Origin of the sequence: Lutibacter profundi (assembly GCF_001543325.1) — a bacterium.
Classification (GTDB): Bacteria; Bacteroidota; Bacteroidia; order Flavobacteriales; family Flavobacteriaceae; genus Lutibacter; species Lutibacter profundi.
The window spans coordinates 2,517,131-2,632,473 of the sequence record NZ_CP013355.1; the positions used below are offsets into that span (position 1 = coordinate 2,517,131).

Below are 115,343 nucleotides of genomic sequence, written 5' to 3' on the forward strand. Positions count from 1 at the left end.
TGATAAAAATTTACTATTGAGTAAAATTGAGAGATTTTTAAATGAGTATGATGTGTTATTGTTTAGCGGTGCGGTTTCTAAAGGGAAATTTGATTATATTCCTGATGTTTTAGATAAATTAGGTGTTCAAAAATTATTTCATAGAGTACAGCAGCGACCAGGAAAACCATTTTGGTTTGGCAAAAAAGGATTCAAAACTGTTTTTGCTTTCCCTGGGAATCCAGTTTCAACTTTTGTAAGTTGCTTAAAATATTTTTATTCGTGGTATTACAAATCTGTAGGTCTAAATTTTGAGAACCAAAATGAAGCAATTTTAAATGAAGATTTTTATTTTAAACCAAATTTAACCTATTTCTTACAAGTTAAAATCACCCAAATTAATGGTAACATATATGCAACACCTGTTAAGGGAAGAGGATCTGCAGATTTGGTGAATTTAGTAGATGCCGATGCCTTTTTGGAATTGCCAGATAACAGGAGTAATTTTATTAAAGGAGAGGTATTTCCATTAATAATGTATAGATAAAAGTAAAATAAATACTTAATTTCTTGTAATTTTAACAAATGCAACCCAATTGCATTTAATATTTTCTTATTTTTGACCTGTTTATGAAATTAATAGTCATCATATTATCAATTTATACGGTTGTTTTAACTGCAATACCGTGTGATGATGTATTTATTAATGATAAACAACAGGAGATGTCAATTTCTCAAAGTTCTGATGATGTCAATCACAATACATTTGATTTATGTTCTCCTTTTTGTTCTTGCGTTTGTTGTGCTAGTTTTTTTACAGAGCAACCTATTTATGATGAAGTTCTTCAAACTAAAATAGCTGTAAAAGAATTGTGTACTTTTAGTAACACTTCTTTTGCTAATAATTATTTTTCTAAAATTTATCAGCCACCAAGAGTTTAAGTTATAAAAACAGATTTAAATACCTCCTATTTTTTTAGGAATTATCTATTTATAACAATTTAAACTTTTAAAAATGATCAATAAAATCATTCGTTTTTCCATTAACAATAAATTCATTATTGGCTTATTTATCCTTGTACTTATTGGTGCAGGTACATATTCAATGATGACTGTAAAATTGGGATCAGTACCCGATATTACAAATAACCAAGTACAAGTAATTACCGTTGCACCAAATTTAGGAACGGAAGATATAGAACAGTTTGTAACTTATCCTATAGAATTAGCAGTAGCCAACTTACCTAGCGTTACAGAATTACGTTCTGTATCTCGTTTTGGGCTTTCAGTTGTAACCATTGTATTTAAAGATGAAATGGGCACCTATTTACCACGGCAATTAGTGCAAGAAAAATTAACCGAGATACAAGAAGATATCCCAGCGGGTTTTGGAAAACCTTTTATGGCTCCAATTGCTACAGGTTTGGGTGAAATTTACCAATATTCATTGGTGCCAAAAAAAGGATTTGAACATAAGTATTCACCCTCTGATTTAAGAACCATTCAAGATTGGATTGTAAAGCGGCAAATGGCTTTGGTGCCAGGCGTTGTAGAAATAAACTCTTTTGGAGGAAATGTGAAGCAATATGAAGTTGCTCTAAATCCCAATAAATTAAATAGTATGGGAATTAGCATTAGTGAAGTTTTTGAAGCACTAGAAAATAATAATTCCAATACAGGAGGTGCCTATATCGAAAAAAATCATCAAGCTAATTTTATTCGTGGAGAGGGGTTGGCAAGATCAATAGATGATATTAAAAATATTGTTATTGAAAACAATGAAAACACCCCTATTTTAATTAAAGATGTTGCAGATGCTGTTCGTTTTGGATCAGCTGTTCGTTATGGGGCTTTTACTGAAGATGGGCAAGAATCTGTAGGAGGTCAGGTGCTTATGTTAAAAGGTGAAAACCCTAATGAGGTCATTAAAAATGTACAAAAACGTATTGCCAATATTCAAAAATCATTACCTGAAGGGCTTGAAATAAAACCATTTTTAGATAGAAGTGATTTAATTGCACGTACCACAAGTACCGTCTCAAAAAATTTAATTGAAGGAGCTTTAATTGTAGTATTTGTATTGGTTTTATTACTGGGTAGTTTACGTGGAGGATTACTTACAGCATCCATCATCCCGTTATCTTTATTATTTGCATTTATTTTAATGAAAGCAACAGGCGTTTGGGCTAATTTAATGAGTTTAGGAGCCATAGATTTTGGGATTATAGTTGATGGAGCCGTAATTATTGTTGAAGGTACCGTACATCATATAGAACAGCGAATTAAAAAGAATAAAGGCAATTTCACAGCGCAGGAAATGGATGAATTAAGCTACAAATCAAGTAGTATGATGATGAATTCGGCATTTTTCGGCCAACTTATTATTTTAATTGTATTTACACCCATATTATTTTTAACTGGTGTTGAAGGTAAAATGTTTAGACCCATGGCATTTACTTTTGGGTTTGCAGTTTTAGGAGCATTATTATTGTGTTTAACCTATGTGCCTGTAATGGCATCATTATTTATGAAACCAACTTCACAAGAAAAAAGAACTTGGTTTACAAAGATTGAAGATTGGTTAACAAAACTAAGTAATAAAATGATGTCAAGTATTTTTAAAGTCTATAAACCATTAATAGAGGGTGCTTTAAAATTTAAAAAAGCAGTAATAGCTGTTGCAGTATTGTTATTTATTATTGCAGGTGTTGTATTTTCTAAAATGGGTGGAGAATTTATCCCAAAATTAGACGAAGGAGATATTGCCATGCAAATTATTATGAAGCCAGGGAGTTCTTTATCTGAATCTATTAAAATTTCTGAAGAAGTTGAAAACATTATAACTTCTAATTTCCCTGAAGTTAAAACCATGGTTGGCCGTATTGGTGTTGCAGAAATTCCAACAGACCCAATGCCAATGGATATCGTTGATAGCTTTATCATTTTAGAAAAAGATATGGATAAATGGACTTCGGCAAAAACTAAAGAAGCACTGATTGAAAAAATGCAAAATAAGTTAAAAATAATTGTAGGGGTCAATTTTATATTCACCCAGCCAGTTGAATTACGCTTTAATGAATTACTTACCGGTGTGAGAGAAGATGTAGCTATAAAATTATATGGAAATGATTTGAATGTTTTGGCAACTAAAGCTGAGGAGATGGCAAAAATTATTAAAACCGTTAAAGGGGCAGCTGATGTACGTGCTGAAGCTACGGAAGGTTTACCACAAATCACAGTAAATTATCAGCGAGAAAAATTGGCTAAATACGGTTTATCTATTAGCAAATTAAATCAATATGTGAGTGCTGCATTTGCAGGAGCTAATGCAGGAATTATTTTTGAAGGAGAAAAACGTTTTGATTTGGTAGTTCGTTTTTCGAGTGCTTATAGACAAAGTATGGATGATTTAAAAAACTTATTTGTCGATTTACCCAATGAAAGCTCTCAAATTCCGCTTAAAGAATTGGCAGATATTAGCTACGGTCCTGGACCAATGCAAATTTCAAGAGACAATACCTACCGAAGAGTATCTGTTGGTGTTAACGTAAGAGGACGAGATGTAGAATCTATGGTAGAAGAAGTGCAACAAAAATTAGATGCTGAGCTAGATTTACCCGATGGTTATTTTATTGAATATGGAGGGTCTTTCGAAAATTTAAAACGCGCAAAAGAACGCCTAACAATTGTGGTGCCTATTGCTCTATTTTTAATATTTATACTGTTGTATTTTGCCTTAAACTCATTTAAACAAGCTACCATGATATATATGGCAGTACCATTGGCAGCAATTGGAGGGATTTACTTTTTAGCAGTTAGAGGCATGCCTTTCAGTATTTCAGCAGGTGTTGGTTTTGTAGTGTTGTTTGGTGTGGCTGTTTTAAACGGATTGGTGTTAGTGAGTCGATTTAATAGTTTAAAATTAGAAGGAATGACAAATATAAAAGACCGTATTTTACTAGCAACAGAAGAGCGATTACGTCCTATTTTATTAACAGCGGTTGCAGCTATAATGGGTTTCATGCCAATGGCAATCTCTGCATCAGCAGGAGCTGAAGTACAAAGGCCTTTAGCAACAGTTGTTATTGGTGGTTTAATTTCATCAACTTTTTTAACATTATTAGTAGTTCCTGTATTGTATTATTTAGTTGAAAGTAGTTCGCAAAAAAGAAAAGGAAAACAAACGAATAAAATAAATAAGTCAATAATAACTATTTTAATGTTGGGTTTTTTCTCTTTTGCTGGATTAAATTCCGCTAGGGCGCAAGAGCAAACTAAAAACCTGACTGTAGAAAAAGCGGTAAGTATTGCTTTTGAAAACAACCCAACTATAAAAGCTGCTAATTTAGAAATTGAAAAACAAGAAAGTCTTAAAAAATCAGCTTTTGATTTAGATAAAACTACTGTTTCCTATTCAAAAGGTCAGTTAAATTCTGTACAAACAGATTATCAATTAAATATCTCTCAGGATTTTAAATTTCCAACAGTTTATGGAATACAATCAAAATTACAAAAAGAGAAAATTGTTTTAAGTGAAGCTTCATTAACACTAAAGAAAAATATTTTAGAACGAAATGTACGAGCTATTTATATGCAATTATGGTATGCGAAAAATAAATTCACATTAATTTCAACATTAGAAAAAGAGTTTGAAAATTTTGCGATTATTGCCCAAAAAAGATTTGAATCTGGTGAAACAAACTTAATTGAAAAAATAGCGGCAGAGAGTAAACGAGAAGAAGTACGTTTATTAAAATCAGAAGCTAATTTAGATATAGAAAATTTAAGAAAGCAACTACAATTGTTGCTAAATAGTACTAATTATATAACTATTTTAGATAAGAACTTACAAAAAATACCTTTTAACTTAATTGAAGAGTTAGAGGATGAGAACCCTATTTTAAAATTGCAAGAACAAGTTGTTACCATTTCAAAAAGGCAACATAAACTAGAGAAATCTAAATTTTTGCCAGATTTATCTGCAGGATATTTCAATCAACAAATTGATGGGGTTAAAAATTTCACAGGATTTCAGTTAGGTTTAAAAATACCAGTATTCTTTTGGTCTCAAAAAGGAAAAACACAGGCAGCTAAAAAAAATAGTGAAATTGCTCAAATGAATTATGAGCAAACTAAATTAGATATTTACTCAGTTTTAAAAACAAATTTACAAGACTATGAAAAATATAAGGCGTCATTATTGTATTATGAAACTAAAGGTTTACAATTAGCTGATACGTTATTTTTATCGGCTAATAAGGCTTACAAAGAGGGTGAAGTAGGTTATGTTGAATATATAACATCTTTGGAACAAGCCGTACAAATTAAAACAGATTATTTAAGTAAACTTAATTTGTACAATCAAACAGTAATTAAAATAAATTATTTAACAGGAAAATTTAATTAAAACAACAGAATGTCTTTGGCATTTAATAAATATTAAAAATAATCAGATGAAATATATAATAAAAATTAGCAGCGTATTTTTACTTCTTGTTTTTTTAGCGAGTTGCCAAAATAAAACAACTCAACAAAACGAAGAAACTAACCAAGAAAGTAGTGAGCATGAAGAAACCACAAATATTGTAACACTACAACAAAAACAGTTAGAAGTTATGGATATTGAGTTGGGCACTACCAAACAAGTAAATTTAGGAGCTACATTAAAAGTAAATGGACAATTAGAATTACCACCTCAAAAAAGGGCAAGTGTAAGTGCAATTGTAGGAGGTCGCGTAGAAAGTGTGGCTGTAATTGAAGGAGATTATGTAAAAAAGGGACAAATAATAGCTCAATTAAATAATCCTAAATTTATTACCATGCAGCGTGAATATTTAATAGCAAAAAGTAATTTTTCATTTTTGGAAAAAGATTATTTACGTAAAAAAGAATTGTTAAAAGACGGTATTACTTCTCGAAAATCTTTCCAGCAAGCAGAAGCAGCATTTAAAGATGGTAAATCTACGCTAAATGCTACTAAATCAATGTTACAAGTGATAGGTGTAAATATTTCAACATTAGAGAACGGTCAAATTAGGTCTTCAATACCAATAGTTTCACCAATTAAAGGATACGTTCAAAGTATAGCCATTAATATTGGGAAATTTGTAGCACCAGAGCAAGAAATGTTTGAGATTATTGATAACGAACACTTGCATATTGGATTGAAAGTTTTTGAAAAAGATATTGACAAAGCCAAAGTAGGGCAAAAAATTACATTTGCTTTAACAACCAGACCCGATAAAATTTATGAAGCCGAAATTTTTGCTTTGGGTAGCGCTTTTGATATGAATACAAGAGCTGTAAAAGTACATGCAAAAATTATGGGAACGCATAAAGGTTTGTTAACAGGGATGTTTGTTGAAGCAAGAATTATAACAAAAAGCAAGGAAGTTAGAGCACTTCCAAATGGCGCTTTTATTACTGAAAAAGGGTTAGATTATGTTTTTGTTCAAAAAGAAACAAATAAACAGCATATTACATTTGAAAAGGTTCAAATAAATAGAGGGGTTTCAGATTTAGGTTTTTCAGAAGTAGTTTTTATTAATAAAAAGCCAAAAGATATTGTGTTTGTTACTAAAGGAGCCTACTATGTTAACGCAGAATTAAATAAAGGTGAGTTTGAAGAGCATGAACATTAAATAATAACATTAAATTTATAAAAATGAAAGAAATTAAAGCATATATAAAACCAAATAAATTAGAAAAAGTAGTTGAAGGACTTAAAGAAAATGGCTTTGAAAGTGTCACGCTATTAGAATGTGAAGGAACAGGTACTTATAAACGAGAAGATTCCTTACCTTCGTTAAAATTTCATTTTGCAGATAGTAAAATGATTAAATTAGAGTTAGTGTGCCAAGATGAAGAAGCAGAAAGTGCCATTGAAATAATTTGTAAAAACGCTTCTACACCTTATCCAGCAGATGGAATTATTTACATTTCTAATATAAAAGATGTATATAGAATAAAAACATGTAAATCAATAAAAAAAATAGATTTTTGACATGAATCTTAATCTAGAAAAAATTTTAGACAAGCATAATGTAAAACCAACAGCAATGCGACTGTTGGTTTTACAATTTCTTTTAACAGAAAAAGCAGCAATGAGTTTAACTGATTTAGAAAACTATTTTGATAAATCTGATAGAACAACCTTATACCGTACGTTAAAAACTTTTGTGAAGAGCGAAATTGCTCATAAGATTGATGATGGTACAGGGGTAACTAAATATGCCTTGTGTGAAGAAAATTGCCATTGCGAAATTGAAAATGATTTACATGTCCATTTTCATTGTAAAATTTGTAATGAAACTATTTGTTTTCCAGAGAATAAAATTCCTTACATAAATTTACCTGATGGTTTTTTGGCAGATGACATTAGTTTAACTGTTACAGGAATTTGTAATAAGTGTAATGAATAATTTGCTTAGTTAAGAATATTGCAGTATTATTAATATTAGAAGTTGTAATTTGAAAATAAAATTACATTTTAAGTTAATTAATTATAATGAAGAAACCTGTAAATAAATTGCCGTCAGATTTAGTTTTAGATATTAAAAATAGGCTTAAAACTTTGAGTGGACAAATAAATGGAATAGTGAAAATGCTTGACGAAGGTAAAGATCTTGAGCAAATTAATATTCAGTTCAAATCTGTTGACAAGGGTTTGCAAAAAGCACACTATTTATTGCTAGATGAAGTATATAGAAAAGCGCTTGCCATAGGTATTGTTAAAGCCGTTGATTCATGTCCTGGAGATTGTGGAAGCGAAGATAAAATAGAATACCTAAAAAATGAATTTCCAACTATTGCATTAACAGATTTAACCGATAAACTTAAAGAAATTCAGTTAATAGCAAATCGCTTAAACCAATACAACGAAAAAAAGTTGTAAAATAATTTGCATACCCCCTCCCATACGTATTCATCTTTGTGCTAGAATTTAAATTGTAGAACTGATGAATAAAAATCATATTGAAATTTTTACAGCAGGGTGTTCTATTTGTGAACCTGTAGTGCAGTTAGTTAAAGAGACTGCTGGAGCCAATTGTAATATTTCCATTTACAATTTATCAGAACGAAGTTATAATAATATTTGTAAGAAATACAGTATTAAAAGACTTCCATCTCTTGTTGTAAATGGAATATTATTAGATTGTTGTAAAAATATTGAGATTACTAAAGAAGATTTAATTAATGCAGGAATAGGTAACTAATTATTAACAAATTTTAAAACTACTAACATGAAAAAATTATTAAAAACAACACCTTTTTTGGGACTTATACTAACTATTTTCCTTTTTGGGCAATTAGGAACCGTAAATGCCCAAAGTAAAACAAGCCACATATATATTAAAATTGAAATAAATGGGATGGTTTGTTCTAATTGTGCTTTTGGTATGGAAAAAGAATTGAAAAAAGTATCAGGTGTTGCTGATGTGCAGATTCAATTAAAAGAAGGATTGGCGTATATCTCTACGTTAGTAAAGGAAAAACCTTTAAAAGAAGAGTTAGCATTAATTATTACAAAAGCAGGATTTACACCTGGAAAAATAGAATTTAGTGACAAGCCTTTTGCTAAAGAAAATACTTTAAAAAAATGAAAAATTTAAAAACTGATGTAACAAGCATTTTGTCATTGTTTACATCATTCTCAACTCTTTTGTGTTGTGCATTACCGGCCTTATTAGTTACTTTAGGCTTTGGAGCTGTTATGGCAGGTTTGATTTCTGATTTGCCTTTTTTAAGAACACTAAGTTTGTATAAAGAATGGACATTTTTTATAGCTACCCTGTTAATTGGATTTAACTTTTGGTTGGTTTACAAAAAAAAATCACAAAATGTTAATTGTGAAATTCCTGTGAATGGTGTTGAATCTGCTTGTGATACTGCTTCATATTGGTCGAAAATTATCTTATGGATATCGGCAGTACTTTTGTTTACAGGATTTTTTATGGCTTATTTAGCATTGCCACTCATGAAATTTATGGATTCTCTATAGAATTTAACTATGAATAAAATAGTAGATATTAAACGAAAATTTTTGTTAATACTTATGCTTATTAACACGATGATTTCATTTGCCCATGAACCTATTTATGGGTTAGGCCCAGAAACCTTGCCTAAGCATCTTCATGCAATTGAAATAGGAACATTTATAAGACAAGGGAGATTGGAATACGAGTTAGGATATGGATACGGAATTACACAAAATTTAACAGTACGTATTGATGCTTTAATTAATAATAATGCAGCAACCAGTATTCAAGGGGTAAAAATAAAAACCAAATTTGCTCTTTGGCGCAAAATGTCACCAGGAGTATTAAAAAGACTTACAGCTATTGCAGCGGTTAAACTTCCTTCAACAACCCAATACAACTCAAATAAAGTTACGGCATATACACTAGGGCTTGCTAATGGATATGAATCTCGTAAATGGTATTATTTTTCAGACATTAGTTATACCTACCAACAGGCAAAATTAGGTGTGCAACCCGGCGCTAATTTGAAATATAATTTGGTAGGAGGTATTAGACCCATAAAATCTGATTATTTAAAACCAGATTTAGTTCTTTTGGTAGAGTTGAATGGTGAATATAGAGGAGTATCACGTTTAAATAATGTGGAAATTGATAAAACGAATGGCAATACCCTAGCTGTAGCTCCAGGATTTTTATTTAGTTATAGAAATATTATGCTAAAAGGAGGTGTTCAATTTGGTATAGCCAAAACGAAGAATATAAAGAAATTTAAGCCCAACGCAGTGGTGACTTTAGAATATCATTTTTAAATCTAAAAACATGAAAAATATAGTAAAAAAAATAATAGTTCTTATGCTTTTAATATCAAATTTAGGAGTTGTTCAAGCAGAAGTTAAAATAAAAAAACTTAATCAAACTGGAACATATATAAAAATTTGGGTAGATGGTTTAGCCTGTCCTTTTTGTGCCTATGGTTTGGAAAAACAAATAAAGAGAATTGAAGGAGTTAAAAATTTGCATATTGATTTAAATAGGGGGTTTATAACGTTCACAGCAATTTCTGAAAAAAAACCAACTGAAGAAAGGTTAAAAAAATTGGTTAAAGAGGCCGGGTTTGTTGCCAGAAAAATAGAGTACTCAAAAACAGATTTTGTATTAAATGAAAATTAAAAATTAAGATAAAAATATACAATTCATCTCAATTTAATTTTTATATAAAAAACAAATACAATTAGATATAAGAACAGGAAAATATGCACTTCTGTTGCATTACATATTGATGTACTTTTATTGAATATTAATTATAATAAGTACAATTATGAAAACAAAAATGAATATAGGTTTCGGTTTATTATTAGCCGTATTAATTGTGTCTGCTTATGGTTTTCAAGGCAACAACTCTAAATCTACATTAAACAATTATGAACCTAAAAAAAAAGAGTTAAATATTACAGGAAGCGAGTTATTTCAAAATAATTGCGCTGCTTGTCATGGAACAGACCGAAAAGGGAATTTACCAACTTTTCCTTCTTTGGTTAACATTAACCAAAAGTTAAGTAAAAATCAAATAGGCGAGCTACTTCAAACGGGAAGAAATATAATGCCTAATTTCTCACATTTATCCAGTTCAGAAAGAAATGCTATTGTAGGATTTTTATATGGTGAATCAACTTCATCTGCCGTTGCAACAAAAATTTCTTCAGTAGAAAAAGGAAAAAACCTTTTTATAGCAAATTGTGCACGTTGTCACCAACCTAATCCCAAAAATTTAAACGGTCAAAATCAAATGCAAAATCAATTGGGAATGGGAATGAAACCTCCTGTGCTTAATGGGGTTAATAAATGGGTTAATATTTATCAATTTAAACAAATTTTAAATATGGGGCCTTGTTATATGCCTTCATTTGCTTCAATGGATAATGAAGATAAAGAAGATATTTATACCTATTTAAGTTCGTTGAAAACGAACTATCAAAGTAATAACAGAATGAGAAGAGGATGCCGTATGGGGATGATGAGATAAACGATATTGAAAATATCGGTAAATAAATTATTTAACCTATAAAATAGAATAACTAAAAATTAAAAATTATGTGGTACGAATGTAATAATAATTGGCATTATTTTGGAATGCACGGATTTTGGTGGCTCTTTTGGATCATCGCATTAATTGTAATCTTTTTGGTCTTAAAACCATATTTGATTAATAAAAAAGAAAAAGATTCTTCACTAGAAATTTTAAGACGTAAATACGCCTCTGGTAACATCTCTACTGAAGAGTATGAAGAAAGAAAAAGAATACTTGAAAATGAGTAATACTATTTTAAGTCTTAACTTTAAATACAAATTTCAGTAAAAATTATTATAAACCATTGTTTTAATAAAACAACATTAAAAAACAATTTATTAAATTGTAAGCAGATATTATTAAAAAATTAAAATTTAAAATTATGTGGTGGAATGATTGCGATAGTAGAGAATATTTTTATGTCTCACATGGAATTTGGTGGTTCTTTTGGTTGGCGATATTAGTTATTGCCTATTTAATGCTAAAAGCATATTTAGATAGTAAAAAGGAGAAAGATTCATCTTTAAAAATATTAAAGCGTAAATATGCCTTAGGAGAAATTTCTACAGAAGAATATGAAGAAAGAAAAAGGGTATTAGAAAAAAAATAGAATACAGAATTTAATATTTTTATAATTGAAATTAAAAAAATTAAGTATAAAATAAAGAATTAAACAAATATTATTATGGACTATTATTTCAATAAAATTGTTTCAGGAGATTTTAATCAAACAATAGAAAAAGTAAAAGAAGTATTAAAAACAGAAGGTTTTGGAGTACTTACAGAAATAGATATTAAAGCAACTTTAAAGAAGAAACTAGATGTTGAATTTTATAATTATATAATTTTAGGAGCCTGCAACCCTACCTTTGCATATAAAGCATTACAAACTGAAGATAAAATTGGTACAATGCTTCCGTGCAATGTAATTGTTCAAGAAAAAAAGCTTGGGAAAATTGAAGTATCAGCAGTAGACCCTGCAGCTTCAATGAACGCAATTGAAAATGAAGCATTAATAAAAGTAGCTTCACAAGTAAGAGATAAATTAAAAAGGGTAATTGATAAACTATAAGGTGAAAACCTTGTAATACGTATAGTTTATACCAATTAATTGAAAACACTAATTTGTTAAAAAAACAGAGTAAACGAGGTAGGGTTTGTTGCACTAAATATGTTTGTATATAAAAGACATTATTACTAAATAGTAAAACTCAAAACAATTACAATAGTTGCTAAAAAAAGTAGAACTTAAAAAGGTAAATAAAATGAATAATAATAAAATAGTAAAAAGTGTTGAAAATGTAAATAGTTATAATGAGTTAAAATCTGATGCAATATATCATATAGGCGAATGTATGGCTGTTAGAGAACAAATAATTAAAAATAAAAATAGTGTAATTATTGCTAAAGTAAATAATTTAGAAATTGCATTATGTGATAATGGTAAATTTGAAGAATTGTTAGATAATGAAATTAAGCAAGCCGGACTTTGTTTAGAGAATAAGCCCAATAATTTTATGTAGATTATTATGTAAGTTTAATACATTAAAAAGATAAATAAAAAATAACTAAGAATTAATAGAAAACAGGAATAACTAACATTACTTTAAACCAACAACTATGATTGTGACTATAAAAAATATACTTTTCATTTGTGTTATTGTTCTATCCTTTCAAATGGTACATTCTCAAACAACTTATATGACCAAAAAAGGTCATTTAAAAATGGTTGGAAGAGTTAATGATAAGCCTGTTATTGCAGAAAGTCATAAGCTTTCAGTATTTTTAGATTATAAAACTAAACAAATAAAAGGAACGCTAGACCTTAAAAGCTTAGTTAGTAAAATTCCAGAATTAAAAAATTATTTAAAAGAGCAACAACAACCACTAATGGTCTATTTTTCGGGAACAATTCCATCAGATGATTTTATGTCTCAACCCCATCAACCTCTTATTTTTAATTGGGAAGTAACGGTTGCTTTTCAAAATAAAAAGTTTAAGGTAATACTTAAAACAACTCTTCAGCATATTGAAGAAGGATCTGTTTTTTCATGTCGCTTAAACGCTATGGGGAATGTTAATACAGATATAATAGGGCTAAATAAAATAATACCAGATTTAGATAAAACAATTGAAATTCAATTTATTCAGTTTATTTTAAGGGTATAAAAATAGAATAATTAACAACAAATATTAGAATTAACAATTAACAAATGCACTTCCATCGCATGGTGTCTTTTGATAATTTTGAAAATAAAAATTAGAAATAATGAGTGAAGATTGTAAAGAAGGTTCAGCTTGCGCAGTTGATTATAGTCAAGAAACAAAGAGAATAGATTTCAATAAATTTAGACATGAATATGTAATTTCAGCAATAGTTTTTGTGCTGTTGATAATAGGAATTTTGCTAGATTATAATAATTTACTCTTTTTTGATCAAGATGATTCTCTTATTTGGTTTTTTGTATTGTATATTGTTATTGGAGGAAAAACCATTATTCAGGCATTAATTTTAATGCTTAGTAGAGATTTTTACAATGAATTTGTTTTAATGACCATTGCTACACTGGGAGCCTTTCTTATAAATTCCTATGCTGAAGCTGTTGCGGTAATGCTATTTTATGTAGTTGGTGAATTATTTCAAGAAGCAGCTGTAAATAAAGCAAAAAATTCCATAGAGGCTTTATTAAAAGTACAGGTAGATGCGGTTACCGTTTTAGAAAAAGGAATACCAGTAATTAAGCATCCAAATAAAGTTAAAATAGGTCAAATTATTCAGGTTAAACCTGGAGAAAAAGTGGCACTAGATGGTGTGTTAGTTTCTGAATTAGGGACGTTAAATACAGCTGCTTTAACAGGAGAATCTGTTCCAGACAATAAGAAAAAAGGAGAAACAGTACTTGCCGGTATGATTAATATTAATACGCCAATAGAAATAAAAGTAACTACGAAGTATGCTGACACAAAACTTTCTAAAATTTTAAAACTTGTTCAAGAAGCAACAGGTAGAAAAGCTAAAACACAATTATTAGTTAGTAGATTAGCAAAAGTTTATACACCAATAGTATTTTGGTTAGCAATTGCTTTAGTTATAATTCCTTATTTTTTTCTTGGTGATGCCTACGTATTTCAAATGTGGTTTCAAAGAGCTTTAATTTTCTTAGTTATTTCTTGTCCTTGTGCTTTGGTAATTTCAATTCCTTTAGGATATTTTGGGGGTATTGGAGCCGCATCTCATAATGGTATCTTATTTAAAGGATCAAATTTTTTGGAACTATTAACAAAAGTAGATACCATTGTTATGGATAAAACAGGGACATTAACCAAAGGTGTTTTTGAAGTTCAAAATATAGTTTCTGAAAATTTTGATAAAGAACTATTGGTAAATTTAACGGCTGTATTAGAAGCTAATTCTACACATCCAATTGCAGATGCTATTGTAAAATATGCAAATATTACAGACAATAGATTTGAATCATATAATGTTGAAGAGATTTCGGGTTACGGATTAAAAGGGGAAGTTAATAATTACAAAATTTTAGCAGGAAATGCTAAATTGCTTGATAAATTTAAGATACCTTATAGTGAAAAACTTAAAGAAATTACCGAAACTATTGTAATTATAGCCATTAATGGTGTATACGCGGGCTATATTACTATAGCTGACACACTAAAAGATGATGCTAAAAATGCAATCTCGGCTTTACATAGTATTAAAAAAATATCTAAAGTGGTAATGCTATCAGGAGACAAACAACTTGTGGTAGATAAAATAGCAAAACAATTAGGAATTGATGAAGCAATTGGAGGCCTATTACCAGAAGATAAAATAAATGAAGTTGAGAAACTTAAAAAAGAAGGTAGAATAATTGCTTTTATTGGAGATGGTATTAATGATGCACCTGTTATTACAATTGCAGATGTAGGGATGGCAATGGGAGGTTTAGGTAGTGATGCGGCTATAGAAACAGCAGATGTTGTTATACAAACAGACCAACCTTCAAGAATAGCTACAGCAATAAAAATAAGTAATTCAACTACCAATATTATATGGCAAAATATTATTTTGGCTCTAGGTGTTAAAATATTGGTATTAATTTTAGGGGCATTTGGTATGGCAACTTTGTGGGAAGCTGTAATTGCTGATGTTGGGGTAGCATTATTGGCCATTTTAAATGCTGTTCGTCTTCAAAAAATGAAATGGTCTTAAAATAAGAGTTGGTTTAATGAACGACTTAAATATATAACATTGTAAATTTTTAATTCTAACTTAATCACCTTAGATTTATAGTAAAATAAAAAAGGTAATTATATAGGAAAATGAAAGTTAGAATAGATAAGAACGCATATTCAGCATTGTTTTATTTGCAAAAAGAGAATCAATTTAAAATAGGAAACTCGTCTTATAAGCAAAGAATTAATAAATTAAATGCTTTAAAAAATGCAGTAGAAAACACATACAAAGAAGCTATACGAAAAGCTATTTATGCCGATTTTAAAAAACCGTTTCTTGAAACAGATTTAACTGAAATTTACCCCATAACAAGTGAAATTAAATATGTGAAAAGACATTTAAAATTTTGGATGTCTAAACATAGAGTAGGAACACCTTTAGCCTTAGTAGGCGCATCATCTTGGGTTAAATATGAACCTAAAGGAGTTTGTTTAATTATTTCACCTTGGAATTTTCCTTTAAATTTAACTTTTGGCCCATTAATTTCAGCAATAGCAGCAGGTAATACAGTTATTATAAAACCTTCAGAATTAACTCCAAATATTTCATCAGTTATGTCTCGTATTGTTAAGGAGCTATTTCCTGAAAATGAAGTTGCTTTAATTGAAGGTGATGTTAAAATTTCACAAGAGTTATTAAAATTACCTTTCAATCATATTTTCTTTACAGGATCACCAGCTATTGGTAAGGTAGTAATGAAAGCAGCAGCTGAAAATTTAACTTCTATTACACTTGAATTAGGTGGTAAATCACCCACAATAATTGATGAAACAGCTAATTTAGTGTCCGCAGTAAAAAGAATAGCTTGGGGAAAATTCATAAATAATGGGCAAACCTGTATTGCACCAGATTATATACTTATTAAAGAAGAAATAAAAAATGATTTTTTAGTAGAGCTTAAAAAACAATTGCAATTATTTTATACTAATAATCCTTCAAAATCAAAATCCTACTGTAGAATAGTTAATAAAAGACATTTTAATAGACTAATAAATCATTTAAAAAATGCTGAAGAAAATGGTGTAAAAATTGAGTTGGGTGGGAAATTTAACGAAAATGATAATTATATTGAACCTACTGTAGTTTCAAATTTAACATCTAAAGCATCTTTAACTCAAGAAGAGATATTTGGCCCTATTTTGCCAATTATAACTTATAAAACTGTTGATGAAGCTATAAATTATGTCAATTCAAAAGAAAGGCCTTTAGCATTATACATTTATAGTAAGAATAGAAAAGTAGTAAACAAAATTATTAATAATACGAGGGCAGGAAGCACATGTATCAATAATAATGTGTTACAATATTCAAATCATTATCTTCCATTTGGGGGCACAAACAATAGTGGTATTGGTAAAAGTCATGGTTTTTACGGTTTTCAAGAATTTTCAAATCAACGTTCAGTTCTAAAGCAGCATATTAAAGGCTCAATAGAATTTTTATTCCCACCTTACACAAGTTTAAAACAAAAACTCACCGATATTACCATAAAATGGTTTTAATAACTGATTTTAATCATAGAAAAATACATCATATTTTTAGAACTTTATAATAAGTATTTAAATTAGTTATTATGAAACGCTTGGAGCCAGTATCAAAAATAATGACGAGAAAGTTAATAACATTAACCTTGTCTGATGATTTATATAAAGCAGAGAAGCTTTTTCTAGAAAATCATATTCGTCATATTCCAATTGTTGAAGATGAGCATATTATAGGAATGTTAAGCCTTTCTGATTTAAAACGAATTAGCTTTTTAGATTCGTATGATGCCAACGAAATTAAAATAGATAATGCCGTTTACAGTATGTTAAGTATTGGTCAGCTTATGGTTAAAAATATAATCAAGATAAATTCTAGTATAACAGTAAAGTCTGTTGTAGAAATCTTATCTAAAAATGAATTTCATGCCTTGCCAGTTGTTGAAAATGATATACTTGTTGGTATTGTAACTACTACAGACATATTGAAATATTTATTAAAGCAATATGAATTAGAAGAAAATTAATTATTTAGAAGCTAATTTTTTTAAATTACTAATGGTTTCAGAAGGATTTTCACTTTTAAAAACAAAACTTCCTGCAACAAATGCATCAACTCCAGCTTCAGAAAGTTGTTGTATATTTTTATCTGTAACACCACCATCAACTTCAATCAGTGCTTTTGAGCCTGAGTATGCTATTAAATTTTTAAGTTGCTCAATTTTTTTATAGGTGTTTTCAATAAAGCTTTGTCCACCAAATCCAGGGTTAACACTCATAATTAGCACTAAATCTAAATCACAAATAATATCTTCTAAAACGGCTATAGGTGTATGTGGGTTTAAAGATACTCCAGCTTTCATACCTTCAGCTTTAATAACTTGTACAGTTCTGTGTAAATGAGTACAAGCTTCGTAATGTACGGTTAAAATATCAGCTCCAGCTTTTTTAAAGTTTGAAATATACCTATCAGGATCCACAATCATTAAATGAACATCCATAGTTTTGGTAGCATGTTTTTTAATGGCTTTTATAACGGGCATTCCAAACGAAATATTTGGCACAAACACGCCATCCATAACATCAATATGAAACCAATCTGCTTTGCTGTTGTTAACCATTTCAACGGCATGTTGTAAGTTGGCAAAATCTGCGGCTAAAATAGAAGGAGCGATAAATTTATTCATTTTATTAAGTAGTTATTTTTTACAAAAGTATCATTAAAAAAAGAAAAACGCTCGAAATTTCGAGCGTTTTTCTTTTTAGGTTAACCTAAATATGTTTTTAAAATTTTACTTCGAGAAGTATGTTTTAATCTTCTAATTGCTTTTTCTTTAATTTGTCGAACACGTTCACGAGTTAAATCAAATGTTTCTCCAATTTCTTCTAGAGTCATAGGGTGTGCATCTCCCAAGCCAAAGTATAATTGAACAACATCAGCTTCTCTGGGTGTTAAAGTTTCTAAAGCACGTTCAATTTCAACCTTTAATGATTCGTGTAATAGAGCCCTGTCTGGATTTGGAGATTCACCTGTGTTTAATACATCATACAAGTTAGAATCTTCACCTTCAATTAAAGGAGCATCCATTGAGACATGACGACCAGAATTTTTCATAGATTCTTTAACGTCATTAACAGTCATATCTAGCTTTTTTGCAATTTCTTCGGCAGAAGGAGGTCTTTCATTCTCTTGCTCTAAAAAAGCATACATTTTATTTATCTTATTGATAGATCCAATTTTGTTTAAAGGTAATCGTACAATACGAGATTGTTCAGCCAATGCTTGTAAAATAGATTGACGAATCCACCAAACAGCGTAAGAGATAAATTTAAAACCACGAGTTTCATCAAAACGCTTTGCAGCTTTTATTAATCCTAAATTCCCTTCATTAATTAAATCAGGCAATGTTAATCCTTGATTTTGATATTGTTTTGCTACAGAAACAACAAAACGGAGATTTGCTTTTGTTAATCTTTCTAATGCTTCTTGGTCTCCTGCTTTTATTCGTTGAGCTAATTCAACCTCCATTTCGGCTGTAATTAAATCAACTTTTCCAATTTCTTGTAGGTATTTATCTAATGATGCGGTTTCCCTGTTGGTAACCTGTTTTGTAATTTTAAGTTGTCTCATTTAAATAGCTAGTGTATGATTGTTTATATAAAGTGTACACTATATTATACGTAGTTATTTTAAAAATGTTACAAAAAGAACTGTATATTATTCTTTTTTTCTTTTTATTTAGGATAATTAGCTACGTGTTACTATTTTGATAGTAAAAAAAAGAGGTCGTCTAAAAAGTAATTATACTTGTCATTTTGAACAAAGTGAAAAATCTCAACATCTTGATATATAAGTGTTTAATTTCAAAGAGATTCTTCATTTACATTCAGAATGACACTTCTTAGACAGCCTCTTTTTAGTTTTAAAAAGAGTTATTAATCTTTATTTTCTTTTCTTTCTTCTCTAGGAGGCCTTGGTAATAATGCTTTTCTAGAAACTTTTTCTTTTCTTGTTTTTGGATCTCTACCAAAATATTTTACATCAAAAACATCACCCATTTTAACAACATCAGAAACGTTATTTGTACGTTCCCAAGCCAATTCAGAAATATGTAATAGAACTTCATTCCCAGGAGCTTCAGTGTATTCTACTACGGCACCAAAGTCTAACATTTTTATAACTTTTACTTCGTAAACACTGCCTCTTTCTGGTTTGAATGTAATAGCGTCAATTTTAGCTAAAACGGCATCAATACCATCTTGGTTTGTCCCTAAAATTTCTACAATACCTTCTTCAGTAACTGGGTCTTCGTTGATAACAATAGTTGTTCCAGTTGCTTTTTGTAATTCTTGAATTACTTTTCCTCCAGGACCAATTAAAGCACCAATGAAATCTCCAGGAATAATTTTAGAAACCATTTTTGGAGCATGTGCTTTAACATCAGTATTAGGTTTTGCAATTGTATCAGTTATTTTTCCTAAAATATGTAATCTTCCGTCGCGTGCTTGTTTTAAAGCTTTCACTAAAATTTCATATGATAATCCTTTAATTTTAATGTCCATTTGACATGCCGTAATACCATCGGCAGTACCAGTAACTTTAAAATCCATATCCCCTAAGTGATCTTCATCGCCTAAAATATCAGATAAAATAGCATATTTATCACCATCAGAAATTAATCCCATCGCAATACCTGAAACAGGTTTTTTCATCTCAACACCAGCATCCATTAACGCCATTGTTCCAGCGCACACAGTTGCCATAGAAGATGACCCGTTAGATTCTAACACTTCAGAAACAACACGAACAGTGTAAGGGCAATCTTTAGAAATCATTCCTTTTAATGCACGTTGTGCTAAATTCCCATGTCCAACTTCACGACGAGAAGTACCTCTTAAAGGGCGAGCTTCTCCCGTACAAAAAGGAGGAAAATTATAATGTAAATAAAATGTTTCTTCACCTTGGTAAGTTGGCATATCAATTTGGTTTGCTTCTCTTGAAGTTCCTAATGTAACAGTTGCCAAAGCTTGGGTTTCACCTCTTGTAAATATTGCTGAACCATGTGTTGAAGGTAAATAATCTACTTCACACCAAATTGGTCTTATTTCAGTCGTTTTTCGTCCGTCTAAGCGTAAACCTTCGTTTAAAGTTAGATTACGAATAGCAGTTTTTTGAGCTTTGTTGTAATATTTACTAATCAAATCTCCATATTCTGCTATTTCTTCTTCAGTAAAAGTTGCAATTATTTCTTCTTTTACTTCAGAAAAAGCTTGAGTTCTTTCTTGTTTAGAAGTTCCTTTTTTTGCAATGTCATAGCATTTTTGATATGTTGCATCAAGTATTCTTTTTTCTAAATCTTCATTTGTTATTTCAGTTTCATACTCACGAGTCTCTTTTTTTCCAAAAGCTTCGGCTAAAGCAACTTGTGCAGCACATTGAATTTTAATGGCTTCATGTGCAAATTTTATTGCAGCTGCCATTTCTTCTTCGCTACATTCATCCATTTCACCTTCTACCATCATCACTGAATCTGCAGATGCACCTACCATCATATCAATGTCGGCTTCCTCTATTTGTGTTCTGCTTGGGTTGATGATAAATTCACCATTAATTCTAGCAACACGAACTTCAGAAATGGGTGTTTCAAAAGGAAAGTCACTTAATTGTATTGCTGCTGACGCGGCTAAACCAGCTAAAGCATCTGGCATTACATCGTCATCAGATGACATTAACTGAATCATAACTTGTGTTTCAGCATGGTAATCTTTAGGAAAAAGAGGTCTTAAAACTCTATCTACTAAACGCATTGTTAGTACTTCTCCATCACTTGGTCTTGCTTCTCTTTTAAAGAAACCTCCAGGATAACGACCTGCTGCTGCAAATTTTTCTCTATAATCTACCGTTAATGGTAAAAAGTCAACGTTACTTGCGTTATAATTAGATACGGCTGTACATAATAGCATGGCATTTCCCATCTGTACAACAACCGAACCGTGCGCTTGTTTTGCTAATTTTCCTGTTTCTAAAGAAATGGTTCTTCCATCTCCTAAATCAATAATTTGTGTAAATACCTTCGGTATCATAAATAATGTTTTAATTAATTAAACAATTGGTTTTAGTTGTTGTGTTGTATACGAACCAATGAAAAGTTTAATGTATGCTTTTTTTAAGTGTGATAAATTTCAAAAAAAAGAGGCAATATTTGCCCCTTTATTTTAATTATTTTCTTAAACCTAACTCTTTAATTATATTACGATATCGAACAATATCGTTTTTAATTAAATAGTCAAGTAAATTTCTTCTTTTACCTACGAGTTTTACCAATGAACGCTCAGTATTAAAATCTTTACGATTTTTTTTAAGGTGTTCAGTTAAATGATTAATTCTAAAAGTAAATAAGGCAATTTGACCTTCAGCTGAACCAGTATTTGTTGCTGATTCTCCGTGTTTAGCAAAAATTTCTGCTTTTTTTTCTTTTGTTAAGTACATGCTAACATTAATTTTTATTAATAATTTTTATGTATGAATACTGTAAATATCAGTAAACAGCCCGCAAATATACTATTATTATTTTGATTAACAATTAACTATGCAAACAACTTAATTGTTATAAGCCAATTAAACCTTTTGCAATTGTGTGTGTCAAAGATACATTAAAAGTTAATTTTTTGTTAAACCATTAAAATAATAATCTTATGAAAATTTTAAATTTAAAACTGTTACTATTTTTTGTTGTTAGTAGTTTCTTTTTTACAAGTTGTAACAACAGTGATAACATTGATTTATCAGAACCAATATTAACAGAAGAAACAAATATCTTTGTAGAAGCAGACAATATTTCAGATGAAGTAAATAATGTAATTGATGATTTTTTTGTAGAAGAAAGTTTAGGAGCGCGTTCTGAAGATAATAACACAGGGGGAGTTCTAGGTTTAGGGTGTATGACTAGAGCCGTAGTTATTGAAGGAACTACAAAAACAGTTACGCTAGACTTTGGAGAAGGGTGCGAATTGCCAAATGGTACTGTTTTAAGCGGGAAAATTATTTTAATTCACGCTGTTGATACAGATGTTAAGTCGTTAACAATCAAGTATACATTTGAAAACTTTTACTTTAATGAGTTAAATATAGAAGGTGAAAATACAGTGGTTCGGGTTAGGGAAAATGAAAATGGAAACCCTCAATCTACATTAACAATTAATATGAAAATCACTTGGCCTGATGGTGAGTTTGCCTCACGAAGAGGAACTAAAATTAGAGAATGGATTGAAGGGTATAACACAAGAACTTTTGGAGATAATGTGTTTTTAATTACTGGTAATTGGACTACTACATTTAAAAATGGAACACTACTATCAGCAACTATTATTGAGCCTTTAAGACGTGAAATGGCTTGTAGATTTATTGTGAGTGGAGTAGTAGAATTACAAAAAAATGACAGAAATGGCTTTTTAAATTTTGGAGACGGTAGCTGTGATAATAAAGCGATTTTCACCAACGAAGAGGGTGAAGAATTTGAAATAATTTTAAGGGGGAAAATGTTTTAGTTTTTGAAAAGGAATAAAAAGAGTGAGCTGTAAAAGCTCACTTTTTTATTTTCTAATTGGTAGGTTTTGAATTAAATCTATATATAAATTTACTTCTTTTTTTAAATTTTTACGTTCTACAATTTTATCTAAAAATCCATGTTCCAATACAAATTCTGAACGTTGAAATCCAGGAGGTAATTCTTTACCTGTAGTATCTTTAACAACTCTAGGCCCTGCAAAAGCAACTAAAGCATTAGGCTCTGCAATATTTATATCGCCTAGCATAGCATAAGAAGCTGTTGTGCCACCAGTTGTTGGATCTGTACATAATGAAATATACGGTATGCCTGCTTCCGAAAGTTGAGCTAATTTGGCAGATGTTTTTACCAACTGCATTAAAGAGATAGCAGCTTCCATCATTCTAGCTCCACCTGATTTAGAAATCATTAAAAAAGGGATTTTATGTTTAATTGAATAATCAATTGCACGAGATATTTTCTCGCCTACAACACTACCCATTGAGCCTCCTATAAAACTAAAATCCATAGCAGCAATAACTAAGTCTTTTCCATAAGATTTGCCAACAGCAGTTCTAACAGCATCTTTTAGTTTTGTTTTTTCGTAGGCTTGCTTTAATCTATCCGTATATTTTTTGCTATCGGAGAATTTCAAAGGATCTTTTGAAACCATATTCTTATCAAATTCTTTAAACTTATTATCGTCGAAAAGAATTTCAAAATATTCAGCACTTCCAATTCTAACATGGTAACCATCTTCTGGGCTAACATAGAAGTTATGTTTTAATTCATCAGTATCTACAATTTTACCACTAGGGGTTTTGTACCATAATCCTTTAGGCACATCTCTTTTATCTTCAGTTGCAGTTTGAATTCCTTTATCTTTTCTTTTAAACCAAGATGACATAACTAGTTTGTTTTAGTTGAAAATGGAAATGTAAAATTACTAAAAAAAATAAAGAGGTAATCTAAAAAGAATACTTTTCATTCAGTTTGTAGAATTTTAATCTCTTAAAATATTGAAAATTAACCCAATAAGATTTTTAAATTAATGATTTCAAATATTTAAAAGCAACCTCTTTAACTTTACAATGTATTTACATTATTTAGGTCTTTAAATGCCTGAATTAAACGCTTTTTAAAGGTTATTTCACCCTCACGCAACCATTTTCTAGGGTCGTAATATTTTTTATTTGGTAAATCAGATCCTTCAGGATTTCCTATTTGAGTTTTTAAATAATCAATTTTAGTTACCATATAATCTCTAATTCCTTCGGTAAAAGCAAATTGCAAATCGGTATCAATATTCATTTTAATTACACCATATCCAATTGCTTCTCTAATTTCTTCAAGGGTTGAACCTGACCCACCGTGAAACACAAAATCTACCGGATTTTCTTCAGTATTGTATTTTTCTTGAATATATTTTTGAGAATTATCTAATATTTTTGGAGTTAGTTTAACATTACCAGGTTTATACACTCCATGAACATTTCCAAAAGAGGCAGCAATTGTAAAGCAATCACTTACTTTTTTAAGTTCTTCATAAGCATATGCAACTTCTTCTGGCTGCGTATATAATTTTGAGATATCAACGTCTGAATTATCAACACCATCTTCTTCTCCTCCAGTTATACCTAATTCAATTTCTAAAGTCATATCAATTTTGCTCATTCGTGCCAAGTAGTTTTTGCAAATTTCTATATTTTCTTTAAGAGGTTCCTCAGATAAGTCAATCATATGTGAACTGAAAAGAGGAACACCATTCTCTTTATAAAATTGTTCACCTGCATCCAATAATCCATCTATCCAAGGAAGCAATTTTTTCGCACAGTGGTCTGTGTGTAAAATTACAGGAATCCCATAGGCTTCAGCCAATGTGTGAATGTGTTTTGCTCCTGCAATAGCACCTACAATAGCCGCTTTTTGATTTTCATTAGACAATCCTTTTCCGGCATTAAATTGAGCCCCGCCATTTGATAATTGTATAATTACAGGGGCATTTAATTCTTTTGCTGTTTCTAAAACTGCATTTATAGTGTTTGAACCTGTAACATTAACTGCAGGGATTGCAAATTTTTTCGTTTTTGCAATTTTAAAAAGTTCTTGAACCTTTTTTCCTGTTACAACTCCTGGTTTAATTGTGTGACTCATAATATTTTAAATGTAATTAGTTTAATGGTTTTAAGATAACAAAATTAAGGAAATATACCTTTTAAATAAACGAATAGATAAAAAAAAACGAAAACGAAATAGTTGTACTTGTAATTTTTAAAATGGATAACTTATACCAAAATTAAAAACTGTTTTTTTGAAATTGTAATTAGTAAACCATTTATTTCCCTTAGGTAAATAGGGCTCATATGTTTTAAACCCTAAATCTAACCGTAATAAAATAAAACTTAAATCGTATCTAAAACCAAAACCAGAGCCAATAGCAATATCTTTTAATGAATTAACACCATTAAATTTTGCTTCTGATTCGGTTACGGATGAATTTGTAATGTCCCATATATTTCCAGCATCAACAAATAAAGCACCTTTTATGCTATTAATTATCTTAAAACGGTACTCTAAACTGCTAATAAATTTCAAATTACCAACATTAAATTCTAAACCATTTTTTGTTGAACCAGGACCTAAGTCATATATTCTCCATGCCCTTAAATCGTTTGGGCCACCAATAAAATAACTTCTACTAAATGGTATTGCAACAGAATTTCCGTAAGGGATAGCTATTCCTAAAAAACTTCTAAAAGCCAAGACATTTTCTAAAGATAAATTCCAAAATTTCTTAAATTCTAAATCTGTTCTAAAGTATTGAGCAATAGGTGTTTTAAAAAGTGTTTTTGTGTTATTTGCATCTTTATTTACGGCCAATAAATTTGTTAAATTACCAGATGATACAATACGAGCTCTAAAAAAAGAGAAATCAATGTCTTTATAGTTTTTACTGTTGTTATAAGTAAATGTATATGAAATAGATGGTACTAATACATCCTCGGTAATAATATTATAGCGTGTTTTTATATTTTGAGCTATTCTAAATTCAGTAGGGTTTGTACTTTCAAAATCAGCATTAATATTTGCATCAATAAAATCAATTACATTATTGGTGTTTAGAGTTTGATTAAAATAAGTATTGGCAATAGTTTGAATTTCTATTAATTCAGATTTGTAAATATTGAAATAAGAATTGGTGTTTAAATTTTTAATAAACTGTGCATTTAATAATTGAAAACTATGTTTTTTTGTTTTCGAAGATTGCCAAGAATAATCAATAATTCCAGTAAATTTTTGTTTGTCTAAGCCTATGTTTTTTTGTAAGCTAGTACCAATAGTAAATGTTGTTTTTGGCGATTTTCTTTTAGAAATTATTTTTTGAGTGCCAAAAGGCAGTAAAAACCGTGGTATTTCTAATGAAATGTCACTTCCTATTTCCCAAGCGTTTAATAGGCTAGTATTGTCTGCTGCATCTTTTGAGTCTAAAAAAGAACCTTGAATAGAGAATTTTAAAATTTCAGCTCCTTTAAAAATATTTCTGTTTAAAAATGATAGCTTTCCTGAAACTCCAAGTTGTCTAATATTTGAATGTGTAAGTTCAGTACTAAAACCTATTGAATATTTTTTTAAAGGGGTGAGGTAAATAGAAGCTTCTAACATATCGTTACTTAATTCTGTATATCTTATATCAACAGATTTGAAATTTTTTAAATTTCTGAGGTGATTACGAGTTAGTTGTCTAGTTTCATCTTTATAAATGGTGTTTGGGGTTATAAAAACTGAATTGAGTAATAGTTTAGGGTTATATTTTAGTTCCTTATGAGCTAAAAACAAATAGTTATTATAATTTATACTATCGTTAATTGTATTATCTTTTGTATTGTAAGAGTAATCGGTGTAAATATTTACATTTTTAATTTTTTGAATTTTGAACGGCACATTGGCAATGCTGTCATTAATTATTAAATCAATTGATGCCTTGTAATTTGATGAATCAGCTTCAAAGGTGATAGCATTTTTATTAAATCTAAAAACTCCTGAGTTTCTATATAAATTAGTAAGTCTATTTTGTTCATTTACAAATAAAGAAAGTTTAAATTGTTCCCCTTTTTTTATAAAAGAATTGTTTTTGTGAAGCTGATAAATAGAATCCAATATTTTAGATTCAATGGTTGTTATAATATGATCTATAGTGTAGGGCTTGTTAGTGTTAATATAATAATTTATTGTTGCTTTTTTATTTTTTAATAGCTGTTTTTTAAAGGCAACGTTAACCCTAAAAAAGCCTTCGTTATAGTAATGCTGCTTTAAATTATTAACAGTTTGTGTAGCTTTCTTTAGATCTAATATAACCGGAGCTTCACCGTTGTTTAGAAACCATTGATGTGTGTTGTATTTAAAATTTCTAATTCCACGTGCTTGTTTTTCTGAAAATACTTTTGCGGTAAAATGATACCAGTTGGGTTTCTTTTGTTTCCATTTTTCAAAATCTATTTCGAAATTTTTATTACCTATGTTGTAAAAATGAAGAGGAAAAGGAACTCCTAAAACTAACTGATTGGGGCGTTGAATAATATAATCGTTTATCTCATTGTCAATATTTTTTTTGTTATTGACAAAAATGGTATTTTTAGTTAGCAAGTATTTACCTTCCGGAACATACTTAATTGTATTACACGATGAAAAACTAAAAGTTATACTTAATAGAATTATTAATATTATAAAATTGTTTTTCAATAAATAAGAGTTTAAATTTGTTTCAAAAGTAAACCTTTTCAAGGTATTAACAAATTACATTTTTTTATAATTAAACATATGAGTTTAAGCAAAAACCAACTAAAATTAATAACGAGTTTACATCAAAAAAAGTACCGAACTGTACATAATTTATTTATTGCTGAAGGAACTAAAGTTGTAAATGAGTTTTTAAACTCTAATTTTGAATTAGAACAATTGTTTTGTATTGATATTTCAAACTATAAAGATGTTGAAAAAGTAACTCAAATTTCTGAAGGAGAACTAAAAAAAATAAGTTCATTAAAAAAACCAAATAATGTTTTGGGGTTATTTAAAATTCCTTTAGGAGATTCTTTTAAAAATAAGGGTTTAATTTTAGGGTTAGATGAGATTAATGACCCTGGAAATTTGGGGGTAATTATAAGGTTATGTGATTGGTTTGGGGTAGCCCAACTTATATGTTCATTAAAAACGGTTGACTGTTATAATTCAAAAGTTGTTCAAGCATCAATGGGTTCTTTAACAAGAGTTTCTATAATTTATACAAATTTAGAATTGTATTTAGGTAACGCAAACTTACCTAAGTATGCATCATTAATGGAAGGAGAAAATGTTTATAAAAGTATTTTCCCTAAAAATGCAATTTTAGTAATGGGAAATGAAGCCAATGGGATTAGTGATTCAGTTTTAAAGCATTTAACTAAATCCATAACAATTCCTAGATTTGGGAAATTACAGCAAACAGAAAGTTTAAATGTGGCAACTGCTACAGCAATTCTATTGAGTGAATTTAAACGCTAAGTAATTAATGGAAAGCAAATTTGATGAAAACACCTCTTGTACCAAAATAATCAATAGAGCCCGTCCATTGACTATTGGGGTTGGTATCCCTAACTAATTCATTATTTATAGCAAAAACACCTCTAATTGATGGTGAAAATATGAAGTAGGGTAGGTATAAATCTACGCCTACACCTATTTCATAAGTGAAATTATTTTTTTTAGCTCTAAATTCACCATCAAAATTATCATTTGTATTGTTTTGGTTGCTAGAAAAATTATAATCATAAGAAATTCCTCCAACAACGTACGACCTCATATTATTTAACCTATTTGTATTGAACTTAAGTAATAAGGGAATTCTTAAATATGTTCCATTAACTTTTCGAATACTATCTTTTGCTCCTCCTGTAATATGGGTAAAAGCTAATGTTTTTGTATTGCTTGAAAGCCCAGGCTCTAATCGTAAACTAATATTTTTATGCAATCTTAAGTCGCCAATTAACCCAACTTCAAATCCTATTGAAGGGCTAACCTCTATAAAGGAATTAGGAGTTTTATATGTTATTTTAAAATCTTTTTTGTTTAAACCTAAAAAATAACCCCAAAATATTTTTTGTTTATCCCAATTTTGCTTGTATTCAACAATATCTCTTTTTTGAGCTAACGTATGTCCAATAAAAAAGAAAACTAAAATTAGTGTGATAAAAAACCGTTTCATATATTACTTTTTTGCTATATATATTGAAGCAACCCCAAAAGTTTGAGGTTTATTTTCAATAGCTATAAACCCTATTTTTTGCAAAATATTGTTGAAAGCTTCTCCATAAGGAAAAGTAGCAGCCGAGTCGGATAAATATTTATAGGCCGATTTGTCTTTTGAAAATAATTTTCCAATTAAGGGCAATATTTTTGTTGCGTAAAAATAATATCCTTGTTTGTAAGGTGTTTTAGTTGGTACTGATGTTTCTAGCACTGCAAAAGTGCCTCCAGTTTTTAAAACACGGTATATTTCAGATAATCCTTTTTCTAAATTTTCAAAATTTCGAACACCAAAAGCTACTGTAATAGCATCAAATGAGTTTTCTTTAAAGGGAATTTTTTCAGAATCTCCAAATACCATTTCAATGGTATTGTCAAGGTTTAATTTTCTAATTTTTTTTCTTCCAACTTCTAGCATCCCTTCAGAAATATCTAGACCAATTATTTTTGAAGCCTTCGTTTGAGCTAAATTTATGGCTAAATCTCCAGTTCCTGTAGCAATGTCTAAAATTGAGTTTGGATTTGTTTTTCCAATAATTTCAACAACCTTTTTTCGCCATTTAATATCAATTCCAAAAGAAATCACACGATTTAAGCCATCATACTCTTTGGAAATGTTATCAAACATTTTTGCAACTTGTTCCTTTTTTCCAAGGTCTGAATCTTTATAAGGTTTTACTTTTTCGGTCATAAGTATTAATAATTTACAGCAACAACTTCACCTATTTTACCAGGGATTAATTGTTTTAGCATATTTTCTATACCATTTTTTAGTGTTATTGTTGATGATGGACAGCCACTACAAGCGCCTTGTAAAATAACATTTACTGTTTGTGTATTTTTATCATAAGATTGAAATAAAATATTCCCTCCGTCAGCTGCTACAGCAGGTTTTATATGTTCATCTAAAATACTTATAATTTGCTTAGAAACCTCATCGAGCTCAGAAGTTGTAGGAGTGCTTTTAAGCGGTTGTTTATTTTCTTGCTCAATGGTTGTTTTAGTAATTACATTTCCATCAGCAATAAATTGTTTAATAAAGCTTCTAAGTTCAATCATTATATCGCTCCACTCAACACTTTCAATTTTTGTAACTGACACATAATTTTCAGATATAAATACTTCTTTAACAAAAGGGAAATTAAATAGTGCTATTGCTAAAGGAGTGCCTTTGGCTTCTTTAACATTTTTAAACTCTAAATCTTTTACAACAAGCTTTTTGTTAGCCACAAATTTCATTACAGCAGGGTTTGGAGTAACTTCTGCGTATAGTTCTAAAGGTATTTTTTGTTGGTTATTTTTCTCAGAAATTAAAATACCACCAGTATTTAAAAATTTTTCAATTTGCTCTTTAACCTCATGTTGTACATCGGCCCATTCAACAATTGAAAAACGCTCTATTGCAATAAAATTTGCTGAAATAAATACGCGTTTTATAAAAGGTAAATAAAATAATTGTTGAGCTAAAGGAGAATCTTTGGCTTCATCAATATTATTAAATTGATAACTCCCTGAAATGAGTATCCTATCTGTTGTGAATTTTAGGATGGTATTATTAGTTGTACTTTCTATTTTTAAAGAAATTGTTTCCATTTTTTTAGTTATTTGTGCAAAAGTACTAAAACATCTTCTAGTATTTTCTAAAAATTAAAAAACGCCTCAATTTTGAAGCGTTTTTTAATTAAAAATAAAATGTATAATTAAATATTTAGTACCAGAGTAGCAGTAAACCTTGAAGTATTTGAGTCTAATTCAGTCGAATTTATCTGGTTATATTGAGGATAAAAATTATAGGATGCGGTGGTGTTATTATATTTTTGATATGAAAAATCTAATTTTCCTCCTTTAAATTTATATCCTGCGCCAAATGAAAACCCTTCGTAATTATCTGATTCTAAAGCGTTTTTATAAGGGCTTTTATTTATGTTATAACCACCTCTAACAGAAATGTCTTTAAAGCGCCACTCTGTACCAATACGCAATTCTCCTACACTTTCTAGATTAGTGCTAAACTCTTGATTTTCAGCAACAAATCTAGCATTGCTTAATTTTGTGTTACTGTAATTTTTGTAAATATAATCCACACTAATTAAGCCTTGTTTATCAAAAATATAGGCAAAACTTCCCGTTAATTTGCTTGGTGTTCTCAATTTATAATCAAAAGCATTTACCCCTGAATTTTCACTAAAAGTATTTAAATCGTTTTCAAAAATAGTAACATCATATTCTGAAAAGTCTTCAGAAAGTGTATACCAAACAGGTGATTGGTAAGCTAATCCAAAACGAATATTATTAGTTGGTTTAGATATAAAACCAATATTAAAAGAAAAACCGTCACCATAGGTAAATAATTCTTGAGTTTGCGATACGTCAAAGGTGTTTTCATTTCCATCGTTGTTGTATTCTTCAATAAGTACATTTTGATAATGTTCTATGCTGTATGTGCTAATTGAGGCTCCAACATATAAATTATCATTGTATTGTGAAGCAATAGTGAATGAGTATTTATTGTTTTTACCATCAATAAAATTTTCAAAATATTGTCCATCAGAATTTATGTACACAACAGGATCACTATCATAAAAATCAGAAATAGGAGCAAAACCACTATTGCCACTTGCAGTCCAAAAATTTTCAAAATTATTAATAGTACTGTAATTAAAAGCCAAAGCTACATTGCCCCAATTAGGGCTGTTGTTTTTGAACACAAAAACGCCACCAGCCTGTGATAAATTTGAGTAATCATTGTCTGTAAGTTCACTATTACCGTAAAAGTTAGCTGTAGTTTGAATATTTCGTATGTTTAATGAAATTGCAAATTCACTTTTTAAAAACACAGCAGCACCAGCAGGGTTTGTTTCAATAGAAGATAAATCGCCACCTAAAGCTCCAAAAGCTCCACTCATTGCATTATAACGCGCTGTACCATTTATTTTTTCTTGTGAAAATAGTACACCTATATCATTATAACTTAGGGTTTGCGCACTAGATATGTAGGTAATGCATAGCATTACAATTAAATACAATTTTCTCATAATATATTATTTTTTAATTACGTCTAGCGCCTCTACTTGATGAACTTCTTCCAGATGATCTAGATGATGAAGACCTAGAGACTCCTGAAGAAAAAGATCTTGAAGAACTTCTGTTTATTGAAGAGCTACTAGATTTTCTATTTGATGAGTAACTTTTTTTATTTGAATTAGAACTTTTTCTTATTGTATTCTTTTTTGAGGATTGTATAGGTGGACGTCTATTGTAAATAACATTCCTTGTGTTTTCACGATTGCTATATCTTCTATTTGAAGAAAATAACGGACTGTCATAAGCCATATTTCTTCTTCTAGAAGAGCGAGTGTTAATAGTTCTACCACCTCTAGGAGTTACATTGTAACTTCTTGTAGATCGTAGTCTGTTAATTCTGGAATTACTATTTCCATCAATAGATCGATTATTAACTCTTCTTGTATTTGAGTTATTTACATTTCTTCCGGTTGATCTTCTTGAAACGTTATTATTTCTAGTTATAGATGATGTACCATACCTTCTTGTATTGGTATTATAAGTTGTTCTTTTCCCATAACTATCATATCTTCTTAAGTAGTTGTAAGGGTAGTAGAAGTTACCATAAGGGAAAAAAGCACCATAGAGATATGAGTCTGCGAAATAGCCTCCGTAAAGTCCAAAACCACCAAAATATCCATGGCCGTAACCGTAATATCCATTGTAACCATAAAATCTATTCCAAGGAGAATAATAGTTGTTATATCCCCAAGGTGAATAAAAATTATTATAATAAGGGAAATAATCGAAATACAAAGAATTGTATCCATAAAAAGGATAACCATCATAGCCAGAATTTATATTTACATAAATGTCATTTGAATATTCCCACGGAGCATTGTAATTTACTTTTGGGTTTAAAGAATCATTTTCATATACAGTATCGTTGTAATAATACTCGTCAATATCAGTAAATGCATCTTCAGCAGTTAAATTTTGAAGATCTTCAAGTTGGCGAGTAAAATAATTTTCATCAAAATTAGAGTTGTTTTCAACAATTACTACATTATCCTCATTTTGGTTGTTTGTAGTATAAATACCATCATCATCATAATTGTAAGCACTTTGATAAGTACCACAAGAATATACACTTGCAATTAATACAAATAGCAAGCCAAGCTTTGAGCGTCTTAGGTTAATTATTTTTGAAACTTCCATAATCAGTTGTAGTTTTTATTGTTGAACAATATAAAAATAACTAGTTTTGTCGAAATTAGTATTTTTTATTATAAAAGGAGCAATATTTGTGCCAAACATTTAATTATGAGTAAGAAATTAACAAAGAGAGAAGATGACTATTCAAAATGGTATAACGAGCTAGTTGTAAGGGCTGATTTAGCTGAAAATTCGGGTGTGAGAGGTTGTATGGTTATTAAACCTTACGGATATGCAATTTGGGAGAAAATGCAAGCTGAATTGGATAAAAAATTTAAAGAAACTGGTCATGAAAATGCGTATTTCCCGTTATTTATTCCAAAATCATATTTAAGTAAAGAAGCTGCTCATGTAGATGGGTTTGCAAAAGAATGCGCTGTAGTAACGCATTACCGTCTTAAAAATGCGGAAGATGGAAGTGGATTAATTGTTGATCCTGAAGCTAAATTAGAAGAAGAATTAATTGTTAGACCAACATCTGAAACAATTATTTGGGATACTTATAAAAGATGGATTCAATCATATAGAGATTTGCCTTTGCTAATAAATCAGTGGGCAAATGTTGTGCGTTGGGAAATGCGTACACGTTTATTTTTACGTACTGCAGAATTTTTGTGGCAAGAAGGCCATACAGCTCATGCAACCAAAAATGAAGCAGTTGAAGAAGCAGAGTTAATATTAGATATCTATGCCAATTTTGCTGAAAACTTTATGGCAATGCCAGTTGTAAAAGGATTAAAAACAGAGAGTGAGCGTTTTGCAGGTGCTATTGAAACATATTGTATTGAAGGTTTAATGCAAGATGGAAAAGCATTACAAGCAGGAACATCACACTTTTTAGGTCAAAATTTCGCAAAAGCTTTTGATGTTCAGTTTACTTCAAAAGAAGGAAAAAAAGAATATGTTTGGGCTAGTTCTTGGGGCGTTTCAACACGTTTAATGGGAGCTTTAATTATGACTCATTCAGATGATTTAGGTTTAGTACTTCCTCCAAATTTAGCTCCAATTCAAGTTGTAATTATTCCTATTCATAGAAATGATGAACAGTTAGATGCCATTTCAATAAAAGTTAATGAAATTGTAAAAGAATTGAGAGCAAAAGGAGTTTCTGTAAAATTTGATAATAGAACAACCTACAAACCAGGCTGGAAGTTTGCTGAATATGAATTAAAAGGTGTGCCATTGAGAATTGCAATGGGTCCAAGAGATTTAGAAAATGGAACACTTGAAATAGCACGTAGAGATACCCTTAAGAAAGAAAATATTTCTCAAAGTGATGTAGTTAATTACGTTGAAGTAACATTGAAAGAAATACAAGAAAATTTATACAATAAGGCATTAAATTATAGAGAGAATCATATAACTGAAGTGAATTCATTTGAAGAGTTTAAAGAAGTTTTAGAGAAAAAAGGAGGGTTTATTTCTGCTCATTGGGATGGGACAGTTGAAACAGAAGAAAAAATTAAAGATTTAACAAAAGCAAGTATTCGATGCATTCCTTTAAATAATAGCGTTGAAGAAGGAAAATGCATTTTAACAGGTAATAAATCTACGCAAAGAGTATTATTTGCCAAAGCCTATTAATTTTTTTTTAAAAAGTTTTGCAGAACAAAAAATAGTTGTATTTTTGCATCCGCATTAACGAAATAGAATCGTTAATTTATATATAATGGTCCGTTCGTCTAGGGGTTAGGACGCCAGGTTTTCATCCTGGTAACAGGGGTTCGATTCCCCTACGGACTACAAAATTTAATAAAAATTTAGAAATGGCAAATCATAAGTCAGCATTAAAGAGAATTAGAAGTAATCGCGTTAAGCAAATAAGAAATAAATATCAGCATAAAACAACACGTAATGCTGTTAGAAATTTGCGAGCATCAACTGAGAAAAAAGAAGCTGAAGAGATGTTTCCAAAAGTAGTGGCGATGCTTGATAAATTGGCTAAAAGTAATATTATCCATAAAAATAAAGCAAGTAACATAAAATCTAAGTTAGCAAAGCACGTAGCAACGCTATAATTTTTTATTAAATAAAATATTTTAAAGCATCCTTATCTAAAGGATGTTTTTTTGTTTGGTAAAATTTAAATTTTATCTCATAATTTTACCATTCATAAGATCGGTTGGCATCTAATCGTATAAAAATAAAGAGTAGCACTGTAAACCCCCAAAGTGCGGAACCTCCATAGCTAAAAAAAGGTAAAGGAATTCCTATTGTTGGTAATAATCCAATAACCATTCCAATATTTATAGCAAAATGGGTAAAGAATATGGCTGCAATACTATAACCATATACTCTGCTAAATTTAGACTTTTGACGTTCTGCAACATGGATTATCCGTAGTATAAAAAAGATAAATATAAGTATCACAAAAACGCTGCCTAAAAATCCCCATTCTTCACCTACTATAGTAAATATATAATCAGTTTGTTGCTCGGGCACAAAATCTCCTTGAGTTCGTTCGCCCTCCAAAAAACCTTTTCCTGTTAATCCGCCTGATGCTATTGTTATAACAGATTGATTTGTATTGTAACCAATACTCTTAATATCTTGTGTTTTACCTAATAAAATATTAAATCTATTTCTATGACGTTGTTCAAAAACGTGATTAAACACAAAATCTACACTAAAAATAAAAAAAATAGATATTAGATAGATACTCAAAACTTTAATCCACCCCTTTTTTAAAGCTTTTTGTCTATAAAAATAAATAAGTATTATTATAAAAAATATTGTTACTCCTATAATAGTATTTAAATAGCCAAAAAAGAGTGTTATTATAAATAAAATCACGAGCGTAAACCCTCCAGTAATATAATAAATAGGCAATCCTTCTCTATATAAAACAAAAAGAAAAGCTGTATAGACTATCGCTGACCCTGGGTCTGGTTGAAGAACAATTAAAAAAGCAGGGAAAAATAAAATAAGTGATGCCTGTAATTGAGTGTTCCATTTTTTTAAATTAAACTGTTTATCACTTACTAATTTAGCTATGGCTAATGCGGTTGCAGCTTTTGCAAATTCTGAAGGTTGAAGGCTAAACCCACCAAGATTATACCAGGAAGTGGCACCGTTAATATTTTTCCCAAAAACAAAAAGTCCTATTAATAATACTAAACTACTGAGATAAATAATAGAAGCATATCTTTCATAAAATTTTGCATCAAACATTAATATTAAAAGAATTATAGGAAAACTTAAGATAATCCAAATAAGTTGTTTACCATATTCAGTAGAGAAGTTTATTAGACTGAGATGATTATCTGTAATAGTGGCAGCATAAATATTAATCCACCCCAAAAAAATTAAAATGAAGTAGAAGAGGATTAGAGACCAATCAATTCCATAAAAGATATTGTTTTTTTTAATTCTCAATGGTTGTATTTTCTATTAATTGTTTATTGTATTCTTCTTGTAAACTTCCATTTAACATTCTCGTTTCTACCCAAGGCTTTGTAATTTTACCCGTTAAATATTTCTCAATCATTAAACTAGCAATTGGGCCAGCCCATCTTGAACCCCAATATCCATTTTCAATAAATACAGCAATGGCAATTTTAGGGTTGTCTTTTGGTGCAAATGCAATAAAAACAGAATGATCTTGACCATGTGAATTTTGAGATGTTCCTGTTTTACCACAAATTTCAATACCTTTAACTCTAGATGATCTTGCAGTACCATTAGGATTCTCAAATACGTCAAATAAGCCTTCAATTACAGGATTAAAATATTGTTTGTCAATTGTTGTATATTTTGGTTTGGTAAATTTTTCGTCTAGTTTTTCTCCTTTGATTTTTTTAACTATATGTGGTGTGAAATAGAAACCTCTATTGGCGATAGCAGCTGTCATATTTGCTAGTTGAATGGGTGTAGTTAATATTTCACCTTGGCCAATGGCATTAGATATTGTTGTAACAGCTCTCCATTTTCCATTTGGATAATACCTATTGTAGTAATTCCCATCTGGAATCAACCCTTTTTGCCCAACAGATAAATCATTATTTAGAAAATTCCCCAAGCCAAAACTTTTTGCATGTTTACTCCAAACACTCATTCCTTCGAAAGGAGTAGGGTATTTTTCTATAACTTTTCGATAGGCATTAGAAAAATAACTATTACAGGAGCGGTATATTGCTTTATTTAAATTAACAGGACTTCCATGTGTTCCACAATGACATTTCATAAATGCTTCTTTTCTAGATCCGTATCTATATCCTCCAAAACATCTAAAGGTAGTATTAGTATCTAAAACGTGCTCCTGTAATGCTGCTAATGCTGAAATAATTTTAAAGGGTGATCCTGGAGGGTATTGAGCTTGTAAACCTCTGTCTAGTAGTGGCTTATTTATGGTGTCTAAATAAAGTTTTGTAAAGTTTTTTGAACGCTCTCTGCCAACCATTAAATTAGGATTATAAGTTGGAGAGGAAACCATTGCTAATATTTCTCCGGTTGATGGTTCTATAGCAACAACTCCTCCACGTTTATTTGCTATTAGAGCTTCTCCGTACTGTTGTAATTTAGAGTCTATTGTTAATGTTAAATCTTTTCCGGGGATAGGTAGTGTGTCATAAACTCCATTTTTGTACGGTCCTATTTCTTTGTTGTACCTATTGCGTTGTATATATTTCACCCCTTTTGTTCCGCGTAAATATGCTTCATAGGTTTTTTCTACACCAGCAGTTCCTATTAATTCACCTAATTGGTAATATGGGTTTTTACGAATCATACGTTCATTTACTTCACTAATATAACCTAATACATTTGGAGCAGAATTTATAGGGTATTCTCTTAAAGATCTTTTTTGAATATAAAACCCTTCAAATTTGTACATTTTTTCCTGTAAATAAGCAAAATCATTTTTAGAAAGTTCAGCTAAAAAAATTGAAGGAATTCTCGTTGAGTAGTTCCTGGCTTTATTCATTTTTTTTATAAAATCATTTTTAGTAATTTTCAATAAAGAACAAAACTCTAGGGTGTCAAGAGGTTTAACTTCTCTTGGTATAACCATAATGTTATAAGAATGTTGATTTGCAACTAGCAAAACACCATTTCGGTCATAAATATAACCTCTTTCAGGATAATTATAAGTAATTTTAACTGCCGAATTGTTTAGTGCAGAAATAGTATATGAGTTGTCTAATAGTTGTAAATAAAAAAGACGCAAAATATAAATTATTCCAATAAAAATAATTATAAAAGACAATAAACCAGTTCTTTTCATTTATTTCTTTTTAGTAAATAAAACAATACCTAATACACTTAAAGTTATGGTAAAAATACTTGTAACAATAGTATTATAAAATACAGATAAAAAAGCATTAAAACTAAAATATTCTAAACTAAATACTATAAAGTGGTGTATTAGTGTTAAAGTTGTAATGTATAAAAATGTTTTACTAAAGGGTATTGATCTAAGATTAAAAAGAAGAAAATCAAAATCAGATTTTCTCAAAATTGTTTTAAGTATAGGAAGTCTTACAAAGGCAATAAATAATGTTGCTGCAGCATTAACACCTCCTGAATCTGAAAAAAAATCGACTGAAAGACCTAATAAAAAACTACCAATTAAAAGTAAACTTTTATTTTTTCTAAAAGGGAATAGGAATACCCATATAATGTAAATAAAGGGATTGATATAGCTAAATAAGTTAATATGATTTAAAACTAATACTTGTAAAAGTACTAAACCAATAAAACGAATACTATTTAAGCCTATTGAATTATTCATTATCAACTTGTTGTTCTAGATTTTTTTGTTCAATTTTTTGAAGATTTTTTATTACCTCAACATATCCAATAGCACTCATATCATTAAACAACAATACATTTATTTTCTGATATTGATTATTTTCAAATGTAAAATCTTTTATAATTCCTACATTAATACCTTCAGGGAATATAACTGATTTTCCACCTGTTACAACGGTATCTCCAATTTTAAGTATAGCTTGTCTAGGGATATCAACAATTTGTGTGATGTTATAATCTTCTCCATTCCAAATTAAAGTGCCAAAGTGGTTGCTGTTTTTTAAATGTACATTAATTTTAGAATTTTCATTTAAAATAGAAATAACAGTTGAATAATTGGAGGATGTATTTTCAATTACACCAATTATACCTTTGTTGTTTATTACACCTAAATCAGAGATTAAACCGTGCTTAGTTCCTTTGTTTAGAGTTAAGGTATTATTTCTTTTTGTATAATTATTATTTATAATTTTAGCGCTGTAGTATTGATATTTTTGAAAATATTTTAAAGAATCAATTACCGTAAAAATTTCTTCAGTAGGATGATCTATTTGTTTTTGTTCTAGTAAATTTTTTAATCTTACATTTTCTTCACTTAAAATCTTATTTTCAGATTTTAAAAGAAAATACTCATTTATAGAATTAACTTTATTATAAATTCCTCCACTAATAAAATTTGCAGAATTGACAAATTTACTTGTGTGATAAGAATGATGTTGTACAGTAAAAATTATAGCTAAAATTTCCAGCAATAAGAACAGCAGAAAGTATCTGAATTTTTTAATAAAATAAATTATTTGCTGCATATATTAACGATAGAAAGTTAAACTATTTCATCAATACATTTTTGTATTTTTCAAGATCTTTTAAAGCAATTCCGGTACCTCTAACAACCGCTCTTAAGGGGTCTTCAGCAACATAAACAGGTAAGTCGGTTTTTCTAGATAAACGTTTGTCTAAACCTCTAAGCATAGAACCTCCACCGGCTAAATAAATACCTGTATTATAAATGTCTGCTGCTAATTCAGGAGGTGTTTTTGAAAGCGTTTCCATTACTGCATCTTCAATACGTAAAATAGATTTATCTAAAGCTTTTGAAATTTCTCTAAAAGAAATTTGGATTTGCTTAGGTTTACCACTTAACAAATCACGTCCTTGTACTAGCATATCTTCAGGAGGGGTTTCTAAATCTTCAGTAGCAGCTCCAACTTGAATTTTTATTTTTTCAGCAGTTCTTTCACCAACATATAGATTGTGTTGCGTTCTCATATAATAGGCTATGTCAGAAGTAAAAACATCTCCGGCAACTTTAACAGATTTATCACAAACAATACCTCCTAAAGCAATTACGGCAATTTCAGTTGTACCTCCTCCTATATCAATTATCATATTTCCTTTTGGTTGCATTATATCAATCCCAATACCTATAGAGGCAGCCATTGGTTCATGGATTAAATAAATTTCTTTTGCATTCATATGTTCTGCAGAATCTATAACTGCACGTTTTTCAACTTCCGTGATTCCTGAAGGAATACAAATAACCATACGTAATGATGGAGTGAAGAATCTTTTTTTGATACTTGGAATATTTTTGATAAATTCCTTTATCATTTGTTCCGAAGCTTCAAAATCGGCAATTACTCCATCTTTTAATGGCCTAATTGTTTTTATGTTTTCATGAGTTTTTCCTTGCATTAAGCTTGCGGCTCTGCCAGTTGCAATTATTTTACCGGTAGTTCTATCTCTTGCAACAATTGATGGGGCATCAACAATTACTTTACCATCATGAATAATAAGTGTATTTGCAGTACCTAAATCAATGGCAATGTCTTCGGTCATAAAATCGAAAAAGCCCATATATATTAATTATTTTAAATTTTAAAATCGGAATCTCACAAAGTTACTAAAATTAGTGTTTAAAATGACGTGTTCCTGTAAATATCATTGACATTGCGTGTTCGTTACAATAATCAATTGATAATTGATCTTTAATTGAGCCTCCAGGTTGAATTATTGCTTTAATTCCAGCATTATCTGCAATTTCAACACAATCTGGAAATGGGAAAAACGCATCACTTGCCATTACAGCTCCATTTAAATTAAATTTAAAGTGATTGGCTTTAGTAATAGATTGATTTAAAGCATCAACACGGCTAGTTTGACCAGTGCCACTTGAAATTAACTGTTTGTTTTTCACCAAAACAATTGTATTTGATTTGGTATGTTTACATATCTTAGACGCAAAAAATAAATCTTCCATTTCTTTACTTGTAGGTTCTTTTAAAGTAGAAGTTTTGGTAACGCTAATATCATCTGTTTTGTTGTCCTTATCTTGGAAAAGAATGCCATTAAGTGCAGTTCTATATTGAGTCTTTGGTAATTCAATATTTTTTTGAACTAAAATAATTCTGTTTTTCTTACCTTTTAATATTTTTAAAGCTTCACTGTTAAAGCTTGGAGCAATTACAACTTCGCAAAAAAGTTTATGTATTTCATTAGCGGTTTCAACATCAATTTCTTTGTTTGAAATTAAAACACCACCAAAAGCAGAAATAGGATCGCCTGCTAAAGCATCTAAATAAGCTTGTATAAGCGTATCTCTTTGAGCTAAACCACAGGCATTATTGTGTTTTAAAATGGCAAAAGTAGGAGTGTCATTTTTAAATTCTTGAATTAAATTTACAGCAGCATCAACATCTAATAGGTTATTGTAAGAGAGTTCTTTACCATGAAGTTTTTCAAATAAAGCATCTAAATCACCAAAAAAGTACCCTTTTTGATGAGGGTTTTCTCCATAGCGTAGTGTTGAAACTGTATCAAAACTTTCTCTAAAAGCGAGTTTTTCTTTATTCAAATAATTAAAAATAGCACTATCATAATGACTAGAAACAGCAAATGCTTTTGCTGCAAATTTTTTGCGTTGTTCTAGTGTTGTTTCACCATTAGTTTCAGTAATTATTTGCAAGAAATTATGATATTGATTTATTGAAGAAACGCAAATAACATCTTTAAAATTTTTTGCTGCAGCTCTAATTAGTGAAATACCGCCAATATCAATTTTTTCGATAATGTCTTCTTTAGAAGCACCACTTTTAACTGTTTTTTCAAACGGATATAAATCAACAATTACAATATCAATTTCAGGAATTTCATATTCTTTTAATTGTGATAAATCATCTTCATTGTTGCGTCTGGATAATATTCCTCCAAAAACTTTTGGGTGTAGTGTTTTTACTCTACCTCCTAAAATAGAAGGATATGAAGTTAAATCTTCAACAGGAACAACATGAATGCCTAGATTTTTAATAAATTTTTCAGTCCCTCCAGTTGAGTATATTGTAATGTTGAGCTCTGCTAGTTTCTTAACAAGAGGGGCTAAGCCGTCTTTGTGAAAAACTGAAATAAGTGCAGATTTAGCTTTTTTAGTAGTGTTCATAAGCAGTGTTGTTGGTGTTAGGCAAAGCTAATAATTATCAACAGTAAAGCAATATTAAATTGGTATTAATTTTATTTAGTATTTTTAATTTTCCCATAAAAACTATTGACCATTTCGCTATAGTTTTCAGAAGTGTGTTTAGGTTGAGATTTACGTAGTATTTTATTTAAAAAAGGGATCTTTTTTAATAAGTTTTTATTTTTAACACTATTTTTTTGTTGAGTTTTTTGCATTTGTTGGGATGTATTTTATTAAAAATTAATCAAATAAAACGTATCTAATTCACAGCAATATTTTTCAAAACAAATATAACACTATTTTAAAATAGAAGAGCTACTTTTTCACATACAAATTCAAGTAATAATTCATCATCTTTTGTAAATGGATTAACAGTATGGGAATCAATATCAATTTGACCAATATTTTCTCCATTTACTAAAATTGGAATTACAATTTCACTTTTTACCTTAAAACCACAAGAAATATAATTTTGCTGCGCTTTTACATCTGGAACTATAAAATTTTGATTACTAATAGCAACTTGACCGCAAATACCTTTTCCAAACGGAATTAATGTATGCTCAGTAGGTTCTCCGGAATATTCAGCTAGTTTTAATTCTTTTTTGTCACCGTTTTTAAAATAAAAACCAACCCAATCATAATAATTAATTTCTTGCTTTAAATAATTACAAATAGATTGAAGTTTAGCAGAAGTGGTATTATCTCCTTCAATAATTAATGTTATGGATTTTTTTAATTGAGGAATGTTCATATAAATTTGTAGTTTTATGCAAAATTAAAATTCTTTTTTGTGCAAAGTAATAAAACAGTAATATTCTTTTTAATTAAATTTTTTGGAGTGTATTTTCTGTTGTTTTTAATATATTCAGTTTATTTAAGTAAAAATCAAAAAACGGAAGGTGTTTTTGCTTGTGCTCCCATAACTAATACAGTTGCAAAACAAACTCAATTTTTAGTAAATAATATGGGGTATAGTGCTAAAATTGAACAAAATACAAATGAAGTTTCAATAAATTTATTTATAAATAATAAGTTGGTAGCTCGTGTAATTGAAGGATGCAATGCATTAAGTATTATTATTTTGTTTATTTCCTTTATTGTTGCTTTTGCAAGTAACTTTAAAGCAACTTTTTTATTTATTGTTATAGGAAGTTTACTCATATATTTTGCCAATATTTTTAGAATTGCTATTATAGCAATTGCATTGTATAAATATCCTGAATATCAATATTTTTTGCATGATATTTTATTCCCAGTACTAATTTATGGTATCACGTTTTTACTTTGGTTTGTATGGGTGCAAAAATTTTCAAAATTGAAAAAGTGAAAAAAAAGATTCAAATATTATTAATTGTATTTTTATTTTTATTACTAATTGCTGTTCGAGTTTTTATACAACCTTATTTCTACGATCCTTTAATTGAGTATTTTAAAAATGATTATTTACATGCGGCAATTCCAAATCTAGATTTTTCTAAATTTTTTCTCAATGTGTTTTATAGGTATACTTTAAATGCTATAATTTCATTAGCAATTATATACCTTTTCTTCAATAAGTTAAAAATTATATTTTTTTCAATTAAATTTTATATAATTGCTTTTGTGATTTTTAGCTTGGTACTTTTTGTATTTCTGAGATTAGATTTTGATTATAAATGGATATTTTATACTAGAAGGTTTTTAATTCAGCCTCTATTTGTGTTTTTATTATTGCCTGCATTTTATTATCAACAATTAAAAGAATAAAATATTTTTATTACTTTAGGCAGCTAATTAATAAATTAAAAATTATGAAAAAAACACTTTTTATAGTTGTTGTAATTTTTTCATTTTCACTTTTATTTACGGCTTGTAAAGGAGATAAAAAGGAAGGTGTTAAAGAGGTAAAAGCAACTGAAGAAATGAAAATTGAAGGCCATGAAAATCATGACCACGAAACTAAAAAAATGGCTTCAAAGGTTGTATATCAATGTCGAATGGATTGCGAAAAAGGGAAAACATATGATAAAGAAGGGAATTGCCCTGTTTGTAATATGCCTTTAAAAGCAAAAATGGTTAGTCCTGAAGAGGTGACAGAATAAAAAGAAACAAAAATATAAAACCTATTATATTTAAAGCGGTTTTATATTTTTGTTACAATAAATTCAGTTCGCCTGTTTATTGCATGTTCAGCGTCAGAGCATTTTACATTATTTTTACATTTATTAAGTAATTTAGTTTCTCCAAAACCAGTAGCTTTTATTCTGGTTGAATCAATTCCTTTTGAAATTAAATAATCTTTTGTTGCATTAGCTCTTTTTATGGATAGTTGTAGATTATAATCATCAGGGCCTCTGCTATCTGTATAATAATTTATTTCTATTTTAATAGAAGGGTTCTGGTTCATATTATATATCACTTTATTTAGTTCAAGCTTAATTTCATTATTAATTTTAAATTCATCCAACCCAAATATTATTGGTTTGGTCTCAATATATTTAATACCATTTTTCTCTTTAAAAGGTATTATAGGTTCTATGCTAAGGTCTAAATTGTAATCTAAATTATTTTTAACTGACAGTAAAATGTTTTGTTTTGTTTTCGTGTAATTTAATTTTGTTACAAAAACAGTGTAAGGTTTACCGCATTTTGCATTAAAATAAAAAGCTCCTATAGAGTCTGTTAACGTTTGTTTAATTTGTTTAGTGTTAAATTTTAGTAAAATAGAAGTGTTTGGGATGGGGTTATTTGTAATATTTTCTCTAACCACTCCTTTAATATAATTTTCACAGGTGAGAGGTTCAATGTCAATATTTAAGTTTAAAATTTGATTATTATGAGTATCAGTTTTAAGTTGAAATGATTCTAAATAATTATTCTTAAAAACAGAAAGTTTATACGTTGAAGAGCAATTTAATTTAAATGTATAAACCCCATCTTTCCCAACGGTATATGAACTAATTACATTGTTATTTTGATACAGAGAAATTGAGGTATTTGGAAGTGGTTTTTTTGTTGTCTTATCTCTAATAATTCCGGTAATTGTTTGATTGCAATCCTTTTTTTCTAAATTGAAAGTAATGCTATTGGTTGTGTTTCTAACTTTATTAATTGATAATTTTATAGAATTTGATTTATATTGTTTGTGTTCTGTTACAATTTCATACTTAGAAGCACAATTAACATTTAATGAAAATTTCCCATTCGCATTCGTTGAAGTTTTTAATACTTCATTACCTCTTTCAATTAAAAGAACTTGAGAGTTAGCTATGGGGAGTTTTGTTAACTTATCTAAAACAATTCCATTTACAGTTTGGCTACAATCTAACAAATTAAGCTCAATAGTTTTATTGAGTGTAATACTTCCTGTGTCTTCTGTTTTAAAATTAATTATAGAAGTAAAGTATTTACGGTTATTTGCAATAATTTTATAGCTAGAATTACAATTTAAACCAAACGAAAAAGTACCATTACCATCGGTAATTATTTTCTTTATTTTTTTACTTCCTTCAAACAAAGTAATTTGAGTGTTAATTAAGCGAGCCTTTGTTTTTTTACTTATAACCATTCCATTTACAACCTGTTTACACAAGTTTTCTCCTAAATAAATATCATGTTTTGTGCAAATTTTATCTAAAGAGGAGGTTTTGAAGTTAATTGATTTTATAAAATTTCCATCTTTAAAAACGCTTAACTCATAGTTTAAATTACAGTTTACTTTAAATGAGTATGAACCATTTTTATTAGTTTGAAATGATTTAATTTTAGTATTTTGATAATATAATGAAACCGTACTGTTTGGTATAATTTTATGTGTATTTCTATCTAAAACAACTCCTGAAATTTGTTGGTAACAATCATTCCTTTTTAAAAATAAATCTTTTTTCAAATGAAAATAATTAGGTTGTTTATTTTCAATATAATCAGTCAAAAAATAATAAGAATCATTAAAATAGTATGGTTTACTTGCTATAATTTTATAGTTTGTAACACATTGGAATTTAATAAAGTAACTGCCATCATTTTTAATTTTGAAGGTTTCAACCTCAACATTGTTGATATAGAGTTTTAAGATGGCACTTATAGGTTTTTTAGTTTCTTTATCAAAAATATTACCACTTATTGTTTGAATACATTCAGGCTCTAAAACAAAATCATGAACAATTATTTTATTGTTTTGTGATGTTGTTTTAAATTCGTAAATATCATTTATAAAGTTTAATTTATGAGCTTTAATGTAATAATTGGTGTTGCACTTAATTTTAAAATTAAAAACACCATTTACTCCAACTTTAAAACTTTTATTTTCTTCTCCATTTAAGTAAAGAGTTACAGTGGTATTATTGATGATTTCTCTTGATAATTTATTGCTTATTTTTCCTGTTATTGTTTGATGACATTCTTCCTCTACTTCAAATGTGCGAGATTGAAAAGTAATTGTATCTACTTTGTTGTTGAGTTTTTTTTCTAAAGTAATTTGAGTATAATTTAAATTATTAGCACATAAGGCTGTAATTTGTTTCACTTCACGTTTAGCGTACAAATTTACAATCAAAATAAAATACACAGCTAATTCTAAAGGCTTCATTTTGCAATACTATTTTAACTATTTCAAAATTATGCTAATAAAAAATAATTATAATAATTCTGTTTGGGGCTTTAATTTTAAACCATAATTTAAAGGGGCAAAAATATAAATAGAGAGGATTATGTACATAAATATATAATCTATTTTTACAAGAATCAAATTTTTTATTGTAAAAACTATTGATTGTTAGTTTTGTAAACTAAATGGTAAGGAAGATTCAGTTAAAGCGACTTACTGTATACTAAAAAGTGTGCTTAATGAATTTAAAAACAATTGTATTCCTGTTAGCATTTATTTTACCATTTAATTTAATAAAAGCACAGACTTGCTGTTCAGGGGGTATTCCACTTTCAAACAATATTGGTATGGCTATTTTAGAAACAGGTACAACTCAAATAGGTGTAAATTATGATTATAACAATCTAAACACTTTAAATAATGGTTCAAATAAGCTTGATGATGATTCTAGATTGAGAATTACACATTCTATATTGGTAAATGCTAGCTATGCTATAACGGATAATTTTTCTATTGAAGGGTTATTTACTTGGGTAAATCAAAGAAGAAAAATAACCCAGTTTGGAAATGAAAATTTAGATCAAACTTCGGGAATTGGTGATGGCCTTTTGCTAATTAAATATAATTTTTCAGATATATTAAAAAATAAAGTAGCTATAAATATTGGTATTGGTACTAAAATACCTTTTGGATCATCAACACAAAAAAATAATCAAGGAATTATTTTAAATGCTGATTTACAACCGGGAAGTAATGCTTGGGACATTGTTTATTGGTCTTCATTTTTATCAAGTTTTAACTTTAGACCTACTTTTAATATTTCATCTAGGTTTATTTATAGAAGTACAGGAACAAATAGCTCGTATTTTGGTGATAGTACCTATAAATTTGGAAATGAATTTCAGGCTTTTATTGGATTTTCAGATCAGTTTTTATTTTTAAAAACAATGTTGTATCCAAGCGTAACATTTAAATATAGAAATGCTATTCAAGATAAAATAGGTGGGTTTAATCTAGAAAATACAGGTGGAAATTGGCTTTTTATTATTCCAAATATTTCAATAAATATAGGGACTAATATTGTTTTTTACACTAGAGCTGAGTTGCCAATTTACAGTAATATTGATGGCACCCAATTAACGCCAACATACAGGTTAACTTCAGGTATTTTATTTACAATAAGACCTCCAAAACAATTAATAAATTTAAATTAACTAATTATGGTAAAACAGGTATTTTATTTTTCAGTTTTAATGCTATTTCTTATTTCTTGCGGAGGAAATAATAATATTTTAGGTTCAGATTCAACAGATTTAAACAATAATGATAATACATTTGATGGCAACACCTCAAGAGATTGGTTAATTCCTGTTTCTGAAGTTAAAGATGGAGGCCCTGGAAAAGATGGAATACCTTCAATAGATACTCCAAAGTTTATAGATGCAAATGATGCAAACGCCAATTTTTTAAAGGATGAAGATTTAGTTATTGGAATTGTAAAAAATGGCGAAATTAGGGCTTATCCTCATAAAATTCTCGATTGGCACGAGATTGTGAATGATAATTTTAATGATGATTTTATTACAATCAATTATTGCCCTTTAACAGGCACAGCATTTGGTTGGAATAGTTTTGCTGATGGTGCTAAATCTACATTTGGTGTTTCGGGTTTATTATACAATACCAATTTAATTTTATATGATAGAAGTACTAGTAGTTATTGGTCTCAATTAAAGTTAAAATGTGTAAATGGTATTTTAATTGGTGATGAGCCATTATTAGAAAATGTGGTTGAAACTAATTGGAAAACTTGGAAGGCATTATATCCAAACACAAAGGTTCTAAGTATAGATACTGGATTTTCGAGAGATTATAATAACTACCCATACGGTGATTATAAAACTAATAATGATTTTTTTCTTTTTACAGCATCACCTTCAAATGATGCTTTGCCAAATAAAGAAAGGGTATATGCAATTTTAGATAATGATATTTCAAAAGTATATCAATTTCAAAAATTTAGTGGAGGAAAGGTAATAAAAGAGGTGTTTAATGGTAAAGAATATTTAGTAGTGGGAAATGAAAATTTAATTTATTCTTTTGAGTTAAATTTAAGTCAGTCTAATTTAAATTATCAATATGACTTTAATAATTCAGAAATTTTTTTTAAAGATAATGAGGGTAACAAATGGTCTATTTTTGGAGAAGCTTTAGAAGGTCCTAGAGTGGGAGAAAAATTAAAAATTTCAAAATCTGTTGTAAGTTTTTGGTTTGCTATTGCCGCTTTTTATCCAAATCCTGAGATATATACAGAATAAAATACCTTGCTTGTGTTTATATTTTAAAAGTTTTCTAAAAAAAATCCGATGTAATTTACATCGGATTTTTATTGAATTTATATTTACATCATTCCTGGCATTCCACCACCCATTGGAGGCATTCCACCACCAGCAGGAGTATCTTCTTTGACATCAACTAATGTACAAGCTGTGGTTAAAATCATACCAGCAACTGAAGCGGCATTTTCAAGTGCAATTCTAGTAACTTTGGTAGGGTCAATAATACCAGCTTTTAACATTTTAGTATATTCACCTGTTTTAGCATTATAACCAAAATCGCCCTTACCTTCTATAACTTTTGCCACTACAACGGAACCTTCACCTCCAGCATTTTCAACAATTTGACGAAGTGGTTCTTCAATGGCTCTATCTAAAATTTTAATTCCAGTTGCTTCATCTAAACTATCTGTAGTAATTGTTTTTAAAACTTCTTTTGTTCTCACTAAAGCAACACCACCACCAGCTACAATACCTTCTTCAACTGCTGCACGTGTAGCATGTAGTGCGTCATCAACTCTATCTTTCTTTTCTTTCATTTCTATTTCACTTGCTGCACCAACATATAAAACGGCAACTCCTCCAGCTAATTTAGCCAAGCGTTCTTGCAATTTTTCTTTATCGTATTCTGAAGTTGTAGTTTCAATTTGTGCTTTAATTTGTGTTACTCTTGCTTTAATGTCATCAGTATTACCAGCGCCATTTACAATTGTAGTATTGTCTTTGTCAATAGTAACTCTTTCAGCAGTACCCAACATTTCTAATGTGGTTTTTTCTAATGTTAATCCTCTTTCTTCTGCAATAACAGTTCCTCCTGTTAAAATTGCAATATCTTCTAACATTTCTTTTCTTCTATCTCCAAAACCAGGAGCTTTAACTGCTGCAATTTTAAGTGCTCCACGTAATTTATTCATTACTAGAGTTGCTAAAGCCTCACCTTCAACATCTTCAGCAATTACTAATAAAGGTTTTCCGCTTTGAGCAACTGGCTCTAAAATTGGTAATAAATCTTTAAGATTTGTTATTTTCTTTTCAAACAGAAGAATGTAAGGGTTTTCTAAATCGGTTAACATTTTGTCAGCGTTGGTAACAAAATAAGGAGATAGATAACCTCTATCAAATTGCATTCCTTCAACAATATCAACATAGGTTGAAGTTCCTTTAGCTTCTTCAACAGTAATTACACCTTCTTTTCCTACTTTTAGAAATGCTTCAGCAATTAAATCACCAACAACTTCATCATTATTAGATGAAATTGAAGCTACTTGTTTTATTTTACTTGATTTATTTCCAACTTCTTCAGATTGTTCTTGTAAATTTTTAACAATGGCTTTAACAGCTTTATCAATACCTCTTTTTAAATCTAAAGGATTAGCTCCTGCAGCAACATTTTTTAGTCCTTCTTTCACAATTGCTTGTGCTAAAACAGTTGCAGTTGTGGTACCGTCACCAGCCAAATCATTTGTTCTTGAAGCTACTTCTTTTACCATTTGAGCTCCCATATTTTCAAGGGTGTCTTCTAGCTCAATTTCCTTTGCAACGGTAACACCGTCTTTAGTAATTATTGGGCCTCCAAATGATTTTCCAATTACTACATTTCTTCCTTTTGGTCCTAAAGTTACTTTAACTGCATTTGCTAACGCATCAACTCCACGTTTTAAACCATCACGTGCTTCTATATCAAAAATTATATCTTTTGCCATTTTTCTTTTCTTTAAAATTTAAACAATTGCTAAAATATCAGCTTCTCTCATAATTAAATATTCAGTACCTTCTAAAACTAATTCAGTACCCGCATATTTCCCAAATAAAACAGTATCACCAACTTTTACAGTCATTGGTTCGTCTTTTGTTCCGTTACCAATTGCAATAACAGTTCCTTCTTGTTGTTTTTCTTTTGCTGAATCAGGAATTATTAATCCTGAAGCTGTTGTTGTTTCTGCTTCAACAGGTTTTACTAAAACTCTATCAGCTAATGGTTTGATATTAATTTTACTCATTTGTAATTAGTTTAAAATTTATTAATTCTGTGAATTAAGCTTACCAAAAGTATGCCAATTCAGTAAAACTGACAAATGTACTTTTTAATTGAATTTAGAATAAAAAAAATGCCAACGTGTCATTTTCGTTGGCATTTTTAGTTGTGATTTTTATGAATTTCTATTGAGCTGAATCTTTCAATGTTGTACTAGTTGCAGGCTGTTGTGCAGGAATATCTTGAATTTCTCTATTCTCAATAGTATTTTGAATTTCTGAACTTGTATCAGCTTTACCCGTTATTGGAGCTGCAAAATTTGACAATAAAATTAATGCTAATAGAACAATAGATAAAGTCCAAGTACTTTTATCTAAAAAGTTAGTGGTGTTTTGAACTCCACCTAAAGATTGAGTTCCTGTACCTCCAAAAGAAGAAGATAACCCTCCACCTTTAGGGTTTTGTACCATAATAATTAAAATTAGCAAAAATGCTACTATCATAATTAGAACTAAAAATAATGTGTATGTCATGACTTATTACTTTGTAAAATTTTTATTGCTTTAATTCGGTCTGCAAAGAAACCACTTTTTTCTGGATATTTCAAACTTAAGATGTGATATGCTTTAATGGCATTTTCATACTTTTTTTGTTCTAAATACACTTTAGCTAAAGTTTCGGTCATTAAGCTATCATTTGCAGTTGAACTTTCAGGTGAAATATCAATGTTCTTTGCTGTTTTGTCAATTGCTTTTATTTTAGGATTGATTTTGATAAATGTATCTATAATATTAGATTTAGTTGTCTTTTTTTCTTCTCTAGTAATTGGCTTTTGTGTAATTAACTGCATCCACTCATTAAATGAATGGGGTTCAGTGCTATTAAATTGTATGGGCTTTCCTATTTCTAATACTTGAGTTCCTTCAATTGTTTCTTTTTCAGTATTCAAATTTTCGCTTAGAACGGTATTTGTTATTTTTTTATGTAGAATTTTAATATTTTCTTGCGGTTTAATTTCAGAGGTGTTTTTTTTTGTAAAAATTGGAGATGTAATAAAGTTAAAAAGTACTTCTCTATCAATAGTATATGCGGCAGTTTTTTTTAGTGATGTATTGTATTTGTAGCTATTGGTTTTATTTAACCCTTTTAACAAAAGGGATCTTGCCGATTGAAAGTAAGGGAATTCAGATATTATTTCCTCTAATTTCAACGTTTTAGAAGTATCAATATTTTCTGGGTTTTGTAGTATAAGTGTAAAATCGGTACTATTCATCATGTTACCATTTAGCTACAGAAGCATTAAAAATATCTTGTGTAATTCTTTCTAGTATTTCATTAAGAGCTTCATCTAATAAGCCGCCAGTTAGTTGTGCGTTTGCGTCAAAATCATAAAAATGAGAAAAAGTTTGTTCAAAATTATCTTCTTCAACTTTATTGTTGTAAAAACGAACATTTACAGTCACTGTTAATCTGTTTTGAGCAGCTGTTTGTTGTGCTGTTGCGGTCATAGGATTAATTTTATACCCAGTAATTTCTCCTTCAAATTGTAAATCACCGCCAGATTTTACTAAATCTAAATTTGTTTGCTGTAGAAATAAATCTTGAAGACGTATTGTAAACTCTTGACTTAGTACGGGTTCAATTAAAACTGCATTGTTTGGGAAATAATCTATTTGTACAGTTTTTACATCTGGATGTAAATTTGTTCCTGTAAACGAGTAAATACCACAACTTTGAATGGTAATTACAAACAGCATTAATAATATGTAATTATTTTTTTTCATTTAAATGTATTAAACTTTTTTATAGAAATAAGTAAAAATCAAATTCAAAGTTACTTATTAATAAGTTATAAATTGTATTGTTTTATTTTACGATATAATGTTCTTTCTGAAATACCTAACTCTTTTGAAGCTAACTTTCGTTTACCATTGTTGCGCTCAAGTGATTTTTTTATCAATTCAATTTCTTTTTCTTGAATTGATAAACTTTCATCAGCATCAATAGTTTCAGCAAATTCATAGTTATTGTCTTTATTATCATCATCATCATCATCATACCTTTCGTTAATTCTAACAACTTCAACTTGATTTTCATCTTGTTGGTTTAAGGTGTTTTCTTCTTTGTATATTTTTTTAATTAGATTTTTATTGTCCTCCTGAACTTTATTTGTATCACCACTTTCCATTAAGTCAAGTGTTAGTTTCTTTAAATCGTTAATATCATTTCGCATATCAAATAAAATTTTATACATAATATCTCGTTCATTTGCGAAATTGTCATTTGAATTTTTGTGTTCAATAACCGAAGGTAAATTGCTTCCCTTACTTGGAAGGTATTGCAACAATTTTTCTGCTGTAATTTCTCTTTGTTCTTCAACTACAGATATTTGTTCGGCAATGTTACGTAATTGGCGAATATTTCCTGGGAAATTATAATTTTCTAAAACTTTTACAGCATTTTCAGTAAGTCTAACTGTAGGCATTTTATATTTTTGAGCAAAGTCTGCAGCAAATTTTCTAAATAATAAATGAATATCACCTAACCGATCACGTAAAGGAGGCAAATGTATTTCAATAGTGCTTAACCGATAGTATAAATCTTCTCTAAATTTACCTTTGTTTATAGCTTGTTGCATATTTAAATTTGTGGCAGCAACAATACGAATATTTGTTTTTTGTACTTGAGATGAACCAACTTTAATAAATTCACCATTTTCTAGTACACGTAATAATCTAACTTGTGTGGTTAATGGTAATTCACCAACTTCATCTAAAAAAATGGTACCGCCATCAGCTACCTCAAAATAACCTTTTCGTGCAGTTGATGCACCTGTGAATGAACCTTTTTCATGTCCAAAAAGTTCACTATCTATAGTCCCTTCAGGAATAGCACCACAATTAATAGCAATATATTTTGCGTGTTTTCTGTGAGATAAATGATGAATAATTTTAGGAATACTTTCTTTACCAACGCCACTTTCTCCAGTAACTAAAACAGAGATATCTGTTGGAGCAACTCTAATAGCTTTTTCCAAAGCTCTATTGAGATGAATATCATTTCCAATTATTTCAAAACGTTGTTTTATTACTTGTAGAGATTCCATAGTGTTAAATTCTTTTTCCAATGAGCGTTGCAGATGTACAATCTTCGATAAAAACGGTTACAAAATCGCCAATTTTTTCATTTCCTTTTGGGAAAACAGCAACGGCATTTTGTGAATTTCTACCTTTCCAATGGTTGTTAGATTTTTTTGATGTTCCTTCAATTAATATTTCTACAGTTTTTCCAATAAATTTTTCTAAACGATACAAACTGTGTTTTTGTTGCAATAAAATTATTTCGGCCAATCTTTTCTTTTTTGTTGAAAGAGGAACGTTGTCTTCCATTTTTTTTGCTGCAGGAGTTCCAGGTCGTTCAGAATAAGCAAACATAAAACCAAAGTCGTATTTTACATACTCCATTAAACTCAATGTTTCTTTATGTTCTTCTTCAGTTTCGCCACAAAACCCAGTCATTAAGTCTTGAGATAAAGCACATTCTGGAATTATTTTTCTAATGTTATCTATTAATTCTATATATTCTTCACGGGAGTGTTGACGATTCATTCTATTCAATACTGTTGTACTTCCTGATTGTACAGGTAAGTGAATATATTTACATATATTTTTGTGTTTTGCCATGGTATGAATTACATTTAATTTCATATCCTGTGGATTTGAAGTTGAAAAACGAATACGCATCTTTGGAAACGAAGTAGCAACCATGTTTAATAATTGGGCAAAATCTACAGCGGTAGTTTGTGCAATTTCAGAGGCTTTTTTAAAATCTTTTTTTAAACCTCCTCCATACCAAAGGTAGCTATCTACATTCTGACCTAAAAGAGTTATTTCTCTATAATTTTTACTATAAAGTTCTTTAATTTCTTCTAAAATGCTTTTAGGGTTTCGGCTTCGTTCACGTCCACGAGTAAAAGGAACAACACAAAATGTGCACATATTGTCACAACCTCTAGTGATTGAAACAAAAGCAGAAACACCATTACTATTTAATCGAACTGGAGAAATATCAGCATAGGTTTCGTCTTTAGATAAGATAACATTTACAGCATCTCTTCCTTCACTTATTTCTTTTAATAAATTAGGTAAATCTCTATATGCATCAGGACCTACAACTAAATCAACTATTTTTTCTTCTTCTAAAAATTTCTCTTTTAATCGTTCGGCCATACAGCCTAAAACACCTACTTTCATAGTAGGGTTTATTTTTTAATGGCATTGTATTTTTCTAAGCGCTTGCGAACGGTTTGTTCTGCTTTTTCTCTAATGGAGCAAGTGTTTACTAAAACTAAATCGGCTTCTTCTAATAAATGGGTAGTGTTATACCCTTGTTCTGAAAGAATTGAAGCAACTATTTCACTGTCATTCAAATTCATTTGACAGCCATAACTTTCTATATATAACTTTTTAGAGTTACCTTCCTTTTGTTGAGTTAAAAGTGCTTGCCCTTGTTTTTTTTCTTCTATTATTTTTTCGCTACTCATATATCCTTATTATTCGTATGCAAATATAAATAGTTTTTCCGAAAGGATGACAAATTGGCAGAATTTTAACAAAGAATTTGTAATTTATTAATTAGGTTAAATTGGAAATAGCCCATTTTAACAAACTGTTGTTTTCTTTAGGAAGAAGTAGTTTTTTTGAAATATTGTATCTATGATTTCTAACCGTTTTAGATGAAATGTTTAAAGTTTCTCCTATCTCAATACTATTATATCCATTTGCTATTTGTTGGGTAATTTTTATTTCGGTAGGGCTAAGTTTGCTGAGTGAAACACTTGTTTTATGAGAATTTAAATTTATTAAATTTAATGCTAAATGAACTGCAATTGTTAGTTGTTTTTTGCTAAAGGGTTTTAAAATATAGTTTAATGGAGCAACTTTTTTTATACTAGAAATAGTTTTAAAATCATTAAAAGCAGTCACAAAAATTACTTCAACAAAAGGATTTGTTTTTTTTAGTTGAGTTACAAAATCATTTCCGTTTTTTGGAGTACACAAATTAATATCACATAAAACCAATTGGGGATCCCAAGTACTTGTTATTATTTTTGCCTGTTTGTAGGTGTTAGCAATTTTTGTATTTCTAAAACCTTCTTCTTCTAAAATTTCATAAATATCTTGAGCAATAACAAATTCATCCTCTAATACAAGTATTTTAAATGTATTTATAGTTGAATTCATTTTTTTAGTTTGAGGTAAATATATAATTTATTTCATAAATGGTAAAACAAATTTATAAGAGGTTCCTTTAGTAGAATTTAAAGTTATTTCACCATTTAATTGTTGTGTCATTCCTTTAATTAGTTGAATGCCTAATGAATTTTTTGATTGTTTTGATGAATCAAATCCAATACCATTATCAGTTATTTCTATATAGTAGTAATTGTTTTTGCTATAAAATACAATAGTTATTTTGGGGTTATAAATTTCTTTTGTAAAAGCATATTTAAATGAGTTTGAAATAACTTCAGTAGTAATAAGTCCAATTGTTACTGCCTGGTCATTAAGAACATTAAGAGAGTTTATTTTTTTGTCAATTGAAACTTCTTTTTTATAAAGATTATTGAGGTAATTTATAAGGTCAGTCAAATAACTTTTAATATTAATGTCTTTAAAAGAATCATTTTTGTATAAATGTTCATGAACTAGAGACATAGATTTTACTTTATTCTTTCCTGATTCTAAAATATCTTTAGATTCAGGGTTTTTAATTCTTCTTTCTTGTAAGTTGAAAAGGCTATAAATTATCTGTAAATTATTTTTCACTCTGTGATGAATTTCAGCAAGTAATTCATTTTTGTGTTTCAGTGCTATTGAGAGCTCTATTGTTTTTTGTTTAACCTCTATGTTAAGTTTTTTGGTGTATTCTTTTTGTAAAATTTTCTTTTCTTGTTTGATCATTTTATAATGATAACCTAATGCAATTGAAAATAAAATAATTTCACCGAGATAACTTAAAAAAGTTATTTTAACGGTAAACCAGTTTATGGGAATTAAATCCAATGATCTTAAAAAATTAGAAAAAATGCCAAGAAGATATACAATCCATGCAATTGTAAAAATTATGGCTACTTTATTCCCTTTAAACCAATAAATAATCCCTGTTGAAAATAAAGCAATTGTATAAATTGAAACTAAAATTATTACAATTACTGAAAACACATAAAAGTTAAAAATAAAGATGGTTGGAATTAAAATTAAGCTAAAGTAACTGATGTATTTGAGTAAATAGTAATTCCAACGACTATCCTTTTTATTTAACCCAAGAATTGAAATACTAAAAAGTGTTATAAAAAAAACACCTAAATAAATTGAAATAAAAAACAAGTAAAAAGACATGTCTGGGTTATTTGGAAAAAGATAAAAAGATGCATGTCCATTTAAAAAACCCTGTACAAGTAAGGTAGCAAAAGTACTTAATGAAAAATATAAGTAACTTAAATTTTTTAGAATAAAATATAAAAAGAAGTTATAAAGAATAAAGGTTAATAAAACACCATATAAAATACCCATTGATAATAAATCAATATTATTTTCAGAGTAAAAGTTTCTTTCAGGTTTTAATTCAACGGGTATATCTGTTGCAATTCTACTTTGAATCTTTAAATAATAAGTGTGTTTCAAAGTGTCTTTAAGAGAAATAGGAATTACTATATTTACAAATTGTTCAGAAGCCTTATTTTTTGGAATTTTAAATCCGTAAATTTTTGAATACCATTGTTTATTTTGATAACTATTGAAAATAATTGAATCGGTTAAAGGTCCTTTTAAAATTAATTTCCATTTGTTTTGTGTTGTTGCTTCTTTTTTTTGTACTGTAATTTTTACCCATAAAGTTGAAGAAATTAAATTAAAATTAATAGTGTTCTTGGTTGTTTTTATGAAATTTACATCCAAAATTTGCTCTAAAGATTTGGAACCTGATAAATCTTTAAATTCGGCAATACTTAAGTTAACATTATCTGCTATTTTATTTTGTGAATATGATGAATAAAAAATTAGTACCGATAAATAAAATAAAAATTTTGATGTATTTTTAAAAAAAAACAAATTCATTAAATAACTTTAGGATAAGTTTATAACTGTCAGGTAAATATACAATTTTTTAAATGAGGCGTACGCCTCATTTTATTATTGAAATTGACATTATATATTTGGAGTTGTACATTTTATTAAACCTAACATTAAAAACCCTATGGTTCCTTTTTCTTTTTAGAGATAGTATTGTTGGTAGATAATTATAATTTTGTAAATGCTTATGAAACACCTTTACTTTTTGTTAATATTTTTAATAAATATTACAATTCATGCTCAAAAAATACAGCGATCAACTTTTTCAAGTAGTGGAAATTCAATACAAGTTACAGTACTAAATAAGGAATATTATGTTAGTCAAAGTATTGGACAAAAAAGTATAATTGGCTCACTTAAAAATAGCAACTATACTATTAGACAAGGGTTTCAGCAGTATCTTCTAATTGCTGGTAAACCAAATCAAACAGTTTTAAAATTTAGTGCTTCGGTTTATCCAAATCCAGTAGATAAAAGTATCAAAATTGTTCTCAATGAAGAATTAACAACAAATTTAGTCATTACAATTTATGATATTTTAGGAAGACTTCAATATCAAAACGCTAAAAAACACCCCTCAAAATTTGATTTAGATTTGTCTTTTTTGTCTACAGGAACTTATTTTATGACTTTAATTGCAAATGGTAAAAACCAACAATATAAATTAATTAAAAACTAACTTAAATGAAACCAAAAATTATTATATTTTCTATTTTCTTAACCGTGTGCTTTCAAGCTTTTTCACAACAATTAGTTATAGAAATTGGAAAATCAATTACTAACTTTGACTATAAAAATTCTCAAGGAAATGAATTAGATAATTTGCAGTCAACCAATCAAAGTTACATGTATGTTGGTTATAGAACAAACATATTTAAAGATTTTATTTTTGCATCTTTAGGTACTAATTATAGTACTTATGGGTCAATAGGTAGTGACAATGTTTTAAATAATTATTTTGAATGGGAAACATCTTATTTAGGTCTTAATGTAGGTTTAGATTTTAGGGTTTTTAAAATTAAAAAAGTTAATTTTTATGTAAAAAGCACGTTTTCTTCAGAGTTTATTATTCAGGGAACTCAACAACTTAATAATACGGTATATGATTTGGTTGGAGCAGATGATTTTGACCAAACGAATTACTTTTTTAGAGTAGGAACTTTTGTAGATTATTCAATATCTAAACAGATGACGTTATTTTTTCAATATATGGGAGGAAAAAGTAAGCAACTACGCAGTTCAGTTTCAAATATAGATCAAGAAAAATTAAGATTAGTCTCTCACAACTTTGGTTTTGGGTTATTCATCAATTTAAAATCATAATTAAAAAAACATATTATCATGAGGAAATTTTACTTTATAATTATAATATTTTTTATTGGAGTTTCACTGTATGCTCAAACAGATGCGATTAGTTATCAGGCGGTTATATTAAATCCGCAAAAGCAAGAATTACCAGGGGTAAATGCTGAGGAAAATATATTTCCTAACAAAACTATTAAAATGAGGTTTACAATAATTGATTCTAATGGTTCGGCAACTTATCAAGAAACACAAACAACAACAACAGATGCTTATGGAATAGTTAACTTGTTTATTGGAGAAGGATCTCAAACTTCAACACAAAGTTTTGATGAAATTAATTGGGATGGTACTTCTAAAAAATTAAAAGTTGAAATAGATTTTAATGGAGGAAATAGTTTTGTGAATTTGGGGACTCAAAATCTTACATTTACACCTTATGCATATCACAGAGATATTATAGCGTCAGGTAATTTAACCATTGATGGCAAAACAATCTTAAAAGATGATTTAAGTATTGAAGGAGCAACTGTTTTAAATGATAATTTAACAGTAAAAGGAGAAACCACATTAGATGATAAAGTATCTGTTAATGGCGTTACAAATTTGAATGATGATGTGACAATAGATGGAATCACAAATTTAAGTAAAGACTTAAACGTAAACAATGGAAGTACTACGAATCTTTCAGGTGATTTGGCTGTAGATGGGGAAACAACTTTTAAAAACGGACTAAATATAAATGGAACAACTGTGTTAAATGATAATTTGACCGTAAAAGGTGAAACTAATTTAGAATATAATATGTCAGTTACCGGAGAATCAACATTTGATGGAAAAGTAGCTTTAAAAGGAGCTATGGATGTAGACGGACAAACGAATCTTCGCAATAATTTAACCGTTGATGGAGATGCATTTTTAAATCAAAATATGTCAGTTGTAGGTATTTCAACATTTGATGGAAAAGTAGCTTTAAAAGGAGCTATGGATGTAGACGGGCAAACAAGTCTTCGTAACAATTTAACCGTTGATGGTGATGTGCTTTTAAATCAAAATATGTCAGTTGTAGGTATTTCAATATTTGATGGAAAAGTTGCTTTAAAAGGAGCTATGGATGTAGACGGGCAAACAAATCTTCGCAATAATTTAACCGTTGATGGTGATGCAATTTTAAATCAAAATATATCAGTTGTAGGCACTTCAACATTAGAGGGGAAAGTTGCTTTAAAAGGAGCTATGGATGTAGATGGGCAAACAAACCTTCGCAATAATTTAACCGTTGATGGAGATGCATTTTTAAATCAAAGTATGACAGTTGTAGGTACTTCAACATTAGAGGGGAAAGTTGCTTTAAAAGGAGATGTGGATGTAGATGGACAAATGAATCTTCATAATAATTTAATAGTAGAAGGAGTTACCAACCTAAAGGGAACATTTAGTGTTGTTGATGGGAAAGTAACAAGTCTATCAGGGTATCTGTTCGTAGATGGTGTAACAAATTTAAAAAGTGATTTAAATGTTATTAATGGAAGTCAAACAAACCTTACAGGAAATTTAAATGTGGGAGGAAATATCTTGTTGGAAAAGGATCTGACAGTTAAGGGAGCTGCAACTTTCGAATCTGATTTAACTATGAAAAAATTGGTAGTTAGTGGAGAAGGAGGAGCTTATGGTGATCATGTTGCATTATTTGAAAATACAAGTACTTCTAATACAGCCGATGGAATTGCTATAAGAATCCATGGGAATGCAAGTGGTAAATTAGGCTTTAGAAATCGTTTTATAACCTTTTACGGAAGTGCAAATGGAGGGAGTTATATGGCGGGTCGTATAGAAAGTTATGATTTGTTAGCAGGGGATTTATGGGAGTCTTTTCCTATACCAGATTTTGCTAATTTGATTGATGTTTTTGACTTTACGCAAGTATTAGAGTGGACTCCGCCATCTTTAACTTTTAATCCAGGCTCTTTACCTTCATTAAATGGTGGACAATTGCCTTGGGTTAATTGGAATAATGGATCATCACCAAGTCTCTCAGTTAATTGGGAGGAATTGAGCTATTCTTGGAATAACGGAGACTTACCAAGTCTCACTTTTAATCCGGGTTCTTTTCCTACCCTAAATTCAGGAGCTTTACCATCAGGTTCATTAGATATAGGATCTTTAAATCTTAACTTTGATAACTTTTTTAATCCAACAGCAGGTACTAATGCTTTAGATGATATTAGTGCAATGGTAGCTTGGGGGGTTCGAAACGGAGATCCTGGGTTTATGCCAACGGGTCCTTGGGGAATTGCGTTAGTTCCATTAGTGTTAGCGGCAAAACAAGCAGCACGAGATCAAGGGGTAATTTATGGGTCTAAAGGAGCAGATTATGCAGAGTGGTTAGAAAAAGAAAACCCAAAAGAAAAATATATGTTTGGAGAAGTAGTGGGTGTAAAAGGTGGTAAAATATCTAGAAATACTACTAATGCAGACCAAGTTATGTCAATTTCATTAGCACCAATTGTTCTGGGAAATATGCCTGATGAAGATAGAAAAGATGCTTTTGAAAAAGTAGGCTTTATGGGGCAAGTACCTGTACTAACTTTAGGTGATGTTAAGATAGGTGATTATATTGTAGCTTCAGGGTATAATGATGGGTACGCTAAAGCAATTTCTGAAAAAGATATTACGTTAAAAGATTTCAAAAATATTATTGGAAGAGCTTGGACAGGTTCAGAAGGGAAAAAAGCAAGTTTAATTAATGTTTCAGTTGGGTTAAAAACAAATGAATGGGTTGAAATAATGAAACAACAAGAAAATAGATTAGATAAACTTGAGTTAAAAATTAAAAAGTTAGAAAACCTTATAAATAATATGAATACGCTATAGTTAAGAAAATAATAGCAAAGAGAATTTATTTAATTTTTGTTAATTAAGTTTAAGGCCGTTTAAATGTGATGTTTAAGCGGTTTTTTCTACGAATAAAGCATTTTTAAATGGATAGAAAATAAACTTTAGAAATACTTATTTTTAAAAGTTAAATCCATATTAAATAAATTCTATATACTTTTGCAATCCTAAAAACACTATTTAAAATATATTCATTTATTAAAATGGACGATAAATTATAGCGTTTTAATAATTATATAAAAAAATATGGCTAAAAATTTAGTAATAGTAGAGTCACCAGCAAAAGCAAAAACCATTGAGAATTTTTTAGGTAAAGATTTTCAAGTAGAATCTAGCTTTGGACATATAGCAGATTTGCCTTCAAAAGAGATTGGAATAGATGTGGAAGGTGATTTTAAACCAAAATATAAAGTGCCAACTGATAAAAAAGCAATTGTTAAAAAGTTAAAAGACTTAGCTAAAAAAGCGGATACAGTTTGGTTAGCTTCAGATGAGGATCGTGAAGGAGAAGCTATTGCATGGCATTTGTATGAACAACTAAAACTAAAAGATACTCACACAAAACGTATTGTTTTTCATGAGATAACTAAAAAAGCTATTCTAAAAGCTGTTGAAAATCCGCGCGGAATTGACTATAACTTAGTAAATGCACAACAGGCAAGAAGAGTTTTAGATAGGTTAGTAGGTTATGAGCTTTCACCAGTATTATGGAGAAAAATTAAAGGAGGACTATCTGCCGGCAGGGTTCAATCTGTTGCTGTGCGATTAATTGTAGAAAAAGAACGAGAGATAAAAAGTTTTAAACCAAAAGCATCATATAAGGTTGTTGCTGAGTTTGTAACTGAAGAAGGAAAGAAATTTAAAGCCACATTACCCAAAAATTTCAGTACCAAAGAAGAAGCAAATTCATTTTTAAATTCTTGTATTGGCGCAAAATTTAAGGTAGATGATTTACAAAAGAAACCTGCTAAAAAATCACCAGCTGCACCATTTACAACTTCAACATTACAACAAGAAGCTTCAAGAAAATTATATTTCCCTGTTGCTAAAACAATGATGATTGCTCAACGGTTATACGAAGCAGGTTTAATAACCTATATGAGAACAGATAGCGTAAATTTATCTGAAGATGCAAAAACAGCGGCAAAACAAGAGATAGTTTCATTGTATGGAGAAGCATACAGTAAACAAAGAAATTTTAGCAATAAATCTAAAGGCGCTCAAGAAGCTCACGAAGCAATTAGACCTACTAATATGAATATTCAGTCGGCTTCAGTAGATTATGATCAAGACAGGCTATATAGTTTAATTTGGAAAAGAACCATTGCATCTCAAATGAGTGATGCCCAATTGGAACGAACAAATGTTAAAATTTCAAATTCAAATAATTCAAAAAATTTCACAGCAAATGGTGAAATGATAAAGTTTGAAGGATTCTTGAAAGTTTATTTAGAAGGAACAGATAATGAAGATGAGGAACAAGAAGGAATGTTACCCAAAATGAATATTGGAGAAATTTTAACTACTGCATATATAACTGCAACAGAAAGATACACGAAGGCTCCGTATAGATATACCGAAGCTTCTTTAGTAAAAAGGTTAGAGGAACTTGGAATTGGTCGTCCATCAACATATGCACCAACTATTTCAACTATTCAAAAAAGAGAATACGTAGAAAAAGGAAGCATTGAAGGAACTGATAGAAGCTATATGCAATTAACACTTAAAAATGATAAAGTAATAGCTAAAGAACTAACTGAAAAAGTGGGGTCAGATAAAGGTAAATTAACACCTACTGACATAGGAAATATAGTGAATGATTTTTTAGTTGAAAATTTTTCAAATATTTTAGATTTCGGTTTTACAGCCAAAGTAGAATCTGTATTTGATGAAATTGCAGAAGGGAAAGAAGATTGGATTTCTATGATTAAAGATTTTTACAATAAATTTCATCCAATAGTTGAAGATGTTGCTGCCAATGCTGAGCGTGCAAAAGGAGAACGCTTGTTAGGCGTTGATCCCGTTAGCGGTAAAAATGTGTATGCACGTTTAGGAAGGTTTGGAGCAATGGTTCAAATAGGAGAAGCTACAGACGAAGAAAAACCTAAATTTGCTAGTTTACAAGGTAATCAAACCTTATCATCTATCACATATGAAGAAGCAATGGATTTGTTTAAACTTCCAAAAACTATTGGAGGTTACGAAGATACTGAAGTAATTGTTGCCAACGGTCGTTTTGGTCCCTATATTAGGTATGGATCTCTGTTTGTTTCAATACCTAAAGATGAAAACCCAATGTCAATAGATATAAATAGAGCCATTGAGTTAATTCAGGAAAAACAAAAAGCGGATGCTCCAATTGCAGAATACGAAAATTTACCAGTTCAAAAAGGAGTTGGTCGTTTTGGACCATTTTTAAAATGGAATGGAGTTTATATCAATGTGAATAAAAAGTACGATTTTGATAATTTAACGAAAGAAGATATAGTTGAATTAATTGAACAAAAAAAGCGTAAAGATATTGAAAAAGTACTGCATAATTGGGAGGAAGAAGGAATTAGAGTTGAAAAGGCACGTTGGGGTAGATCTAATATTATAAAAGGAAAAATTAAAATTGAATTACCAAAAACAGTTGATGCAACTAAACTAACCCTAGAAGAGGTTAAAGATATTATTGCTAAAAAATCACCTAAAAAGAAAACAACAAAGCGTAAAACTACCAAGAAATAATTTTTTTGATTATCTTGCAATTGAAAAAGATTGAATTTAACCCCCAAAAATGAATTTTGATTATCTTACTCCTGTAAATGAAACAATGTTGGCTTATGCCAAAATGTTATCTGATTTGTCTTTTGGGCAAAGTATGGATATCTACACTACACAAAACAAATTCCCCAATCTTACCAATAAAAAAATAGCAATAATTGGTGTTGAGGAAAGAAGAGCTTCTGTTAAAAATTATAGTGACGATTTTAATTTAAATGAAATTAGAAAAGAACTTTATAAACTATATCCTGGTAATTGGCCAATGAATGTTGTTGATTTAGGAAATATTTCACCAGGAAACACTATTGAAGATACCTATTTTGCTTTAGGTGAATTGCTGTCTTATTTAATAAAAAATAAAATTATTCCAATAATCATTGGAGGAGGTCAAGATTTAACGTATGCTAACTATAGAGCTTATGATAAGTTAGAACAGACAGTAAATATTGTAGCCGTTGATAATAAATTTGATTTGGGAACTATTGAAGATGAGTTAACATCACAATCTTATTTAAGTAAAATTGTAATGAATCAACCAAATAATTTATTCAATTATAGTAATATAGGATACCAAACGTATTTTAATTCTCAAGATGAATTAGATTTATTAGAGAAACTCTATTTTGAAGCATATAGACTTGGGGAAGTATCAAATTCAATTCAACTAGTAGAACCTATTTTGCGTGATGCAGATATAGTTAGTATTGATTTGTCTTCGATAAAAAGAGCCGATGCTCCTGCAAATAATAATGCCACACCCAATGGTTTTACAGGAACTGAAATTTGTGCTATTTCTCGTTATGCAGGTATTAGTGATAAAGTAACCTCGTTTGGTATTTATGAATATAATCCTAAATTAGATAGTAACAATCAAACAGCACAATTAATCTCACAAATGATATGGTATTTTATTGAAGGCGTAAATTATAGAGCAAATGATTATCCCTTTGGTTTAAAAGATAATTACAAAAAATATATTGTTCCAATTGAAGATCAAGTACTAAATTTTCATAAGAGTAATAAAAGTGGACGCTGGTGGATGGAAATTAATTTAAATGAAAATAATAAATCTAAGAGACATGCGTTAATACCTTGTACATATCAAGATTATGTTAGTGCCACAAATCAAGAAATACCTGATAGATGGATAAAAACGCTAAAAAAATTAGTGTAAAAAAGGTTGTTTAAATATAATAAAAGCAGTTTTTTATTGTTTTAAACACATTAAAAAGAAAATATTGGTTTTTAAAATAATTAGTAATAGGTTTGCCTAAATAGATGAAGAAAATTATTATGAAGAAAATATCATTGTATATTTTAGTAGCTCTTTTGGTGTATAGCTGCGGCTCTAACGATCAAGGAGAGTTAGTAGGAGTTAGGTCAAAAAGCACTTGGCATACAAAAAAACCACTTGGAATGGTTTTAATTCCAGGAGGTTCTTTTACAATGGGAAAAGAAGATGAAGATGTAGCAGCATCTTTAAATACACCAACCAGAACAGTTACGGTTAGACCATATTACATGGATGAAACTGAAATTACAAATGCTGAATATAAAGAGTTTGTATATTGGGTTAGAGATTCTATTGTGAGAACACAATTGGCTTTATTATCAGAATTAATGTCTGAAGACGCCAATAAGGTGCTAGAGAATTATCAGTTTAAAAATGTTGATACCACCAAAATGACTCCATACCAAAAATATATGATGAATAATTACGGGAGTTTAGGAGATGTGAATTCCCCATTACAAGGAAGAGCCTTAAACTGGGATGAAGATTTGATTTGGGATCCAAATGATTTTCCAGATGAGTATTACTCTGAAGTAATGGACACAATGTATGTACCAATTGAAGATAGTTTTGATGGAAAAAGAATTTTAGACACCAAAAAACTTAAATATAAATACTCTTGGTTAGATAGAAGTTCTGCGGCAAGAAAAAAAGGAGCAAGAAAAGATTTTATAAAACAGGAAATTGTTGAAATTTATCCTGATACTACTGTATGGGTAAAAGATTTTAATTACTCTTACAATGATCCTATGCATCAAGATTATTTTTATCACCAAGCTTATAATGAATATCCTGTAGTTGGAGTAACTTGGAGTCAGGCAAAAGCATTTTGTAGTTGGAGAACAAAAAAGAAAAATGATTTTTTACACTCAAGAAAAAACCCAAGTTCAGTACCTGCTTTTAGACTAGCTACTGAAGCTGAGTGGGAATATGCTGCACGAGGAGGTTTAGAATATTCAACATACCCTTGGGGTGGCCCATATACCACAACTGATAGAGGGTGTTTTTTAGCAAATTTTAAACCTAGTAGAGGAAATTATGCAGTTGATGGAGCCTTATATACAGTAGAAGCAAAATCATATAACCCAAATGATTATGGGTTGTACAATATGGCGGGTAATGTTTCCGAATGGACGAACACTGCTTATAGTGAAGCATCATATTATATTAGCTCAACAATGAATCCGAATGTTGAAATGCCAAAAAATCACAGAAAAATAATTAGAGGAGGTTCATGGAAAGATGTTGCCTACTTTTTACAAGTGAGCACACGTGATTATGAGTATGCCGACTCAGCTAGAAGCTATATTGGATTTAGAACTGTGCAAGATTTTCTTGGAACTAACATAAATGGAGAATAAAAATAAACCCTAACCCTAACCGAAAACTTTAAAACTTAAATTATGGCACAAAGTAGAAACACAAAAAAATTATTTAATTATGCTTATGGGATTGGAGCAGCAATAGTAATTTTAGGAGCATTATTCAAAATTCAGCACTGGTCAGGTGGTGGAACAATGCTTTCAATAGGTATGATTGTTGAAGCAGCTGTATTCTTTGTTTCAGCGTTTGATTCAGTTGATGAAGATTTAGATTGGTCTTTAGTGTACCCAGAATTAGGAACTGGAAATGCAAAAGATAAAGATAGAAATGAAGCTAGAGAATCACAAAGTTTGCTATCTCAAAAATTAGATGATATGCTTAAAGATGCCAAATTAGATGCCAGTTTAATGTCAAGTTTAAGTGAAAGCATTCAAAATTTTAAAGGGGCAGCAGAAAATATTGCACCTGCAGTAGATTCAATTGCAGCAACAAATAAATATAGTGAACAACTTTCGTTGGCTGCTGCACAAATGGAATCATTAAATAGTTTATACAAGTTACAACTTGATAGCACTAGCAGACAAGCTGAAATTAACGAACAGGTTACCATAAATGCAGGTAAATTAAAAGAGCAAATGGAATCTTTGACTACCAACTTATCCTCACTAAATGATGTGTACGGAGGTATGTTATCTGCAATGTCAAATAAGAACTAATTAGTTGAAAAACTATTATATTAACCAAAAAACTAATTAGAATGGCTTCAGGTAAACTCTCACCAAGGCAGAAAATGATTAACCTTATGTACTTAATTTTCATTGCAATGTTAGCAATGCAAATGTCTAAAGAAGTACTTTCTGCTTTTGGTTATATGAATGAAAAGTTGACGGAAAATAACGTTACTACTTCAGCAAAAAATGCTGCTACTCTTCAAAATTTGTCAACGAAGGCTCAAGAACAACCAGAAAAATACGCTAGTTTGTTCACTGTGGCAAAAAAGGTAGATGAACTTTCTAAAAATTTCAATAATTATCTAGCTGATAAAAAAGAATTTTTCTTGTCTAAAGTTGATGATCCTACCAATTACGAAACAATGGATAATGCCAACATTGTGAACGAATACTTTTTTAAAGGAGATAAATTTACTGCAGAAGGACAAGAGTTTTTAGACCAAATTAATAATTATAGAAACGCTATAGTTAAACTATTAGGAGATAATAATCCACTGACAAAAAATGTAAATAAGAGATTTGACACATCAGATCAAGATACAGAAGATGGTAAACAGCCTTGGTTAAAAAACAGGTATGAAGGTTTTCCTTTAATATCTACAATAACCAATTTAACTTCTTTACAAACTGATATTGTAACTACACAATCTGAAATTTATGGAAGCCTTTTGGGTGGACAATTAGAAAGCGATGTTTCTATGTCTAACTATAAAACAATTTTAATTCCAGAAAAATCAGCCTTCTTTCAAGGTGAAAATTTCAAAGGAAAAATAGTATTAGGTAGATATGATGCTTCTTTAAAACCTTCAGAAGTTGTTGTGAATGGAAAAAATATCACAAAATTAGAAGACGGAGGAGCAATATTGGATTTCCCAGCAGGAGCGGTTGGTGAACGAGAGATTAAAGGAAAATTTGTTTTCATTGAAAATGGAAAACCTGTAGAAATACCAATTTCAAGCTCTTATGCAGTTATACCAAAACCAAATAGTGCTGTTATTTCAGCCGATAAAATGAATGTTGTGTATAGGGGAGTGCCAAATCCTATGACAATTTCTATTCCTGGAATACCTGATAATTTAGTTAAAGCTAAGGGTATTGGGTTAAATAAGGTTAGCGGATCTGGAAAGTATGTTATGACACCCAAATCTGGAAGAGAAGTGAAAATTAGTGTTTCAGGAAAATTGCCAAACGGACAAACAATAACGACATCACAAAATTTTAGAATTAAAGATATTCCTTCTCCAAGAGGCTCAGTTAGAAAAGAAATGGGGTATGTGAAAATGCCTAAAACAACTTTAGCTAAAGTTACTGTTGGTGCTGAATTACCAGATTTTGATTTTGATTTAAAATTAAAAACCTCAGGTTTTACAGTAAAGGTACCTGGACAATCAGCAGTTGTTGTTAAAGGTAATAGAATGAGTGCGCAAGCATTAAAAGCAATTTCAAAAGCAAAAAGGGGTGATGTAATTGCAATATTTGATATAAAATCATCGTTAGTAGGAAATAATTCTTATAAGATTAAAAATGCTGCGGCAGTTAGTATAGAAATACAATAAAATAATTTTAAATGAAGAATAAGAAAAATATTGGAATTTTTATTTTGGCATTTGTGCTTTTCAATGCTACATACGCACAGTCAAATTTATTGAATGCGAAAAAACCTTCTGATATTGGGAAAAAGACACCTGAGCAATTAGCGGTTGATAATGATAAACCATTAGAATATGGTTATATAGACGATAGAGATATTTTGTGGTCTAAAGTAGTATGGGAATATATAGATTTAAATGAGAAAATTAATTTGCCTATGTATTACCCTGTAGATACTACAAATGTTTCAAGAAGTAGGCGCTCATTATTTGATACGCTTTTAAGAGGTATTAAAAGTGGTCAAATTACCGAAGTTTATGATGATTCATATTTCACTGCAAAAATGACAAAATCTGAAATAAATGCAAAACTCTTTAGAATTGATACTACAGATGTTGGTTTTGATGAATTGAATGCAGGAAGCACAAATATTGAAGAATATATTGATAAAATTAACCTAACCTCTCAAGATATTGAAGGTTTTAAAATAAAAGGACTTTGGTATTTTGACAAAAGACAAGGAGAATTAAAATATCGTTTGCTAGCATTAGCACCTGTTGCTCCTGATGTACAAACAATGGGTAGAGATGATATGGATATTTCAGAACAATTAGCGTTGTTTTGGGTTTGGTTTCCTGATGCAAGAAATACACTTCATGAGATGAAGGTTTTTAATCAAAAAAACTCGGCATATCCAATTTCATTTGACCATTTATTAAATGCAAGAAGGTTTAACTCAATTATATATAGAGAAGAAAATATTTATGGAGATAGAGATGTAGCTGAATATGTAAAAGGAAATGCGTTGTTTCAAGTAATGGAGTCTAATAAAATAAAAGATGAAATTAGAAACAAAGAATTAGATATGTGGAACTACTAAATTACCAAATTGTAAAATAAAAACTCTTGCTAATTGCAGGAGTTTTTTGTTTTATATAAAATGATTTTATGCAGGTAGATTATATTATTGTAGGTTTTGGTTTGGCTGGATTAGCCTTTACTGAAGAATTAGAAAAACATAAAAAATCATTTGTTGTATATGAAGATAACTCTCAAAATTCTTCAATTGTTGCAGGAGGTATGTATAACCCTGTAATTTTAAAACGGTTTACACCTGTATGGGATGCTGTTGGCCAACTAAAAATAGCAATGCCATTTTATCAATCTTTAGAAAAAAAATTCAATAAAAAGTATAACTACTCCACAAATATTTACAGAATATTTAAATCAATTGAAGAACAAAATAATTGGTTTATTGCTTGTGATAAACCATTGCTTACTAACTTTATGGTTCCCAAAATAATAGATGCTAAAATTGAAGGAGTTGTTGCAAACTACGGCTATGGAAAATTAATAAATACGGGTAGAATAGACACCAGCTCACTACTTCAAGATTACCGGCAATATTTGTTGAAGAAAAAAACAATCAAATATGAAAGTTTTAACTACACGGAATTAAAAATTGGTAAAAAAATCATTGAATATAAAAATGTGAAAGCATTAAAGGTTGTATTTTGTGAGGGTTTTGGTATGGTTAAAAATCCTTTTTTTAATTACCTTCCAATGCAAGAAGCCAAAGGAGAATTGATAACCATATATGCTCCTGAATTACATATAGATTTTTTAATAAAAGCAGCAGTATTTGTTCTTCCTTTAGGCGATAATTATTATAAAATAGGGGCTACTTTTAATTGGAAGGATAAAACAAAAGAACCTACGCAAAACGGAAAGCAAGAGCTGATAACGAAATTGAATTCCTTTATAACTGTTCCTTATACTATTGTTGACCATACAGCTGGTATTAGACCAACAGTTAAAGATAGAAGACCCTTGGCTGGAAAACACCCAAAGTATCAAAATTTAGCTATTTTAAATGGTCTCGGAACACGTGGGGTTATGATTGCTCCAACTATTGCCAATAAGCTTTATAATCATTTGGAAAACAAATTTGAATTAGATAAAGAAATTTCTATTGCTCGTTTTGGGTAATTTTATGTGTATCTTTTTGATATTTTATAAATAGATTAATCCAAATAATTCGTGAAAGCCTAATAGTAATAGGAACTGTTAACACTAAAACAATTACAATAGGAATGAAAATTTGAATTAAATTTAAATTAGAAAACAAGGTTGCAATTGTAAATGTAACTATTGAGAGGCCAACAGTAAGCGCATAATTAACATACATTGCCCCATAAAAAAAAGAAGGTTCTATAGTGTATTTTAACCCACAATTAGAACATTTTTCATGCATTTGAAAGGCTTTATGAAGTTTTAAAATATTTTTTTCTTTCATAAAATCACCTTCATGACATTTAGGGCATTTGTTAAAAAAAATACTGTATAGTTTGGTTCCTTTTTTTATCATTTCTTATCAAAAAACAAAATTAAAAACTTTAATTGAGTGGCAAACTTTTTTATAGTAAGTTTGCAATGTTTTTATTAAAAAACAAATTTACATTAAATTATAAAATAGGAATGCTTAACGTACATAATTTAACAGTTTCATTTGCAGGATCTGATTTATTTTCAGGAATTACCTTTAAGTTAAATAAAGGAGATAGAATAGGATTGATAGGGAAAAATGGTGCAGGAAAATCTACCCTTTTAAAGGTAATTTCTAAAGATATAGAAAGCACAAGTGGCACTATGGCATTTGATAAGGATGTGCGTATTGGTTTTTTACGTCAGGATATAGATTTTGAGGAAGGGCGAACAATTTTAGAAGAAGCTTACCAGGCTTTTGAAGAAATTAAAAGACTAGAAATTAAATTAGAAAAAATAAATCAAGAATTAGTAGAAAGAACCGATTATGAAAGTGAATACTATCATGATTTAATGGTAGATTTAAATGAATGTACGCATAGATATGAACTGTTGGGAGGTTATAATTATAAAGGAAATACTGAAAAAATTCTTCAAGGGCTTGGCTTTCAAAGGGAAGATTTTGATAAACTGACTAATACTTTTTCTGGTGGATGGAGAATGCGTATTGAATTAGCTAAATTATTATTACAAAACAATGATATTTTATTATTAGATGAACCAACCAACCATTTAGATATTGAATCTATTATTTGGTTAGAAAATTTTTTAAAAAATTACTCAGGAGCTATTATGTTAGTTTCGCATGATAAAATGTTTTTAAATAATGTTACCAACAGAACTATTGAAATTTCTTTAGGAAAAATATACGATTATAAAAAACCGTATTCTCAATTTTTATTGTTACGTGGTGAGATAAAAGAAAAACAATTACAAGCACAAAAAAACCAAGAGAAAGAAATAAAAGCCACTCAAATATTAATTGATAAATTTAGAGCTAAAGCCAACAAAGCATCTATGGCACAATCTCTAATAAAAAAATTGGATAAGGTAGAGCGTATAGAAGTAGATACAGATGATAACGCTGTAATGAATGTTCGCTTTCAAGTTTCAAAAGATCCTGGGAAAATTGTTATTGAAGCCGAAAATTTATCTAAAAGTTATGGTGACAAACACGTATTAGAAAATGTAAACCTATTAATTGAACGAAATAGTAAAATTGCCTTTGTTGGGCAAAACGGACAAGGGAAATCTACTTTGGCAAAAATTATTGTAGGCGAAATAGCTTATGGAGGGCATTTAAAATTGGGACATAATGTAGAAATTGGATATTTTGCTCAAAATCAATCTGAGTACCTTGAACCAGAAAAAACGGTTTTAGAAATTATGGAAGATGCATCTACAGATGCAAACCGCGTTAGGGTAAGAGATATGTTGGGAGCCTTTTTGTTTGGAGGGGATGCAGTAGATAAAAAAGCTAAAATGCTTTCGGGAGGAGAAAGAAATAGATTGGCTTTGTGTAAATTATTATTATCACCTTTTAACGTGTTAATAATGGATGAGCCAACTAACCATTTAGATATCGCCTCTAAAAATGTACTTAAAAGTGCATTGAAAAAATTTAAAGGAACTTTAATTTTAGTATCGCATGACCGTGAATTTTTACAAGGTTTAGCAACTACTGTTTATGGTTTTAAAGATAAGGAAATTAAAGAATATTTAGGAGACATAAATTATTTCTTGGAACAACACCAAATAGAAAATTTACGTGAAGCAGAAAAAAGAACTATTGTTGTAAAAAAGAAAGGTACTACTAAAAACGAAAAGGTTCAAACAAGAAAAATTGAAGATAAAGAGCTTAAAAAGCTAAAAAATAAATTAACCAAAATTGAAACGCAAATTGATGAATTAGAAATAGAAATTTCTGAAATGGATGTAGCATTAGCTGAAGATTATGAAATAACTTCAACAAAACCCAACTTTTTTGAAATTTATAAAACTAAAAAACATACAATAGAAAAGCTAATGGAAGAATGGACCTTACTTGAGGAGAAATTAGAGTCCAATTAAACCAATAAAAAATTTGTTTTTAGAAACTAAAAATAGTAGCATTCAACAAGTTCATTTTTCAGAAATTGAAAATAGTCAAGTTTCTGTTTTCATAAAAAGAGAAGATGAATTACACCCCTTTATTTCAGGAAATAAATATCGAAAGCTAAAATACAATTTAGAAGAAGCAAAAAAACAGCATAAAACTACATTACTTACTTTTGGAGGTGCATATTCTAATCATATTGCTGCTACTGCAGCAGCAGGTTTTGAGTATAATTTTAAAACCATTGGAATTATTAGAGGAGATGAATTGGCAAATAATTCACAAGAAATAATTCAAAACAATCCAACATTAAAATTTGCTTTAGAACATCAAATGCAATTCCATTTTGTTTCCAGAAAGGAATATAGAAATAAAACATTAAAAGAATTTATAGCCAATTTACAGCGGCAATTTGGTGATTTTTATCTAGTTCCAGAAGGAGGAACAAATCATTTGGCAGTAAAAGGATGTGAAGAAATTTTAACTAGTAATGATGATAAATTTGATATAATATGCTCAGCGGTTGGTACTGGAGGTACTATTTCAGGAATTATTAATTCACTAAAAAAAAATCAAAAAGCAATTGGGTTTCCAGCCTTAAAAGGAGATTTTCTTCAAAATGAAATTAAAAAGTATGTACTTAAAAATAACAATTGGATTTTAAATACTGCATATCATTTTGGAGGATATGCAAAAGTTTCTGAAGAATTAATTATATTTATAAATAAATTTAAAAATGAAACACTCATACCTTTAGATCCGGTTTATACAGGTAAAATGATGTTTGGGATTGTAGATTTGATTAAAAAAAATTATTTTAAACAAGGAACTAAGATTTTAGCAATCCATACTGGTGGTTTACAAGGAATTGATGGCATGAATGTAGTTCTTAGTAAGAAAAAATTACCGCTAATTAGAAAATAAAATGAAACGTAATTATATCATTATTGGGTTATTAAGTGTTGGCTTGCTATTTGGCTGTAAATCAAAGAAAAAAATAGTAAATTCTTCTATAAAAAAAAACAATAGAGAGGTAATAGCTCCTGAAAATAGTGAAATAGTGACTACAAAACGGGCAATAAATACTTCTTTTAATTACTCAACCCAAGCGTATATTAAAAAGTATAAAGATATTGCTATGGAAGAAATGCGTGTTTATAATATCCCTGCTAGTATTACATTGGCACAAGGAATATTAGAGTCATCAAGTGGAAATAGTTTGTTAACTAAAAAATCTAACAATCATTTCGGGATTAAATGTCATAAAGGCTGGAAAGGTAAAAAAGTGTATCATGATGATGATGAAAAAGGGGAATGTTTTAGAGTTTATAAAAACCCTAACAATTCTTTTAAAGACCATTCAAAATTTTTAGCTACTCGAAATAGATATGCAAAATTGTTTAAGCTTAAAAAAAACGATTATGTAAAATGGGCAAAAGGATTAAGCACAGCAGGTTACGCAACAGATAGAAGGTACCCTGCTAAACTAATCGCAATTATTGAAAAGTATAATTTGCATAAATATGATACAGAAGTTTTAGGAAAGCCCTTCAAAAAATTAAAAGTAAAAAAGGCATCTAATCATGTTGTGTCTAAAGGAGATACGTTGTATTCAATTTCAAAAAAGTATGGCTTAACAGTTGATGAACTTAAAAAACTTAACGGACTTACTTCCAATAACATTACAGTAGGTTATACATTAATTTTGAAATAGAACATTTTTCAATTTTTTGACTTCGCTATATTCGTGTTTTTTTATTAAAAAATAAATAATTAAGAATTCTTTTTATTTAAAAACATTATATTTGATAAAATAGTCCTTAATCTCTTAAAATCAGTATTTTATGAGTAGTATTAAAAGAACAGGAATAAACATTATTATATGTGTTTTTATTGTTTTTTGTGTTCATGGTCAATACACATTGTATTCGCAAAATAAATTATATCAAGCTAAAAAAAATACTCCACTTAAAGAAATTTCAGGGACAGTTTCAAGTTTAGGTATTTTATTAAAGGATGTAAATGTGGTTGTTAAAAACACCAATCGAGGTGCTAAAACTAACAATAAAGGATTTTATGTTATTAAAGCAAAAGAGGGAGAGATATTAAAATTCACTTTTGTAGGTATGATACCTTTAGAGATAATTATTGAAGATATAACAGAAGTTTTAAATATTGAAATGAATGCTATTGTAAATAATTTAAAGGAAGTTACTGTTAATAATAAAAGAAAGAGAAAAGATAAATCAGGGTTAATGGGGAGACCTGATGTACTTACAACAACTTTTGGTAATATTAACACAGAAAAAGTAGGGTACTCAATTAATTATATAAATGGTGCTAACTTAAATTTAGCTGCAATAGACCTTTGGACAGCAATAAGATATAAAATGCCAAAACTGAGTAGAGGTATCTCCTTTTCTTTGAATACTCATCCCATTTGGGATATTGATGGTGTTATTTATGAAACTATTAACGGTCGCCCTCTTCCACCAATGGATTTAGTAAACGTAAAGGATGTATATGTAATTAGATCGTTAGCGGGAACAGTTAAATATGGAGCTGCTGGATCAAACGGAGTTATTGTAGTGCGAACTAAAAGTAGTACGTTTGATGATAAGCCCATAGCTTCAAAAACAAAATTATATTCGAATAAGAAGTACTACAAAGAAGATGCTGTTACTTTCAAAAATTTTGGAATAACTCAACCAGATTATTTTGAGGCTTTTGATTCAATTTTAAACCTACAGCAAGCATATTTAGAATACCAGAGGTTGCAGCCTTCATACAAGAACCAATTTGAATTTTATTTTGATATGGCCAACTATTTTCAACAAATTTATAAGGATGAAAAAGGTAGTTTAAAAATACTTTCAAAAATTGACACCCAATTTGAAAGAAATCCAGAAGTACTCAAAGTTTTGGCATATACCTATCAAAAGAGAGGATTAGACCAGAAAGCTTTAAAAGTTTATAAAAAAATAATTAAACTCAGACCTAGTTATGCACAATCATTTCGAGACCTTGCTAATGCTTACACAAATCTTAATCAATACCAAAATGCATGGAAAATGTATATGAATTATTTTTATAGAGGAAATAATATAGAAAATGAGGGAATAGGACAAATTATTTACAGTGAAATGGAAGCGTTGTTTGTACAACACAAAAAACAGGCTAACATAAAAGAACTCTTTTTAGTGAGAGATTCAGCAAATATTACGAAAGATGTTCGTATGGTTTTTGAATGGAATACTTCTGAAGCAGAGTTTGATATAGAGTTTGTAAATCCTCAAAAACAAGTGTATAATTTTAAGCACACTCTTTTAGAAAATAACAGCCGTATAAAACATGAAAAAACGCAGGGTTATTCATCGGAAACATTTTTTATTGAAAAATTAAATAAAGGAAATTGGTTTATTAATTTTACATATTATGGGAATAAAAAACACGTTTCAACATATTTAAAATTAGCTGTTTATTACAATTGGGGAAAGCCAAATCAAACAAAAGATATACATCTATTCAAGCTTAAAGATAAAAATATAAAATGGCAATTACTAGCTCTAAATAATGATTTTCTGTTACGGTAAGAAAAGACACTATCCTAAAAAGTGTGTAAGTTAAAAATAAATTAGTTTGGTTATTATTTAGAAAGGGCTCACTTCTAGGTGAGCCCAAGTTGTTGATTGATACTATACTCTTTTTAAGATTGTCTTTTAAATTTTTGTTGACCTTTTCTTTGAGGGTTATTGCAGCCTTGTTTAGACATCATTTTTCCTTTTCTCATCGTTTGCCATTTACTAAATTGCTCTTGATTAAGAATTTTTTGCATAGCTATTTTATGTTGTTGCATTCTATCTAAACGGCTACTTTGTAATTGAAATAATTCATCAGAACTTAGTGTTTTTCCATTTAGTTTTCTTTCTAGCATAGATTTTCTCATGGCTTGGCGAACCATTGCCTGATTTTTTTGTAAGTTAACAATGGCAGTTTGTTGCTCTTGACTTAAGTTCAATAGCATAGTCATTCTCTTTGTTTGCAAGGTTGCAATTTGTTCAGGTGTAAAGTTTTGATTAGCTCTTTTGCCATTGCCTTGTGCGTTTATTGAATTGGATAAGGCAATTATAATTACTAATAATCCTACTAATTTTTTCATAATATATTCTGTTTTAATTGTTTTTATAATACTAAGACATTTAAAGAGTTACAAGGTTTAAATTGTTAACAATCATTAACACTCGTTAACATTTCACCTGAAATTTTAGTTAATTTTAAATTGATTTATTTACTGTATTTTTGCAACTTATGATAAATAAGCTTTCAGATTGGTTGCCAACCACAAATAAAGAAGTGAAACTAAGAGGATGGGATTATTTAGATGTTATTCTATTTAGTGGAGATGCCTATGTAGATCATCCAGCTTTTGGACCGGCCGTAATTGGTAGAATTTTAGAAAGTTATGGTTTAAAGGTGGCTATTGTACCTCAACCAAGCGTGCATGATAATTTGCAAGATTTCTCAAAATTAGGAACACCAAGATTATTTTTTGGAGTAACTGCTGGTGAAATGGACTCCATGGTGAGCAATTATACCGCAAGTAAAAAACGTAGAGATAAAGATGCATACACACCAAATGGAGATAAAGGTTTTAGACCAGATTATGCCAGTATAGTTTATTCTAACATTTTAAAGGAAAAATTTCCTGATACACCAGTTTTAATAGGAGGAATTGAAGCCTCGCTTCGCAGAGTAACACATTATGATTATTGGAGCGATTCTTTAAAACCAACGATTTTAACCGATTCTAAAGCAGACTTGTTAGTGTACGGAATGGGAGAACAGCCACTGAGAGAAATAGTTAATCTATTGCAAAAAGGAGTGCCTTTTTCATCATTAAAAACAATTAATCAAACAGCTTTTCTTCAACAAAAAGAAGAGAAAATTCCTAAAAATAAACATTGGAAAGATGTAACTATAAACTCACATGAAGTTTGCTTAAAGAGTAAAAAATTATTTGCAGCAAATTTTAAAATTATTGAGCAAGAATCAAATAAAATAGCGGGGAGCAGAATTTTACAAAAGGTAGGAGATACTACTTTGGTAATAAACCCTCCTTATGCAACAATGACAGAAAAGGAAATAGATGCTTCTTTCGATTTACCTTTTACACGTTTACCACACCCAAAATATAACAAGCGAGGGGCAATTCCAGCGTTTGAAATGATAAAATTTTCTATAAATATTCACCGTGGTTGTTTTGGTGGTTGTAGTTTTTGCACTATTTCTGCACATCAAGGTAAATTTATTGCAAGTAGAAGCCAAGAATCTATTTTAAAAGAAGTTGATAAAGTTGCCAACATGCCCGATTTTAAAGGGTATTTGTCTGATATTGGTGGGCCTTCAGCAAATATGTACAAAATGAAAGGTAAAGTGCAAGAAATTTGTGATAAATGTGTTGCGCCTTCTTGTATTTCACCTATGGTTTGTTATAATTTAGACACTTCACATAAACCCTTAACAGAACTTTATAAAGCAGTTGATAAACACCCAAAGGTTAAAAAATCATTTATTGGCAGCGGAATTAGATATGATTTATTGGTGCCTGAATTTAATAAAAAGGCAAATGTAACTGAATTAGATGAATATACAGAAGAAGTAATTACAAATCATGTTTCAGGGAGATTAAAAGTAGCTCCAGAGCATACTTCAGATAATGTTTTGAAACTTATGAGGAAACCATCTTTTAAATATTTCCATAAATTTAAAGAACGTTTTGATAAAATAAATATTCGAAAAAAGTTAAATCTACAGTTAATACCTTATTTTATTTCAAGTCACCCAGCTTGTGAATTAGAAGATATGGCAAATTTGGCTGCTGAAACAAAAGATTTAGGATTTCAATTAGAGCAAGTACAAGGTTTTACACCTACACCAATGACTGTTGCTACGGTAATTTATTATAGTGGATACCATCCATATACACTTAAACCCACAAAAACACCTATTTCAAAAAAAGAAAAGGAAGAACAACATCGATTTTTCTTTTGGTATAAAAAAGAAAACCAACAATGGATAAGAAATACGCTAACCAAAGTTGGAAGAAGTGATTTACTTCAAAAATTAATTCCTTCAAATAATTCCTGGAGAAAAAATAAAGATACCAAAACCAAAGATACATTTGATGATACTGTAACTTTTATTTCAAGAAAGAAAAAAAAGTTCAATAGGAAAAACGTAAAAAATAATTGATTAACTACAATTAAGACTACAAATTAAAGTGTTAAATTTGATTTTAGTTATTAACCATATACATATTATGAGAAAAATACTTTTGTTTTTTTTGATGATTTCTTCAACATTAATAGCTCAAAATACTGTTAAAGTTGATTTAAGTAGTCCAAATGCTACAATATATACACATCTTTATTTTTTACAACCAGACTCCTATGAGCCTGAAAAAGCAGCAGCATCTATTTACGGTTATGAAGGAGAAGAAGCACAAGATATAGCTCTAAAATTAAAGAAAATTTTAGATGGAAAAGGACTAAAAGTAGATTTTAGCAAAGTGCCTACTGATAAAAATTATTCGGATACTATAGGATATAAAATAGGGCATAGATATGTGCTATTTCCGTATCAGATACCACAAATATATGTCGAAAAAATAGGAGAAAAATGGTACTATTCTAAAGAAACGGCAAGTCAAGTTAATACGTTATATAGAAGTATATATCCTTGGTATAGTGAAAAATTGCAGCAAGTAATTCCAAACTTTGGGCATTATAAACTTTTTAAAATTGAATTATGGCAGTATTTAGGCTTACTATTGCTTATAACAATTTGCGTGTTTTTATTTTTTGTGCTACGTAAAATAATATACTATACTCTTCGGAAACTGCAATTTAAAATTTTAAAGAAGTCCAATAAGAATATAAATTTGGCATTGAAAAAATTAACAAGGCCAATTGTATTGTTAATTTTAATTTGGCTTTTAAAAAAGATAGTACCTTCATTTTTACTTGATTTAGACATAAATGCTGCTCTATTTTTAGCTTTAAACATAATGACAACTGTTTTTTGGATTTATGTATTTTTAAAATTGGTAAAAGTATTTATGAGTATTTATGCAGATTTTGCGGAATCTACACATAATAAACTTGATGATCAATTAGTTCCAATATTGCAAAATTTTTTAACAGGAGTTGTCATTTTCTTAGGAATACTGAAATTACTAACCTTATTTGGTGTTGATCCTGCAGCCGTAATAGCAGGTGCTTCAATTGGGGGTATTGCAGTAGCTTTAGCATCACAAGATACCGTGAAAAATTTGATTGGGACTATTATGATTTTTGTAGATAAACCTTTTCATATTGGGGATTGGATTGAAGCAGGAGAAGTAGTTGGAACAGTTGAAACTGTTGGTTTTAGATCTACAACTGTTAGAGCTGCTGACACATCCGTTTATCAAATACCAAATAGTACTTTGTCTGAAATGGTTGTTAACAATAAAGGATTACGCGCATACCGTAGATATACAACTAATTTAGGATTGCGTTATGATACACCGCCAGAGTTAGTAGAAGCCTTTGTAAAAGGTGTTCGAAAAATTATTGAGTTACACCCTGATACTAGAGAAGAAGCTTTTAATGTTGAGTTTACAGGCTTTGGAGATTCGGCTTTATTGATATTGGTGAATGTTTATTTTACGGCATTAGATTGGAGTGTTGAACAAGCGGCAAAACATAGTTTACACCTTTCAATATTAAAATTCGCAAAAGAATTAGGAGTCGATTTTGCATTTCCTTCTACAACTGTTATGATAGAACAATTTCCTGAAAAAAAAGGATTAGCACTTAACTACGATGTTGAGAATAAAAGAATTCAACAAATAATTGATAATTTAAAATAGATTTGATGAGCATAGTTAATAATTTAAAGAGGCTGTCTGAAAAGTGTCATTCTGAATGTAAATGAAGAATCTCCTTGAAATTAAACACTTATATATCAAGATGTTGAGATTTTTCACTTTGTTCAAAATGACAAGTATAATTGTTTTTCAGACAGCCTCTTTAAATTTGCTTTTATCTAGGGTTTAAAATGGTATCAATACGTTTTACAATATCTTGTAAGTGATATTTTCTAAGTTTATTTGTTGTTGCGTTGGCAGCTCTTTTAGCATCTCTTTTAATGCTGTTTAATTCTCCACGAACTATAGGAATGATGTCAGACTGTTTTACGGTGACAGTTGTTCTTTTAACATAACTTGCATAACTACCAGAACTCTTTATTTTTTTAATATCTTCAGCTTTCATGATGTTTGCCAATTTTTCAATATAGGCTCTTTGCAAATTTCTTCGGTAGGTATCAATTTTTTTTCCTGTACGTAATTCAGACCATATATTATTACGTAAATCATCCATCATTGAAACTAAGGTATAAGCATTTGAGCCATTTAGAGTCTCATTTTCAATCATTCTCGTCATTCTACCTAAATTGAGAATGTTATTTAAAGTTTTTACTTGAATGGCTCTGATACGTTCGGTAATACCTGAATATTCAGTTCTTTCAATAATATTTTTATCAATCAACCAAGTTGGTGTTTCAAATAATTGGGTGTTTACAAATTTCAAACAATTTTTTTGATGTTCTTTATCAACATAAGTATATACAGCACCTTCTTGATCGTACGTTTTGTAGTTTTCATATACGCCTCCAATGTTTGAAGAAACATGACCCATGTACCTATTAAATTGTGAAATTACATGACCATACATTGTTTTCAAATCATCATAATTTTTACCCTTTTCAGCAGTCCAATTAATTAAATTAGGAACAATACGTTTTAAATTTGCAATACCATATTTACTAGCTTTAATTGCATCATCACCTAAATCTTCAGTTTGAGAGCTGGGGTCTACAACACTTCCTGCTTGTTGATGCCCAAAACGATATAAGGGATCTCCGTCATGTTCTAAAATCCAATTATCCAATGTTTCTTTTTCATCTTTTGCAGTTTTGGCATCTAAAATAGGGCGATATCCCCAACGAATTGCATATTTATCATAAACACCTATGTTTGGCATTAACGCAACTCCCTTATCTCCAGGTTGAGCAACATAATTAAAACGAGCATAATCCATAATTGCAGGAGCTGTACCATGTTTTTTTGTAAATGTTGCTGAGCGTAAAGAATCTACAGGGTAGGCAGAACTACTTCCCATATTGTGTGGTAAACCTAATGTATGACCAACTTCGTGAGAGGAAACAAATTGTATAAGTTCACCCATAACATTGTCTTTAAATTCTGTGGTTTGTGCTTCAGGGTTTATTGCTGCTGTTTGAACAAAAAACCAACCTTTTAATAAGCTCATAACGTTGTGATACCAATTAATATCAGATTCTAAAATCTCACCAGAACGTGGGTCACTAACGTGAGGTCCGTTTGCATTAGGTATAGGTGAAGCTAAATACCGAACTACTGAATAGCGAATATCTTCAGGACTCCACTCTGGATCTTCTTCTTTTGTAGGAGGATCTTTTGCAATTATTGCATTTTTAAATCCGGCTGCTTCAAAAGCAACTTGCCAGTTTTCAATACCTTGTTTTATATGTTTTCTCCATTTTTTTGGAGTGGCTCTATCTATATAATAAACAATTTGTTTTTTTGGTTCAACCAATTCTCCACGTTTAAACTTTTCAATATCTTCTTTTTTAACTTCCAATCGCCATCTATCTAAAAAAGTAATTTTATCACTTTTTTGAGCTTCAGAACCGTAATCTGTTTGGCTCGTAGTAAACCAACCTACTCTTTCATCAAAAATTCTACGCTTCATAGGTTCTTTAGGCAACAATATCATAGAACTACTCATTTCTACAGAAACAATTCCTGTACTTGAGTTTGTAGGAGGAGCACTAGCAGCGTATGTTTTTACATGATGTACTTCAATATTTTTAGGGTAACTTTTTATACTTTCAATAAAAGATTTTTTAGTATCTAATTTTGTTATTTTATAACTTTTTCTAACAGGTGAAGGCAAGCCTAATGCTTTTACATCTGTAGAAAATAATTCAGTGGCATCAATTACAGTAGCTGTTTTTTCATTGTTATAAGCTTTAATAGGAAATGAAAACAATACAGGTTCAAAGTTTGAATTAACAACAGCCTCATGAACAGGGAGTTCTTTATCGGCAACAGTATTATAGGATACAACTCTCAATAAGACAGTTTTCCCTTTTTTTTGCCAACGTAAAACTTGTGTGTTTGTTTTTTGCCCTCCAAAACTCCTGTTATTTGAAGTGTTTTTAGCAATACGAGTTACCATTAAAAATTCTCTCTCAAAAAGTGAATCGGGTATTTCATACAAATACGTATCATCTATTGTATGAATTTTAAATAAACCATCATCGGTTTTAGCTTCTTTGGTTACAGCCTTATTGTAAGGCTGAATGGCGTTCTTTTTTGGTTTAGGTGGTGGTGTAGGAGTTACAGCTACATCTTTTTTCCTTTTTCTCTTTTTTTGTGCTTCTACAGTTGAAGAAAAACCAATAACTAACATTAAAGTTAGTAAATTGACTAAAATTTTTTTTGGCATAAATTAACGTTTATTTAATAATGAGCAATAAAAAATCGAATATATTAAACAACTCTGTAAAACTTCTTAAATATTTGTTAAAGAATATATGTTACAAGAAGCTAATTGTTTTTTCTTTTTTTCAACTGTTTCTTAATCTTTCTGATGGCAGATTCAATAGGTTTCTCAGGTTCAATAACATTGTATTTTCCCCAGAAATTTGGATCTGAAAACCCAGAAGATTTATCGCTCATTATAATAGAAGATCTAAGTCTGTTTTTAGGTTTAATTAATTTTTTAGTGATGTTGTTTTTCCAATCTGTTATTGCCATTTCCATAGTTGTATAGTAAATGGTATTAAATAATCGTTTATCCCAATTAATTTTAAACCCAAGTTGAATTCTACTGTAGCCATAATACCATTTCCCGTTTTTCTCACGATAATCAATTTGATAAGTCGCTTCTACGGGGTATACTTTAGCTCCTTTTGGTTTTTTAACAATAAAAATTCTACTTGCTTTTTCTTTGTCCTCAAGATTTAGTTTAAACTTGGCATTGGTTAAGGCTAGTGATTGTGCATCTATGTATAATTTACCATAAAATAAAGGAGTTTTTACGTATTCTTTTTGTTTAAAATTGATTACGTAAATAGGCCTATTATCAATTTTTGTAGATTTATCAAAGGTAAAATCGTAGAGCTCTATCATATCTTTACTAAAAAATAAATCAGGATTTTTCATAACATCAATGTATATTGAATTGTATGGACCTCCTTTAAGTTTAAAAGCAATGGTATCTAATCTTGAATAATCGGTACTTTTACGAGATTTGTACAGCTTTAAAATATCTTTTTTAGTATTAGTGTAAGGTTGTTTATTAATTTCTACAACTGCTTCTGATAGTGAAACATAACTTCTTCTCTTTTTGATAGTTTCTCTATAAAAAGCAGTCATTGTTGTTAGTTTGTCAAAATAGTTCTCCTTTTTTCTTTTTAAAACTTCTAAAATTAAAGATTGAGCATCTTTTACAACAATTTTAATTTCAGAAAGCTCTTCAATATATGTTTCAAGTTTTATGGTAGTTTTAGTTTTGAAATCAGATAAATTTAAAACTTTACTTGTGTATCCTAAGAATGAAATAGTTACATCGGAATTAGTATACTTTTTTGGTACTTTTAATAAAAATTCACCTTGTGTATTTGTAACGGTACTTATATTTGTCCCATTTACGGTTAGTGAAGCAAAAACTAATGCTTTTTTAGTTTTACTATCAACAACTTTACCTTTGTATTTTTTAAAGCTTAAAGTATCTTTTATAATTTTATTAGAGGCAAAACTTTTATTTTGAAACCCAAAACCAAACAGCAATAACAGAAGCGTGGTAGCTAGTAAATTTTGACTTAGTGTAATTGCTTGTTTTAACATGGCCTACAAGTTTAAATTAAACATTTAGTAAGAGACACAATATAACAATTAATTTTATAAAATTAGGCTAGAGGGTTATGAAATTGTACTGTAAATAAGTAAATTAACTTTTTTTTAAGAGTATTTTGTATCCGTATTGATAATGTGAAAAGTACACTTAAATTTTTTTTGAAGATTGTTAGATATTAAGCCAATATGTTAGCTTAACATTAAATGAACGAGTTCTTGGAGTAAAAACATTTTCAGTAAAGTAGTTATCGTTATAAACTACAAACAAATCTGAAAGAGGTGCAAAACGCCATTGTAATCTAGTATTTACACTAAAATTATTTCTTTGACTGTTGTACTGAATAAAAGTAGCCCAAAATAATTTTTTATTGAAGGTAATATCCATTTTTGGACCAATGAGCCAAATTGAAGCATTTGGGTATGGATTAGGTAAAACTATTTTATTGTAATTTAACTGAATTGAACTGGTAAAATAAGGTTGTAATCTTAAAGTTAATTGGGTTTGTATTGAGTATTTCTCACCATTGTAAAATTTACCTACTGACGGTTTTAAATTATAAGAGAATTTTTTTCTCCTGTCTGATCTAAAAGACACATTAATACTTGTGTAATAATAATTTTTATTGTTGGGAAGTGGAATAGCTCCATCGGTTCCTGTTGGATCAAAACTATAATATAAATGTGTATACCTGTTGAGCATTTCAAATTGTAATTCAGAGGTATTCAAAAAACTTGCTTGCCAAGCACTAATAATTGTATAATCAGAATTTTCAAAATTGAACTGAGGCTTCCATAAAAATATTGGCATAATTGAAAAACTGTGTTTTTGAACTTTTCCTTTTTCAGGCCAAAAAACACGTTCTAATCTAGGTGATATTTTAAAGATGTCTGTTCTATTAATAAAACCAAGATCTGAACGGAAATTATCACCAACATAAACGCCACTTAAACGTATTTTAAATAATCTACTGTTAAACTCTGTTGAAACGCCTGCAGAAACATCTTTACTATTTACATTGGGTGAAAATGACTTGTGAAAAAAGTATTTTCCAACCCAGCTATTATCAGAAGATGCTAATCTATAATCAATACCTAAAACTCTATTATATTTATCTTTATCTTCTAAAAAATCATAATTTTTTGTAGCTTGTTTATTAATAAACATAACACTTAAATTAGATCGGCTAAATAATTTTTGTTGTATGGTTATTACGGTATTATTTGTAGTAGGGATATTATTCTTAAGATCTTCAGCAGTTTGCATATTTAATATTCCCAAGCGGATATTATTATTTAGTTTCCCACTTAACCTTACACCTCCAATAATATCATTTTCTATATTATTACCTTCTTTATCTGTAGCAATACCAATACGTCTTGAGAAAAAAGGATTGGCATCTCTATTATTTCCAAAATCTCCAAAAAGATCGCTGTTTTCAATAAAAAATTGTCTTCGTTCTGGTAGAGAAATTTCAAAACGAGTTAAATTTGTTACCTGCTCATCAACCTCAACTTGTGAAAAATCAGGATTTAATGTAATGTCTAAATTCATGCTATTTCCAATAGTAAATTTAGCATCACCGCCAATTTTAAAATCGTTTATAGATTTACCCGTTTCATAATCTTTAGATACAATGGTATTAACAAAAGGTATTATGGAAATAGGAGATCTAGATTTACCTAATGGCTTCTCAAATATCATATCACCCATATATGCTAAACTAAAAATATACTGATTTTGAGGAATGTTCATCCATGTGCTTTGCTCATTATCTTGTGTATCAAAGTGATAACTGTTAAACCTCCATTTCGTTTCTCCTTCTCGGTATTTAAATGCTGAAAGAGGAATCATCCATTCTACAGTATAATGATCTTTGTGAATTTTAGTTTCACCAATCCATTTGGTATCCCAATTTGTATTAAAACCTCTAAGTTCAGTTCCTCCACCAGAAATTAGAGCTTCTCTACGTACACCATAAGGATTTGTACCAAAGAAAAAAGCATTAGTACCATCATTAAATGTGTCAAAAAGTAAACTTATATTATCATTTCCTGAAGCTCTAAAATCACGACGTAAAGAAGGAATTATATAATCTTCACCTTTCGCATTTACCCTCATTCCTATGTATAAGTTTTTATCATCAAATAGCATTTTAATTTCTGTTTGCTGTTTAGCTTGAATGGAGTCCGTAGGAAAGTACTGCCAGAAATTTTTTGCTGGTGCTGCTTTGCTCCAAGCAGCTTCATCTAAAACAGCGTCAATAGTAATAGGTTCATGAATATATTTTACATGTATTACTTTAGTTTTAGTTTGTGAAAAACTTATAAAAACATTCAGTAGTGCAACAAAAATAATTAGTTTTCTCAAGGTGAAATGGTTAAGTGATTTCAAAAATAGAATAATAATCTAATTTTTTGCTGTGTTTTATGTGATTTTTATTTTAGAATAAAATATGTAGGTGGTATTTATTAAATTAGAGTGATAGTTTAATTGAATAGGTTATATTACGTAAGGTTTATTTGTGAAGACACAAAAAAGAGGCTGTCTAAAAAGTGTCATTCTGAATGTAAATGAAGAATCTCCTTGAAATTAAACACTTATATATCTAGATGTTGAGATTTTTCACTTTGTTCAAAATGACAAGTATAATTACTTTTCAGACAGCCTCTTATATGATGAGATTCTGAATCAAGTTCAGAATGACGTTTTTTTTAAATTATGTTAGTTCAACAAATAAGCCGTTATCTGTATTGTTAACTTTTGCTAAACCATTTTTAGTTAAGCCCTTTAAGGTTTTATCCCATTTTTTATTGCTTAAACCACTTTGAGTTTTTAGGTCGTTCAATAAAGCTGGTGAATTTGTCTCTATCATTTTTAGCAGTGCTTTCTCTTCATCATTCAATTCAACAGAAGGTGCTTTTTTCTCTGGTTTCATTTGAGGAAAGAAGAGCACTTCTTGTATAGAACTGTTGTTGGTCATAAACATTACCAATCTATCAATTCCAATTCCAATACCTGATGTTGGAGGCATTCCATACTCTAAGGCACGAATAAAGTCTTGATCAATAAACATGGCTTCATCATCTCCTTTGGCAGATAATTTTAATTGATCTTCAAAACGTTCACGTTGGTCTATTGGGTCATTTAATTCAGAATATGCATTTGCTAATTCGCTTCCATTCACCATTAATTCAAAACGCTCCGTTAAATCTGAGTTTGTACGGTGTTCTTTTGTTAACGGACTCATTTCCTTAGGGTAATCTGTTATAAAAGTTGGTTGAATGTATAGGTGTTCACATTTTTCTCCAAATAGTTCATCAATTAATTTTCCAACACCCATTGTTTCATCAACTTCAACGCCAACTTTTTCACAAACTTCTTTTAATTCCTTTTCTCCCATACCCGCAACATCATAACCTGTGTGAGTTTTAATAGCTTCTAAAATTGGAACTCTTGGGTATGGTGCTTTAAAACTTACAGTGTTCTCTCCAATTTGAACTTCAGTAGTACCATTTGAGTCAATTGCTACTTTTTCTAATAGTTCTTCTGTCATACGCATCATCCAATTATAATCTTTGTATGCAACATACAATTCCATAATTGTAAATTCAGGATTGTGTGTTCTATCCATTCCTTCATTTCTGAAGTCTTTTGAAAATTCATAAACAGCATCAAATCCTCCTACAATTAATCGTTTTAAATACAATTCGTTGGCAATACGTAAATACAAAGGAATGTCAAGCGCATTGTGATGGGTCATAAATGGCCTAGCAGCAGCTCCTCCAGGAATTGGTTGTAAAATGGGTGTTTCAACTTCTAAATACCCTTTGTTATTTAAAAATTCACGAATTGAATTGGTTATTTTTGTGCGTTTAATAAAAGTTTCTTTTACATGGTCATTTACAATTAAATCTACATAACGTTGGCGGTAGCGTTGTTCAGCATCAGAAAAGGCATCATGTATTTTTCCATCAGCATCTGTTTTCACTACAGGCAGTGGTCGTAAACTTTTTGAAAGTAGGGTAAGCTCTTTTACTTTTACAGAAACTTCACCAACATTAGTTTTGAAAACGGTTCCTTTAATACCAATAATATCACCCATATCCAATAATTTTTTGAATACTGTATTGTACATAGTTGGATTTTCTTCGGAAGAAATTTCATCACGATTTACATAGATTTGCATTTTGCCACTTGCATCTTTTAATTCAGCAAAAGAAGCCTTTCCCATAATTCTACGGCTCATCATTCTTCCGGCCAACACAACTTCTTTCCCCTCAAAATCATCAAAATTTGATATAATATTGTGAATGGTTGCAGTTGTTTTAAATTCTTCTGCAGGATAAGGGTTAATACCTAGTTCACGTAGTTTTTGTAAGGATTCTCTTCTAACTATTTCAAGTGCTGATAATTGCATGCGGTGTTTTTTGTAGTTTATTTATAATAACAGTTTGCAAAGATACAATCAATTCAGAAAAATAAGTAATTTCAAAAGAAAAAGTGTTTACAATTTGAATATGAATTATAATTTATATATTTGTAGACCGCATTTTGGTGCGGCTTAGTTGTGTTGTTTGACGTTATTAAACGTCAAGGTTTTTTAAAACCAATGGAAAGCTTCCCGTATTCGGGACGCTTTTTTTGTTTTAAGCCAATTTATTTTATTCAGTAAAGGTAAAAAACAACGATTTATATTCCCAAAATATGGAAACAAACAAGCCTGTAAAAATTGTTGCAGCAATAAATTTCAAAAAAGAGGAGGTTAAAAAACCAATAAAAGAGCCAAAAGCTGCTTTTAAAGCCTTATTAGAATTTTTTTCTTGTATCATTTCTCCAATATAAGCACCAGCAAAGGGGCCAATTATAATTCCAAAAGGGCCTAAAAATAGAATTCCAATAATTAATCCTACCATTGTACCTATAACCCCATACCTTGTGCCTCCAAATTTTTTAGTACCCATTGCTGGAATAAAATAATCTATAATCCATATTACAACTGCAATACTAAGTGTAATACCTAAAAAAGTCCAATTCATGGGTACAATACTTGTTAAATGTAATAGTAGTAAACCAAACCAACTTGTTAGAGGACCAGGTAGTACTGGTAAAAATGAGCCAATAATACCTAATAAAGCAAATAGAAACCCTATAATTAAGAGAAAAATGTCCATACGCTAATTTAGCATTTCGAATGCTATTTAAAAAATATTAGCTATTAATTTTTATAATTAATAACTAAAAAATTAGTTTAAACTAAATATTTAGTTATATTTGTATTATAAAACTAAAAACTTAGTTGAAAAATGAACAAACAATTAACAAAAGCAGAAGAGCAATTAATGCAAGTTTTGTGGGAATTGAATGAAGCATCTGTTCAGGAAATTATTAACAAGCTGCCCAATCCTAAACCTGCTTACAATACGGTTTCTACAATAATAAGAATTTTAGAAACTAAAAATTTTGTATCTCATAAAGCAAAAGGAAGAGGTTATATTTATTTTCCTTTGATTCAAAAAACTGATTATAGCAATCAGAGTTTACACAAATTGGTTGACAGTTATTTTGGGGGTTCTTTTAAAAATATGGTGTCATTTTTTGTTGATAAAAATGATGTTGATTTAAAAGAACTAGAAACAATTTTAGAAGCTATAAACGAAAAAAAATCAAATAAATGATAAACTATATACTACAAGTAATCCTTTTTCAGGCGTTGTTTTTAGCGGTATACGATTTGTTTTTACAAAAGGAAACATTTTTTAAGTGGAATCGGTTTTACTTATTGAGTACACCTGTTTTATCTTTCATACTGCCATTATTAAAGTTTAAAAGTATCCAAGAAACAATTCCTCAAGAATATATTGTTCAATTACCAACAGTATTTTTGAATCCGCAAGCGGTTATTGAACAAACTGTTCAAAGTGGTTCTACACTAAATTATATATCAATAATATTTTTTGTTGGACTTTCTTTTTTTGCGTTATTGTTTTTAATTAAACTGACTAAAATATTACAATTAATTATAACTAATAAAGTAATTAAAAAACAACATTACTCTTTAGTTGTGCTGGAAAAGAAACAATCTGCTTTCTCATTTTTCAATTATATATTTATAAATGAGCATCTTTTAAAAAGTGAAGATTTACAAATAATTAAACACGAATTAATACACTGTAAACAAAATCATACACTTGATTTATTGTTTTTTGAAATCTTAAAAATAGTATTATGGTTCAATCCATTAGTTTATGTGTATCAAAAGCGAATTACCTTATTACACGAATATATTTCTGATGCTGAGGTAGTGTTAGAAACCAATAAAAAAATGTATTTCAATAAGTTGTTGTCTGAAACTTTTAATGTTGAAAATATTTCGTTTATCAATCAATTTTTTAAACATTCATTAATTAAAAAAAGAATAGTTATGATTACAAAAGAAAAATCAAAAAGAATGAAACAGTTAAAGTATTTATTAATAGTGCCTTTGTTGTTGGGTATGCTTGTTTATGTGTCATGCTCTAATGATTCTCAAATGGATATTGAACAGGTTGAGAAAGTTTTAAATAAAGAGAACAGTATTTCAGAAGGAAAGTATTTTGAAGGTGAAAATGGGTTTAAAATGTTTCTAGGCACACATTTAGTGGGAGAAGTAGTTTCTATCGAGGAATATACAGAAAAAGAGAAGGCTGTTTTTAATAAATTTAAGAATATTGAAAAACCTAAGCTTGATATAAGTATTATAATAAATGAAAATGGGGACAGGGTTTATTTCGCTAAAACCAAATATTTTTCTAATGTGAATAATAAAAAAATTAATGATGATGGGTCGATTCCTTTTGCAGTAATAGATGAAGTACCCATATACCCAGGTTGTGTAGGAACTAAGGATGAGTTGCGAACTTGTTTGCAAGAAAAAATAACACAAGCTATAAGTGAAAATTTCAATGTAAATTTAGCTACAGAGTTAAATCTTGAATCTGGAGTAAAAAGAATTTTTGTGATGTTTAAAATTGATAAAAATGGAAATATTGCTGATATAAAGGCAAGAGCTCCACATAAAGCATTACAAGAGGAAGCAATTAGAGTTGTAAATTTATTACCAAAAATGGTATCTGGTAAACATCATGGGGAAAATGTAGGTGTGAAGTATAGTTTACCTATTGCCTTTAAAGTTGAATAATTAAATAGTATTTGTGAAAAAGATTATAGTTACATTAATAATAGTATTGCTAGCACTAAAAACCGAAGCACAGCCTTCGGTTTTTACCATTGTAGATAGTTTATTACTTAAAGGAAATTAGCAAGAGACTTTAGTTAAGTTAGAAAATGAATACAACAAAACAGTTAAGATTTATGATAAATTGGCTCAATTTTATTTAATACAGTCTATTATGTATGGAAGAGCTGATTTGGATAAACAATTTCTTCTATCAGGTATAATAGCCAAAGAAGAATTTAATGTAAAGGTTGCAATTAAATTTTTTAAAGAGTCTGTTAAATACAATAGAAATAACCACAAAGCACTATTTCAATTGGCGTTAACTTCTGATACATATTATAAGGATAAAAAAATAGCGTTTAAACATTATCAAAATTTTATTCAAAGGTTTGAAGGTGAAAACAAAAAATTGACTTTATATGCAAAAAATAGAATTAAAGAGATAAAAAAAGAATACTTTATTAAAGGTGAAATTGTTGAGTAACATAAAATGTTGTATTTTCACTTGTGGAAATAAATACATATGTTAAAACAATTAGTTGCTTTATTATTTTTGATGTCATTATTGGTATCGTGTTCTTATTTTGAAAAAAAATTAGAAAGAAAACCTATACAAGAAGTAGATACTATTGTTGATTTTAGTACTGTTGACGCTTTTCCATTATTTCCTAATTGTAAAGATATTCCATCACGAAGGAAGCAGCAAATTTGTTTTCAACTAGAGATGTCACAGTATATTTATGCATTTTTAAAACAATTTAAACTAAATGCCAAAGAAAAGGTGAATGATACCGTATTGGTAAAATTAAAAGTCAATATTTTAGGTGAAACAAGCCTTTCAAGTATTCAAATTTCTAAAGAAACAAAAGAATTACTTCCAAATTTAGATAGCTTAATAAAGACAAGTTTACAGAGTTTACCAACATTACAGCCTGCAATAAAACGAAATATGCCGGTTACTACAGAATTTACGTTGCCAATAATATTAAAAAATTAAAATTAATTATTTAACATTTTCCACAAGGTATCTTTTAGTTCAACTAAACCTTGTTGTGCAATAGATGAAATAAAAATAGTTTCAATTCCTTTAGGTAAATCACTTTTAATTTCGTCTTTCAATTCATCATCTAACATATCCGATTTTGAGATCGCTAATAGCCTACTTTTATCTAAAAGTTCAGGATTGTGTTTTTTGAGTTCATTTAGTAAAATAGCATATTCTTTTTGAATATCATCTGAATCAGCAGGTATTAAAAACAGTAAGGTTGAATTTCTTTCAATATGACGTAAAAATCGGTGTCCAAGTCCTTTTCCTTCAGCTGCACCTTCAATTATACCGGGAATATCAGCCATTACGAATGTTTGAAAATCTCTATATTTCACAATTCCTAAATTAGGTTTTAGAGTTGTAAATGCATAGTCTGCAATTTTAGGTTTTGCAGCGGTAAGTACTGAAAGTAGTGTAGATTTTCCGGCATTTGGGAATCCAACCAAGCCAACATCAGCCAATAATTTTAATTCTAATTGAAACCATCCTTCTTTACCATCAATTCCAGGTTGTGCATATCGTGGCGTTTGATTTGTAGCCGATCTAAAGTTCCAGTTTCCAAGGCCACCCATTCCACCTTCTAATAAAATTTGTTCAGTGTTTTCAGTAGTAATTTCAAAAAGTATTTCTTGAGTTTCACTATCCCTAACAATAGTTCCTAAAGGAACATCAATATAAACATCTCCACCATCTTTTCCTGTACTTCGTGATTTACTACCATGGCCTCCATGTTCAGCTCTAAAATGCTTGTTAAATTTCAAGTGATATAAGGTCCATAAATTGGGGTTGGCTCGTAAAATTACGTGTCCACCACGTCCACCATCCCCACCATCTGGGCCTCCTTTGGTAATGTATTTTTCTCTATGTAAATGCACAGAGCCTCCACCACCTTTTCCAGAACAGGCATAAATTTTTGTATAATCAACAAAATTCCCTTCAGTCATTAGTAATAATATTAAATATTAAGTTAGAGAATATTAATATAATAAAAAATATTCTTATAAGTTATCAATTATTTTGGATAATCGTAAAGTAATTTCATGAATAGTTCCCACTCCATTAATTCCAAAATATTTATTTTGGGCTTGATAGTAATCTTTTAAAATTTCAGTTTTTGTACTGTATTCGTTAAAACGATTACGAATTTTTGCTTCATCTTGGTCATCAGGTCTTCCACTAGTTTTACCTCGTTCTAATAAGCGTTCAACCAAAATATTTTCTGGAACTTCAAGGGCTACCATTCCATTAACTATTTCGCCTTTTTCAGCTAAAAACTTGTCAAGCGCTCTTGCCTGTAATTCTGTTCTTGGAAAGCCATCAAAAATAAATCCATTAGAACCAATATTTTTTTCAACTTCAGCTTTTAGCATTTTTATGGTAACTTCATCAGGTACCAAATTTCCTTTATCCATATACCATTGGGCAAGTTTTCCTAGCTTTGTTTTATTTTTAATATGATGCCTAAAAACATCTCCTGTTGAAATATGAACAAGATTATATTTTTCTTTTAACAATTTAGCTTGAGTCCCTTTTCCTACGCCTGGAGGTCCAAATAAAACAATATTTTTTAGTTTTGGGTTAGCTGTAAGTTGGTATATATCTGAAAGGTTTCTCCCTATGCCATTGTAGTCTAAACCATAACCAACTATAAATTTATTGGGTATTGAAATGCCAATATAATCTACAGGTAAATCTTTTTTAAATACGTCTGGTTTAAAGAATAAAGTAGCAATTTTGAGTTGTTTCACTTTTTTATTTCTAAAAATTTTATAGATTTCTTGAAGTGTATTTCCCGTATCAATAATATCTTCTAAAATTACAACTGTTCTTCCTTCTAAATTTTCATTTAAGCCAACTAATTCTTTAATATTACCGGTAGAATTTGTTCCTTCATAAGAGGATAATTTAACAAATGAAACTTCACAATTACCTGTATATTTTCTCACAAAATCAGCAACAAACATAAAACTTCCATTTAGAATACCTATAAATAATGGGTTTTCATCTTTGCAATCTTCATAAACTTGTTTTACTAGTTGTTCTATTGCTTCTGTTATTTTTTTTTCAGAAATATATGTTTTAAAATATTTATCGTGTAGTTTAATAATACTCATGGGCATCAATTTATTACAAATTTAAGAATCAATAAAGAATAATAGATTTTATTTTGAATTTATTTGCTAATTTGAAATACAAAAACCGTTTTGACAATTCAAAACGGTTTTTGATAGTTAGGTTATATATTTTTAGTTCTTTTTGTTTAATTTTTTTACAGAATCATACAATATTGGAGAGGCAATAAAAAGAGATGAATATGTACCAACAATAATACCTATAATTAATGCGAACATAAATCCTTTTATAGAATCTCCTCCAAATAAGAATATGGCAAATAACACTACCAATGTTGTTAATGAGGTATTTATTGTTCTTCCTAATGTTGTACTTAAGGCTTTGTCAATTACTTTTGAAAATTTCCAAGTAGTGTGAGTATTTGCAAATTCACGAATTCTATCAAAAACAATAACGGTATCATTAATTGAGTACCCTAAAACAGTTAAAATAGCGGCAATAAAAGATTGTCCAATTTCCATGTCAAAAGGTAAAATCTTGTTAAATATAGAGAAAATTCCAATTACAATTAATACATCATGGAACAATGCTGCAACAGCACCTAGGCTGTATTGCCACTTTCTAAATCTAAATAGGATGTATAAGAATATAACTAATAAGGAACCTAGAATAGCCCAGCCCGCAGCAGTTTTAATATCATCAGCAATTGTTGGTTCTACTTTAATAGAACTTAAAATACCAGTTGTTTTTACACCACCATAACCTGGCTTAAATGCCTCTAATGTTACATCTGCTGGAATGTACTTTTTTAATCCTTTATACAACAAACTTTGTACTTCATTATCAACATGATTTCCTTCTTCATCTATTTTATATTTCGTAGTAATTTTTAATTGGTTTGAGGCTCCGTATGTTTTTACTTCTGGTGCACTTCCAAAAACATCTTTCAAACTTTCAGAGACATCTGTTGCACTCATAGGCTTTTCAAACTTTACAACATAAGATCTACCTCCAACAAAATCAACACCATAATTTAACCCTTTTGTAAATAACGAACTTAACCCTATAATGATAAAAATACTTGAAATTATATACGCAATTTTACGTTTTTTCAAGAATTCAACATCAATATTTGTAAACCAATTTTTAGTAATATTTGTATTGAAGGTGAATTTTTTTCCTTTTGCAGCGTACCAATCAATTAATAGTCTAGTAATAAATACGGCTGAAAATAGTGAAGTTGCAATACCAACCATTAATGTATATGCAAAACCTTTAACAGGGCCGGTACCAAATACGTATAGAATAATACCCGTAAGCATTGTTGTTATATTTGCATCAACAATTGCAGACAATGCACCTTTAAAGCTAAACCCGTATGATATAGCTGCTTTAAGTGCTTTTCCTTTATTTAATTCTTCTTTAATTCTTTCAAAAATAATTACGTTTGCATCAACAGACATACCTATTGTTAAAATAATACCTGCAATACCTGGTAAGGTTAATACAGCACCAAATGCTGTTAAAATACCAAAAATGAATAAAAGGTTGGTTGCTAAAGCAATATCGGCAATTGCACCTGCTTTACCATAGTAGAAAATCATCCAAAGTAAAATTAATAATAGAGCCAATCCAAAAGAACTCATACTACTATCAATTGCTTTTTGCCCCAGTGATGGCCCAACAATTGCTTTTTGTATAATATGTGCAGCAGCTGGTAATTTACCAGCTTTTAAAACATTTGCAATGTCTTGTGCTTCACTAACAGTCATGCTTCCACCAGAAATGGAAGTTCTACCTGTTGTAATTGGTGTATTAACTCTTGGAGCAGTATAAACGTAATCATCTAATACAACGGCTACAAATTTACCAACATTCTCGGTAGTCATTTTACCCCATTGTTTTGAGCCAATTGCATTCATTGTCATACTAACTTCGGGCTTTCCTGTTTGCCCGTATTCCTGACTAGCATCATCAATTACATCACCTTCAATAGGGGCAACATCTTCTCGGTTAGATTTTATACCATATAATGAGATTCTATCTACATTTTCATTTGTTGTAAAATCGGTCGAAGCAAAAGGTTTTGCATCCCAAAGAAATTTAATATATTTCATTTCATTAGGCAATTGAGCTCTAACACTTTTCATTGCTAAATAAGCATTTACCTTGGCAGTATCTGATACTTTAGCATTTCCTATAACTGATGATATTTGATCCTCGGATTGAGGAATGCTAGGTGTAAATACAGAAAATAAATTAGCTGTTTTTTTGGTGGCTAAAGAATCAGACACCTCTCCTAATAAGTCTTCTAAATTATCATTTTTAACTAAAGTGGTATCTGCTTTTGTTTGCTCTTTTAAAAAGTTCTCAATAACATTGTTTGCTGCAAAAAAGAAATTAGCAGTTTCTTGGTTTGAATAAACTTCCCAAAATTGTAATTCAGCAGTGCTTTGTAGTAATCTTTCAACTCGATCAATATCTTTAGCTCCAGGTAATTCTATTAAAATACGACCAGAATTCCCAATACGTTGAATATTTGGTTGTGTAACACCAAATTTATCTATACGACTACGTAAAACTTCAAAGGCGGTATTTATTGAACCAGTAACTTCATCTTCAATAATTGGTTTTACTTCTTCATCAGTAAGTTTAAAATTAATTTTTTCGCGTAATGATTTATTTCCAAAAATACTTGGATCACTTAATTTAACAGTACCGTTACTTGCTTTTTCAAATTCATTATAAAATAAATCTAAAAAAGTTTTATCACTATTTTTTTGGGCTTCTGTAGCTTTAGCTAAAGCTTCATTAAACACAGGGTTTTTAGAATTGTTAGATAAGCCAATTAAAATATCTTTAACAGATACTTGTAATATGGCATTAATACCTCCTTTAAGGTCTAAACCTAAATTTAATTCCTTATTTTTGATATCATTATAGGTAAATTTTGCAAAACCTAAATCAATAATTGGTTTATTTGCTATAGAATCTAAATAGTATCCCTCTAATTTCGCTATTTCCTTACCATCATTAGATTTAGATTCAGCATATGTTTTTGCTTTGTCTTCAACGCCATTTGTAAACCAAGTGAATGATAATTGATATAAACTCACTAATCCGAATAGAATAGCAAATAACTTTATAAGTCCTTTGTTTTGCATCTTAATTTTTTTTATAATAATTCATTTGTAATAAACGTGCAAATATATAATTTCAAACAGGAACTAACAATTCTTTTTTTGTTTTTATACTTATAAATTAATACATGGTCAATTATTTAAATTCTGAAGTATGAATTTTATATATTTGTATCCTAAATTTTTTTAAAAATGAAACATTTATCTGATATAGAAATAGCACAAGGAAAAGAGCTTATACATATTAAAGAAATAGGGGCGAAATTAGGAATTAAAGAAGATGATTTAGAGTTGTATGGAAAATACAAAGCTAAGCTACCTTTACATTTAATTGATGAAGAAAAAATTAAACTAAATAATTTAGTTTTAGTTACAGCAATTACTCCAACGCCAGCAGGAGAGGGAAAAACAACAGTTTCTATAGGGTTAACAGAAGGGTTAAACAAAATAGGAAAACAAGCAACAGCGGTCTTGAGAGAGCCGTCATTAGGGCCTGTTTTTGGAATTAAAGGAGGTGCAGCTGGAGGTGGGTATTCTCAAGTAGTTCCAATGGAAGACATTAACTTACATTTTACAGGTGATTTTAATGCAATTGAAAAAGCAAATAATTTACTTTCAGCTTTAATTGATAATAATTTACAAAGTAAGTGTTGTAATTTTAATTTAGATCCTAGAGCAATTTTTTGGAAACGTGTTATTGATATGAATGATAGGTCTTTGCGTAAAATAACTATTGGCTTAGGAGGTACCGCAAATGGTATTCCTAGAGAAGATGGTTTTAATATTACACCTGCTTCTGAAGTGATGGCTATTTTGTGTATGGCTACTAATTTTAAAGACTTAAAAGAGCGTTTGGGAGATATTTTTGTGGGATTTACATTTGATAAAAAACCAATTTTTGCACGTGATTTAAAAGCGGAAAACGCAATGGCAATTTTATTAAAAGATGCTATAAAACCTAATTTAGTACAAACTTTAGAAGAAAACCCAGCAATTATTCACGGAGGTCCATTTGCAAATATAGCTCAAGGAACGAATACAATTATTGCTACTAAAATGGGATTGTCATTATCTAATTACGTAATTACTGAAGCAGGTTTTGGAGCTGATTTAGGAGCTGAGAAATTTTTAAATATTAAATGTGTGGCTGCAGATTTAAATCCAAAAGCAGTAGTTTTAGTTGCTACAATTAGAGCTTTGCGCCATCATGGAGGAGCAAAAAAAGAAGAGTTAAACAACCCTAATATAGATTTTGTTAAAGCAGGTTTCTGTAACTTAGAAAAGCATATAGAAAATATTAGAAAATTTAATATAGAGCCTGTTGTAGCCATCAACACTTTTATAACTGATTCGCATAATGAAATTGAATTTATAATTGAGAAATGTGAAGAGTTAAATGTACAAGCAGTTGTTTCTAAAGGTTGGGAAAAAGGAGGTAATGGAACTAAAAAATTAGCTCAAGCCGTTGTAAATGTTGTTGAAGCAACAACAACTCAATTTAAACCAATTTATAACTGGAATTCTCCAGTAAAAGAAAAAATAGAAAAAATAGCCAAGGAAATTTATGGGGCAGATGCTGTAGATTTTGATAAAAAAGCAAAATTAAATTTAAAACGAATTGACCGGTTAGGATTTAATGATTTTGCAATTTGTATGGCTAAAACACAAAAATCTTTTTCAGATAATGAATTTTTGGTAGGAAGGCCAAAAGATTTTGTTGTGACGGTTCGTGAAATTGAAATTGCTGCTGGAGCTAGATTTATTATCCCAATATTAGGACAAATGATGCGTATGCCAGGATTGCCAGGTGTACCTGCTTCTGAAGGAATGACAATAGATGATGATGGTGTAATTTCTGGATTGTCTTAAAAATAGGAACATCAATTTAAAAAGCCTTGCTTTAAACAAGGCTTTTTAAATTGATGTTTAAATATGTTAACCTAATAGGCCATTTGTTTTTTTAACGGCTGCAGCACTTTCTTGTAATTTTGCTTTTTCAGCATCGGTTAATTCAAGTTCTACAATTTTTTCAATACCATTTCTACCTAAAATACAAGGAACACCTATTGAAATGTCATTTAACCCATATTCACCTTCTAGTAAGGCAGAGCAAGGGAACATTTTTTTAGAGTCTAAAGCAATAGCTTTAACTAATTCAGAAACAGCAGCTCCTGGAGCGTACCAAGCACTTGTTCCTAACATTTTTGTTAAAGTAGCTCCACCAACTTTAGTGTCTGCAGCAACCTGTTCTAATCTTTCTTCAGATAAAAATATAGAAACAGGTAAGCTATTTCTAACAGCAAAGCGAGTTAAAGGAATCATACCAGTATCGCTATGACCTCCAATTACCATTCCATTAACGTCAGATGCTGGACATTCTAAGGCTTCAGCTAAACGGTATTTAAAACGAGCACTGTCAAGTGCGCCTCCCATTCCAATAATTCTGTTTTTAGGAATCCCTAAAGATTTATGAGCTAAGTAAGCCATAGTGTCCATAGGGTTGCTTACTACTATAATAATAACATTTGGAGAGTGTTTAATTAAACTTTCAGCAACAGATTTTACAATACCTGCATTTATACCAATCAATTCTTCACGTGTCATTCCTGGTTTTCTTGGAATACCACTGGTTATAACAGCAATATCACTATTTGCTGTTTTAGAATAATCATTTGTTGAGCCAGTTATTTTAGTGTCAAAACCCATTAAAGATGCTGTTTGCATAAGGTCCATTGCTTTACCTTCAGCATAATTTTCTTTAATGTCAATGATTACTACTTCTGACGCGAAATTTTTTACGGCAATGTACTGTGCGCAACTTGCACCAACAGCACCTGCACCTACTACTGTAACTTTCATTATATTGTGTTGTTTATTTATAAATAATGTTAGTTTCAAAATTACAAATTTTTAAATCAAAAAGGTGTAATATTTATAACAAAAAAAGGATTGTTGAAAACAATCCTAAGATATAGTATATTTAATTTTTTTATCTAAAACTAAAAGCAATTCCAGCAGTAACGGTATTGTATTCTTTAATAGTATAATCTCCATAAAATTTAAAGAATCCTAAATTTAATCTCGCACCTAAAGTCCCACGAACTCCATTAGCATTGAAATCCATATTTATAGGATCTGTTACAGAATCTGTAACAGTGATATTCGTATTTTCCAATGTATACTCTAATTGGTAGGTTCCTTTTATTTTTAAGGTTGAAGTACCTTTATCGTATCCAACACCTCCATAAAGTGTTATTATTGGAAAATCTAATGATGCAATTGCTTGTACAGTATAGGTGCTTAAATTAAAACTAGCTTCTTGATTATTTCCAGCAAGCGTGCTAACATTTTGTAAATTATAGGTAGATGACATAGTTGTGTACCCTGCAAATAAGGCTACGTTTAATGGGAGTTTATCTAAAAGTCCTAAATATTGCATTAAATTATGTTTAATACCAACACCAAACATATTCCCTTCAACGTCAGTTGTATTGATTGAAGGTAAAAATCGAATACTTACGTCTGTACTAAAAGGCATTCCAATACTTGCTTGAATAACTGGTGAGGGTACGGCGTTTAAAGGTAAATCGCCTCCCACACCATCAGGCATATCAAAATCAGCAACTTTATAGCCATTAGCTTCAGGAATTCGAACACCAATTTTGCTGTTATTATTTGAACCCATAATTGTTTGAATATTACTATCTCCGCTTTCGAGTGTTAAATATTGATAGTCATTTGCATTAAAAGAGAATGCTCTAGAAGATTTAGGGACAATTGCAACATTTACATTGAAAGAGATATCAAATCCAAGTTTTTTATGTGTTTTTGCAGTTGAATACCATCCGTCATTCAAACTATAGGCCATCCCATTCATTATAGGTGACATATAATTTTGGAATAACAAGGAAGCATCATCACTAGCTAGTAATAGTATATCTAAATTTTGAGCCTTAATATTAAGGCTTAAGATAAAAAACAGAAAGAGGCTTAATTTTTTCATAAAAGGGGTTTAAAATTAAGTTAAAGATATAAATATACTGTTAATAATCAAAAAAACCACTTGAAAAAGTGGTTTTTTTTTAATTATATGTTATACTTATTATTAAGCATCAATATTTGCATATTTAGCATTTTTTTCTATAAACTCTCTACGTGGAGGTACTTCATCTCCCATTAACATAGAAAAAACTCTATCGGCTTCAGTTAAATTATCAATAAAAACCTGTCTTAAAGTTCTAAATTCGGGGTTCATAGTTGTATCCCAAAGTTGTGTGGCATTCATTTCACCAAGACCTTTGTAGCGTTGTATAGATGATCCACTACCCAATTTTAAAGAAATTAAATCACGTTGGTCATCACTCCAAGCGTATTCTTTTTTCTGGCCCTTTTTAACTAAATATAAAGGAGGAGTAGCTATAAAAATATGTCCATTTTCAATCAATTCTTTCATATATCTAAAAAAGAATGTGAGAATTAGTGTTGCAATATGGCTACCATCAACATCGGCATCACACATAATTACTATTTTATTGTAACGAAGTTTAGATAAGTTTAAAGCTCTTGGATCTTCTTCAGTTCCAATAGAAACACCTAAAGCAGTATACATATTTTTTATCTCTTCATTTTCAAAAACTTTATGTTGCATTGCTTTTTCAACATTTAAGATTTTACCTCTTAGTGGTAAAATAGCTTGAAAAGCTCTATCTCTCCCTTGTTTTGCTGTACCACCTGCAGAATCTCCCTCAACTAAAAAAATTTCACATTTTTCAGGGTCTGTTTCAGAACAATCACTTAATTTACCTGGTAAGCCTCCAATAGACATTACTGTTTTACGTTGAACCATTTCACGTGCTTTACGTGCAGCATGGCGGGCTGTTGCCGCTAAAATTACTTTTTGAACAATGATTTTGGCATCATTTGGATTTTCTTCCAAATAATTGGTTAGCATTTCTGATACTGATTGACTTACAGCAGAAGTTACTTCTCTATTTCCTAATTTTGTTTTTGTTTGTCCTTCAAATTGAGGTTCGGCAACTTTAACGGAAATAATTGCTGTTAAACCTTCACGAAAATCGTCTCCAGCAATATCAAATTTAAGTTTGTCTAACATGCCAGAAGATTCAGCATACTTTTTTAAAGTATTTGTTAAGCCTCGTCTAAAACCTGATAGGTGTGTACCTCCTTCGTGTGTATTGATATTGTTTACGTATGAGTGTAAATTTTCAGTATATGACGTGTTGTAAACCATAGCAACTTCAACAGGAACGCCATTTTTTTCACCTTCCATTGCTATAACGCTAGAGGTAAGTTGTTCTCTTGTGGCATCCAAGTATCTTATAAATTCAGGAAGCCCTTCATCACTATAATATTTTTCAGTAGGAAAATTACCTTCTTCATCTGTAGTTCTTTTATCAGTTAAGGTAAGAGCTACTCCTTTGTTAAGGAAAGAAAGTTCACGTAACCTTGTGGCTAGCGTATCAAAACTAAATTCAATTGTTTGAGTAAAAATACTGGTATCAGGTAAAAACGTAACCATTGTTCCTTTATCATTACTTTCTCCAATAATTTTGGTAGGGTATAACGCTTTTCCTCTCTCATATTCTTGTTCCCAAATTTTGCCATCTATATAAACAGTAGCCCTTAAATGTCTAGAAAGAGCATTTACAACAGAAACACCTACCCCGTGTAAACCACCAGATACTTTATAAGAATCTTTATCAAATTTACCACCCGCTCCAATTTTGGTCATTACAACTTCAAGTGCAGAAACACCTTCTTTTTTATGTATTCCTACAGGAATACCACGACCATTATCTTTAACGGATATTGAATTATTTTCATTAATTATAACATCAATTGTATCACAATGACCTGCCATAGCCTCATCAATGGAGTTGTCAACCACTTCATAAACTAAATGGTGCAAACCTCTTATGCTAACATCTCCAATATACATAGATGGACGCATACGTACATGTTCCATTCCTTCTAAAGCCTGAATACTATCGGCTGAATAATCATTTTTTTTAATTTCTTCGCTCATATTAAAAAGGGTATTATACTAATAAATATTAAGACAAATATAACAAAATAGAGGCTTAATTAAAATAGCCTTAAAGTTGTGAGAGCACAAGTTATTAACAAGTTGTTTATTTTTAAAAGTCTCTTAGAGGGTCTAAAAAACCTCTTAAAACAAATTTCAGAGATGAATGAATTTGGGAGATATTCAAAAATAAATAAAGTTGCTTAAAAGGATTTATTTAGTCTGGTTAAAACAATTTATTTATTGCTGTGAAGTTACATTTAATCGAATTAAAAATTAAAAAAGTATATTTAAGCACAATAAATAAAAATAAAAAGTTGTGATTAAAAAAATTTTAAGTTTACTATTGTTTGCAATAATTATTTCTTGCAACAGTACCAACCAAACTACAAAAATTGTAGATGTAAAAAAAGTAGCAGAAAAAGTTGAAAATTTAAACACTAGTTTAATTCCAGATGATCCATCAGTAATTAGAGGAACTTTAAGCAATGGTATAAAATACTATATTAAAAACAATGGAAAGCCTGAAGATAAAGTAGAATTAAGGTTAGTTGTTAACGCAGGTTCTATACTAGAAGATGATGACCAACAAGGTTTAGCGCATTTTATGGAGCATATGAATTTCAATGGAACTAAAAACTTTAAGAAAAATGAATTAGTAGACTATCTTCAGAGTATTGGAGTTAAGTTTGGAATGCATTTAAACGCATATACAAGTTTTGACGAAACGGTATATATATTACCTATTCCAAGTGATGATAAGGATAAATTAGAAAAAGGATTTCAAATTCTTGAAGATTGGGCTTTTAATGCTTTATTGACTGATGAAGAGATTAATAAAGAAAGAGGTGTAGTTCTAGAAGAATATAGGACTGGGTTAGGAGCAGAAAAAAGAATGATGAAAAACTATTTACCTAAGGTATTATATAATTCTAAGTATGCAAAACGGTTACCAATTGGTAAGAAAGAAATTTTAGAAAATTTTAAACCTGACGTATTAAGACGTTTTCATAAAGATTGGTACAGGCCAGATTTGATGGCTGTTATTGCGGTTGGAGATGTTGATGTAACTACTTTAGAAGCTAAAATAAAAGCGCATTTTGATAAGCCAAATAAAAATAAAAATCCAAGATACCGTGAAATTTTTGGAGACGAAAATCATAAAGAAACTTTTGTGGCAATAGTGTCTGATAAAGAAGCTATGTTTAGCCAAGTTGAGTTGATGTATAAAAATCCAAAGATTAAAACAACGGATAACACTATTAAAGGAGCTCAAAAAGAACTGTTAGAAGGGTTATTTGCCGAAATGATAAATAGTAGATTGGGAGAACTAAGAAATAATCCAAATCCACCTTTCGTGTATGGTTTTTCCTTTAATGGAGGAACTTATGTGAGAGGTAGAGAAGCGTATCAATCTATAGCAATGGCAAAAGGGACTGATTTTGTAGCAGCCTTAAAGGCATTGGTTGAAGAGAATGAGAGAGTTAAGCGGTATGGTTTTCAACAAGAAGAGTTTGAACGAGCAAAAAAAAGTATGTTGGCAAGAATTGAAAAGAGGTATCAAAATAGGGCTAAACAAGAGTCAAAAAGGTTAATAAACCCAATGATTGATAATTTTTTGGAAGGAGAATCTATGCCTAGTTTAGAATGGACATATAACTTTTTTAATAGTGAGCTTCCAAAAATAAAGCTTAGCGAGGTGAATGGATTGATAAAAGAATATTTACGAGACGATAATCGTGTTGTAAAACTAACAGGTAAAGAAAAAACAGTAACGGAAAAAGAAGTACTAGACTTATTAAACTTTGTAAAAACAGACACTACTATAAAACCTTATGAAGATTCAAAAGTACAAGAGTCTTTATTTACAAGTTTACCTAAGAAAGGAACAATTTTAAAAGAAGAAAAAAATGAAGAGTATGGTTTTTCTACGTTAACTTTAAGTAACGGGGCAAAAGTAATTTTCAAGAAAACAAACTTTAAAGATGATGAAGTATTGTTTAAGACCGAAAGCTACGGAGGAACATCCTTATTGAGCACAAAAGAATATTTAGAAGCGAATTTAGCTTTAAGAGGTTTGTCAGAAGCTGGTATAGCAGGGCTTAATAAAAATGATTTAAATAAATTTATGACAGGTAAAATTGTAAGGGTAAGACCTTTTATAAGTAAGTTTTTAGAAGGAATGAATGGTTCTTCAACTCCTAAAGATTTAGAAACATTGTTTCAGTTAATTCATCTTAATTTCACTCAATTAAATAAAGATAAAGAAGCGTATAATTCGTATGTTTCTAAACAAAAAGGATTTTTAGGTAATCTACTAGCAAATCCACAGTTTTATTTTCAAGATGCATTCTCTAAATATCAATATGAAGGTTATGACAGATTTACAGGCTTTCCAACTCCAGAAGCTTATGATAAATCAAACTATAATTTAGCCTATGAAATTTATCAGCAAAAATTTTCGAATGCAGGAGATTTTATTTTCTATTTTGTTGGAAATTTTGATGTAAATAAACTTAAAAAATACGCAAGTCTATATATTGCAAGTTTACCTTCAACTGAAATAAGAGAAAATTACAAGGATGATGGTTTTTTCCCAATTACAGGAAATTATAATAAAACATTTTATAGAGGAAACGATCCAAAAAGTATGGTAAATATGATTTATCGTGGTCAAGCAACATACAATAATAAAGATGGTTTGGCAATGGATGCTTTAGGAGAGATAATGTCTATCAAATTAGTAGAGAAATTAAGAGAAGAAGCATCAGGAGTTTATTCGCCAAGAGTTAGTTCAAATTTCAGTGAGTTAAATAATTCATATAGATTAAATATTTCCTTTTCTTGTGGACCTGAAAATGTTGAGAAATTGAAAGCTATTTCAGAACTTGAAATTTTAAAAATGGTAAATGAAGGGCCAAGTGAAAAAGACTTAAATAAAGCAAAAGAAGCATTTTTGTTATCGAGAAAAGAACAACTAAAAAAGAATAAATTTTGGTTAGATAATATTTCTAGTGCTAATTTCTTAAAAAAAGATATTAGCGAGTTAAAAGATTATGAGAATCAGGTACATAATTTAACTGTAAAAGATGTGCAATTTACAGCTAAAAAGTTTTTAACAAACGGAGTAGTTGTAGGAATTCTAATGCCCGAGAAGAACTAAAAAATTAAAAATATTATTTTAACGATGTTGCCTAAAAGTTGTAATTTATCTAAAATAATACTTTTAGGCAATATTTTTAAATGGTGTACTATTTTATTTCTTAAATTAAGTGTAAAATATTACTTTTGCGAATGCAACAAAAGGTACTTATTTTAGATTTTGGTTCGCAATACACACAGTTAATTGCGCGTAGAGTTAGGGAACTCAACATTTTTTGTGAAATTTTCCCTTATAACAGTAAAAATTTTACCATTGAAAACTACAATGCTGTGATTCTTTCTGGAAGCCCATTTTCTGTGCGATTTGAAGATACTCCGTATCCAAATTTATCGAATATTAAAGGTAAATTACCTTTATTAGGCATTTGTTTTGGAGCGCAATTTATAGCGCATAATTTTGGAGGAAAAGTAGCAGCTTCTAATACACGTGAATATGGAAGAGCTAATCTTTCTTTTGTAAAAGAAAATGAATTATTTTTTGAAGAGGTTAGTGAAGGTAGTCAGGTTTGGATGAGCCACAGTGATACCATTGTTGATTTACCTAATAATTGTGAGTTAATTGCGAGTACGCATGATGTTGTAAATGCAGCATTTAAAATTAAAGAAGAAACTACTTACGGTATTCAATTTCATCCAGAAGTATATCACTCGAAAGATGGATTGAAAATTTTAGAAAATTTCTTAGTTAAAATTGCTAGTATTGAACAAACTTGGACACCTGACTCTTTTGTTGAATCAACAGTAGCCAAATTAAAAGAAAAACTAGGGAATGATAAAGTAGTATTAGGTTTGTCAGGAGGAGTAGATTCAACAGTAGCTGCCGTTTTGTTGAGTAAAGCAATAGGCAATAACTTATATTGCATTTTTGTAAATAATGGATTATTGCGAAAAAATGAATTTGAAAATGTATTGGAGCAATACGAAGGAATGGGATTGAATGTAAAAGGTGTTAATGCTTCGGCACGTTTCTTGAAAGAGCTTAAAGGAGAATCTGACCCAGAAGGAAAACGAAAAATTATAGGTAGAGTTTTTATTGAAGTTTTTGATGACGAAGCTCACTTAATAGAAGATGTTAAATGGTTAGCACAAGGAACCATTTATCCGGATGTAATTGAATCTCTTTCAGCTACAGGTGGACCATCAGCAACTATAAAATCACATCATAATGTTGGTGGATTACCCGATTTTATGAAGTTAAAAATAGTTGAACCTTTAAAAATGCTATTTAAAGATGAAGTTAGAAGAGTAGGAAAATCATTAAAAATTGATACCGAACTGTTAGGGCGACATCCATTTCCTGGACCTGGATTAGGAATTCGTATTTTAGGAGATATTACAGCTGAAAAAGTAAGAATATTACAAGAAGTTGATGCTATTTTTATTAATGGTTTGAAAGAGTCAGGTTTGTACGATAAAGTTTGGCAAGCAGGAGCGATGTTACTTCCTGTAAATTCAGTTGGGGTTATGGGTGATGAAAGAACATACGAAAAAGCAGTTGTTTTAAGAGCGGTAGAATCCACAGACGGAATGACTGCTGATTGGGTAAATTTACCGTATGAATTTTTACAAAAAACATCAAATAAAATAATAAATAGTGTTAAAGGCGTTAATAGAGTAGTGTATGATATAAGTTCTAAACCGCCAGCAACTATTGAATGGGAATAAATTTTAAAACTAAATTTCATTTATGAAAAAAATAAAATGGTTACTACTTTTCCTTTTTTTAAGTACTGCAATAATTTTTGCACAGCAAAAAAAGTACGTTTCATATACTGTTAAAAAAGGAGAAACAATAAAAAGTATTGCAAAAACCTATAAAATGTCAAAAAGGGATTTGCTACGTTTAAATCCAGGAGTTAGCAAAAGACCTAAACCAAATACTGTAATAATAGTTCCCAATAAAAATTTTGGTAGAGTTGTTAGAAATACAAATAAAACAAATGAAAAATTATATACAGTTAAACCTAAAGAAACATTATTTGGCATTTCGAGAAAATTTGGAGTTCACATTGATGAATTAAAAGCCATTAACCCTACTTTAAAAGAAGGTTTAAAAATAGGGATGAAATTGATTATTCCTAAACCGAGTATTACACAAGAAAAGGATTCAATTAACTATGTACTTCATAGGGTGGTAATTGATGACACTGTTTATAATTTAGCAAAAAGGTTTGAAGTAACAGAAGAAAGTTTATTGAATTTAAATCCTATTTTAGGTGAGGGCTTAAAGTTGGGGATGTTATTAAAAATTAAACCTGTTGAAAATGATGAGAATACAATAGTTTTTTTCAAAGAAAATTTAAATCTCGATAACGAATTGAATGTAGTTTTTATGCTTCCTTATCAATTAAATAAATTAAATGATTCAATTAGAGAAGTTAATTTTAAAAAAAGTAATTCATTATTAAATTACACTACAGATTTTCATTTGGGTACAATTATGGCAATAGATTCCTTGAGGCAAAAAGGATTGAAAATTAATGTTCGGTATTTTGATACTGAAAATTCAGATTATAAAGTACAATATATTGTAAATAAAAACGATTTTAAAAATGTTGATGTAATTATTGGTCCACTGTTTTTTGATAAAGCACAGTGGGTTTCAAAACATACTAAAACATCGGTAGTATCACCGTTATTTTCTAAAAAACAAATGCTATTTTCAAAAGAAAACTTGATAAAAGCATCTCCTGGTTTAAAGGTTTATGAAAATAAATTACTAACTTATTTGGAGAAAATATATAGCGGAGAAAATATAATTGTAGTTAATGATGAAAACCCTAAAAATCAATCAAAACTTTGGAGAATTGTAAACAAACTTAAATCTTTTGACTCTATCCAAAAAATTTCTGTTGTAAAAATAAAAGAGGGTTTTATTGATAGTGAGCTTTTTAAAACAAAGCTAGATACACTAGGTAGAAATTGGGTAATTATTAGCAGTGATGAAAAGGTAACTACCTCTGCTGCAATAAATAATTTAAAAACGTATGTTGAAGATGTTGATATTCAGTTATTTGCATTAAATAAAGGTAAAAATTTTAACAATATTAGCAATAGTTTTTTAGGGAAGTTAAATTTTGTTTTCCCAACTTCAGAATATATAAATATTGAAAATGCGAATGTTAAACGGTTTTATGATAAGTATAAAGCTAAAAATTATGCATTACCTTCAAAATATGTAATAAGAGGTTTTGATGTTACTTATGACACTTTAATTAGGCTTGCTAGCCTAGAAAATCTTAAAGAAGGATTGAAAGCAGGTAAATCAGTAAGAGTATCTCGTGTTTTTAATTATGAAAAAGAGTTATTAGGTAGTTTTGAAAATACAGGTGTGTTTTTAATACAATACACGAAAGATTTAACACCTATTGTAATTGAATAAAATTCCAAAAAAAAATGCACAGTTTTTAAATTGTGCATTTTTTACTTTTATACGGTAATAAATTACATTTTCTTCATTTGTTGTTTTAGCATTTTAATTTGATCGGTTAAAACACCTTGAGAATCTAATTTTTTTGCTTCATTAATTAACATTGTAGCTTCTCTTTTTCTTCTTTTAGACATTGCAATACCTGCTAATTGTAATTTTGCCATTGCTATGTCATGCTTCATACTAAGTCCTAATTTTAAGGCTTTCTTAAAAAACTTTTCAGCTTGAGTAAGGTTCGTTTGCGAAACTAAAATTCCGTGTAAAAAGTTAAAATAACCTTCTTGTTTTTGAACTAATGCACTACTTGGATTTTTAATATAGGCAAGCCATTTACTAGCACCGGCAAAATTTTGCTTTCTTAATTGCCAAAAGGCCAATAATATAAATTCATTTTTAAAATAAAATAGCACAAAAATACTAGCAAGTAATACTAAAGAAATACCATTCATTATATTTCCCTCAATAAATTGAAATATTGCCAAAACTAAAATTCCTGCTGCAATTACTAATTTTATATACTTATTAAACATTGAATGATAAATTTTATATGGTTTGCAAAGTTACATCTTTGCAGTGATTATATTTATTTTTTATAATATTTTTTATATTTAAAATAAGCAAATACGGAAATAATAGCAACCATTAGAATTGTATAATACACAAATATAGGTGTAATAACTTTATCTCCACTTGCATACGAATGTAAACCAGATAAATAGAAGTTAACTCCAAAATAGGTCATTAAAATTGAGGCAAAAGCAGCAATTGAGAATAAATTAAATGTGAATTTACTTCTTAAACCAGGAACTAATCTTATATGGAGAACAAAAGCGTAAATCATAATACTAATTAAAGCCCAAGTTTCTTTAGGATCCCAACCCCAATACCTACCCCAGCTTTCGTTGGCCCATTGTCCTCCTAAAAAGTTTCCAATAGTTAACATTACTAAACCAACGGTTAGGGACATTTCGTTAATAATGGTTAGCTCTTTAATCATAAGATTCACCTTTCCTTTATTCTTTTTAGTAGTTAAAATCATTAAAATTAAAGAAATCAATCCCAATATCATACCCAGGGCGAATGGGCCGTAGCTTGCTACTATAATAGCTACATGAATCATTAACCAATAAGAGTTTAAAACAGGGACTAAATTTGCAATTTCTGGATCCATCCAGTTCCAATGTGCAACCATTAAAATAAAAGCCGTTAAAAAAGCTGTTGCTGCAATGGTCATAGATGATTTTCTTCCGAAAATTAATCCAAAGAGCATTGTAGCCCACCCAACATAAATCATAGATTCATAAGCATTGCTCCAAGGTGCATGACCACTCACTATCCAACGAGCAATTAAACCACCAGTATGCATTAAAAATAAACCTACTATAATTGCTGTACTCACTTTTATTAATAATCGTACAGTTTTATTGTTTTTAAATATTTGAAATATTACAAGAAAAAACATTAGAGTTCCTATGTACATATAGTAGCTATATAATTTCTTGAAAATATTATATTTGTTGTAGGTAATTTCTAATTCAATTTTCTTTTCAGAAGGATAAACAGCACTACCATATTTTTTTTGAAATTTTATTATTCCAGCAAGAATATTATCAGCATTTAAATAATTATTTGTTCTACTAGCCTCTGACAGTGTTTGTAAGTAAAGAGGTAATAATTGTTTTACATAAAGAGAATCTTGTCCTTTAAAATCATTAGTCTTTAAGGCATTTTGAGAAACCCATTTATTAGTAGGGTCATTAGGAATGGGGAATATTTTTAAAATATCTCCCATTAGGGCTGAGTACAGTAAATTTATTCTTCTATCAACATTTACAATATCTTTTTCAAATTTGCTTTTAATTTGTGATTTTTGAGCTTTTTGTTGCTCTTCAGCTAGTTTATAGGTGCCTTTTAAATCAAAAAAGTTAGCAAGTGAAGCATATTTGTTTTCATGCGGAATACCAATAAGGTCTCTTAACCTTGTATCCCCTTTTTCAATGTAAATTATGGGTATTTGAAACCAAATTCTTGGATTTTGTTGAATGGATAAAAATACTTGAGTAGCATTCATATCTTCATAAGTATCGTGTTTACTAACTTTTCTAAGTAATTCAGAGGCATAGGTATGAATGGGTTTCATTCTACCTCCTGCATCTTGTATTACTAACTTGCTAAATTTTTCAGCATGTTTTAAACTTATTTTATTGGCAGTTAGCGCTGAATCTATTTGTACTTTACTCATTACAAATTTATGATTCTGAGAAAAGGCAATTGATGTTATTAACAATAAAGTGATAGTTGTTATTGCTGCTTTTTTATCTCTAATTTTTTGAAGACTTTTTCTTAAAAAATCAAAACGTGTATTTTTCATGAATAAG

The 115,343-nt window shown here is 29.6% G+C and carries 97 protein-coding genes, 1 tRNA gene and 1 pseudogene (2 of these 99 running past the window's edge); 55 read left to right on the forward strand and 44 right to left on the reverse strand.

The genetic code is table 11. The features are described 5' to 3' along the window. From Lupro_RS11080 to Lupro_RS11180, 21 genes are all read left to right on the forward strand, one after another. On the forward strand, positions 1–526 hold the final stretch of the coding sequence (locus Lupro_RS11080; protein ID WP_068210192.1) for a molybdopterin molybdotransferase MoeA. The gene continues 671 nt to the left of window position 1, outside the view; the window shows 526 of its 1,197 coding nt (coding positions 672–1,197); the start codon falls outside the window, past its left edge; its stop codon occupies positions 524–526. Between the two features lie 83 nt (positions 527–609). Further along, positions 610–921, forward strand: a complete 312-nt coding sequence (locus tag Lupro_RS11085; protein WP_068210195.1) for a DUF6660 family protein — start codon at positions 610–612, stop codon at positions 919–921. A gap of 73 nt (positions 922–994) precedes the next feature. After that, positions 995–5,386, forward strand: coding sequence for a CusA/CzcA family heavy metal efflux RND transporter (locus tag Lupro_RS11090; RefSeq protein ID WP_068210197.1), 4,392 nt, complete (start codon positions 995–997; stop codon positions 5,384–5,386). Positions 5,387–5,432: 46 nt separating this feature from the next. Further along, the gene (locus Lupro_RS11095) at positions 5,433–6,620 is read left to right on the forward strand and encodes an efflux RND transporter periplasmic adaptor subunit (RefSeq protein ID WP_068210200.1); all 1,188 of its coding nucleotides are present in this window, start codon (positions 5,433–5,435) and stop codon (positions 6,618–6,620) included. Between the two features lie 23 nt (positions 6,621–6,643). Then, complete coding sequence (locus tag Lupro_RS11100) at positions 6,644–6,982, forward strand: P-II family nitrogen regulator (protein WP_068210203.1); 339 nt, start codon at positions 6,644–6,646, stop codon at positions 6,980–6,982. Between the two features lies 1 nt (position 6,983). Next, positions 6,984–7,400 (forward strand): Fur family transcriptional regulator, encoded by a 417-nt coding sequence (locus Lupro_RS11105; RefSeq protein ID WP_068210211.1) that lies wholly within the window; start codon positions 6,984–6,986, stop codon positions 7,398–7,400. Positions 7,401–7,486: 86 nt separating this feature from the next. Then, entirely contained in the window at positions 7,487–7,873 is a 387-nt protein-coding gene (locus tag Lupro_RS11110) for a metal-sensing transcriptional repressor (protein WP_068210214.1), read from the forward strand. Between the two features lie 64 nt (positions 7,874–7,937). Beyond that, the gene (locus tag Lupro_RS11115; RefSeq protein WP_068210216.1) at positions 7,938–8,195 is read left to right on the forward strand and encodes a thioredoxin family protein; all 258 of its coding nucleotides are present in this window, start codon (positions 7,938–7,940) and stop codon (positions 8,193–8,195) included. 27 nt (positions 8,196–8,222) lie between these two features. Next, a complete protein-coding gene (locus tag Lupro_RS11120; protein WP_068210218.1) occupies positions 8,223–8,582 on the forward strand; it encodes a heavy-metal-associated domain-containing protein in 360 nt (119 codons plus the stop codon). Next, positions 8,579–8,980 carry a hypothetical protein gene (locus tag Lupro_RS11125; RefSeq protein WP_068210220.1) on the forward strand — a complete coding sequence of 134 codons (402 nt, stop codon included), beginning with the start codon at positions 8,579–8,581 and terminating at the stop codon, positions 8,978–8,980. Before Lupro_RS11120 ends, Lupro_RS11125 begins: the two co-directional genes overlap by 4 nt. Before the next feature lie 9 nt (positions 8,981–8,989). Then, a complete protein-coding gene (locus tag Lupro_RS11130) occupies positions 8,990–9,769 on the forward strand; it encodes a hypothetical protein (protein WP_144439141.1) in 780 nt (259 codons plus the stop codon). Between the two features lie 10 nt (positions 9,770–9,779). Beyond that, on the forward strand, positions 9,780–10,130 hold the full coding sequence (locus tag Lupro_RS11135) for a heavy-metal-associated domain-containing protein (RefSeq protein ID WP_068210224.1): 351 nt from the start codon (positions 9,780–9,782) through the stop codon (positions 10,128–10,130). A gap of 148 nt (positions 10,131–10,278) precedes the next feature. Beyond that, a complete protein-coding gene (locus Lupro_RS11140) occupies positions 10,279–10,983 on the forward strand; it encodes a c-type cytochrome (RefSeq protein ID WP_068210226.1) in 705 nt (234 codons plus the stop codon). A gap of 68 nt (positions 10,984–11,051) precedes the next feature. Beyond that, the gene (locus tag Lupro_RS11145) at positions 11,052–11,276 is read left to right on the forward strand and encodes an SHOCT domain-containing protein (protein ID WP_068210229.1); all 225 of its coding nucleotides are present in this window, start codon (positions 11,052–11,054) and stop codon (positions 11,274–11,276) included. Between the two features lie 134 nt (positions 11,277–11,410). Then, positions 11,411–11,638 carry an SHOCT domain-containing protein gene (locus Lupro_RS13755; protein WP_068210232.1) on the forward strand — a complete coding sequence of 76 codons (228 nt, stop codon included), beginning with the start codon at positions 11,411–11,413 and terminating at the stop codon, positions 11,636–11,638. Between the two features lie 75 nt (positions 11,639–11,713). Next, on the forward strand, positions 11,714–12,100 hold the full coding sequence (locus Lupro_RS11155) for a DUF302 domain-containing protein (protein WP_068210235.1): 387 nt from the start codon (positions 11,714–11,716) through the stop codon (positions 12,098–12,100). Positions 12,101–12,293: 193 nt separating this feature from the next. Next, on the forward strand, positions 12,294–12,551 hold the full coding sequence (locus tag Lupro_RS11160) for a hypothetical protein (RefSeq protein WP_068210237.1): 258 nt from the start codon (positions 12,294–12,296) through the stop codon (positions 12,549–12,551). Between the two features lie 97 nt (positions 12,552–12,648). Beyond that, a complete protein-coding gene (locus tag Lupro_RS11165) occupies positions 12,649–13,197 on the forward strand; it encodes a hypothetical protein (RefSeq protein WP_144439142.1) in 549 nt (182 codons plus the stop codon). A gap of 100 nt (positions 13,198–13,297) precedes the next feature. Further along, positions 13,298–15,238, forward strand: a complete 1,941-nt coding sequence (locus Lupro_RS11170) for a heavy metal translocating P-type ATPase (RefSeq protein ID WP_068210242.1) — start codon at positions 13,298–13,300, stop codon at positions 15,236–15,238. Between the two features lie 110 nt (positions 15,239–15,348). Beyond that, positions 15,349–16,764, forward strand: a complete 1,416-nt coding sequence (locus Lupro_RS11175; RefSeq protein ID WP_068210258.1) for an aldehyde dehydrogenase family protein — start codon at positions 15,349–15,351, stop codon at positions 16,762–16,764. Between the two features lie 101 nt (positions 16,765–16,865). Next, the gene (locus Lupro_RS11180; RefSeq protein WP_335339108.1) at positions 16,866–17,270 is read left to right on the forward strand and encodes a CBS domain-containing protein; all 405 of its coding nucleotides are present in this window, start codon (positions 16,866–16,868) and stop codon (positions 17,268–17,270) included. Here Lupro_RS11180 and rpe read toward each other — a convergent pair whose 3' ends face one another. The 4 genes from rpe to rpsO all read right to left on the reverse strand — a co-directional run bounded on the left by rpe (position 17,271) and on the right by rpsO (position 21,733). Continuing rightward, on the reverse strand, positions 17,271–17,930 hold the full coding sequence (rpe, locus tag Lupro_RS11185) for a ribulose-phosphate 3-epimerase (protein WP_068210261.1): 660 nt from the start codon (positions 17,928–17,930) through the stop codon (positions 17,271–17,273). Between the two features lie 80 nt (positions 17,931–18,010). After that, a complete protein-coding gene (locus Lupro_RS11190) occupies positions 18,011–18,874 on the reverse strand; it encodes a sigma-70 family RNA polymerase sigma factor (RefSeq protein WP_068210262.1) in 864 nt (287 codons plus the stop codon). A gap of 305 nt (positions 18,875–19,179) precedes the next feature. Next, positions 19,180–21,327: a polyribonucleotide nucleotidyltransferase gene (locus Lupro_RS11195; protein WP_068210265.1), complete on the reverse strand. Its 2,148-nt coding sequence runs from the start codon at positions 21,325–21,327 to the stop codon at positions 19,180–19,182. Between the two features lie 136 nt (positions 21,328–21,463). Further along, complete coding sequence (gene rpsO / locus Lupro_RS11200; RefSeq protein WP_068210268.1) at positions 21,464–21,733, reverse strand: 30S ribosomal protein S15; 270 nt, start codon at positions 21,731–21,733, stop codon at positions 21,464–21,466. 206 nt (positions 21,734–21,939) lie between these two features. On the opposite strand from rpsO, the gene Lupro_RS11205 reads away from it, so the two are divergent. Continuing rightward, positions 21,940–22,791, forward strand: a complete 852-nt coding sequence (locus tag Lupro_RS11205; RefSeq protein WP_068210271.1) for a hypothetical protein — start codon at positions 21,940–21,942, stop codon at positions 22,789–22,791. A 45-nt stretch (positions 22,792–22,836) separates the two neighbouring features. On the opposite strand, the gene accD is transcribed toward Lupro_RS11205, so the two are convergent. From accD to tamL, 3 genes are all read right to left on the reverse strand, one after another. Further along, positions 22,837–23,697 carry an acetyl-CoA carboxylase, carboxyltransferase subunit beta gene (accD, locus tag Lupro_RS11210; RefSeq protein ID WP_068210274.1) on the reverse strand — a complete coding sequence of 287 codons (861 nt, stop codon included), beginning with the start codon at positions 23,695–23,697 and terminating at the stop codon, positions 22,837–22,839. 179 nt (positions 23,698–23,876) lie between these two features. Continuing rightward, positions 23,877–24,944, reverse strand: a complete 1,068-nt coding sequence (gene fbaA / locus Lupro_RS11215; RefSeq protein ID WP_068210278.1) for a class II fructose-bisphosphate aldolase — start codon at positions 24,942–24,944, stop codon at positions 23,877–23,879. Positions 24,945–25,061: 117 nt separating this feature from the next. Next, positions 25,062–27,530, reverse strand: a complete 2,469-nt coding sequence (gene tamL, locus Lupro_RS11220) for a translocation and assembly module lipoprotein TamL (RefSeq protein ID WP_227807444.1) — start codon at positions 27,528–27,530, stop codon at positions 25,062–25,064. Between the two features lie 78 nt (positions 27,531–27,608). Here tamL and Lupro_RS11225 point away from each other — a divergent pair, with 78 nt between their 5' ends. Continuing rightward, on the forward strand, positions 27,609–28,331 hold the full coding sequence (locus Lupro_RS11225; protein ID WP_068210281.1) for a TrmH family RNA methyltransferase: 723 nt from the start codon (positions 27,609–27,611) through the stop codon (positions 28,329–28,331). A gap of 4 nt (positions 28,332–28,335) precedes the next feature. On the opposite strand, the gene porT is transcribed toward Lupro_RS11225, so the two are convergent. From porT to Lupro_RS13875, 5 genes are all read right to left on the reverse strand, one after another. Continuing rightward, positions 28,336–29,031 carry a type IX secretion/gliding motility protein PorT/SprT gene (porT, locus tag Lupro_RS11230; RefSeq protein WP_068210284.1) on the reverse strand — a complete coding sequence of 232 codons (696 nt, stop codon included), beginning with the start codon at positions 29,029–29,031 and terminating at the stop codon, positions 28,336–28,338. A gap of 3 nt (positions 29,032–29,034) precedes the next feature. Then, entirely contained in the window at positions 29,035–29,763 is a 729-nt protein-coding gene (ubiE, locus tag Lupro_RS11235) for a bifunctional demethylmenaquinone methyltransferase/2-methoxy-6-polyprenyl-1,4-benzoquinol methylase UbiE (RefSeq protein WP_068210286.1), read from the reverse strand. Positions 29,764–29,768: 5 nt separating this feature from the next. Continuing rightward, positions 29,769–30,665 (reverse strand): NifU family protein, encoded by an 897-nt coding sequence (locus Lupro_RS11240; protein ID WP_068210288.1) that lies wholly within the window; start codon positions 30,663–30,665, stop codon positions 29,769–29,771. Positions 30,666–30,772: 107 nt separating this feature from the next. Further along, complete coding sequence (locus tag Lupro_RS11245) at positions 30,773–32,107, reverse strand: OmpP1/FadL family transporter (protein ID WP_068210290.1); 1,335 nt, start codon at positions 32,105–32,107, stop codon at positions 30,773–30,775. A gap of 13 nt (positions 32,108–32,120) precedes the next feature. After that, the gene (locus Lupro_RS13875) at positions 32,121–33,293 is read right to left on the reverse strand and encodes a hypothetical protein (protein WP_068210292.1); all 1,173 of its coding nucleotides are present in this window, start codon (positions 33,291–33,293) and stop codon (positions 32,121–32,123) included. 105 nt (positions 33,294–33,398) lie between these two features. Between Lupro_RS13875 and proS the strand changes: the two genes are divergently transcribed. The 3 genes from proS to rpsT all read left to right on the forward strand — a co-directional run bounded on the left by proS (position 33,399) and on the right by rpsT (position 35,308). Further along, entirely contained in the window at positions 33,399–34,874 is a 1,476-nt protein-coding gene (proS, locus tag Lupro_RS11255; protein WP_068210302.1) for a proline--tRNA ligase, read from the forward strand. Between the two features lie 87 nt (positions 34,875–34,961). Further along, positions 34,962–35,033: transfer RNA gene (locus tag Lupro_RS11260), tRNA-Glu, on the forward strand. Positions 35,034–35,056: 23 nt separating this feature from the next. Continuing rightward, a complete protein-coding gene (gene rpsT / locus Lupro_RS11265; RefSeq protein ID WP_068210305.1) occupies positions 35,057–35,308 on the forward strand; it encodes a 30S ribosomal protein S20 in 252 nt (83 codons plus the stop codon). Positions 35,309–35,393: 85 nt separating this feature from the next. Here the strand turns inward: rpsT and rodA are convergent, their stop codons facing one another. The 7 genes from rodA to Lupro_RS11300 form a co-directional block, all read right to left on the reverse strand. Then, positions 35,394–36,665: a rod shape-determining protein RodA gene (gene rodA, locus Lupro_RS11270; protein ID WP_082703905.1), complete on the reverse strand. Its 1,272-nt coding sequence runs from the start codon at positions 36,663–36,665 to the stop codon at positions 35,394–35,396. Continuing rightward, entirely contained in the window at positions 36,655–38,511 is a 1,857-nt protein-coding gene (mrdA, locus tag Lupro_RS11275; RefSeq protein ID WP_068210307.1) for a penicillin-binding protein 2, read from the reverse strand. The genes rodA and mrdA overlap by 11 nt, the downstream gene beginning before the upstream one ends. Further along, positions 38,512–39,018, reverse strand: a complete 507-nt coding sequence (gene mreD, locus Lupro_RS11280) for a rod shape-determining protein MreD (protein WP_068210309.1) — start codon at positions 39,016–39,018, stop codon at positions 38,512–38,514. Next, positions 39,011–39,844 (reverse strand): rod shape-determining protein MreC, encoded by an 834-nt coding sequence (gene mreC, locus Lupro_RS11285; RefSeq protein ID WP_068210312.1) that lies wholly within the window; start codon positions 39,842–39,844, stop codon positions 39,011–39,013. The genes mreD and mreC overlap by 8 nt, the downstream gene beginning before the upstream one ends. 22 nt (positions 39,845–39,866) lie before the next feature. Continuing rightward, complete coding sequence (locus Lupro_RS11290; RefSeq protein WP_068210314.1) at positions 39,867–40,895, reverse strand: rod shape-determining protein; 1,029 nt, start codon at positions 40,893–40,895, stop codon at positions 39,867–39,869. A gap of 52 nt (positions 40,896–40,947) precedes the next feature. Beyond that, positions 40,948–42,474 (reverse strand): bifunctional phosphoribosylaminoimidazolecarboxamide formyltransferase/IMP cyclohydrolase, encoded by a 1,527-nt coding sequence (gene purH, locus Lupro_RS11295; RefSeq protein ID WP_068210318.1) that lies wholly within the window; start codon positions 42,472–42,474, stop codon positions 40,948–40,950. Between the two features lie 319 nt (positions 42,475–42,793). Next, entirely contained in the window at positions 42,794–43,246 is a 453-nt protein-coding gene (locus Lupro_RS11300) for a GAF domain-containing protein (protein WP_082703906.1), read from the reverse strand. A 39-nt stretch (positions 43,247–43,285) separates the two neighbouring features. On the opposite strand from Lupro_RS11300, the gene xrtF reads away from it, so the two are divergent. Genes xrtF through Lupro_RS11315 form a run of 3 tightly spaced genes read left to right on the forward strand, consistent with a single transcriptional unit; the run spans position 43,286 to position 44,576 of the window. Then, positions 43,286–43,822 carry an exosortase family protein XrtF gene (gene xrtF / locus Lupro_RS11305; RefSeq protein ID WP_068210330.1) on the forward strand — a complete coding sequence of 179 codons (537 nt, stop codon included), beginning with the start codon at positions 43,286–43,288 and terminating at the stop codon, positions 43,820–43,822. Then, positions 43,819–44,241, forward strand: coding sequence for an exosortase F system-associated membrane protein (locus tag Lupro_RS11310; protein ID WP_068211618.1), 423 nt, complete (start codon positions 43,819–43,821; stop codon positions 44,239–44,241). The genes xrtF and Lupro_RS11310 overlap by 4 nt, the downstream gene beginning before the upstream one ends. Positions 44,242–44,285: 44 nt before the next feature. Then, positions 44,286–44,576, forward strand: a complete 291-nt coding sequence (locus Lupro_RS11315; RefSeq protein ID WP_068210338.1) for a heavy metal-binding domain-containing protein — start codon at positions 44,286–44,288, stop codon at positions 44,574–44,576. Between the two features lie 41 nt (positions 44,577–44,617). On the opposite strand, the gene Lupro_RS11320 is transcribed toward Lupro_RS11315, so the two are convergent. After that, complete coding sequence (locus Lupro_RS11320) at positions 44,618–47,062, reverse strand: carboxypeptidase regulatory-like domain-containing protein (RefSeq protein WP_068210340.1); 2,445 nt, start codon at positions 47,060–47,062, stop codon at positions 44,618–44,620. A gap of 257 nt (positions 47,063–47,319) precedes the next feature. On the opposite strand from Lupro_RS11320, the gene Lupro_RS11325 reads away from it, so the two are divergent. Then, complete coding sequence (locus tag Lupro_RS11325) at positions 47,320–48,294, forward strand: hypothetical protein (protein WP_068210343.1); 975 nt, start codon at positions 47,320–47,322, stop codon at positions 48,292–48,294. 6 nt (positions 48,295–48,300) lie between these two features. Then, positions 48,301–49,398, forward strand: coding sequence for a DUF3179 domain-containing protein (locus Lupro_RS11330; RefSeq protein WP_068210344.1), 1,098 nt, complete (start codon positions 48,301–48,303; stop codon positions 49,396–49,398). An 83-nt stretch (positions 49,399–49,481) separates the two neighbouring features. On the opposite strand, the gene groL is transcribed toward Lupro_RS11330, so the two are convergent. The 9 genes and pseudogenes from groL to Lupro_RS11375 all read right to left on the reverse strand — a co-directional run bounded on the left by groL (position 49,482) and on the right by Lupro_RS11375 (position 58,509). Beyond that, a complete protein-coding gene (gene groL, locus Lupro_RS11335) occupies positions 49,482–51,119 on the reverse strand; it encodes a chaperonin GroEL (RefSeq protein WP_068210352.1) in 1,638 nt (545 codons plus the stop codon). An 18-nt stretch (positions 51,120–51,137) separates the two neighbouring features. Beyond that, positions 51,138–51,416, reverse strand: coding sequence for a co-chaperone GroES (locus tag Lupro_RS11340; RefSeq protein ID WP_068210355.1), 279 nt, complete (start codon positions 51,414–51,416; stop codon positions 51,138–51,140). Positions 51,417–51,576: 160 nt separating this feature from the next. Continuing rightward, a complete protein-coding gene (secG, locus tag Lupro_RS11345) occupies positions 51,577–51,924 on the reverse strand; it encodes a preprotein translocase subunit SecG (protein ID WP_068210358.1) in 348 nt (115 codons plus the stop codon). Continuing rightward, positions 51,921–52,664 carry a hypothetical protein gene (locus Lupro_RS11350; RefSeq protein ID WP_068211621.1) on the reverse strand — a complete coding sequence of 248 codons (744 nt, stop codon included), beginning with the start codon at positions 52,662–52,664 and terminating at the stop codon, positions 51,921–51,923. Before Lupro_RS11350 ends, secG begins: the two co-directional genes overlap by 4 nt. A 4-nt stretch (positions 52,665–52,668) precedes the next feature. Further along, on the reverse strand, positions 52,669–53,175 hold the full coding sequence (locus tag Lupro_RS11355; RefSeq protein WP_068210360.1) for an LptE family protein: 507 nt from the start codon (positions 53,173–53,175) through the stop codon (positions 52,669–52,671). 65 nt (positions 53,176–53,240) lie between these two features. Continuing rightward, positions 53,241–54,497, reverse strand: coding sequence for a sigma 54-interacting transcriptional regulator (locus tag Lupro_RS11360; protein ID WP_068211624.1), 1,257 nt, complete (start codon positions 54,495–54,497; stop codon positions 53,241–53,243). A 4-nt stretch (positions 54,498–54,501) separates the two neighbouring features. Then, positions 54,502–55,934 (reverse strand): annotated as a pseudogene (gene miaB / locus Lupro_RS11365) (tRNA (N6-isopentenyl adenosine(37)-C2)-methylthiotransferase MiaB). Between the two features lie 91 nt (positions 55,935–56,025). Further along, entirely contained in the window at positions 56,026–56,634 is a 609-nt protein-coding gene (locus Lupro_RS11370; protein ID WP_068210362.1) for a response regulator transcription factor, read from the reverse strand. Between the two features lie 27 nt (positions 56,635–56,661). Then, positions 56,662–58,509, reverse strand: coding sequence for a 7TM diverse intracellular signaling domain-containing protein (locus tag Lupro_RS11375; protein ID WP_068210364.1), 1,848 nt, complete (start codon positions 58,507–58,509; stop codon positions 56,662–56,664). 202 nt (positions 58,510–58,711) lie between these two features. Between Lupro_RS11375 and Lupro_RS11380 the strand changes: the two genes are divergently transcribed. The 10 genes from Lupro_RS11380 to Lupro_RS11425 all read left to right on the forward strand — a co-directional run bounded on the left by Lupro_RS11380 (position 58,712) and on the right by Lupro_RS11425 (position 72,411). Further along, positions 58,712–59,203, forward strand: coding sequence for a T9SS type A sorting domain-containing protein (locus Lupro_RS11380; RefSeq protein WP_158499568.1), 492 nt, complete (start codon positions 58,712–58,714; stop codon positions 59,201–59,203). 5 nt (positions 59,204–59,208) lie between these two features. Continuing rightward, a complete protein-coding gene (locus Lupro_RS11385) occupies positions 59,209–59,847 on the forward strand; it encodes a hypothetical protein (RefSeq protein ID WP_068210371.1) in 639 nt (212 codons plus the stop codon). A gap of 18 nt (positions 59,848–59,865) precedes the next feature. Continuing rightward, the gene (locus Lupro_RS11390) at positions 59,866–62,700 is read left to right on the forward strand and encodes an autotransporter outer membrane beta-barrel domain-containing protein (protein ID WP_068210373.1); all 2,835 of its coding nucleotides are present in this window, start codon (positions 59,866–59,868) and stop codon (positions 62,698–62,700) included. Positions 62,701–62,967: 267 nt separating this feature from the next. Beyond that, positions 62,968–65,451, forward strand: a complete 2,484-nt coding sequence (gene topA, locus Lupro_RS11395) for a type I DNA topoisomerase (RefSeq protein WP_068210374.1) — start codon at positions 62,968–62,970, stop codon at positions 65,449–65,451. A gap of 49 nt (positions 65,452–65,500) precedes the next feature. Beyond that, positions 65,501–66,661, forward strand: a complete 1,161-nt coding sequence (locus tag Lupro_RS11400) for a formimidoylglutamase (RefSeq protein ID WP_068210375.1) — start codon at positions 65,501–65,503, stop codon at positions 66,659–66,661. Positions 66,662–66,780: 119 nt separating this feature from the next. After that, positions 66,781–68,139: a T9SS ring complex lipoprotein PorK/GldK gene (gene porK / locus Lupro_RS11405; protein ID WP_068210376.1), complete on the forward strand. Its 1,359-nt coding sequence runs from the start codon at positions 66,781–66,783 to the stop codon at positions 68,137–68,139. A gap of 42 nt (positions 68,140–68,181) precedes the next feature. After that, positions 68,182–68,817 (forward strand): type IX secretion system motor protein PorL/GldL, encoded by a 636-nt coding sequence (gene porL, locus Lupro_RS11410; protein WP_068210377.1) that lies wholly within the window; start codon positions 68,182–68,184, stop codon positions 68,815–68,817. 41 nt (positions 68,818–68,858) lie between these two features. Beyond that, entirely contained in the window at positions 68,859–70,388 is a 1,530-nt protein-coding gene (gene porM, locus Lupro_RS11415; RefSeq protein WP_068210378.1) for a type IX secretion system motor protein PorM/GldM, read from the forward strand. A gap of 11 nt (positions 70,389–70,399) precedes the next feature. Beyond that, positions 70,400–71,302: a type IX secretion system ring subunit PorN/GldN gene (gene porN / locus Lupro_RS11420; RefSeq protein ID WP_068210383.1), complete on the forward strand. Its 903-nt coding sequence runs from the start codon at positions 70,400–70,402 to the stop codon at positions 71,300–71,302. A gap of 68 nt (positions 71,303–71,370) precedes the next feature. Next, positions 71,371–72,411 carry an NAD(P)/FAD-dependent oxidoreductase gene (locus Lupro_RS11425; RefSeq protein ID WP_068210387.1) on the forward strand — a complete coding sequence of 347 codons (1,041 nt, stop codon included), beginning with the start codon at positions 71,371–71,373 and terminating at the stop codon, positions 72,409–72,411. On the opposite strand, the gene Lupro_RS11430 is transcribed toward Lupro_RS11425, so the two are convergent. Next, positions 72,392–72,790 carry a DUF983 domain-containing protein gene (locus Lupro_RS11430; protein ID WP_068210388.1) on the reverse strand — a complete coding sequence of 133 codons (399 nt, stop codon included), beginning with the start codon at positions 72,788–72,790 and terminating at the stop codon, positions 72,392–72,394. The genes Lupro_RS11425 and Lupro_RS11430 overlap by 20 nt on opposite strands. 110 nt (positions 72,791–72,900) lie before the next feature. Between Lupro_RS11430 and Lupro_RS11435 the strand changes: the two genes are divergently transcribed. From Lupro_RS11435 to Lupro_RS11450, 4 genes are all read left to right on the forward strand, one after another. After that, positions 72,901–74,817, forward strand: coding sequence for an ABC-F family ATP-binding cassette domain-containing protein (locus Lupro_RS11435; RefSeq protein ID WP_068211627.1), 1,917 nt, complete (start codon positions 72,901–72,903; stop codon positions 74,815–74,817). 13 nt (positions 74,818–74,830) lie between these two features. After that, positions 74,831–75,766 (forward strand): 1-aminocyclopropane-1-carboxylate deaminase/D-cysteine desulfhydrase, encoded by a 936-nt coding sequence (locus Lupro_RS11440; RefSeq protein ID WP_068210389.1) that lies wholly within the window; start codon positions 74,831–74,833, stop codon positions 75,764–75,766. A 1-nt stretch (position 75,767) separates the two neighbouring features. Next, positions 75,768–76,556, forward strand: coding sequence for a glucosaminidase domain-containing protein (locus Lupro_RS13880; RefSeq protein WP_068210390.1), 789 nt, complete (start codon positions 75,768–75,770; stop codon positions 76,554–76,556). A gap of 130 nt (positions 76,557–76,686) precedes the next feature. Beyond that, positions 76,687–78,435 carry a carboxypeptidase-like regulatory domain-containing protein gene (locus Lupro_RS11450; RefSeq protein ID WP_068210391.1) on the forward strand — a complete coding sequence of 583 codons (1,749 nt, stop codon included), beginning with the start codon at positions 76,687–76,689 and terminating at the stop codon, positions 78,433–78,435. Positions 78,436–78,548: 113 nt separating this feature from the next. Here Lupro_RS11450 and Lupro_RS11455 read toward each other — a convergent pair whose 3' ends face one another. Further along, a complete protein-coding gene (locus Lupro_RS11455; protein WP_068210394.1) occupies positions 78,549–79,001 on the reverse strand; it encodes a hypothetical protein in 453 nt (150 codons plus the stop codon). 149 nt (positions 79,002–79,150) lie between these two features. Between Lupro_RS11455 and Lupro_RS11460 the strand changes: the two genes are divergently transcribed. Continuing rightward, positions 79,151–81,094: a YgiQ family radical SAM protein gene (locus tag Lupro_RS11460; RefSeq protein WP_068210397.1), complete on the forward strand. Its 1,944-nt coding sequence runs from the start codon at positions 79,151–79,153 to the stop codon at positions 81,092–81,094. Positions 81,095–81,161: 67 nt separating this feature from the next. Next, the gene (locus tag Lupro_RS11465; protein WP_082703908.1) at positions 81,162–82,754 is read left to right on the forward strand and encodes a mechanosensitive ion channel family protein; all 1,593 of its coding nucleotides are present in this window, start codon (positions 81,162–81,164) and stop codon (positions 82,752–82,754) included. A 172-nt stretch (positions 82,755–82,926) separates the two neighbouring features. Here the strand turns inward: Lupro_RS11465 and Lupro_RS11470 are convergent, their stop codons facing one another. The 5 genes from Lupro_RS11470 to Lupro_RS11490 form a co-directional block, all read right to left on the reverse strand. Further along, positions 82,927–85,437 (reverse strand): zinc-dependent metalloprotease, encoded by a 2,511-nt coding sequence (locus tag Lupro_RS11470; protein WP_068210399.1) that lies wholly within the window; start codon positions 85,435–85,437, stop codon positions 82,927–82,929. A gap of 101 nt (positions 85,438–85,538) precedes the next feature. Continuing rightward, positions 85,539–86,840: a carboxypeptidase-like regulatory domain-containing protein gene (locus Lupro_RS11475; protein WP_068210401.1), complete on the reverse strand. Its 1,302-nt coding sequence runs from the start codon at positions 86,838–86,840 to the stop codon at positions 85,539–85,541. A 178-nt stretch (positions 86,841–87,018) separates the two neighbouring features. Beyond that, entirely contained in the window at positions 87,019–89,217 is a 2,199-nt protein-coding gene (locus tag Lupro_RS11480; protein WP_068210403.1) for a DUF5916 domain-containing protein, read from the reverse strand. A gap of 349 nt (positions 89,218–89,566) precedes the next feature. Beyond that, on the reverse strand, positions 89,567–91,267 hold the full coding sequence (gene lysS / locus Lupro_RS11485; RefSeq protein ID WP_068210405.1) for a lysine--tRNA ligase: 1,701 nt from the start codon (positions 91,265–91,267) through the stop codon (positions 89,567–89,569). A gap of 244 nt (positions 91,268–91,511) precedes the next feature. Continuing rightward, positions 91,512–92,021 carry a DUF456 domain-containing protein gene (locus tag Lupro_RS11490; RefSeq protein ID WP_068210407.1) on the reverse strand — a complete coding sequence of 170 codons (510 nt, stop codon included), beginning with the start codon at positions 92,019–92,021 and terminating at the stop codon, positions 91,512–91,514. A 132-nt stretch (positions 92,022–92,153) separates the two neighbouring features. Here Lupro_RS11490 and Lupro_RS11495 point away from each other — a divergent pair, with 132 nt between their 5' ends. From Lupro_RS11495 to Lupro_RS11510, 4 genes are all read left to right on the forward strand, one after another. Continuing rightward, positions 92,154–92,525, forward strand: a complete 372-nt coding sequence (locus tag Lupro_RS11495) for a BlaI/MecI/CopY family transcriptional regulator (protein ID WP_068210408.1) — start codon at positions 92,154–92,156, stop codon at positions 92,523–92,525. Continuing rightward, on the forward strand, positions 92,522–94,027 hold the full coding sequence (locus tag Lupro_RS11500) for a M56 family metallopeptidase (protein WP_068210410.1): 1,506 nt from the start codon (positions 92,522–92,524) through the stop codon (positions 94,025–94,027). Before Lupro_RS11495 ends, Lupro_RS11500 begins: the two co-directional genes overlap by 4 nt. 211 nt (positions 94,028–94,238) lie before the next feature. Then, entirely contained in the window at positions 94,239–94,550 is a 312-nt protein-coding gene (locus tag Lupro_RS11505; protein ID WP_068210413.1) for a hypothetical protein, read from the forward strand. Positions 94,551–94,589: 39 nt separating this feature from the next. After that, on the forward strand, positions 94,590–95,063 hold the full coding sequence (locus Lupro_RS11510) for a hypothetical protein (RefSeq protein ID WP_068210418.1): 474 nt from the start codon (positions 94,590–94,592) through the stop codon (positions 95,061–95,063). A gap of 2 nt (positions 95,064–95,065) precedes the next feature. Here the strand turns inward: Lupro_RS11510 and obgE are convergent, their stop codons facing one another. From obgE to secDF, 3 genes are all read right to left on the reverse strand, one after another. After that, a complete protein-coding gene (obgE, locus tag Lupro_RS11515) occupies positions 95,066–96,058 on the reverse strand; it encodes a GTPase ObgE (protein ID WP_068210421.1) in 993 nt (330 codons plus the stop codon). Positions 96,059–96,112: 54 nt separating this feature from the next. Then, a complete protein-coding gene (locus Lupro_RS13325; protein ID WP_082703909.1) occupies positions 96,113–97,228 on the reverse strand; it encodes an adenylate kinase in 1,116 nt (371 codons plus the stop codon). A gap of 132 nt (positions 97,229–97,360) precedes the next feature. Then, positions 97,361–100,351 (reverse strand): protein translocase subunit SecDF, encoded by a 2,991-nt coding sequence (gene secDF, locus Lupro_RS11525; protein ID WP_068210425.1) that lies wholly within the window; start codon positions 100,349–100,351, stop codon positions 97,361–97,363. Between the two features lie 168 nt (positions 100,352–100,519). Here secDF and Lupro_RS11530 point away from each other — a divergent pair, with 168 nt between their 5' ends. After that, entirely contained in the window at positions 100,520–102,196 is a 1,677-nt protein-coding gene (locus Lupro_RS11530) for a formate--tetrahydrofolate ligase (RefSeq protein ID WP_068210427.1), read from the forward strand. 66 nt (positions 102,197–102,262) lie between these two features. On the opposite strand, the gene mdh is transcribed toward Lupro_RS11530, so the two are convergent. From mdh to gyrB, 3 genes are all read right to left on the reverse strand, one after another. Beyond that, positions 102,263–103,186 carry a malate dehydrogenase gene (gene mdh / locus Lupro_RS11535; RefSeq protein ID WP_068210428.1) on the reverse strand — a complete coding sequence of 308 codons (924 nt, stop codon included), beginning with the start codon at positions 103,184–103,186 and terminating at the stop codon, positions 102,263–102,265. A gap of 130 nt (positions 103,187–103,316) precedes the next feature. Then, positions 103,317–104,330, reverse strand: a complete 1,014-nt coding sequence (locus Lupro_RS11540; protein WP_068210429.1) for a DUF6588 family protein — start codon at positions 104,328–104,330, stop codon at positions 103,317–103,319. Positions 104,331–104,432: 102 nt separating this feature from the next. Then, positions 104,433–106,373, reverse strand: coding sequence for a DNA topoisomerase (ATP-hydrolyzing) subunit B (gene gyrB / locus Lupro_RS11545; protein ID WP_068210430.1), 1,941 nt, complete (start codon positions 106,371–106,373; stop codon positions 104,433–104,435). 319 nt (positions 106,374–106,692) lie between these two features. Here gyrB and Lupro_RS11550 point away from each other — a divergent pair, with 319 nt between their 5' ends. From Lupro_RS11550 to Lupro_RS11560, 3 genes are all read left to right on the forward strand, one after another. Continuing rightward, complete coding sequence (locus Lupro_RS11550; protein ID WP_099092400.1) at positions 106,693–109,536, forward strand: M16 family metallopeptidase; 2,844 nt, start codon at positions 106,693–106,695, stop codon at positions 109,534–109,536. Between the two features lie 131 nt (positions 109,537–109,667). Next, positions 109,668–111,200: a glutamine-hydrolyzing GMP synthase gene (gene guaA / locus Lupro_RS11555; RefSeq protein ID WP_068210433.1), complete on the forward strand. Its 1,533-nt coding sequence runs from the start codon at positions 109,668–109,670 to the stop codon at positions 111,198–111,200. Positions 111,201–111,222: 22 nt separating this feature from the next. Continuing rightward, complete coding sequence (locus Lupro_RS11560) at positions 111,223–112,917, forward strand: LysM peptidoglycan-binding domain-containing protein (RefSeq protein ID WP_068210436.1); 1,695 nt, start codon at positions 111,223–111,225, stop codon at positions 112,915–112,917. Between the two features lie 62 nt (positions 112,918–112,979). On the opposite strand, the gene Lupro_RS11565 is transcribed toward Lupro_RS11560, so the two are convergent. After that, positions 112,980–113,495, reverse strand: a complete 516-nt coding sequence (locus tag Lupro_RS11565; RefSeq protein ID WP_068210439.1) for a hypothetical protein — start codon at positions 113,493–113,495, stop codon at positions 112,980–112,982. Positions 113,496–113,548: 53 nt separating this feature from the next. After that, positions 113,549–115,343: the 3' portion of a cytochrome c biogenesis protein CcsA gene (locus Lupro_RS11570; protein ID WP_068210443.1), read on the reverse strand. 1,325 nt of this gene lie beyond the right edge of the window; the window shows 1,795 of its 3,120 coding nt (coding positions 1,326–3,120); its start codon lies off the right edge, out of view; it ends in the stop codon at positions 113,549–113,551.

Coding starts and splice junctions, on each gene's coding strand:
- mdh (WP_068210428.1), bottom strand. CDS start 103,186: ATGAAAGTTACAGTAGTAGGTGCAGGTGCTGTTGGTGCAAGTTGCGCA.
- Lupro_RS11205 (WP_068210271.1), top strand. CDS start 21,940: ATGAAAATTTTAAATTTAAAACTGTTACTATTTTTTGTTGTTAGTAGT.
- purH (WP_068210318.1), bottom strand. CDS start 42,474: ATGAACACTACTAAAAAAGCTAAATCTGCACTTATTTCAGTTTTTCAC.
- Lupro_RS13755 (WP_068210232.1), top strand. CDS start 11,411: ATGTGGTGGAATGATTGCGATAGTAGAGAATATTTTTATGTCTCACAT.
- topA (WP_068210374.1), top strand. CDS start 62,968: ATGGCTAAAAATTTAGTAATAGTAGAGTCACCAGCAAAAGCAAAAACC.
- Lupro_RS11175 (WP_068210258.1), top strand. CDS start 15,349: ATGAAAGTTAGAATAGATAAGAACGCATATTCAGCATTGTTTTATTTG.
- Lupro_RS11540 (WP_068210429.1), bottom strand. CDS start 104,330: ATGAAAAAATTAAGCCTCTTTCTGTTTTTTATCTTAAGCCTTAATATT.
- Lupro_RS11090 (WP_068210197.1), top strand. CDS start 995: ATGATCAATAAAATCATTCGTTTTTCCATTAACAATAAATTCATTATT.
- Lupro_RS11320 (WP_068210340.1), bottom strand. CDS start 47,062: ATGAAGCCTTTAGAATTAGCTGTGTATTTTATTTTGATTGTAAATTTG.
- Lupro_RS13325 (WP_082703909.1), bottom strand. CDS start 97,228: ATGAGTATTATTAAACTACACGATAAATATTTTAAAACATATATTTCT.
- Lupro_RS11095 (WP_068210200.1), top strand. CDS start 5,433: ATGAAATATATAATAAAAATTAGCAGCGTATTTTTACTTCTTGTTTTT.
- Lupro_RS11240 (WP_068210288.1), bottom strand. CDS start 30,665: ATGGAAACAATTTCTTTAAAAATAGAAAGTACAACTAATAATACCATC.
- Lupro_RS11400 (WP_068210375.1), top strand. CDS start 65,501: ATGAATTTTGATTATCTTACTCCTGTAAATGAAACAATGTTGGCTTAT.
- Lupro_RS11355 (WP_068210360.1), bottom strand. CDS start 53,175: ATGAAAAAAAATAATTACATATTATTAATGCTGTTTGTAATTACCATT.
- Lupro_RS11510 (WP_068210418.1), top strand. CDS start 94,590: ATGTTAAAACAATTAGTTGCTTTATTATTTTTGATGTCATTATTGGTA.
- porL (WP_068210377.1), top strand. CDS start 68,182: ATGGCACAAAGTAGAAACACAAAAAAATTATTTAATTATGCTTATGGG.
- Lupro_RS11165 (WP_144439142.1), top strand. CDS start 12,649: ATGATTGTGACTATAAAAAATATACTTTTCATTTGTGTTATTGTTCTA.
- mrdA (WP_068210307.1), bottom strand. CDS start 38,511: ATGAAAAGAACTGGTTTATTGTCTTTTATAATTATTTTTATTGGAATA.
- Lupro_RS11300 (WP_082703906.1), bottom strand. CDS start 43,246: ATGAACATTCCTCAATTAAAAAAATCCATAACATTAATTATTGAAGGA.
- Lupro_RS11155 (WP_068210235.1), top strand. CDS start 11,714: ATGGACTATTATTTCAATAAAATTGTTTCAGGAGATTTTAATCAAACA.
- Lupro_RS11195 (WP_068210265.1), bottom strand. CDS start 21,327: ATGATACCGAAGGTATTTACACAAATTATTGATTTAGGAGATGGAAGA.
- Lupro_RS11125 (WP_068210220.1), top strand. CDS start 8,579: ATGAAAAATTTAAAAACTGATGTAACAAGCATTTTGTCATTGTTTACA.
- Lupro_RS11425 (WP_068210387.1), top strand. CDS start 71,371: ATGCAGGTAGATTATATTATTGTAGGTTTTGGTTTGGCTGGATTAGCC.
- Lupro_RS11140 (WP_068210226.1), top strand. CDS start 10,279: ATGAAAACAAAAATGAATATAGGTTTCGGTTTATTATTAGCCGTATTA.
- Lupro_RS11325 (WP_068210343.1), top strand. CDS start 47,320: ATGAATTTAAAAACAATTGTATTCCTGTTAGCATTTATTTTACCATTT.
- mreC (WP_068210312.1), bottom strand. CDS start 39,844: ATGCAGCAAATAATTTATTTTATTAAAAAATTCAGATACTTTCTGCTG.
- Lupro_RS11435 (WP_068211627.1), top strand. CDS start 72,901: ATGCTTAACGTACATAATTTAACAGTTTCATTTGCAGGATCTGATTTA.
- Lupro_RS11245 (WP_068210290.1), bottom strand. CDS start 32,107: ATGAGAAAATTGTATTTAATTGTAATGCTATGCATTACCTACATATCT.
- Lupro_RS11465 (WP_082703908.1), top strand. CDS start 81,162: ATGAGAAAAATACTTTTGTTTTTTTTGATGATTTCTTCAACATTAATA.
- rpsO (WP_068210268.1), bottom strand. CDS start 21,733: ATGTACTTAACAAAAGAAAAAAAAGCAGAAATTTTTGCTAAACACGGA.
- gyrB (WP_068210430.1), bottom strand. CDS start 106,373: ATGAGCGAAGAAATTAAAAAAAATGATTATTCAGCCGATAGTATTCAG.
- Lupro_RS11475 (WP_068210401.1), bottom strand. CDS start 86,840: ATGTTAAAACAAGCAATTACACTAAGTCAAAATTTACTAGCTACCACG.
- Lupro_RS11370 (WP_068210362.1), bottom strand. CDS start 56,634: ATGAATTCAACTATAAATACATTTAAAATACTTGTATTAGAGGATGAA.
- ubiE (WP_068210286.1), bottom strand. CDS start 29,763: ATGACCGAAAAAGTAAAACCTTATAAAGATTCAGACCTTGGAAAAAAG.
- Lupro_RS11290 (WP_068210314.1), bottom strand. CDS start 40,895: ATGGGCTTTTTCGATTTTATGACCGAAGACATTGCCATTGATTTAGGT.
- rpsT (WP_068210305.1), top strand. CDS start 35,057: ATGGCAAATCATAAGTCAGCATTAAAGAGAATTAGAAGTAATCGCGTT.
- Lupro_RS11110 (WP_068210214.1), top strand. CDS start 7,487: ATGAAGAAACCTGTAAATAAATTGCCGTCAGATTTAGTTTTAGATATT.
- Lupro_RS11340 (WP_068210355.1), bottom strand. CDS start 51,416: ATGAGTAAAATTAATATCAAACCATTAGCTGATAGAGTTTTAGTAAAA.
- lysS (WP_068210405.1), bottom strand. CDS start 91,267: ATGCAATTATCAGCACTTGAAATAGTTAGAAGAGAATCCTTACAAAAA.
- fbaA (WP_068210278.1), bottom strand. CDS start 24,944: ATGAGTCACACAATTAAACCAGGAGTTGTAACAGGAAAAAAGGTTCAA.
- Lupro_RS11530 (WP_068210427.1), top strand. CDS start 100,520: ATGAAACATTTATCTGATATAGAAATAGCACAAGGAAAAGAGCTTATA.
- Lupro_RS11145 (WP_068210229.1), top strand. CDS start 11,052: ATGTGGTACGAATGTAATAATAATTGGCATTATTTTGGAATGCACGGA.
- groL (WP_068210352.1), bottom strand. CDS start 51,119: ATGGCAAAAGATATAATTTTTGATATAGAAGCACGTGATGGTTTAAAA.
- Lupro_RS11565 (WP_068210439.1), bottom strand. CDS start 113,495: ATGTTTAATAAGTATATAAAATTAGTAATTGCAGCAGGAATTTTAGTT.
- Lupro_RS11470 (WP_068210399.1), bottom strand. CDS start 85,437: ATGCCAAAAAAAATTTTAGTCAATTTACTAACTTTAATGTTAGTTATT.
- Lupro_RS11455 (WP_068210394.1), bottom strand. CDS start 79,001: ATGAAAAAATTAGTAGGATTATTAGTAATTATAATTGCCTTATCCAAT.
- porN (WP_068210383.1), top strand. CDS start 70,400: ATGAAGAATAAGAAAAATATTGGAATTTTTATTTTGGCATTTGTGCTT.
- Lupro_RS11490 (WP_068210407.1), bottom strand. CDS start 92,021: ATGGACATTTTTCTCTTAATTATAGGGTTTCTATTTGCTTTATTAGGT.
- Lupro_RS11190 (WP_068210262.1), bottom strand. CDS start 18,874: ATGAGACAACTTAAAATTACAAAACAGGTTACCAACAGGGAAACCGCA.
- Lupro_RS11505 (WP_068210413.1), top strand. CDS start 94,239: ATGTATGGAAGAGCTGATTTGGATAAACAATTTCTTCTATCAGGTATA.
- Lupro_RS11105 (WP_068210211.1), top strand. CDS start 6,984: ATGAATCTTAATCTAGAAAAAATTTTAGACAAGCATAATGTAAAACCA.
- Lupro_RS11135 (WP_068210224.1), top strand. CDS start 9,780: ATGAAAAATATAGTAAAAAAAATAATAGTTCTTATGCTTTTAATATCA.
- mreD (WP_068210309.1), bottom strand. CDS start 39,018: ATGAATAATTCAATAGGCTTAAATAGTATTCGTTTTATTGGTTTAGTA.
- Lupro_RS11375 (WP_068210364.1), bottom strand. CDS start 58,509: ATGAATTTGTTTTTTTTTAAAAATACATCAAAATTTTTATTTTATTTA.
- Lupro_RS11390 (WP_068210373.1), top strand. CDS start 59,866: ATGAGGAAATTTTACTTTATAATTATAATATTTTTTATTGGAGTTTCA.
- Lupro_RS11495 (WP_068210408.1), top strand. CDS start 92,154: ATGAACAAACAATTAACAAAAGCAGAAGAGCAATTAATGCAAGTTTTG.
- Lupro_RS11350 (WP_068211621.1), bottom strand. CDS start 52,664: ATGAATAGTACCGATTTTACACTTATACTACAAAACCCAGAAAATATT.
- Lupro_RS11330 (WP_068210344.1), top strand. CDS start 48,301: ATGGTAAAACAGGTATTTTATTTTTCAGTTTTAATGCTATTTCTTATT.
- Lupro_RS11085 (WP_068210195.1), top strand. CDS start 610: ATGAAATTAATAGTCATCATATTATCAATTTATACGGTTGTTTTAACT.
- Lupro_RS11315 (WP_068210338.1), top strand. CDS start 44,286: ATGAAAAAAACACTTTTTATAGTTGTTGTAATTTTTTCATTTTCACTT.
- guaA (WP_068210433.1), top strand. CDS start 109,668: ATGCAACAAAAGGTACTTATTTTAGATTTTGGTTCGCAATACACACAG.
- Lupro_RS11130 (WP_144439141.1), top strand. CDS start 8,990: ATGAATAAAATAGTAGATATTAAACGAAAATTTTTGTTAATACTTATG.
- Lupro_RS11100 (WP_068210203.1), top strand. CDS start 6,644: ATGAAAGAAATTAAAGCATATATAAAACCAAATAAATTAGAAAAAGTA.
- Lupro_RS11360 (WP_068211624.1), bottom strand. CDS start 54,497: ATGGAATCTCTACAAGTAATAAAACAACGTTTTGAAATAATTGGAAAT.
- accD (WP_068210274.1), bottom strand. CDS start 23,697: ATGTCATCTTGGTTTAAAAGAAAAGATAAAGGAATTCAAACTGCAACT.
- porT (WP_068210284.1), bottom strand. CDS start 29,031: ATGAAACGGTTTTTTATCACACTAATTTTAGTTTTCTTTTTTATTGGA.
- Lupro_RS11385 (WP_068210371.1), top strand. CDS start 59,209: ATGAAACCAAAAATTATTATATTTTCTATTTTCTTAACCGTGTGCTTT.
- Lupro_RS11450 (WP_068210391.1), top strand. CDS start 76,687: ATGAGTAGTATTAAAAGAACAGGAATAAACATTATTATATGTGTTTTT.
- Lupro_RS11180 (WP_335339108.1), top strand. CDS start 16,866: ATGACGAGAAAGTTAATAACATTAACCTTGTCTGATGATTTATATAAA.
- porK (WP_068210376.1), top strand. CDS start 66,781: ATGAAGAAAATATCATTGTATATTTTAGTAGCTCTTTTGGTGTATAGC.
- porM (WP_068210378.1), top strand. CDS start 68,859: ATGGCTTCAGGTAAACTCTCACCAAGGCAGAAAATGATTAACCTTATG.
- Lupro_RS11120 (WP_068210218.1), top strand. CDS start 8,223: ATGAAAAAATTATTAAAAACAACACCTTTTTTGGGACTTATACTAACT.
- proS (WP_068210302.1), top strand. CDS start 33,399: ATGAGTAAGAAATTAACAAAGAGAGAAGATGACTATTCAAAATGGTAT.
- secG (WP_068210358.1), bottom strand. CDS start 51,924: ATGACATACACATTATTTTTAGTTCTAATTATGATAGTAGCATTTTTG.
- Lupro_RS13880 (WP_068210390.1), top strand. CDS start 75,768: ATGAAACGTAATTATATCATTATTGGGTTATTAAGTGTTGGCTTGCTA.
- Lupro_RS11380 (WP_158499568.1), top strand. CDS start 58,712: ATGAAACACCTTTACTTTTTGTTAATATTTTTAATAAATATTACAATT.
- Lupro_RS11170 (WP_068210242.1), top strand. CDS start 13,298: ATGAGTGAAGATTGTAAAGAAGGTTCAGCTTGCGCAGTTGATTATAGT.
- Lupro_RS11500 (WP_068210410.1), top strand. CDS start 92,522: ATGATAAACTATATACTACAAGTAATCCTTTTTCAGGCGTTGTTTTTA.
- rpe (WP_068210261.1), bottom strand. CDS start 17,930: ATGAATAAATTTATCGCTCCTTCTATTTTAGCCGCAGATTTTGCCAAC.
- obgE (WP_068210421.1), bottom strand. CDS start 96,058: ATGACTGAAGGGAATTTTGTTGATTATACAAAAATTTATGCCTGTTCT.
- Lupro_RS13875 (WP_068210292.1), bottom strand. CDS start 33,293: ATGGAAGTTTCAAAAATAATTAACCTAAGACGCTCAAAGCTTGGCTTG.
- Lupro_RS11560 (WP_068210436.1), top strand. CDS start 111,223: ATGAAAAAAATAAAATGGTTACTACTTTTCCTTTTTTTAAGTACTGCA.
- Lupro_RS11160 (WP_068210237.1), top strand. CDS start 12,294: ATGAATAATAATAAAATAGTAAAAAGTGTTGAAAATGTAAATAGTTAT.
- Lupro_RS11225 (WP_068210281.1), top strand. CDS start 27,609: ATGAGTTTAAGCAAAAACCAACTAAAATTAATAACGAGTTTACATCAA.
- Lupro_RS11430 (WP_068210388.1), bottom strand. CDS start 72,790: ATGATAAAAAAAGGAACCAAACTATACAGTATTTTTTTTAACAAATGC.
- Lupro_RS11115 (WP_068210216.1), top strand. CDS start 7,938: ATGAATAAAAATCATATTGAAATTTTTACAGCAGGGTGTTCTATTTGT.
- secDF (WP_068210425.1), bottom strand. CDS start 100,351: ATGCAAAACAAAGGACTTATAAAGTTATTTGCTATTCTATTCGGATTA.
- Lupro_RS11460 (WP_068210397.1), top strand. CDS start 79,151: ATGATAAATAAGCTTTCAGATTGGTTGCCAACCACAAATAAAGAAGTG.